General features: G+C 66.0%; 105 protein-coding genes and 1 pseudogene (1 of these 106 running past the window's edge). 53 read left to right on the top strand and 53 right to left on the bottom strand.

Features of this window, described 5'->3' with window-relative positions; genetic code table 11:
- Positions 1-559, top strand: the 3' portion of a protein-coding gene (locus BHE75_RS01635) for a glucose 1-dehydrogenase (RefSeq protein ID WP_070931948.1). The gene continues 296 nt to the left of window position 1, outside the view; 559 of the gene's 855 nt are visible here — the last part of the coding sequence; the start codon falls outside the window, past its left edge; it ends in the stop codon at positions 557-559.
- A 13-nt stretch (positions 560-572) separates the two neighbouring features.
- Positions 573-770 (top strand): KTSC domain-containing protein, encoded by a 198-nt coding sequence (locus BHE75_RS01630; RefSeq protein WP_015458998.1) that lies wholly within the window; start codon positions 573-575, stop codon positions 768-770.
- Between the two features lie 39 nt (positions 771-809).
- Here the strand turns inward: BHE75_RS01630 and BHE75_RS01625 are convergent, their stop codons facing one another.
- Both BHE75_RS01625 and BHE75_RS01620 read right to left on the bottom strand, forming a co-directional pair.
- Positions 810-1,091 (bottom strand): DUF3175 domain-containing protein, encoded by a 282-nt coding sequence (locus BHE75_RS01625; protein WP_015458997.1) that lies wholly within the window; start codon positions 1,089-1,091, stop codon positions 810-812.
- A 131-nt stretch (positions 1,092-1,222) separates the two neighbouring features.
- On the bottom strand, positions 1,223-1,582 hold the full coding sequence (locus BHE75_RS01620; protein WP_070931946.1) for an EF-hand domain-containing protein: 360 nt from the start codon (positions 1,580-1,582) through the stop codon (positions 1,223-1,225).
- A 194-nt stretch (positions 1,583-1,776) separates the two neighbouring features.
- Between BHE75_RS01620 and BHE75_RS01615 the strand changes: the two genes are divergently transcribed.
- Together BHE75_RS01615 and BHE75_RS01610 are read left to right on the top strand one after the other, a co-directional pair.
- Positions 1,777-2,379, top strand: a complete 603-nt coding sequence (locus BHE75_RS01615; RefSeq protein ID WP_191225242.1) for a DUF4142 domain-containing protein — start codon at positions 1,777-1,779, stop codon at positions 2,377-2,379.
- Between the two features lie 81 nt (positions 2,380-2,460).
- Positions 2,461-4,341: an ABC-F family ATP-binding cassette domain-containing protein gene (locus tag BHE75_RS01610; protein ID WP_070931944.1), complete on the top strand. Its 1,881-nt coding sequence runs from the start codon at positions 2,461-2,463 to the stop codon at positions 4,339-4,341.
- 20 nt (positions 4,342-4,361) lie between these two features.
- Here the strand turns inward: BHE75_RS01610 and BHE75_RS01605 are convergent, their stop codons facing one another.
- A complete protein-coding gene (locus BHE75_RS01605) occupies positions 4,362-5,198 on the bottom strand; it encodes a class I mannose-6-phosphate isomerase (protein ID WP_070931942.1) in 837 nt (278 codons plus the stop codon).
- Between the two features lie 138 nt (positions 5,199-5,336).
- On the opposite strand from BHE75_RS01605, the gene BHE75_RS01600 reads away from it, so the two are divergent.
- The 4 genes from BHE75_RS01600 to BHE75_RS01585 all read left to right on the top strand — a co-directional run bounded on the left by BHE75_RS01600 (position 5,337) and on the right by BHE75_RS01585 (position 9,042).
- Positions 5,337-6,521, top strand: a complete 1,185-nt coding sequence (locus BHE75_RS01600; RefSeq protein ID WP_070931940.1) for an acetyl-CoA C-acyltransferase — start codon at positions 5,337-5,339, stop codon at positions 6,519-6,521.
- A 15-nt stretch (positions 6,522-6,536) separates the two neighbouring features.
- Complete coding sequence (locus tag BHE75_RS01595; protein WP_070931938.1) at positions 6,537-7,298, top strand: SDR family NAD(P)-dependent oxidoreductase; 762 nt, start codon at positions 6,537-6,539, stop codon at positions 7,296-7,298.
- Positions 7,299-7,408: 110 nt separating this feature from the next.
- Positions 7,409-8,167 (top strand): glucose 1-dehydrogenase, encoded by a 759-nt coding sequence (locus BHE75_RS01590; RefSeq protein ID WP_070935357.1) that lies wholly within the window; start codon positions 7,409-7,411, stop codon positions 8,165-8,167.
- A gap of 17 nt (positions 8,168-8,184) precedes the next feature.
- Complete coding sequence (locus BHE75_RS01585; protein ID WP_070931936.1) at positions 8,185-9,042, top strand: SDR family NAD(P)-dependent oxidoreductase; 858 nt, start codon at positions 8,185-8,187, stop codon at positions 9,040-9,042.
- A 97-nt stretch (positions 9,043-9,139) separates the two neighbouring features.
- On the opposite strand, the gene BHE75_RS01580 is transcribed toward BHE75_RS01585, so the two are convergent.
- Complete coding sequence (locus BHE75_RS01580) at positions 9,140-9,586, bottom strand: globin domain-containing protein (protein ID WP_015458988.1); 447 nt, start codon at positions 9,584-9,586, stop codon at positions 9,140-9,142.
- A gap of 83 nt (positions 9,587-9,669) precedes the next feature.
- On the opposite strand from BHE75_RS01580, the gene BHE75_RS01575 reads away from it, so the two are divergent.
- On the top strand, positions 9,670-10,089 hold the full coding sequence (locus BHE75_RS01575) for an Rrf2 family transcriptional regulator (protein WP_015458987.1): 420 nt from the start codon (positions 9,670-9,672) through the stop codon (positions 10,087-10,089).
- Here the strand turns inward: BHE75_RS01575 and BHE75_RS01570 are convergent.
- On the bottom strand, positions 10,086-12,494 hold the full coding sequence (locus BHE75_RS01570) for a ligase-associated DNA damage response DEXH box helicase (protein ID WP_070931934.1): 2,409 nt from the start codon (positions 12,492-12,494) through the stop codon (positions 10,086-10,088). The two genes, BHE75_RS01575 and BHE75_RS01570, sit on opposite strands and share 4 nt — an antisense overlap.
- Before the next feature lie 62 nt (positions 12,495-12,556).
- On the opposite strand from BHE75_RS01570, the gene BHE75_RS24325 reads away from it, so the two are divergent.
- Complete coding sequence (locus BHE75_RS24325) at positions 12,557-12,733, top strand: hypothetical protein (RefSeq protein WP_015458985.1); 177 nt, start codon at positions 12,557-12,559, stop codon at positions 12,731-12,733.
- 63 nt (positions 12,734-12,796) lie between these two features.
- Positions 12,797-13,795: a ligase-associated DNA damage response exonuclease gene (locus tag BHE75_RS01565; RefSeq protein WP_070931932.1), complete on the top strand. Its 999-nt coding sequence runs from the start codon at positions 12,797-12,799 to the stop codon at positions 13,793-13,795.
- 25 nt (positions 13,796-13,820) lie between these two features.
- On the opposite strand, the gene BHE75_RS01560 is transcribed toward BHE75_RS01565, so the two are convergent.
- Complete coding sequence (locus BHE75_RS01560) at positions 13,821-13,994, bottom strand: DUF1328 family protein (protein ID WP_015458983.1); 174 nt, start codon at positions 13,992-13,994, stop codon at positions 13,821-13,823.
- A gap of 377 nt (positions 13,995-14,371) precedes the next feature.
- Here BHE75_RS01560 and BHE75_RS24810 point away from each other — a divergent pair, with 377 nt between their 5' ends.
- Complete coding sequence (locus BHE75_RS24810) at positions 14,372-15,037, top strand: Npun_F0296 family exosortase-dependent surface protein (protein WP_170112601.1); 666 nt, start codon at positions 14,372-14,374, stop codon at positions 15,035-15,037.
- Between the two features lie 234 nt (positions 15,038-15,271).
- On the opposite strand, the gene BHE75_RS01550 is transcribed toward BHE75_RS24810, so the two are convergent.
- The 4 genes from BHE75_RS01550 to BHE75_RS01535 form a co-directional block, all read right to left on the bottom strand.
- Positions 15,272-15,778 carry a Dps family protein gene (locus BHE75_RS01550; RefSeq protein ID WP_015458981.1) on the bottom strand — a complete coding sequence of 169 codons (507 nt, stop codon included), beginning with the start codon at positions 15,776-15,778 and terminating at the stop codon, positions 15,272-15,274.
- Positions 15,779-15,920: 142 nt separating this feature from the next.
- Entirely contained in the window at positions 15,921-18,710 is a 2,790-nt protein-coding gene (polA, locus tag BHE75_RS01545; RefSeq protein ID WP_070931928.1) for a DNA polymerase I, read from the bottom strand.
- Positions 18,711-19,369: 659 nt separating this feature from the next.
- Positions 19,370-20,962 (bottom strand): L-aspartate oxidase, encoded by a 1,593-nt coding sequence (gene nadB, locus BHE75_RS01540; protein ID WP_015458979.1) that lies wholly within the window; start codon positions 20,960-20,962, stop codon positions 19,370-19,372.
- A gap of 48 nt (positions 20,963-21,010) precedes the next feature.
- Entirely contained in the window at positions 21,011-21,934 is a 924-nt protein-coding gene (locus BHE75_RS01535) for an ABC transporter ATP-binding protein (protein WP_015458978.1), read from the bottom strand.
- Positions 21,935-22,090: 156 nt separating this feature from the next.
- On the opposite strand from BHE75_RS01535, the gene BHE75_RS25150 reads away from it, so the two are divergent.
- From BHE75_RS25150 to BHE75_RS01520, 4 genes are read left to right on the top strand one after another with little or no spacing between them, the layout of a single operon-like run.
- On the top strand, positions 22,091-22,225 hold the full coding sequence (locus BHE75_RS25150) for a hypothetical protein (protein ID WP_302622695.1): 135 nt from the start codon (positions 22,091-22,093) through the stop codon (positions 22,223-22,225).
- A gap of 33 nt (positions 22,226-22,258) precedes the next feature.
- Positions 22,259-22,471, top strand: coding sequence for a zinc-finger domain-containing protein (locus BHE75_RS01530; RefSeq protein ID WP_070931926.1), 213 nt, complete (start codon positions 22,259-22,261; stop codon positions 22,469-22,471).
- A 43-nt stretch (positions 22,472-22,514) separates the two neighbouring features.
- Positions 22,515-23,945 carry a metalloprotease TldD gene (tldD, locus tag BHE75_RS01525; RefSeq protein ID WP_070931924.1) on the top strand — a complete coding sequence of 477 codons (1,431 nt, stop codon included), beginning with the start codon at positions 22,515-22,517 and terminating at the stop codon, positions 23,943-23,945.
- A gap of 11 nt (positions 23,946-23,956) precedes the next feature.
- Entirely contained in the window at positions 23,957-24,649 is a 693-nt protein-coding gene (locus BHE75_RS01520) for an endonuclease/exonuclease/phosphatase family protein (RefSeq protein ID WP_070931922.1), read from the top strand.
- A 270-nt stretch (positions 24,650-24,919) separates the two neighbouring features.
- Here BHE75_RS01520 and BHE75_RS01515 read toward each other — a convergent pair whose 3' ends face one another.
- Entirely contained in the window at positions 24,920-25,180 is a 261-nt protein-coding gene (locus tag BHE75_RS01515) for a hypothetical protein (RefSeq protein WP_015458974.1), read from the bottom strand.
- A gap of 235 nt (positions 25,181-25,415) precedes the next feature.
- Here BHE75_RS01515 and BHE75_RS01510 point away from each other — a divergent pair, with 235 nt between their 5' ends.
- Together BHE75_RS01510 and BHE75_RS01505 are read left to right on the top strand one after the other, a co-directional pair.
- Positions 25,416-26,687 (top strand): sensor histidine kinase, encoded by a 1,272-nt coding sequence (locus BHE75_RS01510; RefSeq protein WP_015458973.1) that lies wholly within the window; start codon positions 25,416-25,418, stop codon positions 26,685-26,687.
- Positions 26,677-27,429, top strand: coding sequence for a LytR/AlgR family response regulator transcription factor (locus BHE75_RS01505; RefSeq protein WP_015458972.1), 753 nt, complete (start codon positions 26,677-26,679; stop codon positions 27,427-27,429). The genes BHE75_RS01510 and BHE75_RS01505 overlap by 11 nt, the downstream gene beginning before the upstream one ends.
- A 134-nt stretch (positions 27,430-27,563) precedes the next feature.
- Here BHE75_RS01505 and BHE75_RS01500 read toward each other — a convergent pair whose 3' ends face one another.
- Positions 27,564-27,929: a UrcA family protein gene (locus tag BHE75_RS01500; RefSeq protein WP_015458971.1), complete on the bottom strand. Its 366-nt coding sequence runs from the start codon at positions 27,927-27,929 to the stop codon at positions 27,564-27,566.
- 322 nt (positions 27,930-28,251) lie between these two features.
- Between BHE75_RS01500 and BHE75_RS01495 the strand changes: the two genes are divergently transcribed.
- From BHE75_RS01495 to ppc, 5 genes are all read left to right on the top strand, one after another.
- A complete protein-coding gene (locus tag BHE75_RS01495; protein WP_070931920.1) occupies positions 28,252-28,668 on the top strand; it encodes a VOC family protein in 417 nt (138 codons plus the stop codon).
- Positions 28,662-29,729, top strand: coding sequence for an NAD(P)H-dependent flavin oxidoreductase (locus BHE75_RS01490; RefSeq protein WP_070931918.1), 1,068 nt, complete (start codon positions 28,662-28,664; stop codon positions 29,727-29,729). Before BHE75_RS01495 ends, BHE75_RS01490 begins: the two co-directional genes overlap by 7 nt.
- Positions 29,726-30,454 (top strand): hydroxyacylglutathione hydrolase, encoded by a 729-nt coding sequence (gene gloB / locus BHE75_RS01485; protein WP_070931916.1) that lies wholly within the window; start codon positions 29,726-29,728, stop codon positions 30,452-30,454. The genes BHE75_RS01490 and gloB overlap by 4 nt, the downstream gene beginning before the upstream one ends.
- Positions 30,455-30,640: 186 nt before the next feature.
- Positions 30,641-31,051, top strand: a complete 411-nt coding sequence (locus tag BHE75_RS01480; protein ID WP_015458967.1) for a hypothetical protein — start codon at positions 30,641-30,643, stop codon at positions 31,049-31,051.
- Between the two features lie 54 nt (positions 31,052-31,105).
- Positions 31,106-33,787: a phosphoenolpyruvate carboxylase gene (gene ppc, locus BHE75_RS01475; RefSeq protein WP_070931914.1), complete on the top strand. Its 2,682-nt coding sequence runs from the start codon at positions 31,106-31,108 to the stop codon at positions 33,785-33,787.
- Positions 33,788-34,008: 221 nt separating this feature from the next.
- Here ppc and BHE75_RS01470 read toward each other — a convergent pair whose 3' ends face one another.
- From BHE75_RS01470 to BHE75_RS01455, 4 genes are read right to left on the bottom strand one after another with little or no spacing between them, the layout of a single operon-like run.
- Positions 34,009-34,590 (bottom strand): ABC-type transport auxiliary lipoprotein family protein, encoded by a 582-nt coding sequence (locus BHE75_RS01470; protein ID WP_070931912.1) that lies wholly within the window; start codon positions 34,588-34,590, stop codon positions 34,009-34,011.
- Positions 34,591-34,595: 5 nt separating this feature from the next.
- Complete coding sequence (locus BHE75_RS01465; RefSeq protein WP_070931910.1) at positions 34,596-35,549, bottom strand: MlaD family protein; 954 nt, start codon at positions 35,547-35,549, stop codon at positions 34,596-34,598.
- A gap of 6 nt (positions 35,550-35,555) precedes the next feature.
- Positions 35,556-36,362: an ABC transporter ATP-binding protein gene (locus tag BHE75_RS01460; protein WP_084653414.1), complete on the bottom strand. Its 807-nt coding sequence runs from the start codon at positions 36,360-36,362 to the stop codon at positions 35,556-35,558.
- Positions 36,362-37,462 (bottom strand): ABC transporter permease, encoded by a 1,101-nt coding sequence (locus BHE75_RS01455; RefSeq protein ID WP_070931906.1) that lies wholly within the window; start codon positions 37,460-37,462, stop codon positions 36,362-36,364. Before BHE75_RS01455 ends, BHE75_RS01460 begins: the two co-directional genes overlap by 1 nt.
- A gap of 183 nt (positions 37,463-37,645) precedes the next feature.
- Here BHE75_RS01455 and BHE75_RS01445 point away from each other — a divergent pair, with 183 nt between their 5' ends.
- Positions 37,646-38,317, top strand: coding sequence for an HAD family hydrolase (locus tag BHE75_RS01445; protein WP_070931901.1), 672 nt, complete (start codon positions 37,646-37,648; stop codon positions 38,315-38,317).
- A 16-nt stretch (positions 38,318-38,333) separates the two neighbouring features.
- Here the strand turns inward: BHE75_RS01445 and BHE75_RS01440 are convergent, their stop codons facing one another.
- From BHE75_RS01440 to BHE75_RS01420, 5 genes are all read right to left on the bottom strand, one after another.
- Positions 38,334-39,029: a hypothetical protein gene (locus tag BHE75_RS01440; RefSeq protein ID WP_070931899.1), complete on the bottom strand. Its 696-nt coding sequence runs from the start codon at positions 39,027-39,029 to the stop codon at positions 38,334-38,336.
- A gap of 3 nt (positions 39,030-39,032) precedes the next feature.
- Positions 39,033-39,785 carry a 23S rRNA (guanosine(2251)-2'-O)-methyltransferase RlmB gene (gene rlmB / locus BHE75_RS01435; protein WP_070931898.1) on the bottom strand — a complete coding sequence of 251 codons (753 nt, stop codon included), beginning with the start codon at positions 39,783-39,785 and terminating at the stop codon, positions 39,033-39,035.
- 228 nt (positions 39,786-40,013) lie between these two features.
- Positions 40,014-40,553 carry a translation initiation factor IF-3 gene (gene infC, locus BHE75_RS01430; RefSeq protein WP_041864887.1) on the bottom strand — a complete coding sequence of 180 codons (540 nt, stop codon included), beginning with the start codon at positions 40,551-40,553 and terminating at the stop codon, positions 40,014-40,016.
- A 158-nt stretch (positions 40,554-40,711) separates the two neighbouring features.
- Entirely contained in the window at positions 40,712-41,248 is a 537-nt protein-coding gene (locus BHE75_RS01425) for a YceD family protein (protein ID WP_070931896.1), read from the bottom strand.
- Entirely contained in the window at positions 41,245-41,763 is a 519-nt protein-coding gene (locus BHE75_RS01420) for a ubiquinol-cytochrome C chaperone family protein (protein WP_070935355.1), read from the bottom strand. The genes BHE75_RS01425 and BHE75_RS01420 overlap by 4 nt, the downstream gene beginning before the upstream one ends.
- Before the next feature lie 150 nt (positions 41,764-41,913).
- On the opposite strand from BHE75_RS01420, the gene BHE75_RS01415 reads away from it, so the two are divergent.
- Complete coding sequence (locus BHE75_RS01415) at positions 41,914-42,405, top strand: outer membrane protein assembly factor BamE (protein WP_015458954.1); 492 nt, start codon at positions 41,914-41,916, stop codon at positions 42,403-42,405.
- A gap of 122 nt (positions 42,406-42,527) precedes the next feature.
- Here BHE75_RS01415 and BHE75_RS01410 read toward each other — a convergent pair whose 3' ends face one another.
- The gene (locus BHE75_RS01410; RefSeq protein WP_015458953.1) at positions 42,528-44,792 is read right to left on the bottom strand and encodes an NADP-dependent malic enzyme; all 2,265 of its coding nucleotides are present in this window, start codon (positions 44,790-44,792) and stop codon (positions 42,528-42,530) included.
- Positions 44,793-44,994: 202 nt separating this feature from the next.
- Here BHE75_RS01410 and mutS point away from each other — a divergent pair, with 202 nt between their 5' ends.
- The 3 genes from mutS to BHE75_RS01395 all read left to right on the top strand — a co-directional run bounded on the left by mutS (position 44,995) and on the right by BHE75_RS01395 (position 49,237).
- Positions 44,995-47,610, top strand: coding sequence for a DNA mismatch repair protein MutS (mutS, locus tag BHE75_RS01405; RefSeq protein ID WP_084652832.1), 2,616 nt, complete (start codon positions 44,995-44,997; stop codon positions 47,608-47,610).
- A gap of 143 nt (positions 47,611-47,753) precedes the next feature.
- Entirely contained in the window at positions 47,754-48,506 is a 753-nt protein-coding gene (locus BHE75_RS01400) for an energy transducer TonB (RefSeq protein WP_070931894.1), read from the top strand.
- 47 nt (positions 48,507-48,553) lie between these two features.
- Entirely contained in the window at positions 48,554-49,237 is a 684-nt protein-coding gene (locus tag BHE75_RS01395) for a Fe2+-dependent dioxygenase (RefSeq protein WP_015458950.1), read from the top strand.
- 27 nt (positions 49,238-49,264) lie between these two features.
- On the opposite strand, the gene BHE75_RS01390 is transcribed toward BHE75_RS01395, so the two are convergent.
- Positions 49,265-49,561, bottom strand: a complete 297-nt coding sequence (locus BHE75_RS01390) for a sel1 repeat family protein (RefSeq protein WP_070935352.1) — start codon at positions 49,559-49,561, stop codon at positions 49,265-49,267.
- A 117-nt stretch (positions 49,562-49,678) separates the two neighbouring features.
- On the bottom strand, positions 49,679-50,524 hold the full coding sequence (gene panC, locus BHE75_RS01385) for a pantoate--beta-alanine ligase (RefSeq protein WP_070931892.1): 846 nt from the start codon (positions 50,522-50,524) through the stop codon (positions 49,679-49,681).
- Between the two features lie 93 nt (positions 50,525-50,617).
- On the opposite strand from panC, the gene BHE75_RS01380 reads away from it, so the two are divergent.
- The 11 genes from BHE75_RS01380 (at position 50,618) to glk (ending at position 59,875) form a co-directional block, all read left to right on the top strand.
- On the top strand, positions 50,618-51,409 hold the full coding sequence (locus BHE75_RS01380; protein WP_070931890.1) for a division plane positioning ATPase MipZ: 792 nt from the start codon (positions 50,618-50,620) through the stop codon (positions 51,407-51,409).
- Positions 51,409-51,828 (top strand): molecular chaperone DnaJ, encoded by a 420-nt coding sequence (locus BHE75_RS01375; RefSeq protein WP_070931888.1) that lies wholly within the window; start codon positions 51,409-51,411, stop codon positions 51,826-51,828. Before BHE75_RS01380 ends, BHE75_RS01375 begins: the two co-directional genes overlap by 1 nt.
- A gap of 63 nt (positions 51,829-51,891) precedes the next feature.
- Positions 51,892-53,274 carry a phosphoglucomutase/phosphomannomutase PgmG gene (gene pgmG / locus BHE75_RS01370; RefSeq protein ID WP_015458945.1) on the top strand — a complete coding sequence of 461 codons (1,383 nt, stop codon included), beginning with the start codon at positions 51,892-51,894 and terminating at the stop codon, positions 53,272-53,274.
- A gap of 16 nt (positions 53,275-53,290) precedes the next feature.
- On the top strand, positions 53,291-54,175 hold the full coding sequence (locus BHE75_RS01365) for an alpha/beta hydrolase (protein ID WP_070931886.1): 885 nt from the start codon (positions 53,291-53,293) through the stop codon (positions 54,173-54,175).
- 460 nt (positions 54,176-54,635) lie between these two features.
- A complete protein-coding gene (locus BHE75_RS01360; RefSeq protein ID WP_070931883.1) occupies positions 54,636-55,280 on the top strand; it encodes an energy transducer TonB in 645 nt (214 codons plus the stop codon).
- Between the two features lie 136 nt (positions 55,281-55,416).
- Positions 55,417-55,740, top strand: a complete 324-nt coding sequence (locus BHE75_RS01355) for a hypothetical protein (RefSeq protein ID WP_015458942.1) — start codon at positions 55,417-55,419, stop codon at positions 55,738-55,740.
- Positions 55,741-55,762: 22 nt separating this feature from the next.
- On the top strand, positions 55,763-56,710 hold the full coding sequence (gene ribD / locus BHE75_RS01350; protein WP_070931881.1) for a bifunctional diaminohydroxyphosphoribosylaminopyrimidine deaminase/5-amino-6-(5-phosphoribosylamino)uracil reductase RibD: 948 nt from the start codon (positions 55,763-55,765) through the stop codon (positions 56,708-56,710).
- Between the two features lie 12 nt (positions 56,711-56,722).
- Complete coding sequence (locus tag BHE75_RS01345; RefSeq protein ID WP_070931879.1) at positions 56,723-57,334, top strand: riboflavin synthase; 612 nt, start codon at positions 56,723-56,725, stop codon at positions 57,332-57,334.
- A complete protein-coding gene (ribB, locus tag BHE75_RS01340; RefSeq protein ID WP_015458939.1) occupies positions 57,324-58,472 on the top strand; it encodes a 3,4-dihydroxy-2-butanone-4-phosphate synthase in 1,149 nt (382 codons plus the stop codon). Before BHE75_RS01345 ends, ribB begins: the two co-directional genes overlap by 11 nt.
- A gap of 7 nt (positions 58,473-58,479) precedes the next feature.
- Positions 58,480-58,902 carry a 6,7-dimethyl-8-ribityllumazine synthase gene (ribH, locus tag BHE75_RS01335; RefSeq protein ID WP_015458938.1) on the top strand — a complete coding sequence of 141 codons (423 nt, stop codon included), beginning with the start codon at positions 58,480-58,482 and terminating at the stop codon, positions 58,900-58,902.
- A gap of 4 nt (positions 58,903-58,906) precedes the next feature.
- Positions 58,907-59,875, top strand: a complete 969-nt coding sequence (glk, locus tag BHE75_RS01330) for a glucokinase (RefSeq protein WP_070931877.1) — start codon at positions 58,907-58,909, stop codon at positions 59,873-59,875.
- An 89-nt stretch (positions 59,876-59,964) separates the two neighbouring features.
- Here the strand turns inward: glk and BHE75_RS01325 are convergent, their stop codons facing one another.
- The 18 genes from BHE75_RS01325 to BHE75_RS01240 all read right to left on the bottom strand — a co-directional run bounded on the left by BHE75_RS01325 (position 59,965) and on the right by BHE75_RS01240 (position 84,713).
- Positions 59,965-60,756: a DUF5672 family protein gene (locus BHE75_RS01325; protein ID WP_070931875.1), complete on the bottom strand. Its 792-nt coding sequence runs from the start codon at positions 60,754-60,756 to the stop codon at positions 59,965-59,967.
- Positions 60,757-60,765: 9 nt separating this feature from the next.
- Positions 60,766-62,355: a glycosyltransferase family 2 protein gene (locus tag BHE75_RS01320; protein ID WP_070931871.1), complete on the bottom strand. Its 1,590-nt coding sequence runs from the start codon at positions 62,353-62,355 to the stop codon at positions 60,766-60,768.
- A 99-nt stretch (positions 62,356-62,454) separates the two neighbouring features.
- Positions 62,455-63,585, bottom strand: a complete 1,131-nt coding sequence (locus tag BHE75_RS01315; RefSeq protein WP_070931869.1) for a polysaccharide biosynthesis/export family protein — start codon at positions 63,583-63,585, stop codon at positions 62,455-62,457.
- A gap of 298 nt (positions 63,586-63,883) precedes the next feature.
- Entirely contained in the window at positions 63,884-64,828 is a 945-nt protein-coding gene (locus BHE75_RS01310; RefSeq protein WP_070931867.1) for a phytanoyl-CoA dioxygenase family protein, read from the bottom strand.
- A gap of 37 nt (positions 64,829-64,865) precedes the next feature.
- A complete protein-coding gene (locus BHE75_RS01305; RefSeq protein WP_015458932.1) occupies positions 64,866-65,513 on the bottom strand; it encodes an ABC transporter ATP-binding protein in 648 nt (215 codons plus the stop codon).
- A complete protein-coding gene (locus BHE75_RS01300; protein ID WP_070931866.1) occupies positions 65,510-66,292 on the bottom strand; it encodes an ABC transporter permease in 783 nt (260 codons plus the stop codon). Before BHE75_RS01300 ends, BHE75_RS01305 begins: the two co-directional genes overlap by 4 nt.
- Before the next feature lie 3 nt (positions 66,293-66,295).
- Positions 66,296-67,459, bottom strand: coding sequence for a capsule biosynthesis protein (locus BHE75_RS01295; protein ID WP_070931864.1), 1,164 nt, complete (start codon positions 67,457-67,459; stop codon positions 66,296-66,298).
- 211 nt (positions 67,460-67,670) lie between these two features.
- Positions 67,671-68,813, bottom strand: coding sequence for a polysaccharide pyruvyl transferase family protein (locus BHE75_RS01290; RefSeq protein ID WP_070931862.1), 1,143 nt, complete (start codon positions 68,811-68,813; stop codon positions 67,671-67,673).
- 35 nt (positions 68,814-68,848) lie between these two features.
- Complete coding sequence (locus tag BHE75_RS01285; protein ID WP_015458928.1) at positions 68,849-69,826, bottom strand: hypothetical protein; 978 nt, start codon at positions 69,824-69,826, stop codon at positions 68,849-68,851.
- A gap of 53 nt (positions 69,827-69,879) precedes the next feature.
- The gene (locus BHE75_RS01280; RefSeq protein WP_139181601.1) at positions 69,880-74,094 is read right to left on the bottom strand and encodes a rhamnosyltransferase WsaF family glycosyltransferase; all 4,215 of its coding nucleotides are present in this window, start codon (positions 74,092-74,094) and stop codon (positions 69,880-69,882) included.
- Positions 74,091-75,521 carry a glycosyltransferase family 2 protein gene (locus BHE75_RS01275; RefSeq protein WP_084652831.1) on the bottom strand — a complete coding sequence of 477 codons (1,431 nt, stop codon included), beginning with the start codon at positions 75,519-75,521 and terminating at the stop codon, positions 74,091-74,093. Before BHE75_RS01275 ends, BHE75_RS01280 begins: the two co-directional genes overlap by 4 nt.
- 293 nt (positions 75,522-75,814) lie before the next feature.
- Positions 75,815-77,101 (bottom strand): glycosyltransferase family 4 protein, encoded by a 1,287-nt coding sequence (locus BHE75_RS01270; protein ID WP_070935350.1) that lies wholly within the window; start codon positions 77,099-77,101, stop codon positions 75,815-75,817.
- A gap of 85 nt (positions 77,102-77,186) precedes the next feature.
- Entirely contained in the window at positions 77,187-78,458 is a 1,272-nt protein-coding gene (locus BHE75_RS01265; RefSeq protein WP_070931857.1) for a capsule biosynthesis protein, read from the bottom strand.
- On the bottom strand, positions 78,455-80,020 hold the full coding sequence (locus BHE75_RS01260; RefSeq protein WP_254684332.1) for a capsular polysaccharide export protein, LipB/KpsS family: 1,566 nt from the start codon (positions 80,018-80,020) through the stop codon (positions 78,455-78,457). The genes BHE75_RS01265 and BHE75_RS01260 overlap by 4 nt, the downstream gene beginning before the upstream one ends.
- Positions 80,021-80,232: 212 nt before the next feature.
- Positions 80,233-81,054 carry a 3-deoxy-manno-octulosonate cytidylyltransferase gene (locus BHE75_RS01255; protein WP_070931855.1) on the bottom strand — a complete coding sequence of 274 codons (822 nt, stop codon included), beginning with the start codon at positions 81,052-81,054 and terminating at the stop codon, positions 80,233-80,235.
- A 6-nt stretch (positions 81,055-81,060) separates the two neighbouring features.
- Positions 81,061-81,939 (bottom strand): KpsF/GutQ family sugar-phosphate isomerase, encoded by an 879-nt coding sequence (locus BHE75_RS01250; protein ID WP_236626764.1) that lies wholly within the window; start codon positions 81,937-81,939, stop codon positions 81,061-81,063.
- Between the two features lie 210 nt (positions 81,940-82,149).
- Entirely contained in the window at positions 82,150-83,193 is a 1,044-nt protein-coding gene (locus tag BHE75_RS01245; protein ID WP_015458920.1) for a phytanoyl-CoA dioxygenase family protein, read from the bottom strand.
- 92 nt (positions 83,194-83,285) lie between these two features.
- On the bottom strand, positions 83,286-84,713 hold the full coding sequence (locus BHE75_RS01240; RefSeq protein ID WP_070931853.1) for a helix-turn-helix domain-containing protein: 1,428 nt from the start codon (positions 84,711-84,713) through the stop codon (positions 83,286-83,288).
- A 130-nt stretch (positions 84,714-84,843) separates the two neighbouring features.
- Between BHE75_RS01240 and BHE75_RS01235 the strand changes: the two genes are divergently transcribed.
- The 9 genes from BHE75_RS01235 to BHE75_RS01195 all read left to right on the top strand — a co-directional run bounded on the left by BHE75_RS01235 (position 84,844) and on the right by BHE75_RS01195 (position 95,904).
- Entirely contained in the window at positions 84,844-86,376 is a 1,533-nt protein-coding gene (locus BHE75_RS01235) for an acyl-CoA carboxylase subunit beta (RefSeq protein WP_015458918.1), read from the top strand.
- 120 nt (positions 86,377-86,496) lie between these two features.
- On the top strand, positions 86,497-86,940 hold the full coding sequence (gene mce / locus BHE75_RS01230; protein WP_070935347.1) for a methylmalonyl-CoA epimerase: 444 nt from the start codon (positions 86,497-86,499) through the stop codon (positions 86,938-86,940).
- A gap of 54 nt (positions 86,941-86,994) precedes the next feature.
- Positions 86,995-87,771, top strand: coding sequence for an enoyl-CoA hydratase-related protein (locus BHE75_RS01225; RefSeq protein ID WP_070931851.1), 777 nt, complete (start codon positions 86,995-86,997; stop codon positions 87,769-87,771).
- Position 87,772: 1 nt separating this feature from the next.
- On the top strand, positions 87,773-89,923 hold the full coding sequence (gene scpA, locus BHE75_RS01220) for a methylmalonyl-CoA mutase (protein WP_070931849.1): 2,151 nt from the start codon (positions 87,773-87,775) through the stop codon (positions 89,921-89,923).
- On the top strand, positions 89,920-91,197 hold the full coding sequence (locus BHE75_RS01215; RefSeq protein WP_070931846.1) for an O-acetylhomoserine aminocarboxypropyltransferase: 1,278 nt from the start codon (positions 89,920-89,922) through the stop codon (positions 91,195-91,197). The genes scpA and BHE75_RS01215 overlap by 4 nt, the downstream gene beginning before the upstream one ends.
- Complete coding sequence (gene bioB, locus BHE75_RS01210) at positions 91,194-92,189, top strand: biotin synthase BioB (protein WP_070931844.1); 996 nt, start codon at positions 91,194-91,196, stop codon at positions 92,187-92,189. The genes BHE75_RS01215 and bioB overlap by 4 nt, the downstream gene beginning before the upstream one ends.
- Entirely contained in the window at positions 92,186-92,740 is a 555-nt protein-coding gene (locus tag BHE75_RS01205; RefSeq protein ID WP_070931842.1) for a hypothetical protein, read from the top strand. The genes bioB and BHE75_RS01205 overlap by 4 nt, the downstream gene beginning before the upstream one ends.
- A 19-nt stretch (positions 92,741-92,759) precedes the next feature.
- Positions 92,760-94,745, top strand: coding sequence for an acetyl-CoA carboxylase biotin carboxylase subunit (locus tag BHE75_RS01200; protein WP_070931840.1), 1,986 nt, complete (start codon positions 92,760-92,762; stop codon positions 94,743-94,745).
- Positions 94,746-94,803: 58 nt separating this feature from the next.
- Entirely contained in the window at positions 94,804-95,904 is a 1,101-nt protein-coding gene (locus tag BHE75_RS01195) for an HPP family protein (protein ID WP_070931837.1), read from the top strand.
- Positions 95,905-95,924: 20 nt separating this feature from the next.
- Here the strand turns inward: BHE75_RS01195 and BHE75_RS01190 are convergent, their stop codons facing one another.
- The 3 genes from BHE75_RS01190 to BHE75_RS01180 form a co-directional block, all read right to left on the bottom strand.
- Positions 95,925-96,845 carry a bifunctional helix-turn-helix transcriptional regulator/GNAT family N-acetyltransferase gene (locus BHE75_RS01190; RefSeq protein ID WP_070931835.1) on the bottom strand — a complete coding sequence of 307 codons (921 nt, stop codon included), beginning with the start codon at positions 96,843-96,845 and terminating at the stop codon, positions 95,925-95,927.
- A 58-nt stretch (positions 96,846-96,903) separates the two neighbouring features.
- Positions 96,904-98,190 carry an MFS transporter gene (locus BHE75_RS01185; protein WP_070931833.1) on the bottom strand — a complete coding sequence of 429 codons (1,287 nt, stop codon included), beginning with the start codon at positions 98,188-98,190 and terminating at the stop codon, positions 96,904-96,906.
- 151 nt (positions 98,191-98,341) lie between these two features.
- Positions 98,342-99,361, bottom strand: coding sequence for a LacI family DNA-binding transcriptional regulator (locus BHE75_RS01180; protein ID WP_015458907.1), 1,020 nt, complete (start codon positions 99,359-99,361; stop codon positions 98,342-98,344).
- Between the two features lie 520 nt (positions 99,362-99,881).
- On the opposite strand from BHE75_RS01180, the gene BHE75_RS01170 reads away from it, so the two are divergent.
- From BHE75_RS01170 to BHE75_RS01150, 5 genes are all read left to right on the top strand, one after another.
- Positions 99,882-101,081, top strand: coding sequence for a cation:proton antiporter (locus BHE75_RS01170; protein ID WP_254684331.1), 1,200 nt, complete (start codon positions 99,882-99,884; stop codon positions 101,079-101,081).
- 566 nt (positions 101,082-101,647) lie between these two features.
- The gene (locus BHE75_RS01165; RefSeq protein WP_070931830.1) at positions 101,648-103,117 is read left to right on the top strand and encodes a DNA modification methylase; all 1,470 of its coding nucleotides are present in this window, start codon (positions 101,648-101,650) and stop codon (positions 103,115-103,117) included.
- Positions 103,101-103,529 carry a DUF5681 domain-containing protein gene (locus BHE75_RS01160; protein WP_070931827.1) on the top strand — a complete coding sequence of 143 codons (429 nt, stop codon included), beginning with the start codon at positions 103,101-103,103 and terminating at the stop codon, positions 103,527-103,529. The genes BHE75_RS01165 and BHE75_RS01160 overlap by 17 nt, the downstream gene beginning before the upstream one ends.
- Entirely contained in the window at positions 103,522-104,940 is a 1,419-nt protein-coding gene (gene terL / locus BHE75_RS01155; protein WP_070931825.1) for a phage terminase large subunit, read from the top strand. The genes BHE75_RS01160 and terL overlap by 8 nt, the downstream gene beginning before the upstream one ends.
- 102 nt (positions 104,941-105,042) lie before the next feature.
- The gene (locus BHE75_RS01150) at positions 105,043-106,074 is read left to right on the top strand and encodes an IS110 family transposase (RefSeq protein ID WP_070935345.1); all 1,032 of its coding nucleotides are present in this window, start codon (positions 105,043-105,045) and stop codon (positions 106,072-106,074) included.
- Between the two features lie 323 nt (positions 106,075-106,397).
- Here BHE75_RS01150 and BHE75_RS01145 read toward each other — a convergent pair.
- The 8 genes and pseudogenes from BHE75_RS01145 to BHE75_RS01115 form a co-directional block, all read right to left on the bottom strand.
- Positions 106,398-107,750 (bottom strand): annotated as a pseudogene (locus tag BHE75_RS01145) (IS3 family transposase).
- A gap of 105 nt (positions 107,751-107,855) precedes the next feature.
- Positions 107,856-108,125 carry a hypothetical protein gene (locus tag BHE75_RS23845; RefSeq protein ID WP_139181599.1) on the bottom strand — a complete coding sequence of 90 codons (270 nt, stop codon included), beginning with the start codon at positions 108,123-108,125 and terminating at the stop codon, positions 107,856-107,858.
- Positions 108,080-108,217 carry a transposase gene (locus BHE75_RS22995; RefSeq protein ID WP_191225123.1) on the bottom strand — a complete coding sequence of 46 codons (138 nt, stop codon included), beginning with the start codon at positions 108,215-108,217 and terminating at the stop codon, positions 108,080-108,082. Before BHE75_RS22995 ends, BHE75_RS23845 begins: the two co-directional genes overlap by 46 nt.
- A gap of 114 nt (positions 108,218-108,331) precedes the next feature.
- A complete protein-coding gene (locus BHE75_RS01135) occupies positions 108,332-109,132 on the bottom strand; it encodes an SDR family NAD(P)-dependent oxidoreductase (protein ID WP_070931821.1) in 801 nt (266 codons plus the stop codon).
- A 45-nt stretch (positions 109,133-109,177) separates the two neighbouring features.
- The gene (locus BHE75_RS01130) at positions 109,178-110,266 is read right to left on the bottom strand and encodes a zinc-binding dehydrogenase (RefSeq protein ID WP_070931819.1); all 1,089 of its coding nucleotides are present in this window, start codon (positions 110,264-110,266) and stop codon (positions 109,178-109,180) included.
- Between the two features lie 12 nt (positions 110,267-110,278).
- A complete protein-coding gene (locus BHE75_RS01125; protein ID WP_070931816.1) occupies positions 110,279-111,391 on the bottom strand; it encodes an LLM class flavin-dependent oxidoreductase in 1,113 nt (370 codons plus the stop codon).
- Positions 111,392-111,431: 40 nt separating this feature from the next.
- Positions 111,432-112,703: an LLM class flavin-dependent oxidoreductase gene (locus BHE75_RS01120; protein ID WP_254684330.1), complete on the bottom strand. Its 1,272-nt coding sequence runs from the start codon at positions 112,701-112,703 to the stop codon at positions 111,432-111,434.
- Positions 112,704-113,045: 342 nt separating this feature from the next.
- Entirely contained in the window at positions 113,046-113,744 is a 699-nt protein-coding gene (locus BHE75_RS01115) for a TetR/AcrR family transcriptional regulator (protein ID WP_070931810.1), read from the bottom strand.
- Positions 113,745-114,014 lie beyond the last annotated feature (270 nt).

Genomic DNA, 114,014 nt, shown 5'->3' with positions numbered 1-114,014 from the left:
CGACAAGGCCTTCTGCGAGCGGGCCGTGGCGGAAGTCGTGGCGAAGCTCGGCCGGATCGACGTGCTCGTCAACAATGCCGGGGAACAGCATCCCGATCAGGACATCACCGATATCAGCGAGCAGCAGCTCCGCCGCACCTTCCAGACCAACATCTTCGGCATGTTCTTCATCACGCAGGCGGTGCGCCCGCATCTGGAACCGGGTTCGGCGATCGTGAACTGCACGTCGGTGACGAGCTATCAGGGATCGAAGGAGCTGCTGGACTACAGCGCCACCAAGGGCGCGATCACCGCCTTCACCCGTGCTTTGTCCGAAAATCTGGTGGACGAGGGCATCCGCGTCAACGCCGTCGCCCCCGGTCCGATCTGGACCCCGCTCAACCCCAGCGGCGGCGCCTCGCCGGAAAAGCTCGCGACCTTCGGGGAAAGCACGCCGATGGGCCGCCCCGGCCAGCCCAACGAGGTCGCGCCTGCCTTCCTGTTCCTGGCGTGCGAGGATGCGTCCTACATGTCCGGCCAGGTGCTGCACCCCAATGGCGGCACGGTGGTGAACGGCTGAGGATGGCGGCGCCATGCCGTCCAGCGTGATCCGCGCCTTCGATTACGATCCGGACGGGCACCGGCTGCTCGTCCGTTTCGTCGGCGGCCGGCTCTATCGCTACAGCGACGTTCCGGCCGAGATTGTCCGCCAGTTCCGTGCCGCGCCGTCGCGGGGCCGCTTCTTCAACCGCCGCATCCGCGATCGCTTCCCGGCGGAGCGGATCGACTGATCCCAGCCAAGCGACCGGCTCCGATCGCCGGAAAATCGATTATCCGTGCGCGGGCCGGCCGAACGCCTTGCGCAGCTCGTCTTTCGCTTCGTTGAGGGTGCGGCGCCGGCTGGCCGGCAGCTGCTTGCCGGCGCGGTTGATGTAGAAGGTCAGCATGCTCATGGCGGACTGGAAGGGCGTGCCCTTGCGGCGCCGGCTATGCTCGGCCGAATGCTTGAGCGACGCCGCGATCCTGGCGGGATCGTCCCCGGCGAAAACGCCCTCGTCCAGATCGAGCGCGTCGGAATGCTCCGTAACTTCCTGCGACCATTTCCTCGTCATGGCGATGCCCTGCGATTGTCCGTGAAAGCCCGAATCAACCGGACGCGGCGCTGCCGGTTCCAATCATTTCGCTGGTGCCCGAATGGGAGACCAGCCGGCCCGCCCCCAGGGGCCGGCCGACCTTCAGGTCCTCAATGCTTCATCGCTTTCGCAGCGGTCAGCTCGGCCTTGCTCAGGCTGCCGTCCTTGTCGGTGTCGGCCATGGCGAACCAGGCGCCCTTCTTGGCACTGAACTCGGCAGAGGATAGCTGGCCGTCCCCGTCCGCGTCCGCCGTCTTCCAGCCCGCGGCGCCCTTGGCGCCCGCTTCGGCCGCGGAAAGCTTGCCGTCGCCATTGGCATCCATCCTGGTCCAGGCGGCCTGGGTGGCGGCGTCATATTCCGCCCTGGTGACGGTCCCGTCGCCGTTGGCGTCCATCGATTTCCCATCGTTCGCCGAAGCCGCCGATGCCGTTCCCATCAACAGGACGATCGCGATCAGGCTGCGTTTCATGGCATTTCTCCTTGACTGTTCATGATGCGGGGCCGGCCCTGGGCGTCCGTGCGCCGGGGCTCGCCGTCGTTCGTACCGGCATCAACCGATGAGGGGCCGGAAATGTCCATCCGACGCGCCCCGGCGGGCCGGCCGGAACGGCGACCATGCCGATGCGTTCCCTTCCCTTCGGAAAGGAGGACAGGATGAAAGCAATGCTGCGAACGGCATCGGTCGCGGGGCTCGCCCTGGCGCTCGCCGCCTGCGGCCCCAAGGCCGAACAGTCCGCGGAGGGTGTGGCCAACGCCGTCGACCGGTCTATGGAGGCCGCCGGCAACGTCGCGGGCAACGCCGTGGATGCTACCGTCGATGCGCTGACGCCCACCCCCGGCAACCAGGAATTCGTCGACAAGGCAGCACGCGGCGATGCGTTCGAGATCGCCGCCGCCCGCCTCGCGGCGGATCACGCCGCCAGCCAGAAGGTGAAGGATTTCGCCGTGATGATGGTGGAGGCGCATACCCAGTCCACCGCCAAGCTGAAGGACGCGGCCAAGGAGGCGCGGCCCGCGCTCACCCCCGATGCCTCGCTCACCAGGGATCAGGGCGCGAAGCTGGCCGATCTCGACAAGCTCAAGGGCGCCGATTTCGACAAGGCCTATATCGCCGGCCAGGTCGACGCGCATGAGGACGCGCTGTCGCTGCTGCGGGCCTATGCCGAAAAAGGCGATATCCTGCCGCTCAAGACCGCCGCGCAGGAGATCGTGCCTATCGTCGAGAAGCATCTCGATATGGCGAGGACGCTCAAGAACAGCCTGTAAGGCCCTCTTTCCGCCCGCCCGCCGGCAATCCGGCGGCGGGCGGCTTTGTCCGGCGCGCCGTCCCTGCTATCGGCCCGCTCCATGTTGACGATCAACGGAATCACGGTGCGGCTCGGCGGCCGCCTCATCCTCGACAATGCGACGGCGGCGCTGCCGCCACGTAGCCGCGTCGGGCTGATCGGCCGGAACGGCGCCGGCAAGTCCACGCTGATGCGCGTCATCGCCGGCCAGGGCGAGGCGGATAGTGGATCGGTCGACATGCCGAAGGGCGCGCGCATGGGCTATATCGCGCAGGAGGCGCCGGCCGGGTCCGCCAGCCCCTTCGAAACCGTGCTCGCCGCCGATATCGAGCGCGCCGCCCTGCTCGCCGAGGCGGAGCACAGCCACGATCCCGACCGGCTGGGCGAGATTCACGAGCGGCTGAACGCGATCGACGCCCATTCGGCCCCCGCGCGCGCCGCCAAGATCCTGATCGGCCTCGGTTTCGACGAGGAGATGCAGCATCGCCCGCTCGACAGCTTCTCGGGCGGCTGGCGGATGCGCGTGGCGCTGGCCGCCCTCCTCTTCTCCGAGCCCGACCTGTTGTTGCTCGACGAGCCTTCGAACCATCTCGATCTCGAAGCGACCTTGTGGCTGGAGAATTTCCTCAAAAGCTATCGCGCCACGATCCTCGTCGTCAGCCATGAGCGCGACCTGCTCAACAATGTCGTCGATCACATCCTCCACCTCGATAAGGGGCGGGTGACGCTCTATCCGGGCGGCTATGACGCGTTCGAGAAGCAGCGGGCCGAGCGGCTCGCGCTGCAGGCCAGCTCGCGCGAGAAGCAGCTTGCCCAGCGCGCCAAGCTGCAGGCCTTCGTCGATCGCTGGCGCGCCAAGGCCACCAAGGCCAAGCAGGCGCAGAGCCGGGTGAAGGCGCTGGCGAAGATGGAGCCGATCGCCGCCGTCGTCGAGGACCCGACGATGAGCTTCGATTTCCCCAGCCCCGAAAACGGGCTGAAGCCGCCGCTCATCACGCTCGACCTCGCCGCCGTCGGCTATGGCGATCGCACCATTCTGTCGCGGCTCAACCTGCGGCTCGATCCCGACGATCGCATCGCGCTGCTCGGCCGCAACGGCAACGGCAAGACGACGCTGGCGCGCCTGCTGGCGGCCCAGCTCGTGCCGATGGAAGGCACCGTCACCACCGCCGGCCGGATGCGCGTCGGCTATTTCACCCAATATCAGGTGGAGGAGCTGGACGCCGCCGATACGCCGCTCCAGCATATGAGCCGGCTGATGCCCGATGCGAAGCCCGCCGCCGTGCGCGCGCAGCTCGGCCGCTTCGGCTTTTCGGGCGACAAGGCGACGATCGAGGTCGGCAAGCTATCCGGCGGCGAGCGCGCGCGGCTGGCGCTCGCGCTCATCACCCGCGATGCGCCGCACATGCTGATCCTCGACGAGCCGACCAACCACCTCGACGTCGATGCGCGCGAGGCGCTGGTCCAGGCCCTCAACGATTATGAAGGCGCGGTGGTCGTGGTCAGCCATGATCGCCACATGCTGGAACTGACCGCCGACCGCCTGGTGCTGGTCGACGGCGGCACCGCGCGCGAATTTGCCGGCACGCTCGACGATTATACCGATCTCGTCCTCGGCCGGGGCGAGCAGGCGCGCGCTGCATCCGGCAGCGGCGAGGCGAAGACCAGCCGCAAGGACGATCGCCGCGCCGCGGCCGAGGCGCGAGAGCGCAACGCCGCGCTTCGCAAGCGGGTGAAGGCGGCGGAGGAGCAGATCAGGAAGCTTGGCGAGCGGCGCTCCGCGCTCGACCGGGCGATGTTCGATCCCGCCAGCGCCGATCCGCAGGACCGCGACCAGACGATGACGACGCTGATGAAGCGCCGCGCCGATGTCGAGGCGAAGCTCGAGACCGCCGAGGCGGAATGGCTGGAAGCGAGCGAGGCGCTCGAATCAACGCCGTGACGATCCAGCCGGGTCGGGCGTTATAACCCGATCACGCCTTGCCCCGGATAGGCGACCAGCAGGTTGGCATCGTCCCCCACGTCCAGCGTCGCCTCGTCCTCGATCATCCACACCCCGCCGGCGGTGAAGGGTTCGTCGTCGATCCGGCCCTCGCCGCCGCCGATCGGGATCAGCCAGATCGGCCGCCCCTCGCCCGCCTTGATCGCGGTGCGCCGCGCGCCCGTCCACCGTTCCAGCACGAAGGCCGGCCCGTCGGCGAACACCATCCGCCCGGGCGCCACCTCGCGCGGGATATAGGTGGCGACGTAAGGGACCGGATCGGATGCCGCGATCCCGTCGTCCAGATGCAGCTCACGCGGGCGGCCATAATCGTAGAGCCGATAGGTGAGGTCCACATTCTGCTGCACCTCCACCAGCGTCAGCCCTTCGCCGATGGCATGCACGGTGCCGGCGGGCGAATAATAGACGTCGCCGGATTTCACCGTCTTCCAGCACATCTTGTCCTCGATCGATCCGTCGAGCGCCGCCTCGCGCAGCTCCTCGCGGGTCATCGGGAAACGGGTGCCGATGGCGATCGTGGCATGCGCCTCCGCCGCCAGCACCACCCACGCCTCGTCCTTGCCGCGCGAATAGCCGTGCGCCCGCGCCTGCTCGTCATCGGGATGCACCTGGATCGACAGCTTCTCGCTGGTGAAGAGATATTTGACGAGCAGCACCGGATCGCGTCCTTCCGGTGCCTGGAACCAGATCTCGCCCACCGGATCGCCGCCGGCCGGAACATCGGCGAAGCCCGGCCACAATTTCATGCGGCCCCAGGGTTTCTCGACACGCTTGGTCGTGAGGCGGATGGCGGGCATGACTATCTCCGAATCAGCACAACATGAGGGGACGTCGCCTGTTCCCTTGAGTAATGGCGAAGGGGGGATATCTAGACAACAGGTTCCCGGAGGCGGGGCCTTATGCGCCCCCGCCTGATATTTGAAAGGCTTGGAGTTATGAGCAGCGATCCCGTGGTGATCCTGTCCTATGCGCGGACGCCGATGGGCGGCTTCCAGGGCGCGCTGGCGGGGGCATCCGCGACCGATCTGGGCGCGACGGCGGTGCGCGCGGCAGTGGAGCGGGCCGGCGTCGATCCCGCCGCGATCGAGCGGATCTACATGGGCTGCGTGCTGCCGGCCGGGCTGGGCCAGGCGCCGGCGCGGCAGGCGGCGCTGGGCGCGGGCCTGCCCCAGTCGGTCGAGGCCACGACCGTCAACAAGATGTGCGGATCGGGCATGCAGGCGGCGATCATGGCGGCGGAGGCGATCGCCGCCGGATCGGCCGACATCATCGTCGCGGGCGGGATGGAGAGCATGACCAACGCGCCCTATGCGCTGCCCAAGCACCGTTCGGGCGCGCGCATCGGCCATGACCGCGTGATCGATACGATGATGATGGACGGGCTGGAGGATGCCTATGACAAGGGCAAGCCGATGGGCGCCTTCGCCGAGGATACGGCGCGCGACTATCAGTTCACCCGCGAGGAGCAGGACGCATATGCCCTCCGCTCGCTGTCCCGCGCCAAGGCCGCGATCGAGAGCGGCGCCTTCGCCGGCGAGATCGTGGCGGTCGAGGTCGTCACCCGCAAGGGGCCGGTGACGGTCGACACCGACGAACAGCCCGGCAACGCCATGCCGGACAAGATACCCAATCTGAAGCCCGCTTTCGCCAGGGACGGCACGATCACGGCCGCCAGCTCCGCCTCCATCTCCGACGGCGCCGCCGCCCTGGTGATAACGCGGCAAAGCACGGCGGACGCGCAGGGGCTGAAGCCGGTGGCGCGGATCGTGGCCCAGGCGGCACACGCCCATGCCCCGGCGCTGTTCACCACCGCCCCGGTGGATGCGATGCGCAAGGTGCTGGAAAAGGCCGGGTGGAGCGTGGACGATGTCGACCTGTTCGAGGTGAACGAGGCCTTCGCCGTGGTGCCGATGATCGCCGCCAAGGACCTCGGCATCCCGGTAGACAAGCTGAACGTCAATGGCGGGGCGACGGCGCTCGGCCATCCCATCGGCGCATCGGGCGCGCGGATCATCGCCACGCTGGTCGCGGCGCTCCAGCAGCGCGGGCTGAAGCGCGGCGTCGCCAGCCTCTGCATCGGCGGCGGCGAGGCCACGGCCGTCGCTCTCGAACTCTGCTGAAACGGAAGGCTGAAAATGGATATCAGGGGTGAAGCCGCCATCGTCACCGGCGGCGCATCGGGGCTGGGCGGCGCCACGGCGGAGATGCTCGCCGCGCGGGGCGCCAAGGTCGCCATCTTCGACCTGAACGAGGAGGCCGGCAAAGCCGCCGCCGTGAAGATCGGCGGGCTTTTCTTCAAGGTGGACGTGACCGACGACGCCAGCGTCGCGGATGCCATCGCGGCGGCCGAGGCCGCGCACGGGGTGGCCCGCATCCTCGTCAACTGCGCCGGCATCGCGCCCGCGATCAAGACGTTCAACCGGGAGTTCGTGCCCCATCCGCTCAATTCCTTCCGCAAGGCGGTGGAGATCAACCTGGTCGGCACGTTCAACCTGCTGTCCAAGTTCGCGGCCCGGCTGGCGCAGGCCGATCCCGTGGGCGAGGAGCGCGGCGTGATCGTCAACACCGCCTCGGTCGCCGCTTATGACGGGCAGATCGGCCAGGCCGCCTATGCCGCCTCCAAGGGCGGCGTCGTCGGCCTCACCTTGCCGGTGGCGCGCGATCTCGCCCAATATGCGATCCGCGTCGTCACCATCGCGCCGGGCATCTTCTGGACGCCGATGCTGGCCGGCCTGCCGCCGGCCGCGACGGAATCGCTGGGCCGGCAGGTGCCCTTCCCCAGCCGGCTGGGCAAGCCCGAGGAATATGCCCAGCTCGTCGAAAGCATCGTCGCCAATCCGATGCTGAACGGCGAGGTGATCCGCCTCGACGGGGCGATCCGCATGGCGCCGAAATAAGGCACACGCCCATCCCTATTTAATGTCCCTATCGCGAATGCCGCCGTCGCCTGCCGCTGGCAGCGGCGGTGGCGGGCGGCTACCCGATAGGGATCAATGGAGAGATGCGCATGACGTATGATTTTTCGGGCAAGGTCGCGCTCGTCACCGGCGCCGGCGGCGGGATCGGCCGGGCGACGGCCGAGGCGCTGGCGGCCAGCGGCGCCAGGGTCGTCGTGGGCGACGTATCGGAAAAAGGCGGCGAGGAAACCGTGGCGCTGATCGCGGCCAGGGGCGGCACCGCCAGCTTCGTGCGCTGCGACGTGAGCAAGCCGGAAGACGTGCAGGCGATCGTCGACCATGCCGTGAACAGCTATGGCGGGCTGGACATCGCCGTGAACAATGCCGGCGTCGACCTGGAGGTGGTGCCGGTCGCGCAGTGGAAGCTCGAGGATTTCGATCGCATCCACAGCATCAACACGCGCGGCGTGTTCCTGTGCATGAAGGCGGAAATCGCCGCGATGGAAGGCAAGGGCGGCGCGATTGTCAATGTCGGGTCGCTCGCCTCGGTGAACGGCGTCGCCAACAAGCCGGCCTATACCGCCAGCAAGCATGCCGTGCTGGGCATGACCCGCGCGGCCGCCCTGCAATATGCGTCGAGCGGCATCCGCATCAACGCGGTCTGCCCGGCGGCGGTGCGCACCGCGATCCTGATCGACAATGTCGGCACCTCGGCCGAGGCCGCCGCCGCCGTCGGCGCCGCCCACCCGATCGGCCGCGCCGCCGAACCGGATGATATCGCCCAGGCGATCCTGTGGCTGGCATCGCCGGCATCGGGCTTCGTGGTCGGCCACGGGCTGCTCGTCGATGGGGGCCTTTCGGTCCAGTAAGCGGAAGGATCAGGGCGATGGCGGATCGCGTGCTGGAAGGACAGACGGCGTTCATCACCGGCGGCAGCGGCGGCATCGGCAGCGCCACCGCCCGCCTGCTGCTGCAGGACGGGGCCGAGGTGCTGCTGATGGGCCGGCGGGGCGAGGCGCTGGAGCGGACGCGCGAGGCGCTGATCGCCGACGTGCCCGGCGCCCGGATCGATCTTCATGTCGGCGATGCCGGCCAGCAGGCCGATGTCGAGGCGGGGCTCGACAAGGCCGTGGCGATGAGCGGGCGGCTGGACATCATCGTGCCCACCGTCGGCGGCGGCGGCTTTCGCCCGATCCTGATGCACGACGCGGATTCGTTCCGGGCCGAGCTGGACTATAACATCATCACCGCCTTCCTGGCCGTGCGCTACGGCGTGCCGCGCATGAAGGCGGGCGGATCGATCGTGCTGATATCCTCGACGGCGGCGATGATGCCCTTCCCCTGGCTGGGCGCCTATTGCACGGCGAAGGGCGGGCTGGAGCAGTTCGTCCGCACCGCCGCCGACGAGCTGGCCGGCGCCAATGTCCGCATTAACGCCATCCGCCCCGGCATGACGCGCAGCGAGGCGACCGGCGCGATGTTCGACGATCCGGCGATCATCCAGCCCTTCATCGATCAGATGCCGATGGGCCGGGCGGGCGCGCCCGAGGATATCGCCCGCGGCGTGCGCTTCCTCGCCGGCCCGGAATCGGGCTGGGTGACGGGACAGAGCCTGGCGGTCGACGGCGGGCACGAGCTGCGGCGCAACCCGGATCTCACCCATCTCGCGCGCGGCATCTTCGGTTCCGAAACGATCGACGCCGTGCTGCGCGGCGAGGAAGCGCCCAATGGCAGGGCTTCATGAGTTTCACTCATCGAGCCCTGGCTAAGCCCTTGCGGCACTTGAGCCTTTCCGGGGCGTGATGCGTCAGCATCCCGGCGCCCCGGTATAAGGCCGCCGGTCACGCCGCTTCGGCGTAGAGGCTCGCCTCGCGGCCGATGAGGATATCCGCCAGCACGCCATAGGCTTCGGCCCAGGCGGCAAGCACCGCGTCAGTCGCGACGTCCTCGCCCAGCACGTCGCGGATCGCCGGCAGCAGGGCTGCGGCGACGGCGGGATAATGTTCCGGGCGGACGCCGGTGGCGACATGGCGCGCGGCCATCCGCTCGACGGCGCCGGTCAGCGCCTCCAGCTTGTCCACATTCTGCGCGAAGGCGAGGATGGCGGCCGCCAGCCGCTTCGGCTGCTCGCCCGATTGCTGGGCCGCCTGATCGAACATCGCCTTGATGTCGGCATCGACGAAGAGCCGCTCATACATCCGCGTGGTGATGGCGAGGCCGTGCTTCTGCAGCGCGGGCGCGGTGGCCTTCACGATCGCGGTGGCTTCGGGGCTCAGACGGGCGGCCATATGCATCTCCGTATAATCATGCTTCTGAAATGCATCTATTCGCCCCGCTGGAAAGATGCAACAGAAATGCATATTATCGGCGGGTGAAGCTGACCCGCCATACCGACTATGCCCTGCGCGTGCTGCTCTACCTGGCGGCGCGGCCCGACAGGCTCTGCTCGATCGCCGAGATCGCCCGTGCCTATGACATTTCGCAGAACCATCTGATGAAGGTGGCCAACGAGCTTGCGCGCGCCGGCCATGTCGATGCGGTGCGCGGGCGCAATGGCGGGCTGCGCCTCGCCCGCCCGGCGGCGGAGATCAATATCGGCGCCGTGGTGCGCGATACCGAGGATCTGGACGTCGTGGACTGCGGCGACTGCATCATCGCGCCCGCCTGCGGGCTGACCGGCGCGCTCGCCAGCGCCACCCGCGCCTTCATCACCGTGCTGGACAGCTACACCCTGGCGGACATCAGCCGCCAGCGCGCCCGGATCGCGACCTTGCTGGAAACGTCGCCCTAGTCGGCCCGCATCGCCTCGGCCGCCAGCGCCTCCGCCTCGATCAGCAGGGCATCGTCGGCCAGGCCCTGCGCCACCGTCTCCCGCCCGATCATCACCAGCACGGGCACTGCCATCGGCGTGACGCGGGGCAGATCGATATGCAGCATCGTATCGGCCGCGCGATCCAGCAGGTCGCCCAGCCGGCCGACGTCGGTCATCCGCGCGCGTGCATCCGCCCAGGCGGCGCGCAGCAGCAGATGCTCGGGCTCGTAGCGGCGCAGCACATCATAGATCAGGTCGGTCGAGAAGGTGACCTGCCGGCCCGACTTGCGCTTGCCCGGATGCTGGCGCTCGACCAGCCCGCCGATCACCGCCACCNCGCGGAAAGCGCGTTTCAGCAACGCCGACTGCTGCACCCACTGGACGAATTCGTCCTCCAATATGTCCGGCGAGAAGAGCTTGGCCGGATCGGCGACCGGATGGAGCGAATAGGTGGCGATCGCATAATCGTTGGCGACGAAGCCCAGCGGCATCAGCCCCATCGTCTCCATGCGCCGGGTGAGCAGCATGCCCAGCGACTGGTGCGCGTTCCAGCCTTCGAAGCTGTAGGCGACCATGAAATGCCGCCCCTCGTGCGGGAAGGTTTCGACCAGCAATTGCCCCGGCTCGGGCAGCGCCGATCGCTGCGCCTGCGCCTCCAGCCATTCGCGCACCTCGTCCGGGAACCGCCGCCATGCGGCGCTGTCCGCCAGATAGGCGCGCACCCGATCGGCGAGGTTGGTGCTGATCGGCATGCGCGCGCCCATATAGGTGGGGATACGGGCCGACCGGCTGGTGGCGCGCACGATCAGGTCGGTCAGGTCGACCTTCTGCACCTCCAGGCTGAGGCCGGCGAAGAAGAAGGTATCGCCGGGCGTGAGCGAGGCGGCGAAGCCTTCCTCCACCCGGCCCAGGCTGCGCCCGTTGCGAAAGCGGACGTCCAGCATCGGCGCATCGACGATGATGCCCGCGTTCATCCGGTGCTGGACGACGAACTTCGGGTGGCTCACGCGCCACAGGCCGTCCGTGCCCTCGGTCAGGCGGCGGAAGCGATCATAGGCGCGCAGCGCATAGCCGCCATTCTCGATGAAGCGGAGCACCTGATCGAAGGTCTCGCGCGGCAGGGCGGCATAGGGCGCGGCTTGGCCGACTTCCGCGAACAGGTCGTCGGCCTGGAAGGGGCTGGCGCAGGCCATGGCCATGATGTGCTGGGCCAGCACGTCCAGCGCGCCGGGGCGGAAGGTCTCCGCATCCAGCGCGCCTTCCTCCACGGCATCCAGCGCCGCGCGCGCCTCCAGATATTCGAAGCGGTTGCCCGGCACGATCAGCGCGCGGGAGGGCTCGTCCAGCCGATGGTTGGCGCGGCCGATCCGCTGGAGCAGGCGCGACGAACCCTTGGGCGCACCCATCTGGATGACGAGGTCGACATCGCCCCAGTCGACGCCGAGGTCGAGGCTGGCGGTGGCGACGAGCGCGCGCAGCCGCCCTTCCGCCATCGCCCCTTCCACCTTGGCGCGCGCCTCCGGGCTCAGCGAACCGTGATGGATGCCGATCGGCAGCGACGCCTCGTTCACCTTCCAGAGATCCTGGAAGATCAGCTCGGCCAGGCTGCGGGTGTTGCAGAAGATGATGGTAGTGCGGTGCGCCGCGATCTGGGCCATCACGTCGGCGGCGGCATAGCGCCCCGAATGGCCCGACCAGGGCACATGCCCCTGCGGCAGCAATATCGCTATCTCCGCCGGCGCGCCTGGCTCGCCTTCGACCAGCGCGACCGCATCGATATCGCCATCGGGCGAAAGCCAGCCGCGATAGGCATCGGGATCGGCCACCGTGGCGGACAGGGCGACGCGCCGCATCCCCCGCGTCAGCGCCTGCAACCGGGAAAGCGACAGGGCCAGCAGGTCGCCCCGCTTGCCGTTGGCGAAGGCGTGGACCTCGTCGATCACCACCGTCTTCAGCGTCGCGAACAGAGCCGGGCTTTCCGGATAGGAGAGCAGCAGGCTGAGCGATTCGGGCGTGGTCAGCAGCATCTGCGGCGGCCGCGCCCGCTGGCGGGCCTTGGTGCTGGATGCGGTGTCGCCCGTCCGCGTCTCCACCCGGATCGGCAGGCCCATCTCGGCGATCGGCGTCAGCAGGTTGCGCTGCACGTCCGCCGCCAGCGCCTTCAGCGGCGAGACATAGAGGGTGTGCAGCCCTTCCGCCGGCCGTTCGATCAGGTCGGCGATGCTGGGCAGGAAGCCCGCCAGCGTCTTGCCCGCACCCGTCGCCGCGACCAGCAGCGCATCGCGCCCCTCGCGCGCGGCTTCCAGCATCTCAAGCTGGTGCCGGCGCGGCCGCCAGCCACGGGCGGCGAACCATCGGGCGATCGCGGGCGGCAGCTCCATCATCGCGACAACGACTATCCGGCCCGCATGCTCCGCGATAGGAGGAAGCACGAAAGGAAACGCCCATGGCCGAATTCGTCCGGCACAAACAACCCTGGACCGCCGACGAGCTCACCAAGCTCCGCCGCCTGGCCGAAAAGGGCATGGCGCTGCGCGCCATCGCCAAGGCGCTGACCCGCAGCGAGGAATCGGTGAAGGACCGCGCCAAGCAGGACGGCATCAGGATCGCCAAGCTGCACTGAGCGCTGCCGGGCCGGCGCACCACCGCGCATGGAACCTGACGGCGCATCGACCATATAACCTCCATGCGGCAATCGATCGCCTGGATACGGCCTCAAGCGGAAGGCATTTACCTGCCGGAAGCGGATGCGTGGATCGATCCGTCCGTGCCGGTCGCCCGCGCGATCGTCACCCACGGCCATGCCGATCATGCCAGGGGCGGCCATGGAAGCGTGCTCGCGACGGCCGAGACGCTGGCGATCATGGAAACCCGCTACGGGCCGCAGAACGGCCAGGCCATCGCTTATGGCGAGACCGTGCGGCCGGGCGGCATGTCGGTGCGCTTCGTGCCCGCCGGGCATGTGCTGGGATCGGCCCAGATCGTGCTGGAACAGGCGGGCACCCGCATCGTCGTCTCCGGCGACTATAAGCGCCGCCCCGATCCGACCTGCGCGCCCTTCGAGCCTGTGCCCTGCGACATCTTCGTCACCGAGGCCACGTTCGCCCTCCCGATATTCCGCCATCCCGATACGGGATCGGAGATCGATCGGCTGCTCGCCACCCTCCAGGCCAATCCCGATCGCTGCGTGCTGGTGGGCGCCTATGCGCTCGGCAAGGCGCAGCGGGTGATCGCCGAGCTGCGGGCGCGCGGGCATAACGCGCCGATCTTCATCCACGGCGCATTGCAGCGGCTATGCGATCTCTACCGGCAGTTCGGGGTGGATCTCGGGCCGCTGGAACCGGCGACGGGCAGGGTCGCCGCCGATATCCGGGGCCATGTGGTGCTGGCGCCGCCATCCGCCCTCAACGATCGCTGGTCCCGGCGCCTGCCCGATCCGGTCACCGCCATGGCATCGGGCTGGATGCGCATCCGCCAGCGCGCGCGCCAGCGGAACGTGGAATTGCCGCTGGTGATATCCGACCATGCCGATTGGGACGAACTGACCGGCACCCTGCACGAAATCGCGCCGGGGGAGGTCTGGATCACCCACGGGCGCGAGGACGCGCTTGCCCATTGGTGCGCGGCCCGCCAGATCAGCGCCCGCGCATTGGACCTCGCGGGCCGCGAGGACGAGGACGATTAGGCCTTCGTCCAGGCATTCTCGGCCGTTACGCCACCTTCTTGCCGGCGACGATGCCCAGCACGACGAACAGCAGGAACAGGGCGATGGCCACGACGAACAGGATCTTGGCGATGCCGACGAACGCGCCGCCGATCCCGCCAAAGCCCAGCAACCCCAGAATCGCGCCCAACACCAGGAAGATCAGCGCCCATTTCAGCATCTATTTTCTCCCAACGGCTTCATGCGTGAACAACGCCGGCTGAATCAGCCCGTTCCATCATCGTGGAAGGATTATCCTGATCCTTTTGCCGATATCTCCGCGGAATCCCTCTCTCGCGGAAGGCGCAAGAACCCATGAAGGTTACAATAAATACACATATATTATCAGGCGAATCCGATCACCTCTCCGGATTCACCGATGAATCACCGAAAGACTACGTATAGTCATTTCACACACTCAACGAACGATGCGTGAAATGAGTCGGCGGATTTTACATAGTCGATTCCACCGGAATCGGATTATCCTTGAAATACAGATATTCACCATGTTGGCACGCGCCATGCATCTATGTCGTCGGTTTCGACAGGAGAAGCGCCGTGTTGAAGAAAGCTTTGCTTACACTTGCCGCCTGCACCGCCGTTGCGCTGCCCGCGCACGCAGCCATCGTCGTATCCAGCGTGCCCGGATCGGATCCCTATGCGGGGCCGGCGCCGACCTATAATTTCGACAGCCCGACGGCGGCCTGGGACGGATCGGTCTTCTTCGATTCGCTCAGCGGCCATCGCGCCCAGCCCTTCGGCAGCACCGGCGGCTATGCCTCGGTCGGCGCCGATCCGGATGGCGGCGTGTCGCCCGGCACGCTCGACGTGACGGGTCCCAACGCGATCCTTTCGCTGAGCTTCATCTGGGGTTCGATCGACGACTACAACCAGGTCGAGTTCCAGGACGCGCTGGGTAATGTGCTGGCGACCTTCACGGGCGGCTCCGACGGCATCGCGCCTGCCGACGGCAACCAGACGAGCGCCGATTCGAACCGGCTGGTGACGTTCACCATCACCGGCGACGATCGCACGAACCTGGCCAAGCTGGTCTTCACCTCGGGCGGCCAGAATGCGTTCGAGTTCGACAATGTCTTCATCGAACGCCTTCTTCCCCAGAACAATCCGGTTCCCGAACCGGCGACCTGGGCGATGATGATCGCGGGCTTCGGGCTGATCGGCGCGTCCATGCGTATCCGGCGGACGCGGGTGTTCTTCGCCTGATCCTTTCGAATATCGCGCGAGAAAAGCGCCGTCGGTCAGGGGGCCGGCGGCGCTTTTTCTATTTCATCTTCGATATGTGCAGGATCGGCGGGGGCTCATGACCGCAGCGCCGATATCCTCCAGGATGGAAAGCTAATCCGGGCGGCGCCGGCCTCTCGCCGCCGCCAAGAAAAAGGGCGGGCCGCCATGGCAGCCCACCCCTTCCGCCGGTGAACCGGTTGACCGGAAGGCCGGTCAGGCGCCCTGGCTGGCCTCGAACAGGAACCAGGCGCGGCGTTCGGCGCGGTCGGTCCAGTCGTCGAGCACGCCGCTGGTCGCATTGTCCTTGGCGGCATCGACGATATCCTTCGCCTCGTGGAGCTTCTCCACCAGCTTCAGATTGTCGTCGCGCAGCTCGCGCAGCATATCGCCTGCGGGCACGAAATCGGCGTCATTATCCTTGATCGACTGGAGGCGCGCGATGTGGCCGATCGAACGCAACGTGGTGCCGCCCGTCTTGCGGATGCGCTCGGCAATCTCGTCGGTCGTGCCGAGAATATCGGTCGCCTGATCGTCCAGCATCAGGTGATAATCCCGGAAATGCGGGCCGGAGACGTGCCAATGGAAATTCTTGGTCTTGAGGTACAGCGCGAAGCTGTCCGCCAGAATCGCATTCAGCGCATCCGCGACATTGCTCACCTGATTGCTCGCCAGGTCGGTCGGGGTCGCGAGCTTGGGCTTGGCCTTGGGCGTCTTCGCCATGAATGTCCTCCTATTGGGCGGATGAGTTTATCGATTCGCGTCTCTAACGATCAAGATAGGAAAAGGTGGCAGGCGATGCCCGCTTTTTCGCGCGGCATTTCTTCGATCAATCTGATCGGAAGGGCAGGAAAAGCAAGGGCGATCAATGCGCCGCCCCCCAGCTTTGGCCGGTGCCGATCTCCACGCCCAGGGGCACGCTGAGCCTGACCGCCGGCTCCGCCGCGCCCGCCATCACCGCGCGGATGACCGCGCTCGCGGCATCGACATCCTCGGGCGGCAGCTCGAACACCAGTTCGTCGTGCACCTGCAGCAGCATGCGCACCTGTTCCAGCCCCGCCGCGTTGAGCGCCGGCCCCATGCGCGCCATCGCCCGCTTGATGATGTCGGCGCTGGTGCCCTGGATCGGCGCGTTGATCGCCTGCCGCTCGGCCGCCTGCCGCTCGCCCTGCTTGGCCGAACGGATGCCCGGCAGATGCGTCTTGCGGCCGAAGAGCGTGGTCACATAGCCCTTGTCGCGCACGGCGGTGAGCGTTTCGGCGATATAGTCGCGGATGCCGGGGAAGCGATCGAAATAGCGGTTGATCATCGCCTGCGCCTCCGCCCGGTCGACGCCCAGCCGGCCGGCGAGGCCGAAGGCGGAGATGCCGTAGAGGATCGAGAAGTTGATCGTCTTGGCCCGGCCGCGCGTATCGCGGTTGACCTCGCCGAACAGTTCCTGCGCGGTGAGCGCGTGGATGTCCTGCCCGTCGGCGAAGGCGGCCTTGAGCTGGGGCACGTCCGCCATGTGCGCGGCGAGCCGCAGCTCGATCTGCGAATAATCGGCCGACAGCAGCACATAGCCCTTGTCCGCCACGAAGGCGTCGCGGATGCGGCGGCCGATATCGGTGCGGATCGGGATGTTCTGGAGGTTGGGATCGGTGGAGGACAGCCGCCCCGTCTGCGCCACCGCCAGGCTGAAGCTGGTATGGACCCGGCCGGACGCGGGATTGATCTGGGCCTGCAGCGCATCGGTATAGGTGGACTTCAGCTTCGAAAGCTGCCGCCAGTCGAGCACCTTGGTGGCGATTTCCACGCCGTCCTCGGCCAGCCGCTCCATCTCGTTCACGTCGGTCGAATAGACGCCGGACTTGCCCTTGCGCCCGCCCTTCAGGCCCAGCCGGTCGAACAGCACCTCGCCCAGCTGCTTGGGGCTGCCGATGGTGAAGGGGCCGCCGGCGAGCGCGTGGATCTCGCCCTCCAGCACGGCGATGCGGGTGGCGAATTCGCCGGAAAGCCGGGCCAGCTCCTCGCGGTCGACGCGGATGCCGGCCATCTCCATTTCGGCCACGACCGGCACCAGCGGCCGATCGACCAGCTCATAGACGCGCGTCGCCTCCTCCCGCGCCAGCCGGGGCTTCAGCTTCCGCCAGAGCCGCAGCGTGACGTCCGCATCCTCGGCGGCATAGGCCGTGGCGCGATCGAGCTGCACCTTGTCGAAGCTGATCTGGCTCTTGCCCGTGCCGCAGACATCCTTGAACGCGATCGGGGCGTGGCCGAAATGGGCGACCGAAAGCTCGTCCATGCCATGCCCGCGCAGGCCGGCGTCGAGATCGTAGCTGAGCAGCATCGTATCGTCATAGGGCGCGACATCGATGCCGTTGCGGCGGAACATGATCAGATCATATTTCAGATTCTGGCCGATCTTGAGCACGCCCGGATGCTCGAGCACGGTGCGGAGCCTCTCCAGCACCAGCGCGCGCGGCAACTGGGGCGGCACCTCGCTCAGCAGCCCATCGCCGCGATGGCCGATCGGGATGTAGCAGGCCCTGCCCGGATCGACCGAGAGGCTGATGCCGACCAGCTCGGCACGGATGCAATCGATGTCGTCCGTCTCGGTATCGACCGCGACCGCGCCGGCGGCGATCGCGGCGGCGATCCAGCGATCCAGCGCCTCTTCCGTCACCACCGTTTCATAGGCGGCATGATCGAAGGCGGGCTGCTCCGCCGCCTCGGGCGCGGCCGGCCGGGCGGTGGCCGGCGCCGTCACCGGCGGCAGCGCGGCGGCGGGCGGACGATAATCATTGCCGCCGCCATCGACCTTCAGCAGCAGCGACTTGAAGCCCTGATCCTCGAGGAAGGCGCGCAGCGGCTCCGGCGGCAAGCCCTTGAGCGCGAGATCGTCGAGCGGCTCGGGCAGCGGAGCATCGCATTTCAGGCGGACCAGCTCGCGGCTCATCCGGGCGTTGGCGGCGTGATCGATCAGCGACTGCTTGAGCTTGGGCTTGCGGATCTCCTCCACCGAGGCGAGCACGGTTTCCACGTCGCCATATTGCTGGATGAGCTGGGCGGCCGTCTTCGGCCCGATGCCGGGGACGCCGGGGACGTTATCGACGCTGTCGCCCATCAGCGCCAGCACGTCGCCGAGCTGTTCGGGCGGCACGCCCCATTTCTCGATCACCTCCTCGCGGCCGATGCGCTTGTTGGCCATGGTATCGAGCATGTCGACGCCGGGGCGGACGAGCTGCATCAGATCCTTGTCCGACGAGACGATCGTCGTCGCCCAGCCGGCGGCCTGCGCGGCCTCGACATAGCAGGCGATGATGTCGTCCGCCTCCAGCCCCTCGGTCTCGATGCAGGGGACGGAGAAGGCGCGGGTGGCGACGCGGATCAGCGGGAATTGCGGGATCAGATCCTCGGGCGGGGGCGGGCGGTTCGCCTTGTAGCCGTCATACATCTCGTTGCGGAACGTGCGGGACGAGGCATCGAGGATGACGGCGAGATGGGTCGGCCCATCGGCCTTGTGGAGATCGTTGACCAGCTTCCACAGCATCGTCGTGAAGCCGTAGACGGCGCCGGCCGGAACGCCGTGGCGATTGGTGAGCGGCGGCAGCCGGTGATAGGCGCGGAAGATATAGCCCGAGCCGTCGACGAGATAGAGGTGGTTGGAAGCCATGGCCAATCGTCTAGCCCAAGCCGGCCGCGCCATCCACCGTCATCGCGCAGCGGAGAGGCCGTCGGGGAGGCCGAAAATCCTGCCTAAAATTTAAGCGAAGTTGAGGAAGTTGAGGATTGTGAGCGGTTTTGCCACCTCCCCCGCAAGGGGCCGTGATCGATCGTGAGAAAGAGCCGGAAATGGCGGATTCCGGCCATTTCCGCTTCCGTTCATAGCATCGCGGTGGGGCTGTAGGACAGCGGCGAGCGCAACCGGCGCGGGCGGGCAGCGTGACGCTGGGCTGGCTCGGATCACGCCGCGGACGGACATCTCGCCTCCGGCCTCGTCACCCCCGAGCCGGGAAGCCGGGGAAGAAGCCTTCGTTCTTTCTCCTCTCCCTGGAAGGGAGAGGCTGGGGTGGGTTCCGCCGGGGCAGTCGGCGGCCCTAGCAGGGATCGCCTCAGCCACGCCTTCGGGATCCTGGCTCGGCATCCCCCCTTCGCTTGCGCCGCCATCGCTTGTCGCACGATGGACCCTGAAACGAGTTCAGGGTGACGATTCCTTCGTGTCGCCCAACTCCCATCCTCTCGATGGCCGTTGGCTCCGGACCGATGGCCCCAACCCGGAAAGACCCGCTTCGGCAGCGCGGCAGACCGCACCGCCGTCGCTACCCGACGGGATCACGGCACCAAAATCGTGTCCTGCGCGTCGATCAGCGTGTCGGGATAGTCGAGCGTGTAGTGGAGGCCGCGGCTTTCCTTGCGGCGGAGGGCGGAGCGGATGATGAGTTCGGCGACGTCGACGAGGTTGCGCAGCTCGATCAAGTCGGGGGTGACGCGGAAATTGCCGTAATATTCCTCCACCTCGCGGCGGAGCAGGCGGATGCGGTGGTGGGCGCGTTCCAGCCGCTTGGTGGTGCGGACGATGCCGACATAATCCCACATGAAGCGGCGGATCTCGCGCCAATTATGCTGGACGATCACTTCCTCGTCCGAATCGGAGACGCGGCTTTCGTCCCACGGGCGGATCGGCGGCGGCGCCGGCAGATCATCCCAGTGGCGCATGATATGGCCGGCCGCCGCCTCGCCGAAGACGAGGCATTCGAGGAGCGAGTTGGAGGCGAGGCGATTGGCGCCGTGCAGGCCCGACTGCGTCACCTCCCCCGCCGCATAGAGGCCGGGCAGATCGGTGCGGCCCTTGAGGTCCACCACCACGCCGCCGCAGGTATAATGCTGCGCGGGCACCACCGGGATGGGCTGGGTGGTGATATCGATGCCGAGGCCGATCAGCTTGGTATAGATGTTGGGGAAATGTTCGCGCACGAAATCGGCCGGCATGTGGCTGATGTCGAGGTGGACATAATCGAGGCCGAGGCGCTTGATCTCATGATCGATGGCGCGCGCCACGATATCGCGCGGCGCCAGTTCGGCGCGCGGATCGAAATCGGGCATGAAGCGGTGGCCGGTCGTCGGGATCTTCAGATGGCCGCCCTCGCCGCGCACCGCCTCGGTAATCAGGAAGTTCTTGACCTCCAGATTGTAGAGGCAGGTCGGGTGGAACTGCATGAATTCCATGTTCGAAACCCGCGCGCCCGCGCGCCAAGCCATGGCGATGCCGTCCCCCGTGGCCCCCCTGGGCGCGGTGGAATAGAGATAGGCGCGGCCAGCGCCGCCGGTGGCGAGGATGGTCGCGCGGCCGGTGAACAGCTCCACCCGGCCGTTGCGCCGGTTGAGCGCATAGACGCCCCAGACATGGCCTTCGCCCGAATAACGCTGGCCGTGCCGCCCGGTGGCGAGATCGATCGCCACCATATCGGGCACGAGGGTGATGTTGGGATGATCGCGCGCCGCATCCTCCAGCGCCTGCTGCACCGCCCAGCCGGTCGCATCGTCGACATGGACGATGCGGCGGTGGCTGTGCCCGCCCTCGCGCGTCAGGTGCCAGCGTTCGGATTCGCCGGGGTTGAAGGGCACGCCCAGCGCCGCCAGCCGCTCGATCGCGGCGGGCGCGTTCTCCACGACATATTCCACGGTCGCGCGGTTGTTGAGGCCCGCGCCGGCGATCATCGTATCCTCGACATGGGCGTCGAACGTGTCGCCCGGTTCCAGCACGGCGGCGATGCCGCCCTGGGCGTGCGCGGTCGACCCTTCCGAAAGCGCGCCCTTGGCGAGGACCGCCACGCGGTGGCTGGGCGCGAGGTTGAGCGCGGCCGTCAATCCCGCGGCGCCGGAGCCGATGATGACGACATCGAAAGCGTGGTTCTGATCGGTCAAGGCAATGCTCTCTTCCCGCCCGCCGCGGCGCGGGCGGCCTTGCGGGGGTCAGCCGTTCACAGCCCGGGTGAGGTTGAGGAAGACGTCCTCCAGATCGGCCTCGCGGGTCGAGACGTCGACGATGCCGAGGCCTTCGCCCTGCAGCGCCGCCAGCACGCCGCCGGCGTTCAGGCGATCCTTGTTATAGGTGATGACGACGGTGCGTTCGCCCTTCAGCTCGATCTTGTCGAAGAAGGGCGAGGACGGGACCGTCGCGAGATCGCGATCGACCGTGACCTCGACCACCTTTTCCCGCGCCATGCCGACGAGCTTGCGCGTCGGTTCGTTGGCGATGAGCTGGCCGTGGTTGATGATCGCGATGCGATCGCACAGTTCCTCGGCCTCCTCGAGATAATGGGTGGTGAGGACGACGGTGACGCCGCCGCGGTTGAGTTCGCGCACATAGGCCCAGAGCTGCTGGCGCAATTCCACGTCCACGCCGGCGGTCGGCTCGTCCAGCACCAGCACGGGCGGCGAATGGACCATCGCCTTGGCAACCAGCAGCCGCCGCTTCATGCCGCCCGAAAGCGAGCGGGCATAGGCATTGGCCTTGTCGTCGAGATGGACGGCGCGCAGCAGCTCCATCGAGCGGCGCTGGCTTTTCGGCACGCCATAGAGGCCGGCCTGGTTCTCCAGCGTTTCCAGCGGGGTGAAGAAGGGATCGAACACGATCTCCTGCGGCACGATGCCGATCGATCCCTTGGCGTTGCGCGCGTCGCGATCGATGTCGAAGCCCCAGATCTCGGCGGTGCCCGAGGTCTTGTTCACCATGCCCGACAGGATGTTGATCAGGGTGGACTTGCCCGCGCCATTGGGGCCGAGCAGGCCGAAAATCTGGCCGCGCGGCACATCGAAGCTGACGCCCTTCAGCGCCTGCTTGCCGCCGGCATAGGTTTTGGCGAGATCGATGATGCGGATGGCGGCTTCGGTCATGCCGGGGCTTTAGCCGGCCGGAGCCGGGCGCGCAAAGGGAGTCGGCGATTCGGGTGCCAGGCGGATGGACCCGGGGCCTTCGCGGCCTTTTCCCAAGCATCCCGCTAACCATGTTCCTTCACACGATGTTTACCCGCGCGCGCGCAGATGGGCCGCATGTTTCACCAGCTCCACCTCCGCCGATCGCGCCGCGCGCTTGCCGCCGCCGCCATGCTGGCCGCGATGCTGGCGACGCTGACCACCGTGCACCCCGCCCGCGCGGCCACCGTTCCGGCGCATCAGACCGCTTGAACCGCGGCCCACGGCTGCGCTAGGGGGAAATTCATGTTGCCGCCGCCCGAATCCGTCCGCGTCTCCACCGCCCGCGTCGCCTGCGACGGGGCTTCCGACATTCCCGGCGGGGCCGCGCTCGGCCATCCGCGCGTGTGGATCGAGATCGACGAGAAGGGCTATGCCGATTGCGGCTATTGCGACCGCCGCTTCATCCTGATCGGCGGCCCGGCCGATAAAGGCACCGGCACCGGCACCGGCCACTGATCCTCCCTTCGACTTTGCCGGGGACATGCCTATATCGGGGGGCATGAGCATCTTCCCCGATCCCCGCCGCTTCCTCTATCGCGACAATGCGCTGGACCCCGATGGCGCGCTGCGCCTGACGGCGGACGCGCTGAAGGGTTGCGACGACGGGGAGCTCTACCTGCAATATGCCGCGTCCGAGAGCTTCGGCTTCGACGACGGCCGGCTGAAGACCGCCGATTTCAACACGCAGGCGGGATTCGGCCTGCGCGGCGTTTCGGGCGAGACCACCGCCTTCGCCCACGCCAACGAGATCAGCGAGGCGGCGATCCGCCGCGCGGCCGAGACGATGACCCTGCTCGATCCGGCCAAGGGCGCCAGGGCCGCGCCGCCGCGCCGCACCAACGCCGCGCTCTACACCGCCGAAAATCCGCTGAACCTGGTGCCCTTCGCGAAGAAGGTGGCGTTGTGCCAGCAGATCGACGCGGCGGCCCGCGCCCGCGACCCGCGCGTGGCGCAGGTGACGGTGGCGCTTTCGGGATCGTGGAGCGTGGTGGAGATCGTCCGGCCCGACGGCTTCGTCGCGCATGACGTGCGGCCGCTCGTGCGCCTCAACGTCTCGATCGTGGCCGAACAGAACGGGCGGCGCGAGAGCGGCTTCTTCGGGCTGGGCGGCCGTTATCTCTATGACGACCTGTTCGCCGAGGCGAACTGGAACCGGGCGATCGACGCGGCGCTGGCCCAGGCGCTCGTCAACCTCGAATCGGTGCCGGCGCCGGCCGGCGAGATGACGGTGGTGTGCGGCCCCGGCTGGCCCGGCGTGCTGCTGCACGAGGCGATCGGCCATGGGCTGGAGGGCGATTTCAACCGCAAGGGCAGCTCCGCCTTCTCCGGCCGGATCGGCGAGCGGGTGGCGGCGCCCGGCGTCACCGTGGTGGACGACGGATCGATCGCCGGGCGGCGCGGATCGCTCACCATCGACGACGAAGGCACGCCCACCCAGCGCAACGTGCTGATCGAGGACGGCATCCTCGTCGGCTATATGCAGGACCGGCTGAACGCCCGGCTGATGAGCGTGCCCGCCACCGGCAACGGCCGGCGCGAAAGCTTCGCCCATGCGCCGATGCCGCGCATGACCAACACCTTCATGCTGGGCGGCAGGGACGACCCGGCCGGCATCATCGCCGGCGTGAAGAACGGCATCTACGCCACCAGCTTCGGCGGCGGGCAGGTGGACATCACCTCGGGCAAGTTCGTCTTCTCCTGCACCGAGGCCTATCGCATCGAGAACGGCCGCATCGGCGCGCCGATCAAGGGCGCCACCCTGATCGGCGACGGGCCTTCCGTGCTGACCAAGGTGCGCGCCATCGGCAACGACATGGCGCTGGACGAGGGCATCGGCATCTGCGGCAAGGGCGGCCAATCGGTGCCGGCGGGCGTGGGCCAGCCGACGCTGCTGATCGAGGGGCTCACCGTAGGCGGAACGGCGGCCTGACCATGCCGGCGATGATCACCGTCGCCAGCTACAACATCCACAAGGCGGTCGGCACCGACAGACGGCGCGATCCGGCCCGCATCCTGAACGTGCTGCACGAGATCGACGCCGATATCGTGGCGCTGCAGGAAGCGGACCTGCGTTTCGGATCGCGCACCTCGGCGATCCCGGTGGACATGATCGCCGAGCATAGCGGCTACAAGCCCGTCGATTACGATATCCGCCCCGGCGGCATCGGCTGGCACGGCAATGCGATATTGGTGAAGCGCCATGTGGAGATCGTCGCCCACGCGCCGATCCACCTGCCGGTGATCGAGCCGCGCGGCGCGGTGTGGGCAGACCTCAGCGTCCATGGCCGGCCGATCCGGGTGGTGGGCATGCACCTCGATCTTTCGGGGCTGTGGCGGCGGCGGCAGGTGCGCTCCATCCTGGCCCAGCTTGCCGAGCGCGCGCCGCAGCCGACGGTGATGATGGGCGACCTCAACGAATGGGCGAAGACCGGCGGCTGCCTTGCCGAATTCGCCGCCGGCGGCTTCCGCACGCTGGACACGGGCCGCAGCTTCCACAGCCGCCGCCCGCTCGCCAGCCTGGACCGCATCCTGATCGACCGGCAGTTCACGCCGCGCGACTGCGGCGTGCACCGTTCGGCCCGGTCCTCGGCCGCGTCCGATCACCTGCCGATCTGGGCGCGGCTTTCCATCTGATCCGTCAGCCTCGGCCTGACGCGGAGCGTCTTTCGGGGAGCGGCGATTCCAAATCCGTCATTCCCGCGCAGGGCATCCATGGAAGGCGGCTGGCCCGATTGAGTCGATAGCACCCGACACAATGGATTAGCTGCGCTGGGGATTAGCTGCGCTGGCCTATGGCTCCCGCCTGTGCGGGAATGACGGATTTGGGGCTATGTCGGTGGGGCGTTTCTACTCCACGCGAAAGCGAGGCGCCGGCTTCGTCCCGACACCGGTCCTCCGCGCTGCCTAACCTTTCGCTTTCTCCGCCCGCTTGCGTTCGGCCGCCTCGTCATAGCCGGAGGAGGGCGCCGGGTCCTTGCCCTTGGCGGGCTGGGTGAGCGAGGGCGCATCGGAGGTGGGGAAGCTTTCGTCGAGCGCCACGTCCAGCTTGGCGTCCTCGTCCGATGGATCGCGGCGCAGGCGCCGGTCGTCGCTCGCATCGTGCGCGGTCCTGATCTTGGTGGTGGGATAGTCATCCGTGCTCGGCTTGCCGCCATGTGCGTCCATCATCCGATCCTCTCGGCCATTCGTGTTGGAGAGCACGGCCCCGGCTCGTATCGGGGCCGATCCGGAGGCCCGCATTCCGGCCTCTCGTTTAGACAAAAACGCGCGGCGACAGGGGCATGTTCCGCCGGTGCAACCGGGGCGTTCAACCTGAACTTTCGATGAACGTAGGGCCGGGTTCGACGGACGGCGGCGACACGCCACTCCCGATTAAGGCAGGGAGCGTTATAGATGGACGATGCATAACGATCACGACGAGTCTTCCAAGGTCCAGATCAGCCACCGCGTCGCCCTGCTCTCCATCGTCGGCTTCTGGCTTTTCTATTTCACGATCATAACGCTGCGCGGTGCCGGGCTGGGTTACGACCATCAGGTGGTGATGCTCGGCTATCGCGCCGTCGTCACCCTGATCAGCATGGGGATCACCTTCCTCGTCTACCTGATCCTGCGGCGGGTGGTGGGCCGTTCGCTGAAGCATGCGATCGCGGCGGCGGCGCTGCTCGCGGTGCCGGCGGCGCTGACCTATGCGACGGTCAACTGGATCGCGTTCGAGCATCTCGACCGCCATTTCCCCAGCAAGCATGATCGCAAGACCACCAAGGTCATCATCGAGAAGGGCGAGGCCCCGCCCGCGCCGGCCGCGCCGCCCGCCTTGCCCGGCGGCGTGATGGCACCGCCCGCCCCGCCGTCGCCGCCCGCGCCATCGGCCAGCCGCCAGGTGACCATCCAGGTGGGCGGCGACGAAGAGGACATGACCGACGAGGAAAAGAAGCCGATCATGGTGATCGCCGATCAGGGGGCGAACGGTTTCTTCTTCTTCTCCTGCTGGGCCGCCCTCTATCTCGCGCTCTGCTATGCCGCCGCCGTGCGCGGGGCGGAGCGCGAGACGGCGAGCTTCCGCGCCGCCGCCCAATCGGCCGAACTGCGCGCGCTGCGCTATCAGGTGAACCCGCATTTCCTGTTCAACACGCTCAACTCCCTCTCCTCGCTGGTGATGACCGACAAGAAGGCCGAGGCCGAGCGGATGATCATGAACCTTTCCACCTTCTTCCGCACCAGCCTGACCGGCGACCCGACCGAGGATGTGCCGCTTTACGAGGAGATCCGGCTGCAGCGCCTCTATCTGGACATAGAGGCGGTGCGCTTCCCGGACAGGCTGAAGGTGGAGGTGGAGGTGCCCGATCCGCTGCGCACCGCCTGCGTGCCGGGCCTCATCCTCCAGCCGCTGGTCGAGAATGCCGTCAAATATGGGGTTTCGCGTGCGCGCCGTCCGGTTACGATCCGCATCAAGGCCCGCGAGGATTCGGACGGGCTGGTGCTGACGGTGGAGGATGATGGGGACCCGATGCCGGAAAATGAGATGAACGGCGGCACGGGCGTGGGCCTGCGCAACGTGCGCGAACGGCTGGCCGCCCGCTTCGGCAGCGACAGCAGCTGCCGCTGGGGGCCGCTGCCGGGCGGCGGCTTCGCCGTAACCCTGTTCCTGCCGCTATCGCGCCATGGCTGCTGATACCGCGCCCGAACGCGCGCTTCGCACGCTGATCGTCGATGACGAGCCGCTGGCGATCGAGCGGCTGCAGATCCTCTGCGCCCAGACCGACGGTATCGACCTTGTCGGCACGGCCAGCGACGGCGAGGCCGCGCTGCGGCTGGTGGAGGCGCTGAAGCCGGACCTGCTGCTGTGCGACATCGCCATGCCGGGGCTGGACGGCATGGGCGTGGCGCAGGCGCTGGAAAAACAGGCGGACCGGCCGGCGATCATCTTCTGCACCGCCTTCGACCAGTTCGCCGTCGCCGCCTTCGACGTGGCGGCGGTCGATTATCTGCTGAAGCCGGTCTCTGGCGAGCGCCTGAGCAAGGCCGTCGCCCGCGTGCACGAGAAACTGCGCCAGCCGCCGACGGAAAAGCCGCAGCCGACCGGCTGGACCGAGGAATTCTGGGTGCCGCACCGATCGGAGATGATCCGCGTCGCCGCCGCCGATATCGACCGGATCGAGGCGGAGCGCGATTATATGCGGCTGCATATCGGCCAGCGCAGCTTCCTGCTGCACCAGACGATCAGCGAGCTGGAACGGCGCCTGGACCCCAACCGCTTCATCCGCCTGCACCGATCGACCATCGTCCGCCGCGATCATATCGCCAAGCTGCGCCACGACGGGCTGGGCGTGTGGCATGCCGACCTGGCCGACGGCACCGAGGTGCGGATCGGCCGCACCTATCTGCAGGCCGCCAAGGCGATCACGGGGCGCTGAGGGCCGGTTTCCAGCCGGCACGGGCCCATGAATAAGCGCCCCCGGGGCAAGGGAACCCCGGGGGCGCATCGCAGACGCCGTGGAAGGGACTGATTTCCAGTTCTGCGCCGGCGATATTCCGTGTGACGGGCCGATCAGCGGGCCGGCGTCTTCACCGTGACATCGTTGCTGGCATAGCCCTGCTTGGACCGGGCGGCGGCAACCGCGAACTGGACCCGGCCATTGGCTTCGTTCATCGCCGTGCGGGCGCATTTGCGCGACTGGGCAATTTCGGTGAGCGTCTGCGAGTCACCGACGCCGCAGACATTGGCGACGGCCCGGCGGACGCGGCTGTCGAGGGCGGCGACGCCGTCGCTCGAGTTCAGATCCAGATCGCCGTAGCGGACGACGGCGGTGCGGGGTTCGCTCTGGGCGGAGGCGGGAGCCGCCAGCAGCGTCGCGGAAGCAACCACGGCACCAAGACTGCCTAAAAGAGCGGAGCGGGTGAAACGCGTGAACATGGTAACTCTCCTTCGAACCGATACAGGGCCTTTCGGCCGGATTTGCGATCCTGTTGGAGACGGTGAACGGACTGCCCCGTCGCCATGCATTTTCCCTACGGAAAGCTGGCTTCGCACGCATTACAGGTTCGACCGGAGCGCCCCTTCGCTCTACCAATTCCCCGCGATTGCGACGAACATGCAAAAGCCACCGACGAACGACCTGAACGCGGGCGGCGAGGGGTGACGGCGGCCTTCCCCGCGATTCGATTCGGGCGGAAGCCTGCGGGCATCCGCCGCTTTCCCCTTCAACCGGCGGGCATCCGCGCCTAGGATAGGCAGGATGAAATATCTGCACACCATGATCCGCGTGTCCGACCCGGACGCGACCATCCGCTTCTTCGAGCTGCTGGGCCTCAGGGAAGTGAACCGCATGGAAAATGACGCGGGACGCTACACCCTGATCTTCCTCGCCGCGCCGGGCGACGAGGAGGCCCAGGTCGAGCTGACCCACAATTGGGACGAGAAAGGCGGCTATGATGGCGGCCGCAATTTCGGCCACCTCGCCTATCGCGTCGACAATATCTACGAGACCTGCCAGCGGCTGATGGAGGCCGGCGTGACGATCAACCGCCCGCCGCGCGACGGCCACATGGCCTTCGTCCGCACGCCGGACAATATCTCGATCGAGCTGCTCCAGGACGGCCATCTGCCGCCGCAGGAGCCCTGGGCCTCGATGCCCAATACGGGGACATGGTAACCCGCGCCTCCTTCCTGAAACGATTGGGGTCCGCCCACCCCATATTGCTGGCGCCCATGGCGGGCGCCGGCGGGGTGGGCCTGGCGGCGGGCGCCATGGCGGGCGGCGCGGTGGGCACCCTGCCCTGCGCCATGCTGTCCCCCGGCGCGCTGCGCAGCCAGTATAGCGAATTGCGCGCGCGGGCCGCCGGCCCGATCAACCTCAACTTCTTCTGCCACCGGCTGGGCACCGAGCCAGACGACAGCGCGTGGCGGGCGCTGCTGGAGCCCTTCTACGCCGAATTCCATGTCGGCCCGCCCACCACGCCGCCGCCGCTGCGCGCGCCGTTCGACGCCGCGATGGCCGATCTGGTGGAGGAATTGCGCCCCGAGATCGTCAGCTTCCACTTCGGCCTGCCCGATCCCCCGCTGATGGACCGCGCGCGCGGCGCCGGCGCGCTGATCCTGGCGAGCGCCACCAGCGTGGCCGAGGCGCGCTGGCTGGCGGCGCACGGCGTGGACGCGGTGATCGCGCAAGGCTGGGAAGCCGGCGGCCATGCGGGCCGCTTCCTGGGCGAGGACCCGGCGGCGCAGATGGGGCTGATGGCGCTGGTGCCGCAGGTCGTCGACGCGGTCGACGTGCCGGTGATCGCGGCGGGCGGCATCGCCGACGGCCGGGGCATCGCCGCCGCCCTGCTGCTGGGCGCGAGCGCGGTGCAGATCGGCAGCGCCTATCTCCACTGCCCGGAAAGCCTGATCCATGAGCCGCACCGCGACCTGCTGGCGAGCGAGGCGGCCGAGCATAGCCTTTTCACCAACCTGTTCAGCGGCGGCCTCGCCCGCGGCATTCCCAACCGGCTGATGAAGGCGCTGGGCCCGATCCGCGAGGAGGCGCCGCGCTTCCCTTATGCCTCCACGGCGCTGGCGCGGCTGCGCACCGCCGATCCCGAGGGCTTCGGCCCCTGCTGGGCGGGGCAGTCGGCGCGGATCGGCCGGCCGCTGCCGGCAAGGACGCTGACCGAGCATCTCGCGGCGGATGCGCTTGCGCTGCTCGGCCGGACCGATACAGGCTGGCAGCTATGATCGAAATCGCCCGCATCCCCGTGCTGACCGACAATTATGTCTGGCTGGTCCATGACGGCGAAAGCAAGGAGACGGCGGCGATCGACCCCGCCGTCGCCGGGCCCGTGCTCGCCGCCGCCGAGGCGCGGGGCTGGCGGATCACGCAGATCTGGAACACCCACTGGCATCCCGACCACACCGGCGGCAATGCGGAGATCAGGCAGGCCACGGGCTGCACCGTCACCGGCCCGGCGGCCGAGGCGGAACGCATCCCGACGCTCGACCGGCTGGTGGCGGAAGGGGATGTCGTCCATCTCGGCGGCCATGCCGCGCGGGTGATCGACGTGCCGGCCCATACGGCGGGCCATATCGCCTATCTGATGCCGGCGGCGAAGGCCGCGTTCGTGGGCGACACGCTGTTCGCCATGGGCTGCGGCCGGCTGTTCGAGGGCACGGCGGCCGAGATGTTCGCCAACATGCGCAAGCTGGAGGCGCTGCCGGACGACACCGCCGTCTATTGCGCGCACGAATATACCCAGTCCAACGGACGCTACGCGCTGGCGGCGGAACCGGGCAATGAAGCGATCGCCCGGCGCATGGCCGAAGTCGATGCCCTGCGCGCCCGGGGCGAGGCGACCGTGCCAACCACCATCGCGCTGGAACGCGCCACCAACCCCTTCATGCGGGCCGCATCGATCGAGGAGCTGGCCGAACGCCGCGCCGCCAAGGATTCGTTCCGGGGCTGAGGGCTTGTCAGCGCCGCACCGGCCCGCTCCCCCACCGGCTGCCCAACGGCAGTATCTTAATGGGCGGCCGGGTGGGGGNGCGGGCCGGTGCCGCCGAAATCCGGCGAAAGCCGGATTTTCAAAACAGCCAGCCCAGCCCATGCTATGATGCGCGCCATCAGGGGATGGGATCCGGGAGACAGACCAATGCGCAACCTCCATCTTGTCGCCGCCCTGGCCGCATCCATGACGATCGGCGGCTGCGCCTATGCCGCCGACAGCAAGGCCGACGCCCCATTGAGCGAAGCCGCCCAGAAGGCGCTTGCCGGCTATGAGCCCGTCGGCACGGCGAACTGCATCCCGCTGAGCCAGGTGCGCAGCAGCCGGATCATCGATCCGACCGCGATCATCTACGAGATCACGTCCAACCGGCTTTATGTGAACCAGCCCGCCGGCGGACGCTGCACCGGGCTGCGCAAGGACCGCGCGCTCGTCACCCGCATCACCACGGGCAATCTGTGCAACCTCGATCTCGTCACCGTGATCGATCCGCCCTCGCCGATCCAATATGGCGCCTGCCCGCTCGGCACCTTCACCGAATATCGCAAGAAACAATGATATTCGGCCAAGCGAGGCATTGACGCCACGATTGTTGCGTTGCAGCGTCGCCGCATGCGCATCGCGATCCCCCATACCCGCCAGAACCCCGACATCCGCTTCCTCGGCCGCCTGCTCGGCGACGTCATCCGGGCCTATGGCGGCGACGCGCTGTTCCGGCGGGTGGAATATATCCGGTCCGCCTCGGTCGACCGGCATCGCGGCATCGCCGCGCCGGATTCGATCGAGCTGGGGCTGGACGCGCTCACCCTCGACGACACCATCTCCTTCGTGCGCGGCTTCATGCTGTTCTCGATGCTCGCCAACCTGGCCGAGGACCGGCAGGGCGTGGCGGCCGAGCCGGGGGCCGACGTCGCCCAGGCGATCGCGCGGCTGGAGGCGGAGGGGATCGACCGCGATCGGGTGACGGCGCTGCTGCAGCAGGCGCTGGTGGCGCCGGTGCTGACCGCGCACCCGACCGAAGTGCGGCGCAAGTCCACCATCGACCACCGCAACCACATCGCCGAGCTGATGAAGCTGCGCGACATGGGCCGCACGGAAACCGACGGCGGCGAGCTGGTGGAGGAGGCAATCTACCGCCAGATCGCGTTGCTCTGGCAGACGCGGCCGCTGCGGCGCGAGCGGCTCTATGTCGCCGACGAGGTGGAGACCGCGCTCGCCTATCTGCGCGACGTGTTCCTGCCCGTCATCCCCGCGCTCCACGCCCGCTGGGAACGCGCGCTGGGCCAGCGCCCGCCCAGCTTCCTGAAGCCGGGAAGCTGGATTGGCGGCGATCGCGACGGCAATCCCAACGTGACGGCCGATTCGCTGCGGCTGGCGCTGGGCCGGGCGGCGGAGACCGTGATCGGCCATTATCTGGACCTGCTGCACCGGCTGGGCGCCGAGCTTTCGATCTCGACCGAGCTGACGCCCGTGACCGAGGAGGTGATCGCGCTGGCCGAGCGCAGCGGCGACAATTCCCCCAGCCGCAGCGACGAGCCCTTCCGCCGCGCCATCACCGGCGTCTATTCGCGGCTGGCGGCGACCTATCGCGTGCTGGTCGGCCGCGAGCCGCCCCGGCCGCCGGCCTCGGCCGATGCCGAACCTTATGCCTATCCGGCCGACTTCCGCGCCGATCTGGTCGCGATCGCCCATGCGCTGGCCCGCGACGGCGATGGCGCGCTGGCGGGCGGCGGTGGCTTGGGCCGGCTGATCCGCGCGGTCGAGACCTTCGGCTTCCACCTCGCCACGCTCGACCTGCGCCAGAATGCCGACGTGCACGAGCGCGTGGTGGCGGAGCTGCTGAACAGCGCCGGCGTCGAGGCGGATTATCGCGCGCTGGACGAGGAAGGCCGCGTCGCCCTGCTGCGGCGGGAGCTGGCCAGTTCCCGACCGCTTTCCAGCCCCTATGTCACCTATTCGGACGAGACCGCGTCCGAGCTGGCGATCGTCCACGCCGCGGCCGAGGCGCACGCCCGCTACGGGGCCGAGGCCATCACCACCTACATCATCTCCAAGGCAGAAAGCGTGTCGGACCTGCTGGAGGTCCATATCCTCCTCAAGGAAGCCGGCCTCTACGTCCCCGGCGACACGCCGACCTCCGCGATCATGGTGGTGCCGCTGTTCGAGACCATCGCCGACCTCGAAAACGCGCCGAAGGTGATGACCGCCTGGTTCGCCCTGCCCGAGGCCGCGACGATCACCGCCGCGCGCGGCGTGCAGGAGGTGATGGTCGGCTATTCGGATTCGAACAAGGATGGCGGCTACCTCACCTCGGTGTGGAGCCTGCACCAGGCGAGCCGGGCGCTGGCGCCGGTGTTCGAACGCGCGGGCGCGGCGATGCAGCTGTTCCACGGCCGGGGCGGCGCGGTGGGCCGGGGCGGCGGATCATCCTTCATGGCGATCCGCGCGCAGCCGCCCGGCACGGTCGCGGGCCGCATCCGCATCACCGAGCAGGGCGAGGTGATCGCCGCCAAATATGGCACCCGCGAAAGTGCCGTCACCAATCTGGAGGCCATGGCATCCGCCACCTTGCTGGCCAGCCTGGAGCCGCCGCAGCTCGCCGAGGCCGAATATGAGCGGTTCGCGGGCGCGATGGCCAAGCTTTCGGATACCGCCTTCCACGCCTATCGCGACCTCGTCTACGGCACCGAGGGCTTCCGCACCTTCTTCCGCCAGTTCACGCCGATCGCCGAGATCGCCGACCTCAAGATCGGATCACGCCCCGCCAGCCGCACCAAGAGCGACCGGATCGAGGACCTGCGCGCCATCCCCTGGGTATTCTCCTGGGCGCAGGCCCGCGTGATGCTGCCCGGCTGGTATGGCGTGGGCCAGGCGCTGGCGGCGTTCGAGGATCGCGGGCTGCTGGCCGAGATGGTGGAGGGCTGGCCCTTCCTGCAATCGACGCTGGCCAATCTCGAAATGGTGCTCGCCAAGTCCGACATGGAGATTGCCGGCCATTATGTCGCGCTGGTCGAGGATCAGGCGCATGGCCAGGCGATCTTCGATCGCATCCGCGACGGCTGGCATGTCACGCGGGACAATCTGCTCGACATCACCGGGCAGAGCCGGCTGCTGGAAAAGAGCCCGGCGCTCGACGAATCGATCCGGCTTCGGCTGCCTTATATAGAGCCGCTCAATCACCTGCAGATCGAGCTGCTGAAGCGCCACCGCGCCGGCGAGGACGATCCCCGCATCCACGAAGGCATCCAGCTTTCGATCAACGCCATCGCCACGGCGCTGCGCAACAGCGGGTGACAAGGATCGGGGGTGGGCGGACGCCCTCCCTCGTTATTCCCCACGCAGGCGGGGGCCGGAGGCCAGCGCAGCTAATCCATGGACGCGGTTGGCTCGATTGAGCCGATAGCTTCCGACACAATGGATTCCCGCCTGCGCGGGAATGACGGAGGGGCTTTTTAAGCGTCGGCCTCCTCGCCGACACACCCCCGCGCCGCCCTAAAGGTCCGGCGCGGGCCGGATCAGGCGCCGATCCAGTCGGCCACCTGCACGGCGATCTCGTTCGCGCCCTGGTTGAGCGCGGCGGAGACCGGGCCGGGCTCCTCGCGCGCCACCTTCGTCCGCGCCTCGAACCGGCGGGTTTCGACATCGTTGCCGCGCGCCAGCGTGGCATCGTAGATCACCACGACCTCGCCGCTGCCCGCATCCAGCCCGAATTGCTGGAGCCGGCCGGCCAGCCGCATGCCGGGCGCCAGCGAATATTGCCGCAGATCGAGCACGGGCCGCCCGGTGCGCGCGGCAATGGTTTCGGCCAGCAGGTTGCGGAACAGGCGGGCGGGCGGTTCCACCCACTGCGCATCCTTGAGATAGGCGAGCCCGGTCGGCCCCGTCTGCACCGGCACGCGCAGCACGTTGAGCGCCTGGGGCACGCTGGGCACCAGCACGGCGACCGCCTGGCCATCGCGCGCCGTGCGCGGCGGGCCGGCCGGCAGCGCGGCGGCGGAGGTGAGCGTCATCAGGCTGGCGGGCGGCTTTTCGCCGATGCGCACGCAGGCGGCGAGCGGCAGCAGCACTGCCGCGATCAGGATCGGATGCGGTTTCATGCGCCTCATTTCGGTTTGTAGTCCGGAAGCTTGCTGCCCCCCAGCACCGCGCTCGCGCCGCCGCGATCGAGCTTGTTGGCGACGCCGGTCAGCGCCTCCGACATCTCCGTCAGATCGCGGACGAGCTGGCCGACCTCGGGGATCGTCTGGGTGGAAAAGGCCTTGAGGCCCGGCCGGGCATCGCCGATCGCCCCTTCCAGCTCCGCCATGCTGCGCTCTGCCGACTGGACGGTGCGGCGCAGATCGGCGGCGATCGGCTGGAGCTGGCCGTTGGTGCTGCTGGCCAGCGCGCCGATCTGCTCGGCCGCATCGCCCGCCTGGCGGATGGCGACGCGGCTGTCCGCCAGCACGCCCTGCAATTCCGGCCCGCGATCGGCGAGCGACCCGCTCAGCCGTTCGAGATTGGCGAGGATGTGGGCCACCGAATTCTGGTTCTTGTCGTTCACCAGCTCGCCCAGCCGCTCGGTGAGCGTCGACAGCCGCTCCATGAGCTGGGGGGCGCTGTTGAGCAGCTCGCCCAGCGTGCCGGGCTTGGTGGGGATCACGGGGCGGCCATAGGGGCATTGGGCGCTGCGATCGTCGTCCGGGCAGGCGATCGGCGGCTGGCCCCGGATCGCGCCGTCGAGGTTGATCTGGCTGACGCCGGTGAAGCCGACGCCGCTGATCGTGGCGGTGGTGCCCTGCAGGATCGGCACGTCGCCCTTCACCGATATCCGCACGCGCACGAATTCCGGCTGATCGGGCATCAGCACGATTTCCTTGATCTGCCCCACCGGCACGCCCGAGAAGGTGACCGCCGTGCCCTTGGCCAGGCCATCGACCGACTGCTTGAAGAAGATGTCGAACTCATGCTCGTTCGCGCCGGAAAGCCGCGCGAGCCATACCGTGAAGAGCAGCACGGCGGCGAGCAGCGCCAGCACGACGCTGCCGACCAGGACGTGGTTAGAACGGGTCTCCATGATTCGTCAGTCTCTCCCCGTTCCGGCCCGCTCCGCGGATTGCGCGGCGTTCCTTCCACGCGGCCCGTTGAAATATTCCTGAATCCACGGATGGTCCAACGCCAATAGTTCCGGGATGGTGCCGACCGCGATCACCCGGCGATCGGCCAGCACCGCCACCCGATCGCAGATCGCATAGAGCGTATCGAGATCGTGGGTGATGAGGAACACGGTGAGGCCCAGCGTCCTGCTGAGATCGTGCAGCAATTCGTCGAAGGCGGCCGCGCCGATCGGGTCGAGGCCGGCCGTCGGCTCGTCCAGGAACAGAAGCTCGGGATCGAGCGCGAGGGCCCGCGCCAGCCCGGCGCGCTTGCGCATGCCGCCCGAAAGCTCCGACGGGAATTTGGGGCCGGCATCGACCGGCAGGCCCGACATCACGATCTTGTACCCGGCGATCTCGTCCAGCAATTCCTGATCGAGCGCGGGATAATATTCGCGCAGCGGCACTTCCACATTCTCGGCCACGGTGAGCGTGGAGAAGAGCGCGCCGTTCTGGAACAGCACGCCCCAGCGCCGCCGGATCGCCTCGGCCTCCGGCGTGTGGAGCGATTCGCCCGTCATCGGCACGCCGAACACCGTCACCTCGCCGGCTTCCGGGCGCTGGAGGCCGATGATCGATCGCATCAGCACGGACTTGCCCGTGCCCGATCCGCCAACGACGCCGATGATCTCGCCGCGCCGGACCTCGAGATCGAGATTCTCGTGCACCACCTGATCGCCAAAGGCGTTCTTCAGCCCTTCGACCCGGATGGCGATATCGTCCTCCCCCGCCATCAGATCCATCCGATCGACGAGAAGAACACCGCGAAGAAGGCGTCGAGCACGATCACCAGGAAGATTGCCTGCACCACCGCCGCCGTGGTGCGCAGCCCCACTTCCTCGGCATTGCCCTGCACCTGCATGCCCTGGAAGCATCCCGCCATGGCGATGATCGCGCCGAACACCGGCGCCTTGACCAGGCCGACCCAGAGATCGGTCATCGGCACCACCTCGCGCATGCGCTGGATATAAGTGGCGGGCGGGATATCGAGCGAGATCCAGCACAGGATGCCGCCGCCCACGATCGCGACCAGCGAGGCATAGAAGCCCAGCAGCGGCATCAGCACCACGGTGGCGATCACCCGCGGCAGCACCAGCGCCTCCATCGGCGCGATGCCGATGGTGCGCATCGCATCCACCTCCTCGGCGAGCTTCATCGATCCGATCTGCGCGGCGAAGGCCGATCCCGACCGGCCGGCGACCATGATCGCCGTCATCAGCACGCCCAGCTCGCGCAGGGTGATGCGGCCGATCAGGTTGATCGTGAACACCTCCGCCCCGAACTGGCGGAGCTGCACCGCCCCCTGCTGGGCGATGACGATGCCGATCAGGAAGCTCATCAGCCCGATGATGCCGAGCGCGTCGACGCCGACCACCTCGAACTGGCGGGTGACGGCATTGCCCCGGAACCGGCGGGGATGGCGGACGACCGACCAGAAGGAAATGAGGATCGCGCCGAAGAAGCCGACCAGCCCGATCAGGGTCTGCCCGGCGGTGACGGTGGCCAGGCCGACCTGGGAAAGGATGCGCGTGGTGGGCGATACATGCTCGGCACGGACGGTGGTGGCCTGATCGGCCTTGGCTACCTGGTCGATGAGCTGCGCGGCATCGGCATTGGTGCCGTCGATCGCGGCGCCGCTGTCGCGCGACAGCCGGTGCACCAGCCAGGCGCCGACCGTGTCGATGCGCGGCACATCGCTGAGGTCGATCCGCGCCGGCGGCGTATCGAGCGCCTCGATCCGGCGGGGCACCTCCCCCAGGCGCGCCAGCGTCCATTCCCCGGAAAGCCGGAGGACCCGCTGGTCGTCTATCGTGAAATCCGCAGCGTCGCTCATGCCCGACAACCATGGGGGAGGATCGTCCGCGCGGCAAGCCGGGAAGCTGACCCGCGAAATCGTGGAGATCGCGTTCTTTTCCGTCGCGCGGGGCGAAGCGAAGCGGACGGCGGTGGCGATTCATCCGCCGATCGCGGCCGCGCGACCCTTCAATCCCGGCCGAACAGGCTCTAAGGCGCGGACATGACCGAGCTTGCCATCTACGACATGGACCGCACCATCACGCGGATCGCCACCTACACGCCCTTCCTGCTCCACGCGGCGCGGCGGCGGGCGCCGTGGCGGCTGCTGTTCGTGCCGATCGTGCTGCTGTCCATGCTGGCTTATGTGCTGAAGCTGATCGATCGGGGCAGGCTGAAGGAGATCAACCACATGCTGCTGCTGGGCCGCGCGATATCGCCGGCCGATCTGGCGCCGGTGGCCGAAAGCTTCGCCGACCGGACGGTGGCGGCCAACATCCATCCCGGCGCGCTCACCCAGATCGCCGCCGATCGCGCCGCCGGGCGGCGGCTGGTGATGGCGACGGCATCCTACCGGCTCTATTCGGAGGCGATCGGCGATCGGCTGGGCTTCGACGACGTGATCGCCACCAACAGCGTGATCGGGCTGGACGGCCGGATCCGGGCGCGGATCGACGGGGAGAATAATTACGGGCCGGCCAAGCTGCGGATGATCCAGGCCTGGATGGCCGCCGAAGGGCTGACGCGCGAGGCCTGCCACATCCGTTTCTATTCGGATCACGCCTCGGACGCGCCGGTGATGGAATGGGCGGACGAGCCCTTCGCCGTCAACGCGCACGACCGGCTGCGCCGGCTCGCGGCCGAGCGCGGCTGGCCGACCGCCGAATGGGGCTGACGCCCCGGTCCGGGGCCTAGCGCGCCAGCCGCAGGGCGGCCGTCGGCGCGTCCTTGCTGATCGGCGTCACCCGCCAGCTGAGCGTCTTCATGCCGCCGGGGCCGGGCTGCGCGCCGGCTTCGTTATTGTGCATGGTGATCTCGGCATCGGTGGTCAGCGTGAAGCTGCCGTCCACCGCATCGTTGCTGCTCGGCATGCCCGGCGCGCCGCCCCCCTTCTTGGTCGAGCCGACGAACGCCGGGGCGGAGACGCGGACCAGGCCGTCCTTGCGCAGTTCGATCGCGATGAAGGGGAAGAGCACCTCCGCATCCGAATTGAACGGATAGACGAAGCCGTGATCGAGCTTGCCCGAAATCTCATAGTCGATGAGATATTTGCCACCGCCGAGATAGGTGACGGCGCGATAGCCCTCCTCCTTCATCAGCGCCTCGGCGATCGCCTTGCGCTTGGCCTCGTTCTCGCGGGCCTCCTTCGCCTTTTCCGCCTTCCGATCGGCCGCCGCCTCGCCATCCCCGTCGTCGGAAGATGATGTCGCCAGGCTGGAAGACATCATCTCCGCCGGATCGATGGCGATCACCTCGCCCTTATAGGCGAAGGTGAAGCTGCGATCCGCCTTGACGGTGAGCGCGGAGGCGAACTTGCCCGGCTGCAGCACGCAGGCCGCGAGCAGGAGCGGCGCGAGAAAGGCCACCGCGAGACGCGCCAGCTTCATCGATCAATCCCCCTGATCGCGCGTCGCCACCGCATAGAGCGCGATCGCCGCGGCATTGGAAATATTGAGGCTTTCGACACGCGGGCTGATCGGCAGCTTGGCAAGCTCGTCGCAATGCGCCTCGGTATTGGCGCGCATACCCTCGCCCTCCGCGCCCAGCACCAGCGCCACGCGCGCCGTGCCGATCGCCTGGCCCAGCGACTGCTTCGCATGGCCGCTCAGGCCGATCCGCCAGAAGCCGGCCTCGGCGATCTCGTCGAGCGCGCGGGCGAGGTTGACGACGCGGACCCAGGGCACGATCTCCAGCGCGCCCGAGGCGGCCCGCGCCAGCGCGCCCGATTCGGGCGGCGCGTGGCGATCCTGGGTGACGATGCCGAGCGCGTCGAAGGCGGCCGCCGAGCGCAGCACCGCGCCGACATTGTGCGGGTCCGTCACCTGATCGAGCACGATCAGCGGGCGGCGATCGTCGCGCCCGCGTTCCAGCAGGTCGCCCAGCCAGATATCGGGCAGCGGATCGACCTCGATCACCAGCCCCTGATGCGGCGCATCGGACGGCACCAGCCGGCCGAGATCGGCGACATCGGCGAAGGTGACGGGGATGACGGGCGGCACATCGAGCGCGGCCAGCGCCTCCCGCGTGCCCCACATGCGGCGGACGGTGCGATCGGGATTGGCGAGCGCGGCGATAACCGCATGGCGCCCCCAGAAACGGGGCCGGCCCGAAGCCGGCGCGGATGGACGATGGCCTCTACGCATGCCCGCGTGTTTGGCGGGGAGCGGGGCCGGACGCAAGCGGGCCGTGGGGGCCCGCCGCATTATTCGCCGCCCATCCACCGCCATGCTGAACTTGATTCAGCATCCATTGCCCGCAGCGCCCGATAACGGCCGGAGCGGCAATGGTTCCCGACCCCAAGACTTCGCCCGGGACATGCCTTCGTCAGGATGACGGCCGGAAAATGAATGAAAGTGAGGAAAAACCCACCCTTATTTAGGCGCCAGCACCATCAGCATCTGGCGGCCTTCCATGCGGGGGAACTGTTCCACCTTGGCCACTTCGTTAGTGTCGGCCTGAACGCGCTGCAGCACCTGCATGCCGAGCTGGCCGTGCGCCAGCTCGCGCCCGCGGAAGCGCAGCGTCACCTTCACCTTGTCGCCTTCCTCGATGAACTCGAACACCTTCTTCATCTTGGTGTCGTAATCATGGTCATCGATGTTCGGACGCATCTTGATCTCCTTGATCTCCTGCGTCTTCTGGCTCTTGCGGGCGAGGTTGGCCTTTTTCTGCGCCTCGTACTTGAACTTGCCCACGTCCAGGAACTTGGCCACGGGCGGATCGGCGTTGGGAGAGACCTCGACCAGATCGAGCCCGACCTCCTGGGCCTGCTCCATCGCTTCGCGCGTGTACATCACGCCCAGATTCTCGCCGTTTTCATCAATCACCCGCACCTTGGGCGACTGGATGAACTCATTATATCGCGGGCCATTGAGCGGCATCGGCGGCTGCCCCAGCGGGCGGCGCATCATGGGCGGACGTATAGCAGTTTCTCCTGTCGAGGCTTTCAGCAAGGGCGCGATGTAATGCGCGGAGGGGCATTTTGGAAGATGCGGCGGCGCCCACACATGCAGATTCGTGGCGATTGTTGCAGGGCGGACGCGCTTTTCGCCCCCGTGCCGCCCGCCGTTCAGCCGCCCAGCTTGTCGCGCAGCGCCTTGAGCACCGCGAACGGCCCGGTTTCCTCCTCCCCTTCCAGCAGCACGCCCGCCGCCTTGAGCGTGGCGGCGGCATCGGGGCTGCGCGGAAAGGGATCGAGCGCGAGGGCCAGCGTCTCGGCCACCGCCTCGCCGATGTCGATCAGGGCGCCGTCGAAGGGGATGGTGTCGCAATCCTCCTCGGAAAGCTCGATCTCGTCGCCTTCGGCGGACATCTCCGCCTCCGGCACGAAACGCAGGCGGAACGATTCGTCGATCGCGGCCGGCACCGGCTCGCCGGTCGCGACGCAGGCCTGCTGCACCTCGGCGGCGAGCCGGCCTTCGGCCAGGACGGCCTGGCCCTGGCGGTGAAGGCGGGCCCCGGCCACCAGCCGATCGAGCGCGATCAGGCCGAAGCGGCGGGCGAGCGCGGCGCGTTCTTCCGGCGTCGCCTCCAGATCGACGGCGCGTTCCGCCTCGCCGATCGAATCGAAGCGGATGGGGCGGGCGAATTCGGGCGCGGTCGTCACAGCGCGGGCATCCCGCCGGCATAAAGGGCATCGGCCGGCATGGCGGCGAGCGCGGCGTGGAGCGCGCGGACGCGGGCCTCGGCGGGGCCGGTATCGGCCGGGGGCGCCCCGCGCCACAGATTGCGGCCGAGCGCGTCCGCCAAAGGCCCGCCATCGGCCAGCGCCGCGCGATAGGCGCTGATGCGGCCGCCGAGCGCGCTCATCATCCGGCCGACATGCTTGCCGACCACGACATCGCCGACGCCGATCTGGCGGAGCTGGCCGTCCATGTCGTCCACGAACAATTCGGTGAGCAGGGTGGAGGGCAGCCGGCCGGGCACGCCTTCCGCCTCCAGCCGGATCAGCACCAGCGCCAGCACCAAGGCCACCATGTCGAACCGGCCGTCCACCGTATCGGGCGCGCCGCCTTCCAGATACCAGGCGGGCTGGCGGGCTTCGGTGACGATGGCATCGTAGAGGGGGCGATAGGGCGCGCGCTGATCGCGTTCGGGGAAGAGGCGGCGGAGGATGGACACGAGGGCAGGCACTTTCCGGTCTGTCTCGCCGCGCTTGCGTCGGCACGGCTTCCCCGCATATTGAGGCGGGCGGGCGCCGATGCAATGGCATTCGGCAGCGCGCCCGCGCATGGGCCGCCCGCAGATGCGCCGATCAGGAGATGCCTTATTATGTCGCTTACGCTTTCGCGCCTCGGAACGGCGGCCCTGGCACTGACCGTGCTGGCGACCGCGGGCTGCGCGCGCATCCGCGACCATAAGGGCTATGTGGTCGATGCGACCCTGATCGATTCGGTGCAGCCGGGCATCGACAACAAGGATTCGGTGTCGAAGACGCTGGGCCGGCCGAGCTTCGCCGGGCAGTTCGACAAGGGCGGCGCGGAAAGCTGGTATTATATCAGCCGCGACACCCGCCAGCTCGCCTTCGCCAGCCCCCGCCCCGTTTCGCAGATGACGCTGGCGGTGCGGTTCGACAAGGCGGGCAACGTGACCGCCGTCGACAAGAGCGGGCTGGAGAAGGTGGTGACGCTGAGCCCCAATGGCGACAAGACGCCGACCCTGGGCCGCGATCGCGGCTTCTTCGCCGAGCTGTTCGGCAATATCGGCCGGGTCGGCGGCGTCGGCGCGCCGGTGGGCGGCGGCACGACCGACAATCCCCAATAAGCGGCGCGCTTTTTAGGAAGGGCCGTCACCCCGCGCCTGATTCGGGGGATGCAAGGAACAAGCGGCATGAAAAAGGGGGCTCGACGGCCCCCTTTTTGCTGTGCGCGGGCCGGGCCGGCCGATCAGCGGGCGATGCCGCCGGCGGCCAGCACCGCCAGCGTGACCAGTTCGGACGCGGACGCGCCCATGGTCGCGATCTGCACCGGCTTTTCCATGCCGACCAGCATCGGCCCGATCACCGAATCGCCGCCCAGCTCGCGCAGCAGCTTGGCCGAGACGTTGGCCGACTGGAGGCCCGGCATGATCAGCACATTGGCCGGGCCCGACAGGCGGATGAAGGGATAATTCTTCTGCACCTTGGGGTTGAGCGCGACGTCCGGCGCCATTTCGCCTTCATATTCGAAGCTGACGCCGCGTTCGTCGAGCAGCGACACCGCGCCCCGGATCGGTTCCAGCCAGTTGCCGGACGGATTGCCGAAGGTGGAATAGGACAGGAAGGCGACGCGCGGTTCATGCCCCATGCTGCGGGCGACGGCGGCGGTGCGCTCGGCGATGTCGGCCAGCTCCTCCGCGGTCGGCCGTTCGGTGATCGTGGTATCGGCCATGAACACCGTGTGGCTCTGCCCGACGAGGACGTGGATGCCGAACGGCTTGCGGCCGGCGGCGGGATCGATCACGCGGCGGACCTGCCGCATCGTCTGCGAATAGGTGCGGGTGACGCCGGTGATCATCGCATCCGCCTCGCCCAGGGCGACCAGCAGCGAGCCGAAGATGTTGCGATCCTGATTGACCATCAGCTCGACATCGCGGCGCAGATAGCCGCGCCGCTGCAGCCGCTGGTAGAGATAGTCGACCATCTTGGGCACCAGCGGCGAGACGCGGCTGTTGTGCAGCTCGAACTCCTCGGGCTTGTCGACGCCGAGCGCGCGCAGCCGTTCGGGCACGTCATCGCGGCCGACCAGCACGGGGATGCCGTAGCCGCCGTCGCGGAACTGGATGGCGGCGCGCAACACCACTTCCTCCTCCGCCTCGGCGAAGACGACGCGCTTGGGGTGCGCCTTGGCGCCTTCATAAGCCAGCGTCAGCACCGAGGTGGTGGGGTTGAGCCGGGCCTTCAGCTCCTCCCTGTAGGCCGCGAGATCGAGGATCGGCTTGCGCGCGACGCCCGAATCCATCGCCGCCCTGGCGACGGCGACCGGCACGATTTCCATGAGCCGCGGATCGAACGGCGCGGGGATGATATAGTCGTTGCCGAAATGCGGCGCCGCGCCGCCATAAGCGAGCGCCACTTCCTCCGGCACCTGCTCGCGCGCCAGCTCCGCCAGCGCCTGGGCGGCGGCGATCTTCATCTCCTCGTTGATCGTGGTCGCCCGCACGTCGAGCGCGCCGCGGAAGATGAAGGGGAAGCCCAGCACATTGTTGACCTGGTTCGGATAATCCGACCGGCCGGTGGCGACGATCGCGTCGGGCCGCGCCTTCTTGGCTTCGGGCGGGGTGATTTCCGGATCGGGATTGGCCATGGCGAAGATGATCGGCTTGTCCGCCATCGTCTTCACCATTTCCGGCTTGAGCGCGCCGGCCGCCGACAGGCCGAGGAACACGTCCGCGCCGACCATCGCCTCGGCCAGCGTGCGCTTGTCCGTCTTCACCGCATGGGCGGACTTCCACTGGTCCATGCCGGTTTCGCGGCCCTGGTAGATCACGCCCGAACGATCGCACATGATGACGCGATCGGACGGCACGCCCATCGACTTGATGAGCGCGGCGCAGGCGATCGCGGCGGCGCCGGCGCCGTTCACGACGACGTTGATGTCGCGGATGTCGCGGCCGGTGAGGTGGCAGGCGTTGATGAGGCCGGCCGCCGCGATGATCGCGGTGCCGTGCTGGTCGTCATGCATGACCGGGATGTTCATCCGTTCCCGCAGCGCCTGCTCGATGATGAAGCAGCCGGGGGCGGCGATGTCTTCCAGATTGATGCCGCCGAAGCTGGGTTCGAGCAGGGCGACCGCGTCCACGAACTTCTCGACATCCTCGGTCGCGACCTCGATATCGATCGAATCGACGTCGGCGAAGCGCTTGAACAGCACCGCCTTGCCCTCCATCACCGGCTTCGATGCCAGCGCGCCGAGATTGCCGAGGCCGAGGATGGCGGTGCCGTTGGAGATGACGGCGACGAGATTGCCCTTGGCGGTATAATCATAAGCGGTCGCCGGGTCCTCGGCGATGGCGCGCACCGGCACGGCGACGCCCGGCGAATAAGCGAGGCTCAGATCCCGCTGGGTCGCCATCGGCTTGGAGGCGACGATCTCGATCTTTCCGGGGCGGCCGTGCGAGTGGAACAGCAGCGCTTCGCGCTCCGAAAACTGGACGTTGCTGCCTTCACTCATCGTCGTGCTGCTCCTTGGGACACCGGTTGTCGCATGCTCTTTCGGGAGCCTGTGTCGAAACCGGTCCGGGTCGGGCAGGCGGGCGGATGCCCGCGCCGGGCACGAAGAATCTCTCACTATCCTGCCGGACAATACCGACGCAGGCTCTGAAGGGCCTTTTGGGGCATGGCCGGCTTGGGGACAAGCCGCTATCAGCGCCGATATGGCTCGCGGAACCAATGAAACCGTTACGGAACCCACGGCGCAGACGCCGATGATGGCCCAGTATCACGCCCTGAAGGCGGAAGCGCGGGATTGCCTGCTCTTCTACCGCATGGGGGATTTTTTCGAACTTTTCTTCGACGATGCGAAGATCGCGGCGGCGTGCCTCGATATAGCGCTCACATCGCGCGGGGACGGCGTGCCCATGTGCGGCGTGCCGGCCCATTCCGCCGAAGGCTATCTGGCGCGGCTGATCAAGGCCGGCCACCGCGTCGCCATCGCCGACCAGACCGAGACGCCCGCCGAGGCCAAGAAGCGCGGCGGATCGAAGGCGCTGGTCGGCCGCGCGATCATCCGCGTGGTGACGGCGGGCACGCTCACCGAGGAATCGCTGCTCGACGCGCGCGCCGCCAACTGGCTGGTGGCGCTGGCCGAGGCCGGCGGGCGCACCGGGCTGGCGGCGGCGGACATTTCCACCGGCCGGTTCGAGCTGGCGGCGATCACCGAAGGCAGCCTGGACGCGGAGCTTGCCCGGCTGGCGGCGGCCGAGACGATCGTGCCCGAGGGCATGGCCGGCGCCCCGGCGGACGCCATCCCGCAGGAGCCCCGCCTGTTCGACAGCGCAGCCGGCGAGGCGCGGCTGAAGGCGCTGTTCGGCGTGGCGACGCTGGACGGATATGGCGGGTTCGGCCGGGCGGAGCTGGCGGCGGCGGCGGGGCTGATCGCCTATCTGGACCGGGCGGGCCAGGGCAAGCTGCCCTTCCTGCAGCCGCCCGCGCGCCGCCAGCCGGCCGATCATATGCTGATCGACGCCGCCACCCGCGAAAGCCTGGAATTGACGCAGGCGCAGGGCGGCGGCCGCAAGGGCAGCCTGCTGGACGCGGTGGACCGCACCGTCACCGGCGCGGGCGCGCGGATGCTGGCGGCCGACATCGGCGCGCCGCTGGCCGAGCGCGCGACGATCGAGGCGCGGCTGGACCTGGTGGAACGCTTCGTCGAGGACGGGGGCCTCAGGGAATCGATCCGCGCCAACCTGAAGGCCGCGCCCGATATCGGCCGCGCGCTGGGCCGGCTGGTGGCGGGGCGGGGCTCCCCGCGCGACCTGGGCCTGCTGCGCGACGGGCTGGACGAGGCGCACGGCCTGCATGAACGGCTGCTGGGGCTGGCCGCGCGGCCGGCGCTGATGGACGCGCTGCTGCCCCGGCTGCGCGGGCACGGCGCGCTGATCGACCTTCTGGCCCGCGCGCTGGTGCCGCAGCCGCCGATCGATACCGCGCAGGGCGGCTATATCGCGGAAGGATATGATCCGGCGCTGGACGAGCTGCGCGCGGCCGGCGGCGAGGGCCGGCGCGCCATCGCCGCGCTGGAGGCGCGCTATCGCGAGCAGACCGGCATCGCCGGCCTGAAGATCCGCCACAATGGCGTGCTGGGCTATCATGTCGAGGTGCAGGCCAGGCATGCCGATCCGCTGATGCGGCCCGAATCCGGCTTCACCCACCGCCAGACGCTGGCGGGCGTGGTGCGGTTCAACGCGCCGGACCTGCACGAGCAGGCGATGCGGGTGGGCCAGGCGGGCGCGCACGCGCTGGCGGCCGAGGCCGCGCATCTGGAGGAGCTGATCGCCGCCGCGCTCGCCGCCAAGGCGGAGATCGCCGCGACGGCCGACGCGCTGGCCCGGCTGGACGTGGCGGCGGGGCTGGCGACGCGGGCGATCGAGGGCGGCTGGTGCCGGCCGGCCTTTGCCGACGAACCCTGCTTCGCGGTGGNGGGCGGGCGGCATCCGGNGGNGGAAGCGGCGGTGGCGGCGACGGGCGAACGCTTCGTCGCCAACGACTGCCGGCTGGAGCCGGACCGGCGGCTGTGGCTGGTCACCGGCCCGAACATGGGCGGCAAATCCACCTTCCTGCGCCAGAACGCGCTGATCGCGGTGCTGGCGCAGGCCGGCGGCTATGTGCCGGCGACGTCCGCGCGGCTGGGGCTGGTGGACCGGCTGTTCAGCCGGGTGGGCGCATCGGACAATCTGGCGCGCGGGCGATCGACCTTCATGGTCGAGATGGTCGAGACCGCCGCCATCCTGGCGCAGGCGACCGAACGATCGCTGGTGATCCTGGACGAGGTGGGGCGCGGCACATCCACCTATGACGGCCTGGCCATCGCCTGGGCGGTGGTGGAGGCGGTGCACGACATGAACCGCTGCCGCTGCCTGTTCGCGACGCATTATCATGAGCTGACCCGGCTGGCGGAGCGGCTGGACGCGCTATCGCTCCACCATGTCCGCGCGCGCGAGTGGAAGGGCGATCTGGTGCTGCTGCACGAGCTGGCCGACGGGCCGGCGGACCGCAGCTACGGCATCGCCGTCGCCAAGCTGGCCGGGCTGCCGCCCGCCGTTCTGGCGCGGGCGAAATCGGTGCTGGCCAAGCTGGAAAGCGGCCGGGCGGCGACCGGCGGCATCGCGGCGGGGCTGGACGACCTGCCCCTGTTCGCCGCCGCAGCCCAGGCGCCCGAACCCGCCGCCGATCCCCTGCGCGAGGCGCTGGACGCGATCCAGCCCGATGCGCTTTCGCCGCGCGAGGCGCTGGACCTGCTCTATCGCCTGAAGGGGATCGCGACCGGCTGAACGATTCGGCGAGGGCCGGCTTTATACCGAATAGCAGCCTTCCCTTCGATTCTTGCGATTGATCCGCAATAGTATTCGCGCTACCGGCACATGTCAGAATGTGTCTGGATCGCCCGCAAGGGGGCGGTGGCGAGGTGAGGCGAATGCACACGGTTTCCCTGCGCGATGCCGGCGAGGCCCGCCGCGAGGCCGTGTTCCATGCGAGCTTCCCGATCGATCCGCCGCCGGCCGAGGCCGAGGCGGCGATCGATTCGGCCCCCGCCCGCTACGGCGCGCGCAGCGGGGCCAACTGGCCGGCGATCGGCGCGGTGGCGCTGGTGCATGCGGCGCTGTTCACCGCGCTGATCCAGATGAACGTCATCCCGGTGAAGCGGATCAAGACCGCGCCGCTGGTGGTGGAGCTGCTGGCCGAGCCGCCCGCGCCGCCGCCCGCCCCGCCCGAGCAGAAGGTGGAGCCGGTAAAGCCGATCGAGCCCGTGATCGTGGCGCCCGCGCCGATCGTGAAGACCCCCGCCCCGCCGCCGCTTGTGGTGACGACGGCGACGCCGCCCCCGCCGCAATCGGTGATCGTGGCGCCCAAGGCGGCCCCGGCGGCGCCTTCCGCAGCGCCGATCAGCGCGGGCGACCTTTCGTCCAACATGATTTCCTTCAAGGCGCCCCGCTATCCGGTGGAATGCCGGCGGCGCAAGGAACAGGGCACGGTGGTGCTGACGCTGCTGCTGGGCACGGACGGCGCCGTGGCCGATATCTCGGTGCAGACGTCGAGCGGGTTCGAACGGCTCGACAAGGCGGCGCTGGAAGCGGTGCGGCAATGGCGCTGGTCCCCCACCATGCGCGGCGGCCAGCCGATGATGGTGCGGGGCGTGGTGGAAATCCCCTTCGTCCTCAAGAGCTAGAGCCTATCCCTCGATGATGCCCCATTCCTGATGATGCCCAATTCCCTATGATGATCGCCATTCCCGACCTGCTGGATGCGGGCGCGCTGGCGCGGGTGCGCGCGCTGATCGATGCGGCCCAATGGGTGGACGGCAACGTCACCTCCGGCCGGCAATCGGCGCTCGCCAAGCAGAACGAGCAGCTGCCCGAAGATTCGGACGCCGCGCGCGAGGCCGGCGCCATCATCCTCGACGCGCTCGGCCGGTCGCCGCTATTCGTGGCGGCCGCGCTGCCGCTCAAGGTGTTCCCGCCCCTGTTCAACCGTTATGGGCCGGGGCAGACCTTCGGCACCCATATCGACAATGCCGTGCGCATCCAGCGCGGCACCGACTTCCGCATCCGCAGCGATCTTTCGGCCACGCTCTTCCTCGCCGATCCGGACAGCTATGACGGCGGCGAGCTGGTGGTGGAGGACCAGTTCGGCGTGCAGGCGGTGAAGCTGCCGGCCGGGCACATGATCCTCTATCCGGCCTCCAGCCTGCATCGGGTGGAGCCGATCACGCGCGGCACGCGGGTGGCGAGCTTCTTCTGGATCCAGAGCATGGTGCGCGACGACGGCGCCCGGCGCACCCTGTTCGACCTCGACACCTCGATCCAGGCGGTGGCCGCCGATCGCGGGCAGGACGACCCGGCGATCATCCGGCTGACCGGCGTCTATCACAACCTGCTCCGCCGCTGGGCGGATGCCTGACGGGTCAGCTGGCGGCGCCTGAAAGCATCACGCCGCCTGGCGGGTGGTGAGCTGCAGCCAGGCGCGGGCCTGGCGCTGGGCCTCGGCGATCTCGCGCGCGGTCATGTCCTCGGAAATCTCGGCGCGGCAGGCCTGGGCCTCGGCATGGCCGCCCAGCGCCGCGAGGTTGAACCATTTATGCGCCGCGACGAGATCGACCTCCACCCCGGCCGCGCCGGTGGAATAAGCGATGCCGAGATCGAAGCAGGCGCGGGGATTGCCGTTGGCCGCCTGCGCCAGCCGGCTTTCGAGCAGCGCGTCCACGCTTTTCAGAACTTGTCCCATTTCGGCCCCCTGCCGGTTCTTCACCGGACAAGGAGTGTCATGAGAGGAAGAAATAAATGGTTAACGCGCGATCGGTGGAAATAGCGGGAAAGATGGTGCCAAGATAAGCCGCGATCTTTACGCCGCCGGGACTTCGAGATTGTCGATCAGGCGGGTGCGGCCCATCCTGGCGGCGGCGAGCAGCCGGGCCGGGCGATCGGCGCGGGACAGGGGTTCCAGCGTCGCGGCATCGCAGAGCAGGACATAATCGATCGGCGCGAAGCCCGCGTCCGTCAGCCGGCCGCGCGCGACCTCCAGCGCCTGGGCGACATCGCCGCCGGCGGCGATCGCGGCCGCCGCCTCGCCCAGCGCGCGGGGCAGCGCGCGGGCGGCCTGCCGCTCCTCGGGCTGGAGATAGGCGTTGCGCGAGGAGAGAGCGAGGCCGTCATCGTCGCGCTGGGTGGGGACGCCGACGATCTCCACCCCGGTATCGAGATCGGCGGCCATCCGCCGGATCACCGCCAATTGCTGATAATCCTTTTCCCCGAACAGCGCGACATCGGGGCGGACCTGCGCGAACAGCTTGTTCACCACCGTGGCGACGCCATCGAAATGGCCGGGCCGGGCGGCGCCATCCAGCCCCTCGGTGATGCCGGCGACGGTGATGGAGGTGGCGAAGCCCTGGGGATACATCTCCTCCACCGCCGGCGCCCAGAGGATGGCGACGCCGGCATCCTCCAGCAGGCGGGCATCGGCCGCCTCGCGCCGGGGATAGGCATCGAAATCCTCGTTCGGGCCGAACTGGGTGGGATTGACGAAGATCGAGACGACGACATGCGGGCCGCGCGCGCCGCCTTCCGCCACCAGCGCCAGATGCCCGGCATGGAGCGCGCCCATCGTCGGCACCAGCGCCACCCGGCCGCCATCGGCCCGAAGCGCGGCCACGGCCTCGCGAAGCGCGGCGACGGTACGAACGATTTGCACGGGCAGGGAACCTCCGATAAGCGCTGGACGGATCGTCCGGGGCGTCTTTGGGGGCCGCCGCGGGCGGAATCAAGAGCAGGGAACCCGACACGCATGGCCGCCGCTGCCCACCTGATTGTATTCGCCAACGAGAAGGGCGGTTCCGGCAAGTCGACCACGGCGGTGCATGTCGCCGTGGCGCTGGCCGCCGCCGGGCGCCGCGTGGCCGCGCTGGACCTCGACACGCGCCAGCGCACGCTGGGCCGCTACATGGAAAATCGCGAGGCGACGTCGCGCCGCCAGCTGATCGAGCTGCCGACGCCCAGGGCCGAGACTTTCGACCCCGCCAGGGGCGAGCCGATCAACGAGCAGATCGACCGGCTGGCCGCCGACGCCGACGTGGTGGTGATCGACACGCCCGGCCGCGACGACCAGCACGCGCTGGCCGCGATCGCGCGCGCCGACACGCTGGTGACGCCGATCAACGACAGCTTCATCGACCTCGACCTGATCGGTCAGGTCGATCCCGAAACCTACAAGATCCGCCGGCCCAGCTTCTATGCCGAGGTGGTGTGGGATGCCCGCAAGGCGCGCGCCAAGACCGACGGCAAGACGGTGGACTGGGTGCTGCTGCGCAACCGCCTGCAGCATGTGGAGGCGCGCAACATGCGCCGCGTGGCCAATGCGCTGGACGAACTGGCGCGGCGCGTGGGCTTCCGCGTGATCCCCGGCCTTTCCGAACGCGTGATCTATCGCGAGCTGTTCCCCAAGGGGGTGACGCTGCTGGACCTTTCGACCATCGGCGAGCCGGGCATCGCCCATATCGCCGCCCGGCAGGAGCTGCGCGAGATGGTATCGGGGCTGGCGCTGCCCGACTGGCCGGTGCAGCGCGCGGCCAACGGCTGATGGCGTGGATCGCCATCGCCGCCCTGGCGCTGATCGCCTGGGCCTGGAAGAAAGGCCGGCTGCGCGCGCCGACCCCGGCCGAGGCGATCGCGATATTGCTGGGCATCGCCGGCGCGGCTTCCGCCGCCAAGGGCAAGCCGATCATCGGCATTCCCCTGCTGATCGGCGCGGCGATGATGCTGAACCGCGCCCGCCGCATCCAGGACCGCGCTTTGCCCGCCATGTCGATCGAGGAAGCGCGCGCGGTGCTGGACGTGCCGGCCGATGCCGATGCCGATACGATCCGCGCCGAGCATCGCCGGCTGATCCGCCGCGTCCACCCTGATGCGGGCGGATCGGCCGCGCTGACCCGGCGGGTGAACCTGGCGCGCGATACGCTGCTGGGCGCGATCGAGCAGCGCGAGCGATATCGTCGGTGACCAGATTGAACCACAACGGCCCGGGCGCGTCTTGACCATGGAATTACCCGAGGAGACCCTTTCATGAGCCACCGTTTCGATCCCACGAGCCTGCGCGAATATGACATACGCGGCATCGTGGGTAAGACGCTCGGCCCGCCCGACGCCTATGCGATCGGCCGCGGCTTCGCCACGCGCGTGCGCCGCGCCGGCGGCACCCGCGTCGCGGTGGGATATGACGGGCGGATATCCTCCCCGGTGCTGGAAACCGCGCTGATCGAGGGGCTGACCCAGGGCGGCGTGGACGTGGTGCGGATCGGCCTCGGCCCCACGCCGATGCTCTATTATGCCGAAGCCACGCTGGAGGTGGACGGCGGCATCCAGATTACCGGCAGCCACAATCCGGCCGACTATAACGGCTTCAAGATGGTGCTGCAGCACAAGCCCTTCTTCGGCGAGGACATCCAGGATATCGGCCGGATGGCGGCCGAGGACGATTGGGAGAGCGGCGAGGGCGCCGTGACCAATGCCGACGTGATGGACAATTATGTCGGCCGGCTGCTGGCGGGCTATGCCGGCGGCGCCTTCCGCATCGGCTGGGATTGCGGCAACGGCGCGGCCGGCCCGGTGATCGAGAAGCTGGTGAAGCTGCTGCCCGGCGAGCACCATCTGCTGTTCACCGAGGTGGATGGCACCTTCCCCAACCACCATCCCGATCCGACCGAGGAAAAGAACCTCGCCGACCTGAAGGCGCTGGTGGCGGAGAAGGGGCTGGACTTCGGCCTGGCCTTCGACGGCGACGGCGACCGCATCGGCGCGATCGACGGCAAGGGCCGCGTGGTATGGGGCGACCAGCTTCTCGCCATCCTGGCCGAGCCGGTGCTGCGCGAGGAGCCCGGCGCCACCATCATCGCCGACGTGAAGGCCAGCCAGGCGCTCTACGACCGGATCGCCGAGCTGGGCGGCAAGCCGCTGATGTGGAAGACCGGCCACAGCCTGATCAAGACCAAGATGCGCGAGACCAACGCGCCGCTGGCCGGCGAGATGAGCGGGCACATCTTCTTCGCGCACGATTATTACGGCTTCGACGACGCGCAATATGCCGCCGTCCGCCTAATCCGCGCCGTCCGCCTGCTGGGCGGATCGCTGACGGCGCTGAAGGATGCCATGCCGAAGATGGTGAACACGCCGGAGCTGCGCTTCCAATCGTCCGAGGACCGCAAGTTCAAGGTGGTGGAGGAAGTGCTGGACCGGCTGGCCGCCGCCGGCGCCGACGTGAACCGCACCGACGGCGCGCGGGTGACGACGCCCGACGGCTGGTGGCTGCTGCGCGCATCCAACACCCAGGACGTGCTGGTCGCCCGAGCCGAGGCGAAGGACCAGGCGGGGCTGGACCGGCTGGTGGCGCAGATCAACGCCCAGCTCGAGGCTTCGGGCGTGAAGCCGGTGCTTGCCGCCGGGCACTGATCCGGGCGGGCGGGGCATGGCGGGCGGCGGGAAGGCGGCGGAACCGCGTGACGGGTGGTTCACCACTCAGCGGCTGAAGCTGCATTATGCCGAATGGGGCGATCCCGCCGCCCCGCCCCTGCTGCTGGTGCATGGCGGGCGCGACCATGCCCGCAGCTGGGATGCGATCGCCGCCGCCTTTGCCGATCGATTCCGCGTGATCGCGCCCGACCTGCGCGGCCATGGCGACAGCGACTGGGTATCGGACGGCAGCTATGAGATGGCCGATCTGGTCGCCGACATGGCCGCTCTGTTCCCGGCCCTGGGCGTGGAGCAGGCCGCCGTCGTCGGCCATTCGCTGGGCGGCAACATATCGCTGCGCCATGCCGGCCTCTATCCCGAGCGGGTGAGCCGGCTGATCGTGATCGAGGGCCTCGGCCCGTCGCCCGCCCGCGCCGCCGAGATCGCCGCCGAGCCGATCGTCGCGCGGATGCGCGACTGGATCGCGCGGCAGCAGCGGATGAGCGCCGCCGGGCAGCGCAGCTATGATTCGATCGAGGCCGCGACCGCGCGGATGATGGCGGCCAATCCCCGGCTGGCGCCCGACCTGGCCCGCCACCTGACCACCCACGGATCGCGGACCGGCGCGGACGGGCGGGTGCGGTTCAAGTTCGATCCGGCGGTGGGCGCCATGTCCCCGGTCGACCTGCTGCAGACGGAGAAGCATGCGTTGTGGGCGGCCGTCGCGTGCCCGGTGATCCTGGCCTATGGCCGCGAAAGCTGGGCCTCCAGCCCCGCCGAGGACGGCCGCGCGACCCATTTCCGCGATGCGCGGGTGGAGATGTTCGACGATGCCGGCCACTGGCTGCACCACGATCGCCGCGACGCCTTCATCGCGATGATGCGCGCCTTCATCGGCTGATACGGGGCTTGCCGATGCGGGCGGCGCGGAGGAATTGGCGGGGTGAACCAGCGCCCGGTTCAGCTATCAGTCGGGCCAATTTGTCGGGAGAGGGGAGCAGATATTTCAGCAACCCTCCCATCGTCATTCCCGCGCAGGCGGGAGCCGTAGGCCAGCGTAGCTGATCCATGGACGCGGTTGGCTCGAGGGCACTCGACACAATGGATTCCCGCCTGCGCGGGAATGACGGATCTGTCGGCGCGCCCAGCCTCTCCGCTTCCAGCAAACAGTGCCTGCCAATGGTCGTTCAGCGCGCCCAAATGCGGGCACCTCAGCGATTTCAGGGGGCGATGCGACAGCGTCCCCGCGCACCCGCCCGGCGGATCGCAAGATCCGGGCCCACCAAAAACCCTCTTTCCACGGCAATGAAATAGTATAACGTTTCTGTTACGGTGTATCATCACCGAGACAGGAGGGCGTCATGCAAGAGCAGGCAGGTTTCCTCAATCAACGCAATCGCAGCCCCGCCGGCGTGGCGATCGTGGCGGGATTGCACGGCGCGGCGATCGCGGCGCTGATCCTGTTTCCGCCGAGCTTCATCGTCCATGAAATGCCGGTATTCCCCCTGATCCCGATCACGGAAACGCCGCCACCGCCGCCGGTGGAGGTGAAGGAGGCCCCGCCGGTCGCAAGGGCCGAGCGGCCCGTGACCAGGCCCGAAACCGAAGTCGCCACGCAGACGACGAACGAGACCATCTTCACGCGGACCGGCACGGACGATCCGAAGCCGATCGATCCCCCGCCCCTGCCGAAGGGCGAGGAGATCGTGCCCCCCACCGCCCCCGTGCTGACCGATGCGGTGATCGACCCGCGCGTGCCCTTCCAGCCCGATTATCCGGCGCGGATGGCGCGGCAGGAGATCGAGGGCGTGGTGGTGGTGCGCGTGCTGATCGGCGCCGATGGGCGGGTGAAGGCGGTGGAGCAGGTTTCCACCACCGATCCCGCCTTCTTCGAGGCGACGAAACGGCAGGCGCTGCGCGCATGGCGCTTCCGCCCCGCCACCCGCGACGGTGTGGCGGTGGAAAGCTGGCGGACGATGCGGGTGAAGTTCGAGATGCAGGCCTGACGGCGGACCCCGGCCGATACCGGCGCCGGCTCTTCTCCCTCTCCCCGGCGCCACCCGCCCCGCCGCCTTCGGGCCTGGCGGGGCGGCCTTCGGCCAAGGGTGGCATAAGCGGCCCACTGGGCTTATCTAGGCGGCCATGGCCATACCCCGCCCTTCCAAGCCATCCGCCGTGTGGCGCGACCTGCGCGCCTTCATGGCCGGCAACCAGCGGCACAAGCTGCTGATCGGCCTGATATCCGTCCTGATCCCGGCGCTGCTGGTGGCGGGATTCTATGTCGATTCGCGGGTCGATCCGCCCAAGCCCCAAATGTATTTCATCCCGAGCTGGCCCGCCACGCGCAGCGATGCCGAGATCATCGCCCAGCAGAAGATCGACCAGAAGAAGCTGGACGCGAAGCGCGAGGCGAAGCGGCAGGAATATCGCCGGCTGGCCGATCAGCTCGGCATCAAGGTTGACTGACGCCGCCCGGGACGCGCGCTGGATGGGCGCTGCGCTGGCGCTGGCCGCGCGCGGCCGGGGGCAGACCGCGCCCAACCCCGCCGTCGGCTGCGTGATCGTGCACGACGGCCGCGTCGTCGGCCGGGGCTGGACCCAGCCGGGCGGGCGCCCCCATGCCGAGGCGATGGCGCTGGAGGCCGCCGGCCCCGCCGCGCGCGGCGCCACCGCTTATGTGACGCTGGAACCCTGCGCGCATGAATCGCCGCGCGGCCCCGCCTGCGCCGACCTGCTGGCCGCAAGCGGCATCGCCCGCGCTGTGATCGCCTGCCGCGATCCCGATCCCCGCACCGACGGCCGCGGCATCGCCCGGCTGGAAGCGGCCGGCATCGCCACCGCCACCGGCATCGCCGCGCGCGAGGCGGAACGCGCCATGGCCGGCTTCCTGATGCGGGCCAGGCACGGCCGGCCGCATGTGACGCTGAAGCTTGGCCTTTCGATCGACGGGTGCATTGCGCTGGCATCGGGCGAGAGCCGCTGGATCACCGGCCCCGCCGCCCGCGCCCACGCGCATCTGGAACGCGCCCGCGCCGAGCTGATCCTGGTGGGGCGCGGCACGCTGGAGGCGGACGCCCCGAAGCTGGACGTGCGGCTGCCGGGGCTGGCGCACCGATCGCCCGCGCGCGCCGTGCTGGGCCATGGCGCGGCGCCGTTCGGCTGGATCGCCGTGGACCGGCCGGAAGCGATCGCCGACACGCCGGCCCTGGACGTGCTGGTGGAAGGCGGCGCGGGCGCGGCGGCCGCCTTCCTCGCCGCCGACCTCGTCGATCGCCTGCTGGTCTACCGCGCGCCGATCGTCATCGGCGGGGGCCGGCCCGGCATCGCCGATATCGGCCTCGTCCATCTGGAGGGCGCGCACGGGCGCTGGCGGCTGCACGATCAGCGGATGCTTGGCATCGATCGGCTTGAGGTTTACGAGCGCGTCCGAGAATAGGACCCCATCTGCATGTTCACCGGAATCATCACGGACATCGGCACCATCACCGCGACCGAGCAGCGCGGCGACCTGCGCGCCCGGATCGCCACCGCCTACGACACCGCGACCATCGACATGGGGGCGTCGATCGCCTGTTCGGGCGCCTGCCTGACGGTGGTCGACAAGGGCCCCGGCTGGTTCGCCGTGGACATTTCCGCCGAAACGCTGGCCCGCACCGCGCAGGGCCGCTGGAACGAGGGCGCGCGCCTGAACCTGGAGCGCGCGCTGAAGGTGGGCGACGAACTGGGCGGCCATATCGTGACCGGCCATGTCGACGGCATCGCCGAGGTGCTTTCCGTGACGCCGGAGGGCGATTCGCAGCGCATCGTGATCGCCGGCGGCCCGGAAATCGCCCCCTATATCGCGGCCAAGGGATCGGTGGCGCTGGACGGCATATCGCTGACGGTGAACGACGTGGCCGACGCGCCCGGCGGGGCCGTGCATTTCGGCGTCAACATCATCCCCCACACCGCCCTGAACACCACCTTCGACACCATCGCGCCCGGCCGCGCGATCCATGTCGAAATCGACATTCTCGCCCGCTATCTCGGGCGGATGGAGCAGCTACGCCATGTCCAGTAACCCAGAGCTTTCCCGCCTGCGCCACGCCTTCCTTTCGAGCCCCGAAGAGATCATCGACGAGGCCAAGAACGGGCGCATGTTCATCCTCGTCGACGACGAGGACCGTGAGAATGAGGGCGACCTCGTCATCCCCGCGCAGATGGCGACGCCGGACGCGATCAACTTCATGGCCAAATATGGCCGCGGGCTGATCTGCCTCGCCATGGCCAAGGAGCGGGTCGACCAGCTCGGCCTCAACCTGATGAGCCGGCACAACGGCACCCGCCACGAAACCGCCTTCACCGTTTCGATCGAGGCGCGCGACGGGGTTTCCACCGGCATCTCCGCGGCCGACCGCGCCCGCACCATCGCGGTCGCCATCGACGCCTCCAAGGGCCCCGAGCATATCGTGACGCCGGGCCATGTGTTCCCGCTGGTCGCCCGGCCGGGCGGCGTGCTGGTGCGCGCCGGCCATACCGAGGCGGCGGTGGACGTGGCGCGGCTGGCCGGCCTCAACCCCTCCGGCGTGATCTGCGAGATCATGAAGGATGACGGGACGATGGCGCGGCTGGACGATCTCGTCGCCTTCGCCCAGCTCCACAATCTGAAGATCGGCACGATCCGCGATCTGATCGCCTATCGCCGCCGCCACGACCATAATGTCGAGAAGGTGGCCGAAACGAAGTTCGACAGCCGCTATGGCGGCGAATGGCGGGCGATCACCTATCGCAACAAGGCGGTGGGCACCGAGACGCTGGCGCTGGTGAAGGGCCATATCGATCCGGCCAAGCCCACCCTGGTGCGGATGCACACGCTCAACATCTTCAACGATTCGCTGGGCGAACTGAACGACCGTTCGGGCATGCTGCAGGGCGCGATGCGCGCGATCGACGAAGCGGGATCGGGCGTGGTGGTCATCATCAACCGCGCGCTGGTGAACGCGATGTCCACCGTGGTGCGCGCCCGCGCCGAGGGCAAGGGCCCGGATTCGGACGATATGAACGAGCTGCGCGATTACGGCATCGGCGCGCAGATCCTGGCGGAGCTGGGGATCCACGACATGATCCTGCTCACCAATTCGCACCACACGCTCATCGCGCTTTCGGGCTACGGCCTCAACATCATCGGCGAGCAGCCGATCTCCACCGAAGGGCTCTGATACGACCATGGCGAAGGTGCTGATCGTCGAGGCGCGGTTCTACGACCATCTGAACGACCTGCTGATCGAGGGCGCGCGCGCCGCGATCGAGGAAGGCGGCCACAAGCATGAAACGGTGACCGTGCCGGGCGCGCTGGAGATACCCGGCGCGATCGCGCTGGCGGCCGAAACCGGCCGCTACGACGCCTTCGTGGCGATCGGCGTCGTCATCCGCGGCGAAACCTATCATTTCGAGGTGGTTTCCAACGAAAGCGCGCGCGGCCTGATGGCGCTCAGCATGGACGGCATCGCCATCGGCAACGGCATATTGACCGTGGAGAACGAGGCGCAGGCGCTGACCCGCGCCCGCCCCGACGAGAAGGACAAGGGCGGCGAGGCTGCCAAGGCGGCGCTGGCCATGCTGGCGCTGCGCGAGCGCTTCGGCCACTGACGGCATGGAGATCGTCGCCGGCGATATCGGGGGAACCAACGCCCGCTTCGCCCTGGCGACGATCGAGAATGGCCGCGTCACCCATCTGGGCGATCCGGTGACGCTGCCGACATCCGCCCATGCCAGCCTGCCGCTCGCCTGGGCGGCCTTCGCCCAGCGGATCGGCCGGCCGCTGCCGCGCGCCGCCGGCATCGCGGTGGCCGCCCCCATCCGCGGCGATACGCTGAAGCTCACCAACAATAGCTGGCTGATCCGCCCGGCAACGCTGGCGGACGAGATCGGCGTCGACGAGCTGGTGCTGATCAACGATTTCGGCGCGGTCGGCCATGCCGTGGCCCATGCCGGACCGGAGGATTTCCTCCACATCGCCGGGCCTGACCGGCCGCTGCCCACGGAAGGCGTGATCTCGATCGTCGGCCCCGGCACGGGCCTCGGCGTCGCCTCGCTGCTCCGGCGCGGCGGCCGGCAGTTCGTGATCGAGACCGAGGGCGGCCATGGCGACTATGCCCCGCTCGATCCGCTGGAGGAGGCCGTGCTCGCCCGGCTGCGCGCGCAGCATCGCCGCGTCTCCACCGAACGGGTGGTGGCCGGCCCCGGCCTCGCCGCGATCCACGCCGCCATCGCCGCCATCGAAGGCCAGCCGGTGCCGCCGCGCGAGGACAAGGACCTGTGGACCGCCGCGATCGAGGGCAGCGATCCGCTGGCGGCCGCCGCGCTCGACCGCTTCTGCCTCGCGCTCGGCAGCGTCGCGGGCGACATCGCGTTGGTGCAGGGCGCCAATGCCGTGGTGATCGCCGGCGGCGTCGGCGCGCGCCTGGCCCGCCACCTCCCCCGCTCCGGCTTCGCCGACCGCTTCGTCGCCAAGGGCCGCTACCAGGAAATGATGGCCGCCATGCCCATCCGCCTCATCACCCACCCCCAGCCCGGCCTGCTGGGCGCGGCGGTGGCGTTCGGGGAGCGGGGGAGCAAGTGATGGAAATCCACAACCCGAAGCCCTGAGCTCGGCAAGTCCGAACAGAAGCCCGAAGCGTGAGCTCAACCGGCAGTGGGAGGCGTTTCCACTTATCCGCGCGCGATATCGTATGCCCGATCAGCGATCATGCGCAACGATCGGGCCAAGCCCCTGCGGCCGCCGCGGAGCGACTTCAGGAGACCCAAAAAGTCCGGGCGCAGGCTCGAACGGTTATCGAGGCTGCGATAGGCTTCCCAGAAAGCCTCGTTGTCCATGATGCGAGGCATATTGAACACGCCATGGAAACCGAAAGTGGTTCCGACATCGGCGGCCCGCTCCGCGGCAAACAGATCGGCAAGCGCACGTGGCGCGAAGCGAATGCCCCGCGCTTCCAGAAATGCGCGGTTGGTGCGGCAGATGGCCACGTCCTCGGGATGCCCGGATATGAAGTCCAAGGCCTGGCAGGCTTCCATCAAGCGGCGGCTGCGTAGCGAGAAACCGCCATTGCCGACATCATGGCCATCATCAAACTGGGGCCAGGTTGCGCCGATATAGTCATATTCGAGAAATTCCGGTCGCCAGCGCCGGGCATCGAGCACATGCCCGTCCCATTGAACGACGAGGCAGTGCGAAGTCTCCACATGCCTCACCAACTCGCTGAGGAGGAATTTCGAATATGCCGCCGCTGAATCGAGATGATCGATGGGGACAACCCGTATTCCCGGATGTTCGGGTTGGACGGGCACATCGGTGAACAGCATGCAATCGGCGAAGGCCACCTGTTCGAGGCTGGCGCTCAGCGCTCGCACCGTGGCTTTCACGTTCACCGAAGTCACCGCGCAGAGGGTCACATCCGGCAGAGCGAGCCGGATCGGCGACGAAGGATAGGATCGAGCCTTCATGTCCACCCTTTATAACCTCACCACAAAGCGCTCGCTAAACCGGCTAAGTTCCGGATGATGGAACGGATCGATCCGCTCGCCTGTGCCCCAAAGCTCCTGGAGCGCCGCCAGTTCCCTGGCCAGTCGCGCGGCGCCGATGGGGTCACGATCGAATCCCCGTGAGACGGATTCATGATGAATCAGCATCGCCCTCGGCTCGTAAAGTGACTGCCAACCCCGGCGATTCAAGCGCATGCACAAATCCACATCGTTGAAGGCGACCGCAAACCTGCCTTCATCGAGTCCGCCTACCGCAAGAAAGCGGGGACGCATCACGACCAGGCAGGCAGCCGTCACCGCCGAGGTGAATTGCGGGAGGGCATGGCGATGAAAATAGCCTTCCTCATTCGGGCGCAGCAGCCGATGGGCATGGGCGGCGGCTCCCCCGACGCCCAGAACCACGCCTGCGTGCTGAATACGTCCGTCAGGATAGAGCAGTTGCGCCCCCACCGCGCCGACATCCTCCCGCAATGCCTGTGTGGCCATCGCCTTCAGCCAGCCTGGCGTTACGACTTCTATGTCGTTGTTGAGCAGGCACAGCAACTGCCCCCGGGCCTCGGATGCCGCGCGATTGTTCATCGCGGAAAAGTTGAAGGGGCCAGGATGGCGCAGCACCCGGTAACGCACTGGATCGAGACCAGAGAGATAGGCCAACGTCGCCGGATCATCGCTATCGTTATCGACGATGATTATCTCGAGATCCGGATAGTCGGTATTCTCCAATCCAGCGAGGCACGTATGCAACAGATCGTGCCGATTGCGGGTGGGTATGATCACGCTGACCGGCGGCAAGCCGCCGCCCGGCGTATGGAACGTCGCGGGAATGCGCGGGCGGGGACGCCGGCGGCGATGATGCAGCACTTGCGGCAAGTGCAGGGGAACCGTGCGTGCCGCAAGCGACGCGACAAGCCGCCCCGCCCAGTCCTCACCGGACAGCCCCTCCAGATCTTCCGGCTGGGCTCGCGCGATACAGGCGCCCGTCATATAGTCGAAGTGACGGAAAAGCTCGCTATTCCAGCTCGGCTTGAAATGGGGCGCAATGCGCCTCCCCCTTCCATCGACCAAGTCGTCGTCGGCGTAGATGATCCGCGTTTCCGATCCGATGATGGCCGCGCGATAGGCCTGGACGGCTGCGGGTGCCACTATATCGCCGGCCATGATCGGCATCAGCCAGGGCTTTTCTTGCCAATCGATTTGCCGGACCGTTTCAGCAAGCGCCGAGACGTTGCCGCTGTCCACCAAATGCGCCGGCACGCCGGCGGCCGTCAGGCTGAGCAGAGTTTCGTTCAGGCCAATCCGCCCAACCCCGATGTCCACGAGCGCCACAATAGGCGGTGATGCGTGCCTGGCGCTCCTATCTTCACCGCCGATCTGCTTCAGAATCCAAAGTTGATAGGCTTTGGACGATACGCCGAGAAGTGGCGCAAACTGGCTGCGCGCGCGCAACCGCTTGCCACGCAGCCACCACCATGAGGCGGTCAGATAAGCGCGCGGCGCTACCCGCGCCGCATCGAGATGCGCCGACAGCGCCAGCCAGGCCCTGCCGCATCTTCCCGGCATCGGCCTTATCCGCATTGCCGAGAGCCACCACAGGTCGGAAGCCGTTTCATCTGAGGCCGATCGCCGGATCGTTCCAGTTCAAATTCTTTCGCGCACCCGTCAGTTATTCTGCAAGATATCGATGGAATTGGTAACAGCCACAACGGGCGAGAATAGCTGGCTGATAAGCTGAATCAGCTTGCTAGGCTGGTTTGCCCTAGCGCTGCCAAAGTAAAGTATATCATTGTTAGCCATCATGAATTTTTGGGCCAGGAAGTAGGTTCCGGTATTCATCATGTTGAAATGATAGACAACAGGATGAGCCTTTCCATCCTGATCCTTGACATAGCGAAACACAAAAATCGCCTGTGGGTCCCCGAGATTTGGATTCGCGCCACCAGCCGTCGCCACGGATTCGGCAAGCGACATCGTCGAACGGCCGAAAGGTATCTGCTGCACTCGGCCCGAGGCGCCGAGAACGGAAAATGAGAGAGGGTCCTGAACGACCGTCAATCGATCACCAGGATAGGCCGGCACATCGGCTTCGGGATTATCCAGCAGGTCACTGAAGCGCAGTTCGGCCACGCGCGATCCACGCACCACCCGTAGAGCCAGATCCTTGGTGTTCCCACGCTGGCCGCCCGCAAGCGCCACGACATCGGAAAGCCGTTCCCGATTCGTCTGAAGGACAATCCGACCCGGATTGGCGACCTCCCCGCCCACTATGACCGAATTACTGATCACCTGGGTGATGTTGACCAGAACCTGCGGGTCCTGCGAGCGGCCTCGCAAGGCATTGCGGATCTGATTCTGCACCTCGAAGGCCGTCTTGCCGGCCACACGCAGCTTGCCCGCATAAGGAACGACAATGTCTCCATTATCGTCTACTCTCGTCGGGGGAAGCGTCTGAACCTTAACGCCGGCATCATAGGGCACCGACGGGTTTGCGACCGCAGTGCCGCCGCTGAAAAGCGGAATGCCCGCTTCGTAAATGGAAATCAGCATGACGTCACCCGGCCCGACCATATCGGTGGGCGGTGGCGCGAGATTCGCCAAGGGCAACTTGTCCTTGCCGCCTTGCGCAGGCAGCGCCGAGGCATCCGTAACCTCGACGATCTTGATGTTTTCACCGCCTGGCGCGGCCTCCGCGCTTTTACGGACCTGCAGGCCTGTCGGGCCACTGGACGGTAGTGTCGAGCAGGCTCCCAGAGCACTGCACATGACAAGCGTGATGAAGCGTTTTCTGAACATTACCTATCGCAATAAGAGCGGGATCTCGCCAACATCGGTTAGCTGTCGGCCGTCCGTGCCGCAATCGATAACCTCACGCAAACGAAACAGGCAAGACCGAGGCATGAGGAGCCGGACACTTCTGCTCCATCAACCCTGCATGGACAGCTGGAAAAACCCTCAACGCCAACCGAAGGACACCGCCCCACTTTCGCACGATCACGGCAGATCGTGCATGAAACGGGCCGATATTCAAACTCGCGAAGGAAACACCGCCGCCCCCGGCCATGTCGAACGGGAAAATGCCAGTGCGCCGCGCTTACCGGCGGAGGCGTGAACGAAGCCGACCCAGGAAGCCAGCGACAGGCCGCCGGGGCGACGTTTCGTCGACCTGCTCACCGAGATAGCGGCCCTGACGCGGGCGGCCGTCGCGAATGTCGACGGGGCTGCGTCTATCGAGCCTGCCCAACGCTTCATCCGAAAAAGCGGGGGTATAATAAATGCAATCATCGAAATAATAATGCGTCACCTGCGACCNGCGGGTGCGCCGGGGATCGCGCACGCTGCTGCCACCATGCAGCAGATTGGCGCACCAGATCAGCGCCTGCCCTTTGCGGGCATGAAACTGCTCCGCCTGGGCGCCGTGCGCCTCGCACAATGCCTGCCATGCCGGCCCATAGGGATCCTGGGCTGACGAGAGCTGGCCACCATAGCCCCTCCGCCCGATCATGGCATTTGTCACGATAGGCCAGCGGTGCGAGCCAGGAACGTAGAATAAGGGCCCATTATCCGGCCCGGTATCCTCCATCGCCAGCCATATGCCGCACATGAAGCGTTCCGGCAGGCTGGAGAAATGCACCGAATCCGAATGGATGCCCTGCTGCGTCCCCACCGGAAAATTCAGCGTCTGGAAGGGAAAGGGGTCACGCCCGTATAATTTCGACAAAAGCGCGATCACTGCTTCGTTTGTCGCAATCGCCCGCACGTCCTCGTCGAACTGCCAAGCGTCCTGGATGCGTCCCAGGCCTGCCGTCTTGTCGCTCTCCGCATCTGAAAAATCGACTTGAAAATGCGGGCCCAGCCGCGTCTTTATCCTATCGATCCGGGCATCGAGCTGGGTATCCGGAAAATCGAACAGGGCAAACCCCCGCTCGTGGAGGCTCCGCGCGATCGCCTGTTCCTGGCCGGTAAGCCCATATTCCGGAGCAGCCGGTTCAAAAAGCGGGGCTTCCACCGCCGGCAGGCCGGGGAATATCTGAGGCATGAATCTCTTCCCAAAAGGCTATCCAGCCGGGCATTACCTAGAGCTTGGAGTAAACTTCCAGGGCCTTGTTGACATCTTCGTAGATAGCCCCAACCCCCTTGTGAATGATCAGCGCCCGATCGCAGAACTTCCGAACGATTTCGGGGCTGTGCGACGCCAGTATCAGGGCACGATCGGCACGCTTTTCAAATAGCTCGTGATGGGATTTGCGTTGAAAATTCTGGTCCCCGACCATGATGATCTCATCGATCAGATAACAATCAAACTCGATCGCCAGAGAAAGAGCAAAGGCCAGCCGCGCCCGCATGCCCGATGAATAGGTCTTCACCGGCATCTTCAGCTGCCGGCCCAATTCCGTGAAGTCCTCGACAAAGTCGCGGATGTCTTCGTATCGGGAGCCATATATGCGCGCGATGAACCGCGCATTATCATATCCCGTCAGACTACCTTGGAAACCGCCCGCGAAACCCAGCGGCCAGGAAACGGTCATCTTGCGGCGGACCTTGCCCGACGTGGGCATTTCCACGCCGCCAATCATCTTGATAAGGGTGGTCTTGCCCGCGCCATTGCGGCCGAGCAAGCCGATATGCTCGCCTCGCTCCACGGTGAAGTTGAAGTTGCTGAGAACGGTCTTTGAACCCGCTCCGACCTTATATGCCTTGTGCAGATTTTCGCAGACGATCATTCGACTACCAGCATTTTACGCACGTGCCGGCACAATGCGAGCCCGATGACGGTGCAAATCATCGAAGCGGCAATCGGCACCGAATAGACATAGTAGGTCTGCACCTTGTCTCCAAAAAGGCCGTGCCGCATCATCTCCATGGCGCTGACCCATGGCGACCATAAAATAAGCTCACGAGCCTGCGCCGGCAGCCACGCCACCATGGTGAACGTTCCCGAAAAAGGGATCATCACATAGGTCGTCACCGGCATGAATTTTTCGAGGACGGGAGACATTTCCGAAAGCGGCGCAATGATGAAGCAAAGCGATAGCGTAAATAGAGAATATAGCACCCATCCCACGATCAGCATTCCGACATCGGCAGGCGAGGGAAAGAACCCCAGCATATACAGAGCCGTGGCAATGAATACATAGGCCATCATGCTCCCTATCATCTCGAGCAAAAAGCGTGAGATGATGAAGTCAATGATACGCACCTGCCGATGATAAAGCAGGCTGCCATTCGCCACGAAGATCGAAACGGACCGATTCACGGCGTGGCGGAAGAGAACCAGCGGAATGTATCCCGACACCACAAATGTGACGATATCGACGCCATGCTCTTCCGGCCCCTTCATGACGCGCCAGATGAGTGCGACGAGGCCCGCGAACAACAGCGGTTCCACCATCATCCACAGGAAACCGATATTTTCACGGCCGAAGCGCGTATGCATCTCGCGGATCAGCAGCGCCGCTACGACGCGGCTCTGCACCCGCCAGCCCTGACGCAACGATGCCATGCCTCAGTCGTCCGGAGAATGTTCGAGGATGCCGACGATCAGCATCCAGCCGATGAGATAGAGACAGATCACTATCCCGGCTATGGTGAGAATGTTACGGAAACGGTTCGGCAGCAACGCCATATCCGGCTTGTTCGGCTCCACCACTCGCTCGAGGTAGAATTGCTGCTTCTGCGCTTCGGCGCGGGATTGCTCCAGCGCGGTGTTCGCCGCGTTGAGCATCTGGGTCGCGAATTCCTGCTCCACGGCCAACCGCTCATACTCGGTCAGCTTCGATGCGATGCCCGTCTGCGTGCCCACCGCCTTGCTGTCCTGCGCCGCAATCTGGGCCGAGATAGCCGCGATCTTTGCGCGCAATGCCGGCAGCGAGGGATGGGACGGCGTTGCACTTTCGGTCGCCTGCAACTGGGCGCGCAGGGCAGCTTGCTCGGCGACCATGTTGTTCGAGACCTGCAGGACACCAGAGGCCTGCTCCGCCGGATCCAGCAGCTTTTCCGCGTTGCGATAGCGTTGCAGGGCAACCCGCGCCTTGCTCAGGCGAAGGGTGGCCTCCTCCACTTGCCGCTGATTTTCCTGGATCGCCTGTTTCTGCGCCCGATCGTTCAACCTGTTAACGAGCGCCTCGGATTGCCGCAAAAGGCGTTCGTTGATCGCCTGCGCGTCCCCCGGCTTGAAGGCCTGGACCTGCAGCACCACCACGTTCGTCTCAGGATCAAACTTTACCGGTACTTGCTTGCTGAAATACTTATAGAAATTCTCGAAAGAATCTTCCCAGAAGGGCTTGGGGAAGCGGGACAGGAAATCCGCATCCGTATCGCGATACATTGCCTGCACGTCGACCGAGCGTGCCAAGGCCGTCAAGGCATCGCGTGAACGCAGATAGGCGATCACCTCGTTCGCCTGTTCTTGCCCCGCGGATAGCCCCGTGGATTGGAACAGGCTCGCCAAAGCGGAGGTCTGGCTTGGCTGCCGCCCCGGGCTCTTGATCGCGAAGCGGGACTCCGACACGTAGACATCCGAAGCTATCGCGCCATAATATATAGCGGCCAGCAGGGTCGGCAGAACCACAAACAGCAGGAACCAACGGTGGCGCCTGGCTTTGGCCGCAATCCGGCTGGCGCGCCTTTCAAGCTGGATCTCGAGCTCCGCACGGCTTTCCATCAGCATGGGGAAACGTCTCGCATTGCTTCGAACCCTAGAAAAGCCGCGGCTGTAGAATCACGCCGATAAATACGCAAGGGAAGGCCCACGCCTCTCCCAGCGGAGCATCTCTAGCGCAGATTCCCCTGAATTAGTCCCGAAAACGCTGGATCGCGCGTCGATCACGACCTGTCGAGCTCGCCGATACGCCCATGCCTATCCAACAAGGCTCGCGCCATCACGACGGCGGCAAGCCCGGTGCGGCGATCCGCGCCACATAATCCTTCAGCGAAACCCCCATGGCGGAGAATAATTTCATATACCTCGCAGCAAGATCAGCACGATTCCGATCGAAAGAGTCATGGTCGAACCTAAATCGCCGATAGAAATCGAGCTTGCCCATGTCGTGGCGCAATAGGCCGGGATCGATCGTCGGACATTGAATGGTATTTGCCAGCTCCGACATACGGCCGTCCTGGCAAACGACCATCGCGGGAACGCCTGCCTGCAGCGCCAAAAAATTACCATGCAGACGCGCGCCAACCGAGAAATCATGCTGTTGCGCGAATGAAATCCATTCCTCAAAATCGAAAAAAGCACGCATGTTATACTCAGCGAAATCAAGCATTTCGTCGAACGAAATATTGGGGCAATAATAGTTTCGTATTCTTTTCATGCCACCGAATGTAAGCTCGTCACTTATACCAGACGCGAGAGCTAGAACTATGTCCGGGGCTTGGCAAATATAGGGCGCCCGAAACTTTCTGGCCAGGCTGAACAAGGCGCGTTCTTGCGGCATGGAATGCGCGCTCATCTCACCCTGGCAGAATAGGAATTTCTCTCCACCTTCCACATATTTGTGGTGAATCCTGCGGCCGAGGAACGGATCTTCGTTTATGAAGAGCGAGGGGCAGCCGATCACGGTCACATTGTGTATGCCATAGCGCGCCAGAACGTCCCGGCTGCGTTCACCGCGCACTCCTATTTCCACCGTCCGTTCCGAGACCACCGAGAGCCATCGCTGGGTGCCCGGTGTCAGCTCGACATCATCCGATGCGGAGTGGGATTGCGTGCCCAGGCCCGCCACGATTAACGGCAGATTCGCTCGTTCGAACCTGTCCGCCATGAATCCGAGGTCCACGCCAGCGGCCAACTGGTTCGCAGCCGGGAAAAGAAGAAGATCGAAGCGCTCGTGAACATCCTCGGGAATAAAATCCCAGGGGAGAAATTCCATCTCATCGCTGATGGTCTTTGCGATCCCGCCCCAGAAAGCCAGATTGCCGGTATTATAGCCGACCCGATCGTAGAGTTCACGAAGCGAAAATTTCTGCCAATCCGCGATCTTTCCGGCGCCGCCCGTCGAAATAATACCTATTTTCAATTTCTTACCTCGCAAAGTGCGGCTGCCAGCTGCTTTCAGAATACCTTGCCGTTTATCACCACCTCACCGGAAATCACGATTCGACCTTCGCCGTCTATGTGGATCAACGTCTTCTCTCCCGCGCTGTCGAGAATGCGTAGTCCCGCCTTTCCGCATCGGATCGTGAGGCAGCTATCTTCCTGGGCCACAGCGCTTTGTGCCTCCGCATAGACTTCGCCGCCTTTCCCGCCGTTGAAGACAATACCGGTGCCCGACCCGACCGTGCGAAATTGCGCAGCCCCCTCCCGGAAAACCGCACCTCGAAAATCCAGCCCGATGCGGGCCCGATCGAAATCGGCAACGACCAGACGGCCATAATCCGGATGAATACTGTTCTGGAAATAGACGCCTGTCTCGAACTGACCGCGACGCCGCGACTCCTCGCAATCGAAGTTTTCGCAGATCACGGAAACGGCGTGTGAATTGGGATTGCCAAACCCTACGATCGTAATGCCGTGCTTTGCCTTGTTCCCCATGACGCCCGGCTTGCCGCCATTGATGACATCAACCTCCAGGCCGGTCAGCTGGCAGTCGAAATCTTCGCGGGAAACGGAATGGTTGAGACCGGGAGGCAGGGCTTCCTCGAATTTGCTGCCCGGCGTTCCGGTATAACGGACATAGGAAGACCTAGCCGATACAAAACCACCCCAAGCCGCCGAATCATTCGCGATCGCCGATGCATCCCCCCAGAATGCGATGCCATTGGTATGGGGCGCGAAATTCCATACTTCGGACATCACATTCTGATAATGGTTGTGGGTGTCGTGATAATTTTCCGGCGTCTGCTGCGACAGATCCACGACATTCGCCGGCCTGCCTTCCCAATCCGTCCACTGATCGTCCGGATTTATAATATCCGAAAAGAATACATTCCCCCTAAGTCTGGTTTTCAGACCAAAATACTGCGGCCATATCCCATATTTCCGAATATGATTATCATGGACGAAGCCGATTTTCGTTTCATTTTCGGACATATGTCTAACTTCTCATAAGATTGCAGCATTAAGGGAAGCCGAGCTTCCAGGCCTTAATCCATTCCAGCCATCCTGGCCTGCGCCGCGCACCACGCACGAACGGCAGGGCGATCATCCGGCCCGGCTATGAAGGGCGGATCGGTATAGGAAGGTTCGGGGATGGCCAAGTCTCCCAGACTACCCCCGTTCAGCACATATTCGAGCGCGTTGACGGCGCCGTCCATTTCCCAGGCAAGGGTCCTGCCCTTGGCCGTCGCGATACACGACCTGCGTCGAGCATCGCATTCATTTCGGTCGTCGAGCAGATGGAGCATCGCCGCCGCCAGCGACGCAGCGCTCTGATAGGCAAGCAGGCTTGTCCCGCTGTCGTAATCGAACAAATTATTGTATCGATATACGTCAACCGGCACGCAGCCGGCGGCCATCATTTCGTAAGGGATGCGCGATGGGTTGGTCAGGCTGATGCAAAGGCCGATCCTGGCCGAATTATAGAGTCGATTGAGCTGCGCCAGATCATCGACCAACCCAAGATGGACATTCTGGAACGGAGCCGCCGGGCGTTCGGCCGAGCCATAGAAGACAATCTCCGTCTGCGGACGCCGAGCCTTGACGATGGTCAGCGCTTCCAGGCAGTGCTCCGGCAAGCGGCGCCATTTTTCGGGCTGGAACAACACGGCAATCCGATCGGTCCGCTCGACATCATCGAGCGGACGATAAATTCGAGGGTCTATGCCCAGCCCGCTGCCCATGGCACCCGAGCCGAACTGCGTGCGCAGCACATGCGGCAACCAGCGCCCGACGCAAAGGTGGGAATGCCCCTCCGCGAATGAATTCTCGCCGCGGATGTAACCGTCACTCACCGGATTGAAGGCTGCTTCAAAATCCTGGACAAAGTAGAACTTCTTCACCCTGTCGGAAAAGGATTTCGATATGTAGCTGGACGAATAATTGACTGTCGCGACAGCAGCCTCCGGGATAATTCCCGAAAACCACTGTTCGTGCATCCGTATCGGATGGCCGGCCAGCTCCTGCTCAATATAGGCGTATTGAGAACCCCGTCGCTCGGAAAACAGGTCCACATTGAAACCGGCGACGTCAAGCGCCTTGGCAAAGTTGTAGATCGTGCGATGACCGCCGGATCCGCGGATCGGTTCCGGAGCAAAGATCGACACCCGATAACCAAGACTGCGGATCAACGCCGGCGCCTTGACAATTCCCTGCAGACGAGGAGCGCTGAGCTTCTGATCTACCGATAGATTTGATAAAAGCTTTCGTCCCGGCCCGCCATATAACCAGGTTTGATACCAGCGCCGCTGATCGAGTTCATTGCGAACTGCGGAATTGAAAGCTGCGCCCGCAAGACTTTCAAGCTCCCCGTCATCATCGGACCGCATATCCTGGATTTCGCCGACTCCGAAAGTCTCGTTATGCTCGAGTTCCAGGAAGATCGACGAGATCTCCTCATCCGGCCGCTCCGTATATCTGCGGACTGCCCGGCGCGCGACCTCGCGCCACGATCCGGCGCTGAGCGACGTGCCGCGCAGCACTGGCAACAGATCCTTGATAGCGCTCAAGATCCTGGCCTGCATCGGCAGGATCCGCTGTTCCATCAGCGCTTCCTCGCTGGCGATCGTCTGCCGCTGCGCCCGCCCGCCGGCATAGCCCGTAACCGATCCGCCCGGCCCATTCGAAATGAATTCGAGCGCGGCAAAATCACCGACGTGAAACTGATCATCCGGCGTCTTGTTGAGATCGAGCAGAAATCCATGCTTGGCGGCATTGGCCGGCTGCTCGGCCAGATACCGGTAAAGCGCCATATAGGCACCATCCAGCCGACCATTCACGATAAATGCGAGATTGTCCTGAATGGAACCTCGCCACCCGATGTCCACCATGAAGCGATTCTTGGCCGCACCGGGATCGAAACCAATGCCCTGGAGATATTCCCACAATGCGGCGCGCTGCTGCGCGATGGCGGCCTTGAGCCAATCGACAAAGACCCCGTCCGCGAACAGCGCAATGACCCGCTCATTCTTCCACGGATAAACTATCTTCTCTTCAAAACTGATGCCGGCGGCCGTGCAGAAATCGCTCATCCGATCTTCATCAAGATTGAGAGTCCGAGCGAAAGCCTGCATCGATTGTATCGAATAAAGCGACCACAGACGCATCATCTCCTGAATGGAGGCACTCCGCAGAGATGCGGCGAATGTAGCCCGCCGACTGACCTCCAGCATTCGGAAAGCCGGATACGAATCAGACCGCAAGATATCGCCATGCGCCAGAAGTTCGCATACCTCTTTGAAGAACAATCCCTCTCGCGTTGCGAAATAGATCGTATCTGCGCCTGCCTCTTGCGCCCTTTCCAGAATGAAATGCCCGAATCCGGCAAAAATGGACGCCAGCAATCCCACGCTCGAAATATCGCTCAATGGATCGAAGGCGGATAATTCCTGGCGAAGTTGTGCCGCAAGCGCCCGTTCCTCTTCTTCGACATCACGAAGCTTTAGAATTTGGGGCTCAAACGACGAACCATCTCCCGACAGCACCGCCTCAAACTCGCGCTGGAAGCAGATTTTGCGCTGCATCTCCAAATCGTCGACGAAATGATATGCGTCCACACCGCGGCCGATGGGCACTTCGTAATCTGCATGCCTGTTGTCGCCGATGTGCAACCAATCGCCGACATCACAGCCTTCGGCTTCGCAGACGTGATCCAATAAATCTCCGGCTCGCTTGGTCTTTAACAAGTCGCTGGAGACATAGACGCCCTGAAAATATCGATCCAGACCGTGATGAGCCAGAATCTTACTTAGCTGCCGACCCGACAGATAAAAATCCGATATAGCCACGATTCTTTTGTCACCGAGTGACTCCAGCAGGGCGATCGCCGTGGGATCCACCCAAGTGACTTCCATCTCCCGAGCCAATTCGGCTTCGGCAACTTCCCGGATGATGGCATCTACTTTTTCCGTGGCAGGCACGCCAGCCAAGGCTATCCAATCCCACATCATGGTTTCGTGGCGATATTCGTAATGCTCGTCCGCAACACGATATTCAGCCAGCTGACGTAGACGATAAAGATCCGCAACGCTCAATTCGTGGGACGGCGCATATTGCCGCATAACGTTCTGCAGGACTGCTGCGGCATGGAACTTGACCATGTCGGGATCGCAGACACGCCGCAAAAGAGTGTCCCAGATATCGAAACTTATGAGCTTCTTCTGGCGGCTCCGGTTAAGAATCGCATCAAGATGAAAGCGATCCGCCTCCATTCGCCTGGGCGGGAGTGAAACGCCGCCACTTGGTGTCAAACCTCCGACCGCCCTCGCTTGGAAAGGAAAGGCATAATGGCCGCCGGCCTCGTCCCAATGGTAATCTGGGGACGCCTTACGCAAGATCGTCAGCTGTTCGCCATTCAAGCCCAGGTCACAACGCCCGCCCTCTCCGCCGGCGACAAAGTGGGCGAACGCCGCACGAAGCGAACCCACCGCCGGATTCGCCCTGAGATAGGATTTTGCGCAGAAAAACGGTGCCGGCTGACGCCCCGTCAATATATGATCCCACAGAGGATCGGCGAAGCGCAACCCGTGGCGGCGGGCATACCACGCCGCATCGAAAAAAGGATTGGCCCGATTTCCGCGGCGCGCGCCGTGGACGGCATAATGCTCCTCAGGGGATAGACCGTTCAACTGATGCTGATAGAACGCCGTATAATAAACCGGATCGATCAGACTGCGGTAGGCTTCCGCCTCCTGCGATCCAATCGCCAACACATCGAAGTTCAGAAATGCCCCGGCGCTTTCCCAGTCAAAATCGGGAAACGCCTCTTTCCTTTCGGCGAGTTCGTAGAGCGCAAAGCCCGGCGCGTATCCCTGACGGACGCCAACCGTCAGGAAGTGATGCAAGGGCTCATCCCCGCTCAGGGCGACGTGCGGATAAAGACGGAGATAACCCGCCGCATCGAAGGCGGGCGACGTGAAGCCCGGCGTGTCACCTTGCTCGACAAAATGGGCAAGCGGCTCCTCGTCCGGCCCTAGACCGTGGGCTTCGGCATAATGGACGGGGCAGAACAAAGGATTGGGCATGAAACCCGCTTTCCAGCCCTCTTCGCGATAGTGCCGGAAAGCATCAGCGTCGACCCCATGGCGCCGCAGGTAGAATGCAGCATCGAAATAGATTTCGCGCGGATCATCATCCTTCGGACCGTCGCTTGTTTTTCGCCCGCGAAATGCAGCAGCCAGAACTTCCACACGCGGCATGCTCATCCCCTCCCCCGCGTCGTCCGCTGGCGCCCTTCGGTCCGCCCGTGGGAGAGATAATGCATATATCCCGACATTTGCTTGCCTCCCGCCACGGCTCCCCCAACATCGGGATACAGCGCGAGATAGGCCGCCTCATCGAAGTCATAAGGCGTGGAAACGGATCTTCCCCGCGAACGCAGATAATGCAAGGCTTTCAGAAGCGGCGCCCAATCCTGCTCGGAGGGATCAACCGGCGCGCAACGCTTTCCGAAAATGACATATTTAGGGCGCAACCCCACGAGAAGGCGATTCACCTCGCCAGCAGCCCATAGATAGTCGAATTCATCTACGTTCCGCGCCGATATTCCAACCCTGTCAGTGGAGCTGGCATCGTATCGCTGCATCTTCGCCAGCAAATCCTGAAGAGCATTATTGCCGCCGCCTTTTCCAAGAGAAGCCCCGGCGTTTATGCAAAACTCTTCTACGATGGATTTTTGCCGCGATACGTTGCTCGCCATCGTTGAAAGGCGACCCTCGAGCGTGCGGATTTCAGCTTGGCAGTCATCGATGATCGAACCCAGAATAGCGATGAGCGCGGTTTGGGTCTGATCCTTCCCGACCCGGCGCAGGAATCGATTCCGAACAATCGCCGCATATTCACGATGCAACGGTTTTTCCGAAATAACCGAATTCGCATAGGCGCCTGCGGGAAGCCCCCCGGTATCCCGATGGTGATATCCCGCGAGAGCCTCCGGCAATACGCCAATGTCGGCGTTCAGCAGAAAATTGAGATTGAAAGCCCAATCCCCCAGCACAGGAAGATCTTCATCGTATCCGCCAATGCTTTCCCATATCGCACGACGGAATAGAAATGCGATGGGGGGAAACTGATTGTGGCGCAGCATGACTGCAAGCTCGATTTGCCGAGGCAGCGGCATGGCGGAATGCCGCGCATGTTCGACGATACGCCCCGCCCGTAATTCTTCCGAGACATGGAGCGCCTCCACGGCGACGCCGCCATAACGAAACGATTCGGGCCGCTCGAGAAACGCTACCGTCTTCTGGAGGAAATCCGGCTCCCAACTGTCATCGTCGTCGTGAATGACGATATATTCGGACCCACATGCACGGATGCCAGCATTGGAGGCCGCCTCCATACCCCGGCTGACGGGCTGCGAGATCAGAAGAACTTGCCCGGAAGGAAATCCCGCTTCCTCCACAACCTTTTCGACGGCCGATTCGTCACCGCCGTCATTGACGACGACCCAGATAAAATCCCTGAAAGTCTGTGCCGCGACACTTCGGGCCGCCCGTTCGAGCAAGAGAGGGCGGTTTCTGGTTCTGGTAATGACAGCAACCTTGGCCGCGCCCTTTGACCCTTCGGCCTCTTCGCCGTTAGCCACTTTTATCGTCATGTCATTCACAGGATTATTTTCACCGCCCAATTTCATCAGAAACTCGCCCCGCTTTCCGAATTCCGCTGCCGGCTGTCGCCGGCGGGCAATCCGGAATCATAGTCCATCCTCGTTCATATGCCGACCCTGCACCGTCTCGCCAATCCGTCTTCGCGCGCCCACAATGTTCCAGGCGGACCAGAAGAGCATACTTCATTTCGAAGACGGAATAATTTTATTGAAATCATCCCGCCCATAAATCCGATCTGATAGCTCGGATGTATAACTACCCATATGGCAGTGCCCCTTATCGGACAAGATCAACAGATCTTCAACATCGGCAAATCACTTCAGTAATTTATATTCGCCAATATGTTGACGACAACCATGATATGCTGCCTCCACTCCGGGGGAGACCAGGATGCAATCCGGCTCAACTGAGCCTCGCGCCCGGCCGAATTTTCCTTCGAGAAATCGAGGATAGTCTCGATCCACGCCCTTCCATCGAGGGGATCAAGATAGTCCGGCACCGCACCTCCAACTTCCCGCAAGGCCGGCAGGTCGCTGCAGACTACGGGCACGCCCAGAGCCAGGGCTTCGGCCACCGGCATGCCGAAGCCTTCGGCGAAACTGGGCATCAGCAGGGCGCGCGCACCCTTCATGAGGACGCGGAGTTCCGAATCCGGCAGATCGCCATATTCTTCCACGCAATCGACGAGCGCGGGGCAGCGATCCAGCAGATCGACGATCTGTTCATTTTCCCAGCCGCGCCGTCCCACAATCATCAGCTTGGGGATATTATGCGCGCCGAACTGCTCGGACAGGCGCCGCCAGATATGCAGGAGCAGCAGGTGGTTCTTGCGGGGTTCGATCGTCCCCAGACAAAGAAAATATGGCTGCACGGCCGGTGCGGCGACCTCGCCCTGCCCATAAGGATCCAATCCGAGAAGCGCGACCTCCACCGGAATCGTGCGCCCTTCCTTCTCCAGATAGGGGAGGAAAGCCTGCCGGGTAGCGTCGGAATTGGCGATGACGGCAGCGGCATGGCGTGCCACCGTATCGATCCGCCGGCGATGCAGCGCCGCCCCGCCCGGTCGGGCATATTCCGGATATTCCATGGGAATGAGATCGTGCAGCAGGCAGACGAAGCGCGCCTGCTCCCTGTCGAGGATGTTCCGGAGCGCGCGTTCGTCATGCAGATGGTGCGGCGAGCTTTGCAACAGCACCCGCTTCCGTCCCAATGCGCCCCGGGGCAGGGGGCGGGGACGCATCCTCCACAAGGCCTTCAGCATCCACCGGGCCTTGAGCACGGGATGGCGCGACACCGCCTCCCCATGCCCGCTCCATCGCGCCTCCAGGTTGTCGAGAAAGTCGATCACCGCCGCGCGCGGGAGCCTGCCATAAGGCCCCAGCGGATGCAGCGCCGCGAAAGAAAGTTGTTCGGGAATGAGCCGGAGCAGCTCCCGCGCATAGGCCATCTCGACCCTGTCGATGCCTGTGGGAGTCGAATGATGGATGCGCGAGATCAGGCGGGATATGTCGAGCACGACCTCGACGTCCGCCAGCGGGGTGGCGTTATTTACAGGATCGCGGCGAACCACTCCGGTGGGCTGGCGCTGGGATGCGGACCGCTCCATCACCGTGGGGAAGAGCATCTTCATCTTCTTTGATTACCAAATACGCCCCCCCGGCGCATCTCTGGCGTTGCCAGGTCAACCTGCTTCAAGTGCCTCTCCGAGCCCAGCGGGCTTCAACCTCGATAACCGTAGACGCCACCCGCAACTCGGTTGGCATCATGAGCCGCTCGATGGTCGACTGAACGAGTATCCTTGTCGCCGATTGGCTCGCCAGGCCACCGCGAATGAGGCAGCGGGCCAGCAGCACGCGATGAAATGCATCGAACAGGCGGACATCGGGCTGCTTCGGCGCCGTCCAGAATTCGTCCAGCCGCCCCTGATGGGTCATGCCGGGAATGTCGTAGATGGCATCCCCCAGCACCATCACCGGCGTGCCGCACGCCAATGCCAGCGTGCCGGACGTGCTGTTGACGCAGATCATCCCGCGCGACGCGGAGGACAAGGCCTCCAGATCGCCGCCGTCGATATGGAAGATGCGGTCCTCGCAGCCGAACCGGCGGGCCGTCTTCCGCACGAAGGAGCACCAGTCGAAGAAGGTGGAATCCAGCGGATGCTCCTTCACCACCAGCCTCGCGCTGGAGGGAGCGTGGCGGCCGAAGCTTTCGATCACATATTCCGCCGCCGTCTTCATGTCGCCGAACGGCGAATGGGCGCGGATCTGGTAATCCGCCGTCAGTTGCAGCGGGAACAGGAAATAGTCGCTGCCCTTGATCGCGCGCAGCACCGCTTCCGCCTCGCGCGCGCGGCGCTTGGCCAGACGGAAGCGGTTGAGCCAGCCGAAGCCGTCCATGATGATCGAACCCGGCCGGTGTGGGCGGTAATAAGGAAAATGCAGCCGCCCGGTGACGATCCGATGATAATGCCAGTAGCTGTCGTGCGCGCGCCGGCCGAAGCTGGCCGTGATCGGCGGCAGCACCGGCACGGGAGGCAGGTTGCGCGCTTGGTCGAGAAACCATTGCGGATCGCGGGACAGCGTGGAGCGGCCGTTTACGCCGTCGGGTTCCAGCGTCATCCAGTCGGGCCGGATATAGCCTTCCTCCAGGACATGGATGGCGATGCCGCGCAGCTTCGCCATGCCGTGCGCCGCGATATGCATGGGGCGGCAATCACCGTAAAGCATCAGATCGGTGATGCCGTTTTCCCGCATGTAGCGATCGACGAAGATCGGCCATCGCGAGACCGGGCCGCGATAATCGACGCCCCCTTCCGACCAGTCGCGCTTGTCGCCGCCATTGAGGTTGATGCGGTGGACGGCACAGCCCCGCGCGCGCAGCTCCGCGCCCAGCATGGCGAAGAAGGGCCCCGGGGGACCCTGGAGGAAAAGAAAGGACCGTTGCGGGCGATCGATAAGCTTCACGCGATCCCGCCCCTCATGATCAAACGCATGAAATTCCCCTGTAGACGCCGGAAAGCAACCACCGCACCGTTCTGACGCCGAACCCCGGCGACAAGGCGCTCCACCAGGATCTCCGGCGGACATGGCAGCCGCGTCGCGGGATCGAGATAGCGCGGATACAGCAATAACACGGCCGCGATCAGCTCCAAGACGTTGCGACGGCGCGTCCGCCTCGACGGAACCGGCCCGAGATCGGTGGTGAGCCCCCACCCCGCATAGAAAGGGACGCCATGGGCGACGACGGGCTTTCCGCGGACCAGCGCTTCGAACCCCGCAAGCGACGTCATCACATGGACGGCGTCCACCATGTCCAGCAATGCGGAGATCGGGGCGTCGCGCACCACCATATCGGCAAGCCGTTCCGCCTCGCCCTCGGGAATCCTGCCCTTCCGGTGCCCGGCCTCGACATCGGGGTGGGGCTTGTAAAGAATGAAGGCATCCGGTTCCATTTCGCGCGCGCGGCGGAGCAGGCCGAGATTGCCACCCACGCCGCCGCCGCCGGAAAGCACGGAGCGATCATCCTCCACCTGACCCGGCACCAGCACGTGGCGGCGGTCACCCCCGGGGCGATCCATGGCATCGCCGCCCACGTCATATTTGCTGAGGCCGGTTGCGCGGATCATCTGCCGCAGCCGGTCCGCGCGATCGAGCAGTTCCGCCGGAAAAGTCGCCGTTTCGAGCAACGTCTCAAGCTCGCTGGCCTGGGCGGGATCGAAGTGGACGCCCAGGCGATCGACCGTGATGGAGAGGGGGGGGACGCAATTGGCCCCGAGCCCGCTGGAGCGGATAAAGCCGTCCTCAACCTCCCTCACCGCAATTTCCTTTTCTGCAACCGCAGACAGGAACGCATCAGGGACCTTTGATTTCCATAACGCCAGAACGCTTCCCGTGGGCAGGCCGGAAAGCGCCGGCTCGCCGGGCGAAATGAACCGGACGGGATCGGTGCCGTTCCACAAGAGCGGCGCCACCGTCGCGCGTTTCCACCGCGCGAAACCGGCGGCGGCGGCGATGGGGCGATTGGCATCGATCAGCCGCCGCCAATATTCCAGCAGATCGATCGCCGCGGACAACCCGATATCCTGGCCGGAGAAGGGATCGCGATAGCGGACTCCATCGACCAGGAAGCTGGCGGCCCAGGCCGTCAGCTTATCCTCCCCGGCCTCCGCGAGACCGGCGAAAACGCCGTCTCCCCAGGTCCGGACCTGCCGGCCGCCGATCCGGGCGAGAAGGGCGAGAGGGTCGCCCGCGTCGAGCCAGATCCTCTCGACCTGGTCGATCAATGTCCACGGATCGCAATTCCCATGGATGACCGGAAAGCCCCGCAATTCCGATCCAAGACGGAAAATCCGCCTCGGCAGCCAGAAAAGAAGCCGGTCCCGGCATCCCTCCGCGCGGGCGGCGGCGATCATTGCGCGCGCCTGGGCCGCGCTGGCGGGGCGGGCGACGATCGTCCGGGAGGCATCGATCGCCGGCCGGGCGGCCCAGAAGGTCCCGCCCACCCGCGCCTCGCGCAGAGCGGCCATGCAAGCCCCGATATCCTCCCCCCGTTCCGGGGCGGTCCGGGCGGGCACCATGAGCGCCGGCACGCGCGCGCCGGGGAATGGCGGGATGCGGAGCAGGGGCTCCCGCATCGCGCGCGGAGGATAAGCCCGCTCCATCATGTCATTGAAAGCCGCCGGTCGGATCGGCGCTCTAGGCGGGGCTGCGGCATGGCCGCGATATGTGGCGCCGGCCATCAGACCAGGCCCCGCATGGCGAGCACGGCCTCGATCGGGGCCATGTCGGTGGGATTGTTGAGCTCGATCGCATCCCATTCGGGCGGATCGCACCGGACCACCGCCACCGCGATTCCGCGATCGAGGAAGCGGAGCTGCTCCAGCCCCTCATGCTCCTCCGCCGGTGACGGCGGTGCGGCGCGATATCCCTCGAGCGCCTGCCTGCGATAGGCGTAGAGGCCGAGGTGCATCAGCACGGGCGGGTCGGCCTCGGCCGGGCTGCCCGGCTGGATGAAGGGGATCACCCGCTTCGAAAAATAGAGCGCGCGGCCCGCCTGGTCGACGACGACCGTCGTGCCCCCGCTCCGGCCCGCCGCCTGATCGGCCAGCAGATGCCGGTAGGCGGTGGGCGAGCAGCGCACCGCGACCGTGGCGACACCGCAAGCCGGGTCAGCCCGCATATGGGCGATCAGCGCCTCGACCAGCGCGGGCGGCGTCAACAGCGCATCGCCCTGGAAATTGACGATGATCTCCGCTGCATCGGGCAGATCGGGCAAGGCGGCCGCGACTCGTTCGGTGCCGTTGGCGCAGCTTTCGGGGGTCAGGATGACCGATGCCCCGAAAGCCCGGGCCGCCTCCGCGATGCGATCGTCATCGGTCGCGATATGGACAGACGCGGCGCCGGCCACCATGCCGGCCGCCTCGAAGCTGCGCTGAACCAGGGGCTTGGCGATTCCCGTCGCGCCGCGGATTCCGGCAAGAGGTTTGCCGGGATAACGGCTCGACTTGTAGCGCGCCGGAATAACGATCGCGACGTCCCGGGGCGGGCCCGACGGTGCCATGGCGCCTCAGGCGGCCGGAGCAAGATCGTGGATGTGGATGAGCCCGGCGGGCTTGCTGGGATTGTCGCCATCCATGACGAAAACCACCGTGATCCGGTTCTCCGCCATGAGCTCGCGCGCCTCGGCCACCGTGGTCGTGCCCGACACCGTCTTGGGGGCGTGCGTCATGATCTCCTCCGCCGTTGCCAGCAACATGCGATCGAAAGAGCGCCGGAGGTCGCCATCGGTGATGATGCCGATCAGCCCGCCGGCATCGTCGACCACGCCGGCGACGCCCTTGCCGATCGACGTCATCTCGATCACCACGTCGCGCATGCTGGCCGAACGCTTGACGAGCGGCAGCGCGTCGGTTCGGCGAATGAGGCGGGAGACCGGCAGCGCCTGCCAGCCGATATTGCCGCCCGGATGCCAACGGATCAACTCGTCCCGCGAGATGCCGCGCATCTGCATCGCGGTGATGGCCAGGGCGTCGCCCAGCGCCAGCATCATCGCCGTGGAGGTCGTGGGCGCGATCTTTTCCGGGCAGGCTTCGGCTACCTTCGGCAGCAGGATGCCGATATCGGCCTGCAGCATCAGTTCCGACATCGGTTCCGATGCGACCGCGATCACCGGAACATCCAGCGCCAGGGCATAGGCCACCAGCGGCCGCAATTCCGGCGTGGAGCCCGAATTGGACAGGACGAGCAGCGTATCGCCGGGCTTCAGCGAGCCGAGATCGCCATGCGAGGCTTCGGCGGGATGGATGAAATAGGCGGCCGAACCGGTTGCCGACAAGGTCGCGGCGATCTTCCGGCAGATCAGGCCGGATTTGCCCATGCCCGCGACGATGATCCGCCCTTCGGTGGCGACGATGCGCGCAACCGCGGCATCAAAGGACTGATCCAATTGCGCCGCAAGACTGGCAAGCCCCGCCGCTTCCTGCTGAATGACCGACGCCCCCGTCGATCGTGCATCCAATCTGGGGTTGATCAGCATATCGACTGGATCGCCATCTATTCTTTTGTCACCATTTCACACTATATTGCGGCGCGGCATTAGCAAGTCGCCAAACCGAAGTCGAGCGACGAACGGTCCTTTATTGGGGTTATATACCCTTTAACTCGATCCTGGTTTCATTCGCCCCCTGGATTTCCACGGCTGGCCGATCCATTTTTCAAACCTGTCGCGCGCAAACCACATCCACCCCACCCGTCTTTCGGCGATGCCGGGAAGGGACAGGGGATCGAGCCCTTTCCAGGGCAGGAAGGGATTGCGGCGGCCATAGGCCCAGATTTCGATGCGGCACGAAGGGCGCGCCGCAAGGCCCCGCGCGTGGAAGCCGAAGGTGTCCGCCACGATCAGCGTGTTGGCCGGCACCGCGAAGCTCTGCGCCGGCGGCAGGCCGAGCGCCGCCACCTCATCCGGCGTGATCCGCAGCGATCCGCGCGCGGAAAGATGATCGATCCCGTGGGGGGCGGCCTCGCTCTTCGCCTTTTCCCAGGCCAGCCGCTCCGGGGTGATCCGGTGCGATCCCGGAACATAGCAGAACGGCCCTTCGTCCTCCGCCACGTCGGTAAGGAAATACCAGGCCTTCATCGTCGGGTGGAAAGTATCGGCATGAAGATGCGTCTGCGGATCGAGCGGCGCATCGGCGCGATGGGTGAGGATCGTCTGGATATAATGCACCGGCTCGCTGTCGAAACTGGCGACGTAGCGCGTCAGCCCCGACCAGAGGGGCGAGGCGAGCAGGGCACGGAGGGCGGGCACGGCACCGAGCAGTTCGGGGTCGATCGCGATCCGGCGGGTGATGGTATCGCCCTGCAGCATCTCGCGCGCCGGCATCTCCACCGCGAACAGGCGATCGCGCAGCGCCTCGAACTCGGCCTCGGGCAGCACATTATCGACGCGGACGAAACCGTCGCGGGCAAAGGCCGCGCGGTGCTCCGGCGCGATGCGCGCCTCCATCCGCCGCCGCCGCCGCGCGGCCAGAGAATGGGCGACCCGCACCCGCAGCGCATGCAGCCCCCACCGGTTCAGCCGATGCGAACCGATGAGGGGATTGTCCTTGAAGGATTTGGCGCCGGTGAAAAGCTGCGCCAGCCACCAGGGAAAGCCCGTTATCGCCTTGATGCGCGAGACCGGATGCGGCGCCCGCGGCATCGTGACGGTCGAAGGGCTGGATGGGCCGGGATGGGACTTCATGCGCGCAGTGGTAGGCCGGCATCGCCGGATTATCGAGTGGCAATCGAACGCTATCCCACCCGATACGGCACCACGTCCCGCACGTCGGGGTCGACCTGGATGGCGCGGTCGGAGGGGGGGAAGGCGCGCTGGTCGCAATCGGGGCGGGGGCAGAGGCGGCAGGATATGCCGATCGGCGTGGCGGCGGCGGCGCGCGCGGTGTCGAGGCCGTCGGCATAGATGAACTCGGCGGCGTGATCGGCCTCGCAGCCCAGCGCCACGGCGTAGCGGCGGGGCGAGCGGGCATAGCTGCCCGACGGCTTCACCAGCCCCTTGGCCATCTGGACATAGCGCACGCCATCGGGCGTCTCGGCGAGCTGGACGAGGATGCGGTCCGGGATCGCCACCGCCTCGTGCACGATCCACAAGGGGCAGGCGCCGCCGAAACGGGCGAATTGCAGGCGGGTGGCGGAATGGCGCTTGGTGATGTTGCCGGCCATGTCCACCCGGCAGAAGAAGAAGGGGATGCCGCGCGCGCCGGGGCGCTGCAGGGTGGACAGCCGGTGGCAGGCCTGTTCGAAGCTGACGCCGAAGCGCTGGCACAGCCGGTCGATATCGTGGCGGAGCGCGCGCGCCGTCTCGCGGAAGCGGGCATAGGGCATCAGCAGCGCGCCGGCGGCATAATTGGCGAGGCCGACCGAAAGCAATGTCTTCGCCTCGCCGGTGCGGAGATCGGCCGCCCCGGCGACGGCGGCGATGGCATCGCGGAATTCGAGCAGGGCGAGCTGGTGGGCCAGCGCGAACCGCCGGGTTTCGGGCGGCAGGGCGCGGCCGAGGGTGAGGAGGCCGCGCGCGCGATCGAAGCGCCGCATCGCCGCCGCCTCATCGCCGGAGGACAGGACGTCGACGCCGTGGCGCTGCTTCAGGATATGGGCGATCAGCCCCTCGCCCAGCGGCTGGGCGTCCAGCTCCTGCGCCAGCGCCTCGGCCGCGCGATCGATGCTGTCGACATAATTGCCGGCGAGGTGGAACCAGTCGCGTACCTCCTCCCACGGCAGCCGCCCGCCCCGCGCGGTGCCCGCGCCGATCGCCTCGTCCGCCATCTGGAGCCGTTCCTCCGCGCGGCGCCAGGCGGCGTGGAGGCGCAGGAAGCGATCGGCGAGGTCGGGCTGCTGTTCCACCGCGCGGTGGAGCGCATCGGGCGGGCCGAGATCGGCGAACAGCGGATCGGCCATCGCCTCACGCATCGCCGCCTGGCGGGTGCCCGCGGCATCGGCCTGCTCCGTCCAGTCCAGCGGGAAGATGCCGGCCAGCGCATCGGCCACCGGCCGCGTCACCGGGCGGTCGTCATTTTCCAGCTGGGAGAGATAGCTCACCGAAATGCCGAGCCGCTCGGCCATCGCCGCCTGCCCCAGCCCGTGCCGCCGGCGGAGGCCGCGCAGCTCGCCCCCGGCGAACAGGCGCGCGCGGAGAGGCCGCCTTTCCGCTGCGTCCGCCATGCGCGCCCTCCTACTCTTTCGCCGGCATTTGCAAAATCCGGCTTCGCAATTTCGCAAATTCACATTTGCCATGGCGCGCCAAGCTTGGAAAGGGAAGCCTCGAAAGCCCATTCGAACGAAGCGAGGAACGATGCTGGCGATTTTGCAGAAGCTCGAGGAGAAGCGCGCCGCCGCGCGGATGGGCGGCGGCCAGGCGCGGATCGACGCGCAGCACAAGAAGGGCCGGCTGACCGCGCGCGAACGGATCGAGGTGCTGCTGGACGAGGGGTCGTTCGAGGAAGTCGACACCTATGTCGAGCATAATTGTGTCGATTTCGGCATGGCCGACCAGAAGATCCCCGGCGACGGCGTCGTCACCGGATCGGGCACGATCAACGGCCGCCTCGTCTTCGTGTTCAGCCAGGATTTCACCGTGTTCGGCGGATCGCTTTCCGAACGGCACGCGCAGAAGATCTGCAAGATCATGGATATGGCGCTGAAGGTCGGCGCGCCGGTGATCGGCCTCAACGATTCGGGCGGCGCCCGCATCCAGGAAGGCGTCGCCTCGCTGGGCGGCTATGCCGAGGTGTTCCAGAGGAACGTGCTGGCTTCCGGCGTGGTGCCGCAGATCAGCGTCATCATGGGGCCGTGCGCGGGTGGCGCCGTCTATTCCCCGGCGATGACCGACTTCATCTTCATGGTGAAGGATTCGTCCTACATGTTCGTCACCGGGCCGGACGTGGTGAAGACCGTGACCAACGAGGTGGTGACGCAGGAGGAACTGGGCGGCGCCGTCACCCACACCGCCAAGTCGGGCGTCGCCGACGTCGCGTTCGAGAATGATATCGAGGCGCTGCTCGCCACCCGCGACTTCTTCGATTTCCTGCCGCTGTCCAATCGCGAGCATGTGCCGGTGCGGCCGAGCGACGACCCCTGGGACCGGATCGAGGAGAGCCTGGACACGCTGATCCCGGACAGCGCCAACAAGCCCTATGACATGAAGGAGCTGATCGCGAAGGTCGTCGACGAGGGCGACTTCTTCGAGGTCCAGCCCACCCATGCCGCCAACATCATCACCGGTTTCGGCCGGATCGAGGGCCGCACCGTGGGCATCGTCGCCAACCAGCCGATGGTGCTGGCGGGCTGCCTGGACATCAATTCCTCGAAGAAGGCCGGCCGCTTCGTCCGCTTCTGCGACGCCTTCGACATCCCGATCGTCACCTTCGTCGACGTGCCCGGCTTCCTGCCCGGCACCGCGCAGGAGCATAACGGCATCATCAAGCACGGCGCCAAGCTGCTGTTCGCTTATGCCGAGGCGACCGTGCCGAAGATCACCGTCATCACCCGCAAGGCCTATGGCGGCGCCTATGACGTCATGTCGTCCAAGCATCTGCGCGGCGATTATAATTATGCCTGGCCCACCGCCGAAATCGCGGTGATGGGCGCCAAGGGCGCGGTGGAGATCATCTTCCGCAAGGATATCGGCGAGCCCGAGAAGATCGCCCAGCGCACCAAGGAATATGAGGACCAGTTCGCCAACCCCTTCGTGGCGGCGAGCAAGGGCTTCATCGACGAGGTGATCATGCCGCATTCGACGCGGCGGCGGATCGCGCTGGGCCTCCGCAAGCTCCGCAACAAGAGCCTCGAAAATCCCTGGAAGAAGCACGACAATATTCCGCTGTGACGGCCGTCGAGCCGTCATCCTGACGAAAGTCGGGATGACGGGCGGCTCGACGACCGGCCATTCTCCCTGTCGCGGGAGATGCCGGCCTTCGCTGGCATGACGATTGAAGGATCGGAAGTGATGAAACTCGGCCGTTTGAACCATGTCGGCGTCGCCACGCCGTCGATCGAGGCGGCGATCGCCTATTGGCGCGACGTGATGGGTGCCGTGAAGATTCACGAGCCGTTCGACATGCCGAGCCAGGGCGTGAAGGTGTGCTTCGTCGACACGCCGGGTGAGAACGGCACCGCCGGCACCCAGATCGAGCTGATCGAGCCGCTGGGCGCCGACAGCCCGATCCACGGCTTCCTCGCCAAGAACCCGGCCGGCGGCCAGCACCATATGTGCTACGAGGTGCCGGACATCCACGCCGCCCGCGCGGAATTCCTGGCGATGGGCAAGAAGGTGCTGGGCGAACCCCGCATCGGCGCGCACGGCACGCTCATCTTCTTCGTCCACCCCAGGGACATGGGCGGGGTGCTGACCGAGATCATGGAAACGCCGAAGGGCGACGGCACGCATTGAGATGAATATATCCGCTTATCCTGAGGAAAGGCTGAGCGGTTCGGGGAGCAGCACATGACCTACGCCACCATCCGCTACGACCTGGCCGACAAGGTCGCGACGATCACCCTCGACCGGCCCGACCGGCTGAACGCGATCTCGCTCAAGCTGTTCGAGGAGGTATCGGACGCGCTGGACAAGGCGCTGGCCGAAGGCGCGCGCACCATCCTGCTGACCGGCGAGGGCCGGGCCTTCTGCTCGGGCGCGGACCTGCAGGATGCGGGCGGCCTGCCGGAGGACCCGGGCGAGCTGCTCGACAGCCATTATAATCCGCTGGCGGAAAAGTTCGCGAGCCTGCCGATCCCGGTGGTGACGGCGGTCAACGGCCTCGCCGCCGGCGCCGGCTGCTCGGTGGCCTTGTGGGGCGATTATGTGCTGGCGGCGCGATCGGCCTATTTCCTGCTGGCCTTCGTCAATATCGGCCTCGTCCCCGATGCCGGCGCGACCTGGCTGGTGGCCCGCGCCGTCGGCCGCGCCCGCGCGCTGGAGATGATGCTGCTGGGCGAGCGCGTGCCCGCCGAGAAGGCCGAGGCCTGGGGCCTGATCAACCGCGCGGTGGACGACGAGGCGCTGCTGGGCGAGGCCCGCGCCGTCGCGACCCGCCTCGCCAACGGGCCGACCAAGGCGATCAGCCTGATCCGCAACAGCGTGCGCCGCGCGCTGGGCGAGGACCTGACCGACGTGCTGGCCCGCGAACGGGCGGACCAGAAGACGGCCGGCCAGTCCGCCGATTTCAAGGAGGGCGTCGCCGCCTTCCTCGAAAAGCGCCCGGCCCGATATGAAGGCAAGTGAGATGACCGACAGCAAGCCGACCCTGGCCGACTGGCAGGCCGCCGCCGCCAAGGAAGTGAAGGGCAAGGACCTCATCTGGGCGACGCCCGAGGGGATCGACGTCAAGCCGCTCTACACGGCCGAGGACGTGGCCGGGATCGACCCCGGCCTGCCCGGCTTCGCGCCCTTCACCCGCGGCGTGCGCGCATCCATGTATGCCGGCCGGCCGTGGACGATCCGCCAATATGCGGGCTTTTCCACCGCCGAGGAATCCAACGCCTTCTACCACCGCAACCTGAAGGCCGGGCAGAAGGGCCTGTCCGTCGCCTTCGACCTTGCCACCCACCGCGGCTATGACAGCGATCATCCGCGCGTGACGGGCGATGTCGGCAAGGCGGGCGTCGCGATCGATTCGGTCGAGGACATGAAGATCCTGTTCGACGGCATTCCGCTCGATCAGATGTCCGTTTCGATGACGATGAACGGCGCGGTGATCCCGATCCTCGCCTTCTTCATCGTCGCGGGCGAGGAGCAGGGCGTGCCGCAGGCCCAGCTCGACGGGACCATCCAGAACGACATCCTCAAGGAGTTCATGGTCCGCAACACCTATATCTACCCGCCCGAACCATCGATGCGGATCATCTCGGACATCTTCGCCTATACGTCGGCGAACATGCCCAAGTTCAACAGCATATCCATCTCCGGCTACCATATGCAGGAAGCCGGGGCGACGCAGGTGCAGGAGCTGGCCTTCACCATCGCCGACGGCATGGAATATGTGAAATATGGCGTGGCCTCCGGCCTCGACATCGACAAGTTCGCCGGCCGCCTCAGCTTCTTCTTCGCGATCGGCATGAACTTCTTCATGGAGATCGCCAAGCTGCGCGCCGCGCGCGTGCTGTGGCACCGGGTGATGACGAAGCTGGGCGCGAAGGACGAGCGCTCCAAGATGCTGCGCACCCATTGCCAGACGTCGGGCGTCTCGCTGACCGAGCAGGACCCCTATAACAACGTGATGCGCACGACGATCGAGGCGATGGCGGCGATGCTGGGCGGCACCCAGTCGCTCCACACCAACGCGCTCGACGAGGCGATCGCGCTGCCCACCGATTTCTCCGCCCGGATCGCGCGCAACACCCAGATCGTGATCCAGGAAGAGACGGGGATGACCAAGGTGGTCGATCCGCTCGGCGGCTCTTATTATGTCGAGGCGCTGACCCAGGAGCTGGTCGATCGCGCGTGGGAGATCATCGAGCGCGTCGATGCCGAGGGCGGCATGGCCAAGGCGGTCGCCGCCGGCTGGCCCAAGGCGATGATCGAGGAAGCCGCCGCCGCCAAGGCCGCGCGGATCGACCGCAAGGAAGAGATCATCGTCGGCGTCAACAAATACCGGCTGGCCGACGAGGAGCCGATCGACATCCTCGAGGTGGACAATCACGCGGTGCGCGAGGCGCAGATCGCCCGCATCAACCGCGTGAAGGCCGCCCGCGACGAAGCCGCCGCCCAGGCCGCGCTGGATGCGCTGCGCAAGGGCGCCGCGGCCAAGGAGAATCTGCTGGCGCTGGCGGTGGAGGCCGCGCGCAAGCGGGCGACGCTGGGCGAGATTTCCGCCGCGATGGAGGATGTGTTCGGCCGCTACGGCACCAGCCCGACACCGGTGAAGGGCGTCTATGGCGGGGCCTATGGCGACGATGCCCGCTGGGCGCAGCTGATGGACGGCGTGGCCGCCGTCGGCCGCCGCAAGGGGCGCCGCCCGCGCATGCTGGTCGCCAAGATGGGCCAGGACGGGCATGATCGCGGCGCCAACCTCGTCTCCTCGGCCTTCGGCGACCTCGGTTTCGAGGTGGTCGCGGGGCCGCTGTTCCAGACGCCCCAGGAAGCCGCCGACCTCGCCATCAAGTCCGACGTGGACGTGGTGGGCGCCTCCAGCCTCGCGGCCGGGCACAAGACGCTGATCCCCGAGCTGATCGGCCTCCTCAGGCAGGCAGGCCGGTCGGACATCAAGGTCGTCGCCGGCGGCGTCATCCCGGCGCAGGACTATCAGTTCCTCCGCGACGCGGGCGTGCAGGGCATTTTCGGCCCCGGCACCAACCTGGTCGACGCGGCGGGCGAGGTGCTGCGCCTGCTGGGCCACAACATCCCGCCCGAGGGCATAGAGGAAGCCGCCGAATGACCGCGCACCGGCCCGAGACGCTGGCGATCCACGCCGGAACCGCGCCCGATCCCACCACCAAGGCGCGGATCACGCCGATCTACCAGACCAGTTCCTACGTGTTCGACGATGTCGATCACGCAGCGGGGCTGTTCAACCTGGAGGTCGCCGGCAACATCTATACCCGGCTGATGAACCCCACCAACGGCGCGCTGGAAGGCAAGATCGCCGCGCTGGAGGGGGGCGCCGCCGCGCTCGCCACCGCATCGGGCCATGCCGCGCAGTTCCTGGCCTTCCACACGCTGATGGAACCGGGCTGCCATATCGTCGCGGCCAAGCGGCTCTATGGCGGCTCGCTCAACCAGATCGGCCACAGCTTCCGCAAGATGGACTGGCATGCGAGCTTCGTCGATGCCGACGATCCCGCCAATGTCGCCGCCGCCATCACGCCGCAGACGCGCGCGGTGTTCATCGAGAGCCTCGCCAATCCCGGCGGCGTGGTGCAGGACATCGCCGCCATCGCCGATGTGGCCCATGCCGCGGGCGTGCCGCTGATCGTCGACAACACCATGGCGACGCCGCTGCTCTGCCGCCCGATCGATCATGGCGCCGACATCGTCGTCCATTCGGTAACGAAATTCCTGAACGGCCACGGCAATTCGCTGGGCGGCGTGATCGTCGACGCCGGCCGGTTCGACTGGGCGGCATCGGGCAACTATCCCTATCTCAGCCAGCCCAACCCGTCCTATCACGGCAAGGTCTTCACCGAGGCGTTCGGCAACCTCGCCTTCATCCTGGCGTGCCGGGCGCTGGGCCTGCGCGATCTCGGCCCCGCCATGGCGCCGATGAACGCCTTCCTGACGCTGACCGGCATGGAGACGCTGGCGCTGCGCATGGAGCGCCACTGCGCCAACGCGCTGGCGCTCGCCACTTGGCTGAAGGCGCACCCCAAGGTGGACTGGGTGTCCTATGCGGGCCTCGCCGACGATCCCTATCACCCGCTGGCCCGGCGCTATCTGGGCGGCAAGGGCGGCGCGGTGTTCACCTTTGGCCTCAAGGGCGGCTATGAGGCGGGCGTCAAGCTCGTCTCGGCGGTGAAGCTGTTCAGCCATCTGGCGAACATCGGCGATACGCGTTCGCTCATCATCCACCCCAGCTCCACCACCCACCGGCAACTGGCGGTGGCGGACCAGGAGCAGGCGGGTGCGGGGCCGAACGTGGTGCGCGTCTCCGTCGGGATCGAGCATATCGACGACATCATCGCCGACATGGCGCAGGCGTTGGAGGCCGCATGACCGATTACCGTACCGACTGGACGCGCGAGGAAATCGCCGACCTGTTCGACCTTCCCTTCATGGACCTCGTGTTCCGCGCCGCCGAGGTGCATCGCGCCCACCACGACGCCAATGCCGTCCAGCTTTCGACGCTCCTGTCGATCAAGACCGGCGGCTGCGTGGAGGATTGCGGCTATTGCAGCCAGTCCGCCCATCATGAGACGGGCCTGAAGGCAAGCAAGCTGATGGACCCGCGCGCCGTGCTGCAGGCGGCCGCGCAGGCCAAGGACCACGGCTCCTCCCGCTTCTGCATGGGCGCCGCCTGGCGCGAGCCCAAGGACCGCGACATGCCCGCCATCATCGAGATGGTGAAGGGCGTCCGCGCGATGGGCATGGAAACCTGCATGACGCTGGGCATGCTGACCGAGAAGCAGGCCCGGCAGCTCGCCGAGGCCGGCCTCGATTATTACAACCACAATATCGATACCTCGCCGGAAAATTACGCGAACGTCATCTCGACGCGCAGCTTCCAGGATCGCATCGACACGCTCGATCATGTCCGGTCGGCCGGCATCAACGTCTGCTGCGGCGGCATCGTTGGCATGGGCGAGAAGCGTGAGGACCGCGTGGGCTTCCTCCACGCGCTGGCGACGATGGAGCATCCCGAAAGCGTGCCGATCAACGCGCTCGTGCCGGTGAAGGGCACGGTGCTGGGCGACATGCTGGCCGATACCCCGCTGGCGAAGATCGACGAGATCGAGTTCGTCCGCACCGTCGCCGTCGCCCGCATCGCCATGCCGCGATCGATGGTGCGGCTATCCGCCGGCCGCGAGAGCATGTCGGAAAGCACGCAGGCGCTCTGCTTCCTCGCCGGCGCCAATTCGATCTTCACCGGCGACAAGCTGCTGACCGCGCCCAATGCCGGCGACGACAGCGACGCGGCCCTGTTCGCCAGGCTGGGCATCCGCGCCATGGATGCCGAGGCCCCGCGCGTGGCGGTCGCCGCCGAATGATCGCGGCGGCCTTTCTGCTGCTGGCGGCACAGGCCACGGCTTCGCCATCCCCGGCGAAGCCCGCGCCCGCGCCGTCGCCGGTGGAAAAGCTGAAGACGATCGACAGCGCCATGGCGATCGAGACCTTCAAGGCGACCTGCTGGGCGGGTTTCCGCGACCCGGAGATATTCCACGCCGCCATCGCCATGGCGCCGGTGCCGCTGGCCCTCCAGCCGCGCGGCCCCGGCCAGCCGAGCGAAAGCTACAAGGCGGATGAGGCGCTGCTGACCTATCTGGCCGACGACCGGCTGCCCGCCAACATCCCGGCGCGCCAGTGCACCTTGCGCGTGCGGCTTTCGGGCGCCGCCGACCAGCTGGCGCTCGCCGCCCGCATCCAGCAGGCGCTGGCGCTCGGCCCCGGCCGGACGCGGACCAGCCCGGCCTCCTCGCAGACCGAATGGAACGTGGCGGGCGCCGGCGCCCGCACCACGCGCCTGTTCGCATCCACCCGCGCCGCGCCCGGCGGCACCACAGAGCTGCGGCTGGCCGCCCTGCTCCTCGCGCAGAAATAGACGGAGAGACGACGACCCCATGTTCAAGAAGATCCTGATCGCCAATCGCGGTGAAATCGCCTGCCGCGTGATCCGCACCGCCCGCGCGATGGGCATCAAGACGGTGGCCGTCTATTCCGACGCGGATGCCCGCGCCAAGCATGTCGAGCTGGCCGACGAGGCCGTCCGCCTCGGCCCGCCGCCGGCATCGGAAAGCTATCTGCTGGCCGACGCGATCATCGCCGCCTGCAGGCAGACCGGCGCCGAGGCGGTGCATCCGGGCTATGGCTTCCTGTCCGAACGCACCAGCTTCGCCGAGGCGCTGGAAGCGGCCGGCATCGCCTTCATCGGCCCGCCGTCGAACGCGATCGCCGCGATGGGCGACAAGATCGAATCGAAGAAGCTGGCCAAGCAGGCCGGCGTCAACGTCGTGCCCGGCTTCGTGGGCGAGATCACCTCCACCGACCATGCCGTCGAGATCGCGAACGGCATCGGCTATCCGGTGATGATGAAGGCGTCCGCCGGCGGCGGCGGCAAGGGCATGCGCCTCGCTTTCTCCGAAAAGGACGTGCGCGAGAATTTCGAGAGCGTGAAGCGCGAGGGCCTCGCCAGCTTCGGCGACGACCGCGTGTTCATCGAGAAGTTCATCGAAAGCCCGCGCCACATCGAGATCCAGGTGCTCGGCGACAAGCATGGCAACATCGTCTATCTGGGCGAGCGCGAATGTTCCGTCCAGCGCCGCCACCAGAAGGTGGTGGAGGAAGCGCCCTCCCCCTTCGTGACGCCGGAGATGCGCAAGGCGATGGGCGAGCAGGCCGTGGCCCTTGCCCGCGCCGTCGGCTATCATTCGGCCGGCACGGTGGAGCTGATCGTTTCCGGCGCCGACACCACCGGCCAGGGATTCTACTTCCTGGAGATGAACACCCGCCTGCAGGTGGAACATCCCGTCACCGAATATGTGACCGGGCTGGACCTGGTCGAGCAGATGATCCGCGTCGCTTATGGCGAGAAGCTGGCCTTCACCCAGGACGACGTGAAGCTCACCGGCTGGGCGATCGAGAACCGCGTCTATGCCGAGGATCCCTATCGCGGCTTCCTGCCGTCCACCGGCCGCCTCGTCCGCTATCGCCCGCCGGCGGCGTCGGAGAATGTGCGCATCGACGACGGCGTGACCGAAGGCGCCGAGATATCGATGTTCTACGATCCGATGATCGCCAAGCTGATCACCTATGGCGACACGCGCGAGGCGGCGATCGACCGGCAGATCGACGCGCTCGACCGGTTCGAGATCGACGGCATCGGCCATAATGTCGATTTCCTGTCGGCGCTGATGCAGCATCCGCGCTTCCGCGAAGGGCGGCTGACCACGGGCTTCATCGCCGAGGAACATCCCGAAGGCTTCACCGGCGCGCCGACCGGCGAGGGGCTGACCGCGCGGCTCGCCGCCGTGGCGGCGCTGATCGCCACCGAGGATGCCACCCGCGCGCACGCGATCGACGGCCAGCTCAACGGACGGACGCCCGCCCCCACCCGCTGGGTGGTGAAGCTGGACGGCGCCGAGCATCAGGTGGAGGTGGCCGGCGACGCGGTGACGGTGGACGGCACGGCCGTGGTGGTCGACGCCCCCTATATTCCCGGCCAGCGGCTGGTGGAGGCGATCGTCGACGGCGAGGAGCTGGCCATCCGGGTGGAACGCCGCCGCACCGGCGCCTGGCGCTTCACCACGCGCGGCGCCAGCCACGCGCTGTCGGTGCTGCCGCCGCGCATCGCCGATCTTTCGCACCATATGATCGAGAAGGTGCCGCCGGATCTTTCCCGCTTCCTGCTCTGCCCGATGCCGGGCCTGATCACCGCCATCCATGTGAAGGCGGGCGATCGTGTCGAGGCCGGCCAGCCGCTCGCGGTGGTGGAGGCGATGAAGATGGAGAATATCCTGCGCGCCGAAAAGGCGGCCACGGTGGCACGCGTCGCCGCCGCGCCGGGCGAGAGCCTGGCGGTTGACGCGGTGATCCTCGAGTTCGAATAAGCCGCCCGGCCGCCCGCCCCGATGGTCCGGGGCGGGCGGGAAGGATGAAAGGATTTCCATGCTGTCGCGCCTGTTCGCGCCGCTGGCCCCGGTCTGGTCGCCGCTGGGGCGGCTCGGCTGGCTGCGCGCCTGCCTGGGCGCGCTGATCGGCATCCTCGTCACCGGCACGGTCTGCCGGCTGTGGCTGGGGGCGGATTCGGCGCTGCCGATCCTGATCGCGCCGATGGGCGCATCGGCCGTATTGCTGTTCGCGGTGCCGGCCAGCCCGCTCGCCCAGCCATGGTCAGTGATCGGCGGCAACGTTATCTCCGCGCTCATGGGCGTGGCGGCGGCCAGGCTGCTGCACGATCCGGTGCCGGCGGCGGGCCTGGGCGTGGCCGCCGCGATCGGGGCGATGAGCCTCGCCCGCTGCCTCCACCCGCCCGGCGGCGCGGTGGCGTTGACGGCGGTGATCGGCGGCCCGGCCATCTGGGCGGCCGGATGGTCGTTCGCGCTGGTGCCGGTGGGCCTCAATTCCGCGATCCTGCTGGCGATCGCCTGGGCCTTCAACAACGCCACCCGCCACCGCTACCCCCATCGCGTGGCGCCGCCTTCGCGCAACACCCACGGCACCGCCGATCCGCCGCCGCAGGAGCGCGTGGGCTATACCGCCGCCGATATCGATGTCGTGCTCGCCCGCTATGACGAGCTGCTGGACGTGAACCGCGACGATCTCGACGCGCTGTTCCGCCAGGTCGAGGCGCAGGCGCACCGCCGGCTCCATGGCGAGATCGTCTGCAGGCGCATCATGTCCCGAGACGTGGTGCAGGCGCGGCCCGGCGAAGGCGTGGGCCAGGCGCGCGACCGGCTGCTGGAACGGCGGCTGGCGGCGATGCCGGTGGTGGACGAGGACGGCCGCGTGACCGGCATCGTCGGCCATGCCGAGCTGCTCGCGGGCGCGGGCCGCACGGTAAGCGAGGTGATGGCGCGCGACCTGTGCCTCGTCGCCCCCGAAACCCCGATCGACGAGCTGCTGCCCGCGCTTTCCGGCGGGCTCCACCACATGGCGATCGTCGCCGACGGCGACGGCCGCCTGATCGGCCTCATCAGCCAGACCGACCTGCTCGCCGCCCTGTGGCGCGGCCATGTCGCGGAGCGGGTGGCCGGCGCGCTGGGCTGAAAGGGCGCGCGCGCCCGTCGCTACGGATTCGCCGTCAGGTCCAGGCGCCACGTCTCGCCCTGGACCGGCTCGCCGAACGCATGGTGGACCTCCGTTGCGATCCGCTCGAAGCCGTGGCGCGCATAGATGCGGCGCGCGGCATCGAGCACGGTGTGCGTCCAGAGCATGATTTCCGCATAGCCATTTTCCCGCGCGAAGCCGATGCAATGGCGCACCAGCGCGTCGCCGATGCCGCGCCGGCGGGCGAACGGCTCGACATGGAGCAGGCGGAGGCGCGCCGTGCCGCGGCCTTCGTCGGTCAGGAACACCGCGCCCGCCGTCACGCCTTCGATCTCGGCGATCCAGCACTGCTCGCGCCCCGGCTTGAAATTGCGGAGGAAGGCGGCGACCGTTTCCGCCTCCACCAGCTCGAGCCCGTGGCCCCAGCTATGGCTGGCCGCATAGAGGATCGACTGGCGCGCGGCGATATGGCTGACATCGCCGGTCCGGAACGTCCGGATGCGGAAATCGGCGCCGGCATCGGGATCGAGCAGCAGCCGCGCCTTGGCGAGCGCCTGGACCAGATCGTCCCGCTCGACGGGATCGAGCCGGGCGAGATCCGCCGCGACCGCCGATCGCTGCCTTTCGTCCAGCATCTCGAACGCCGCGCGCCCCGATGATGTGAGGCGGATCGGCCGGGCGCGGGCATCGCCTTCCACCCGATCGCGCCTGATCCAGCCCCGATCCTCGAACCGGGCGACCATGCGGCTGAGATAGCCGCGATCGAGGTCCAGCGCGTCCTGCAGCCCGCTCGCCATCACCGGCTCGCGCATCGCGATCTCGAACAGCAATCGCGCTTCCGGCAAATTGACGTCCATATCGAGGAAACGCGCGTCGATCGCGCCGACATGGCGGGTGAAGAAGCGGTTGAAGCCGCGGATCGTCTGGATGGCCTGTTCCATAGTTGACAGGGCAACATATAATGTTGCCTTAGTCAACTATATCCGGCGGGCACTCCGGTCAGTGCATCGCCACCGGCGCCACCATGCCATCACGCGAGGGCGCCCGGCCCCGCGCGCCGCTGGCGGCGAAGAGCAGGATGCCGGCATAGGCGATGGCGGGCAGCAGGAAGGTGGCGCCGATATTGCCGGTGGCGTCGGCGACATGGCCCGACATCCACGGCAGCAGCGCGCCGCCGACGATCGCCATGCACAGCAGGCCCGACACCGAGGCGTGCGACGCCTTCGACCGTTCGAAGGTGATGGTGAAGATCGTCGGGAACATGATCGAGTTGAACAGGCCGACGCCGAGCGCGGCATAAGCGGCGGCCGGGCCGCTGAGCAGGAAGGCGGCGGCGGTGAGGCCGGTCGCGGCCAGCGCGGCGATGGTGAGCAGGTAGCTCGCGCGAATGCGGGTGAGCAAGGCGCTACCGATGAAGCGGCCGGCCAGCGCCCCGCCCCAATAGAACCAGGTGAGATAGAATTCGCCCGCCTCGCGCAGCGAGACGCCGAGCACGTCGGGCCGGTTGAGGAAGTTGATCATGACGCTGCCGATCGTCACTTCCGCGCCGACATAGAGGAAGATGGCGAGCGCGCCGAACAGCGCCCAGCCCGAACGCAGCGCCTGCAAGGGCGATCCGCTTTCGACGGCGCTGTCGGTGGCGGCATCCTCGATCCGGCGGCGAAAGGCGAAGATCAGCACCGCCAGCGCCGCGATCGCCACCGCGATCAGCACGAAGGCATGGTCCACCACGCCCAGCGCGGTCGCGCGCGAAACACCTTCGGCGACATGGCCGCCGGGCGCGAACACATCCTCGCTCAGCATGATGCGCGATCCGATGGCGGTGCCCAGCACCACGCCCAGCGAATTGAACGCCTGCGCGAAGGTGAGGCGGAAATGGCTGGTTTCGGCGGCCCCCATCGACGCCACCAGCGGGTTGGCCGCCACCTGCAGCGCGGTGATGCCGCTGGCCATCACGAACAGGGCGACCAGCACCATGGCATAGGTTTCGAAGCGGGAGGCGACCAGCACCAGCAGGCAGGCGCCCACCATCACCAGCAGCGCGGCGATGATGGTGCGGGCGTGGCCCAGCCGGGCGAGCAGGCCGGCGGCCGGCAGGGACATCACGAAATAGGCAAGGAAGAAGGCGAACTGGGTGAGCATGCCTTCGGCGACGTTGAGCGTGTAGATGCCGCGCAGCGCCGCGATCAGCGGATCGTTGTTCGAGGTGATGAAGCCCCACATGAAATAGAGGCACGTCACCACCACGAAGGCGGCCCGCGTGCCGCCATTTGCCTTGCCGGTCATCCTTCTTCCTCTCCGTCGGCCCGCTTGTTCGATCGGGGCCCGCCGCGTTAGATCACGCTTTGACCAACGTTATCAATCCCGATTTTTCGCGAAAATCGATCGAATCCGGGGAAGACGGAAAGAGGGGGCGACGGGCGCCCCCGCAGCGCGTTCAGCGCGGCGCGGGGCCGGTCGACTGGCGCGGGATCAGCGTGAAGGGGTGATCCACCACGTCGGGATAGGGGTTCTTCTCCAGCATCGCCAGCAGCGTATCCGTGGCCGATCGGGCCATGTCGAACACCGGCTGGTGGATGGTGGTGATGCGCGGCCAGACGATGTTGGCGATGGCGCTGTCGTCGAAGCCGGCGATCGAAAGCTCGCCCGGCACGTCGATGCCCAGATCGTGCGCGGCCATGATCGCGCCGGCGGCCATGTCGTCATTCTGCGCGAAGATCGCGGTCGGCCGGTCCTTGCGCGCCAGCAGGCGGCGGGCCGCCTCGAACCCGCTTTCGAAGGTGAACATGCCCTGATCGATATCGTCGAGCCTGGGCGGCAGGTGCGCCGATGCCAGCGCGAGCGAGAAGCCCAGCAGCCGCGCCTCGCTGGACGGGTGGCTGGGATCGCCCTTGATCACGCCGATCCGCCGGTGGCCCAGCGATATCAGATATTCGGTCATCGCCCGCGCGGCGGCGACGTCGTCGGTGATGTTGCGCGGCTGGATCTCGGGCGATCGGGTAGGCGCGATCCGCACGAAGGGAAAGCGCGCCGCGCTCAGATGCTCGAGGATCGCGGGATGGTCCGATGCCGGCGGGGTCAGGATGATGCCGTCGAGCGCGGCGGAGCGGACGAAGGACAGGATATTGTCCGCCACCTGCGCCACCTGCTCCACCGGCAGCACGATGAGGCGATAACGCTCGCCCCGCAGCCGGTCGACAGCGCCGCGCTGCAGTTCCACCACATAATTGGGGCTGGGATTTTCGTAGAACAGGCCGAGCAGGTAGGACCGCCGCCCCACCAGCCCCTGCGCCACCACGTTCGGCTGGTAATTCAGCGCGGTGGCGGCCTTGACCACGCGGTCGCGCGTGTGCGGGCGAACGTTCGGCGCGTCATTGAAGACACGCGAAACGGTCTTGATCGAAACTTCCGCCTCACGGGCGACATCGACGATTGTTGCGCGACGACCGGCATCCATGCGGCCCCCGCTAGCATGACCGGAGGAACATGGGTAGTAGATGATAACGTTGGTCATCCGCGGAAGGTTGCGGGCCGCCGATCACGCGCCCTCGGGCCGCCGACCGGCTTGTCCCGCCCGCCCCCGGATATGGCCGCAGGGGACAAGAAGCATCCGGGGGCGGCGGCATCCCGGAACCGTGGGGGACGGTATGGCGATGGAGGGGCTCCGCAAGGGCCGGATCGGGATGGCGGCCGCACCGGCAATCGTCGGCGCGAAGCCGCTGGATTCGCGGCAATGCCTCCCCGCCTTGGCCGGCTGCTTGTCCCGCGCGGGGCGGGCGGCGGCAGGCCCTATGTCCCGTCCCCGCGCAAAGCCATCGCCCGCCGGCGCCGGGGCCTTGCGGCGCCCGGCCCGGCAGCGGCCTCCGCGCCGCGCCGCCATTTCATGACAACGCTGGAATATCCGATCGAACCATGCCCGGCGGCGATGGATCGCCCGGCAACCGACAGGGGGGAATAGCAGCCACATGCACACGGCCATGAGCACGACCGAAATCTTCCTGATCGCGATGCTGATCATCTTCACTGTGCCCTATCTGGTCTGGCGGATCGGCCGGACCGATCATTATGCGCCGCTCGTCGTGGTGCAGATCATCGGCGGCATCCTGCTGGGGCCGGGCATATTGGGCGCGGCCTTCCCCGAATATTACCGCTTCGTCTTCAATCCCCAGGTGGTGACGGCGCTGAACGGCATCGCCTGGTGGGCGGTGATGATGTTCGTCTGGGTGGCGGGCATCGAGCTGGACCTGCGCGAAACCTGGCGGCGGCGGCGCGAAACCGGGGTCACGGCCGGTCTCGCCCTTGCCGTGCCGTTGCTGTTCGGCAGCCTGGCGGCGATGCTGATGCTGCGCTTCGATGGCTGGGCCGGGCCAAACGGCCAGTCCTGGCAGGTGATCCTGGGCATCGGCATGGCCTGCGCGGTCACGGCGCTGCCCATCCTCGTCCTGCTGATGGAGAAGCTGGACATCCTGCGCCAGCCGATCGGCCAGCGGATCCTGCGCTATGCCAGCATGGACGATGTGGCGATCTGGGGCGTGCTCGCCTGCATCCTGCTCGACTGGGACCGGATGGGCCGCCAGCTCGGCTTCCTCGCGGGCTTCGCGATCGCCGCCTTCGCCATCCGCAGGATCATGACGCGCATCCCCGCGTCGGACCGCTGGTATGTCGGGCTGGTCTGGCTCGCCGCCTGCGGCTTCGCCGCGGACTGGGCGGGCCTGCACTTCATGGTGGGCGCCTTCCTTTCGGGCGCGGTGATCGATGCCGACTGGTTCGACCAGAAGCAGATGGACGAGTTCCGCGGCAACATCCTGCTCGCGGTGATGCCTGTCTTCTTCCTCAGCACGGGCCTGCGCACCAACTGGGACGTGGGCGGGCTGGCCGTGTTCGGCGCCGCCGCGCTGCTGCTGGTGGCGGCGGTTGCCGGCAAGCTCGCCGGCATCCACCTCGCCGGCCGCCTGCTCGGCTGGGAGAAGGGGGAGGCATCGATCGTCGGCTGGCTGCTGCAGACCAAGGCGCTGATCATGATCATCTTCGCCAACATCCTGCTCGACAAGCAGATCATCACCAACGAGACCTTCACCGCCCTGCTGCTGATGGCGGTGGGCAGCACGATGCTGACCATCCCGGTGGTGAAGCCCCGGCTGGCGCGGCTGGCGCACCTCCGCGACAAGAAGGGCTGACGGACAGGCGCCGCTCCGCCCGGGAGCGGCGTCGCCATCTCAAGCTGGCAGAGGAAGGCGGGAAGGGCCGGCTGCTCCTTCAGCGGAGCCGCCTGCCCTGTTCCTCATTTCGAATGGTGCGCGACGCAGTCCGGAGCGAACCGGTCTCTGGTGGGGTTTCCGTGTTATAGGTCGGGAAACAGGGAAACCTGAAGAAAATACACGGAAACTTTGCATCGGGAAAGCCGCTAAGGCGAGGTTTTTCAGGGATTGTGTCGTTTTACCCGAGTTCAGGAACACGGATAGGAACAGGGACAGGCTGTCGGGCAATCAGGGAAACAGAGCACCGGATCACGGAACGGTCCAGTTGGTTACGAGGCGCTTGACACCTACTGGTTTTTGCTCAGACTGAGACGCCATTGACCTGATGTTATCTTGGCACAGGAATTCCGCCGAGCGGGCTTCCTGCGGGACCAAAGGCATAACGGACCCGTAGTCTCATCGGGTCAGGTCTTGCTTCCGAGCGGATGCAGGACCTTGTGCGTGGTGCATGGCGAGCCTCCAATCGGACAGGATTGGAGGAAAGTATGTCAGGAAAAATTCCCCTTGGCCCGCAGAGCCTAAAAAGGCAGCTGCAGGCGGCGAATGCAAAACGCCGTGCGCATAACCAGGGCAAGACCCGAGTGGTTGCGGCAGCGCATGGCCATCATCGCAATGATCCCCAACCTGATCTGGTGACCGTCTGGAAACCGGTTTCCTCGCTGCGTGCGTCACCCAACCGCACGCGCGAGACGACAGCGCACATGCTCGAGGGCACGGTCCGGTCGATCCAGAAGTTCGGCATGGTGTTGCCGATCCTGATCGATGCGGACGACGTGATTGTTGCGGGACATGCGCTTTGGGAAGCGGCCCGGCAACTCGACTTCGATAGGATCGAATGCCGAGTTATCGATCATCTCGATCCAATAGAATGTGAGGCTTTGGCCCTGGCGCTCAATCGGATTGGCGAAATCGGCAAATATGATCTCGACAAGCTTCGTGATCGAATGATCGCGATCGAATCCCACGGGATCGAACTCGTCTCGACCGGTTTCACCCTGCCGGAGATCAGTCAGATCAAGCTTACCCCGCTTTGCGACGATATCGACGATCTGGAACATGATGGGCTTGAGGATGGCGTTCATTCCCTCTCTATCAGCCGCGAGGGCGACCTCTTTCATCTCGGCCATCACCAGCTGCTCTGCGGAGATGCGGTAGCCGAAGCCTCCTATCAGCGTCTCCTCAATGGGACCCTGGTCCAGATGGTGTTCAGCGATCCGCCGTATCACTGCAAAATAGCCGGGTTCGTTAGCGGCCTCGGCAAACATAAGCATGAGGATTTTCTCATGTTCGCGGGTCAGGAAAGCGACGCCGAGTTCCGCAAGTTCATGGAGGATTATCTACGCCTCTGCAAAGACGTAATGCCGTCAGGCGCAGTGATCTTCGCCTGCATGGATTGGCGGCAGATCGATACACTCCTTGACGCAGGGCGCGCAGCTGAGCTGAACCGGATCAATATTGCCGTGTGGAATAAGGGCTCGGGCGGCATGGGAGGCTATCTGAGGTCTGCCCATGAGTTTGTTGCGATCTTCTGCAACGGTAAATCGCTCGCGATCAATAATGTCGCGCTGGGCGTCCATGGTCGCGATCGGACGAATGTCTGGACCTATCCGGGGGCCAACCGTGCTGGCTCGTCAGCCGCGAAGGCTCTGGCTGACCATCCAACACCAAAACCGGTCGAACTGGTTATCGACGCCATTCTCGACGTCACTCATCCCGGCGATGTGGTGCTCGATCCCTTTGCAGGATCCGGCACCACCATCATTGCCTGCGAGCAGTGCGATCGCATCGCCCGCGGTATCGAGCTCGATCCCAAATATGTCGACCGGGCGATCCGGCGCTGGGAACAGCTGACGGGCGCGTCAGCCGTTCATACCGATAGCGGGCTGACCTTTGCACAGCTCGCTGATCGCCGAATCACTGAGGGAGCGGAGAGTGACGATGACGGGGAAAAATAGGAAGCAGGAATCAGGCGAGCCTCAGAAGTGGGGCAAGGGCAAGACCGATCCCGACACCTGGTGGAAAAAGGGCGGGCCTTCGCCCAACCCGAAAGGGCGGCCCAAAGGTTCGAAGAACCAGAAGACGCTCTACAGGGAGGCGTTCGAGGCGAAGGTCACTGTCAACATGGACGGTGAGCAAAGGACCATGACCAAAAGAGCCCTGGGCTATCACCAGCTGGCACAGAAGGCCGCAGCCGGCGACCTGAAGGCCTTTCAGATCCAGAAGGAGCTGGACGAACGGTTCGATCCGCCAGAGACGGTGCCGCCCACTCCCGAGGAATCCGCCGCGGATTTCGCGACCCTCGAGGCGTGGGTCGGACTGCGTGAAAAGTTTCGCGTCTTCCAGAAGCCGGAAGATGAGAATGGCTGATCCCCTGGAACTGCGACAGATCACCGATGATCTGTGCCGGCGGGATTTCTGCGCCTTTGCCATTCGAGCCTTTCCGGTCCTGGAAGGCTGCAGGCTCGAACTGGCACCGCACATCTTCATTATCTGCCGCTTGCTGGAGAAGGTGCATCTGGGCGACATCCGCCGTGGTCTGGTGTGTATCCCGCCACGTTACCTGAAGACCTACCTCATCTCGATCGCCTATACCGCCTGGCTACTTGGTAGAAATCCACGGACACGGATCATCTGCGCATCCTATGGTGCCCAGCTGGCTGAGAAGTTCAGTGCCGACACGCTGCGGCTGATGCGCTCACCCTGGTATCGGCGCCTCTTCCCCGACACCTATCTCGATCCCAAGCAGCAGAACAAGACGGAAATCGGCACGACCGTTGGCGGATACCGGCTTGCCACCTCGGTCGGCGGCACCGTGACGGGCCGTGGCGCCGATCTCATAATCGTCGACGATCCCCTTAAGGCAGATGAGGCGCATTCCCCCACCGCTCGGGAAACCAGCATACACTGGTTCAACTCGTCGATTCGCAGCCGCTTTGATCACCCGAAGAAGGGAAGGGTCATCGTTGTTGCACAGCGGCTCCATGCTGAGGATCTGCCGGGACATCTGATCGCCACAGGGGGATGGGAGCAGCTGATCCTGCCTGCCATCAATCCCAAACGGCAGGATTATGATATCGTTGCCGGCGGCCTCAAAGCGCGCTTTGCCGTAGGTCGAATTCTGCAGCCATCACGCCATGACAAGAATGATCTTGCTCAACTCAGGAAGGAGATGGGCGAGCATGATTTTGAGGCGCAGTTCAACCAGTGCCCGCTGCCACCTGGAGGATTCCTGTTCCAGAACAGCTGGGTGAAGCGCTATGAAGAGCCGCCAGAGCCCGCCCGGGTGGAAGCAGTCGTCCAAAGCTGGGACACAGCCTATCAGGGCGATGAGACCAATGCCTGGACGGTTTGTACCACCTGGGCGAAATGTCCCGACGGCTATTATCTGCTCGACGTTTGGCGCGATCGTCCAAGCTTCTCAGCGCTGGTGAAGCAGGTCCATGCCCTGAAGGCAAAGTGGAGGGCGATGCTGGTCATTGTCGAGAACAAGGCTAGCGGCATCAGCCTCATTGAAGTGATCAACGAAAAGGCCAGGCAGCCCTGGCTGATCTGGATCGGTCCCGAGAAGGGCAAGGTCGAGCGTGCCCAGCAGCAGACGGTCAAATTCGAAAAGGGCCTCGTCTGGTTACCCGATCAAGCTCCCTGGCTTGCTACCTACGAAGCCGAACTTTTCCAGTTTCCCCATGCAAAGTTCGACGACCAGGTCGACTCCACCGTCCAGCTGCTTGCTTCCATGGATTATCCGTTGTTCCATAGCAGGCTCCGGTTCCTCGCTTGAGGCGGCGCTGAGGTTGTCCGTCGTCTGATGGGGTGGATGCCCCCCGACGGCATCAATGTGCCAAGGTAGGTGTTGGAGAACACCTATGAGAAGGAGGCGTCCATGGCAGAAGTTATCACGATCGGGTTGGATATCGCAAAGAATGTCTTTCAGGCGCACGGCGCTGATGCTGCGGGCCGCCAAGTTTTCAGCCAGCGGATCGCACGCGGCAAGGTGCTGGATTTTTTCTCCGGGCAACCGAAGTGCCTCGTGGCGCTGGAGGCTTGTGGCGGGGCGCATCACTGGGCCCGTGAGTTGATAGGCATGGGCCACGAGGTGAGGCTGATCCCACCGGCCTATGTGAAGCCCTTCGTAAAGCGTCACAAAAACGATGCAGCCGATGCCGAGGCGATCTGCGAGGCGGTACAGCGGCCGAACATGCGATTTGTAACGGTCAAGAGCGAGGAGCAGCAGGCCTCAGCGTTGGTATTCCGCACCCGCGACCTGCTGGTCGGCCAGCGCACACAGACGATCAACGCGATCCGCGGGCATATGACTGAGTACGGTTGGGTGGCACCGAAAGGGCCTTCCTGGGTGACAATGCTGGGTGAGCTGATTGACGACGAGGTCGGTGCGTCACTGCCGAATGCAGCACGGGAGATGTTCCGGGTTATGCTCGACATGCTCGAGAAACTCGATTGTCAGATTGCAGACCTCGACAAGGAGATCGCTCGGCGCGCCCGTGAAGATGAGGTTGCTCGCCGGCTGATGACCATTCCAGGCATCGGGCCGATTGCGGCGACAGCGATCGCGGCATTGGCACCGGCAGCGCAAACATTCAAACGCGGCCGTGACTTCGCTGCCTGGCTCGGGCTCACACCCCTGCAGAAATCAACGGGTGGAAAGACCAAGCTGGGCCGAACATCCAAGATGGGTGAACGCACACTGCGGCGATTGCTGATCATCGGAAGCAGTTCGGTAGTCCTGCATGCAAGCAAGCGCGGGGCGCCCGAAGGATCATGGCTCGCCGGGATGCTGGCGCGCAAGCCGCGCATGTTGGTGACAGTCGCACAGGCCAACAAGACGGCGCGTATAGTTTGGGCACTGCTCATGAAGAACGAGGATTACAGAGCTCCGATGGCAGCGGCGGCGTAAGCCGGACGGCCATCAGAGGTCGTCGGAGGACGACAAGCGGTCGAAGGAGGGTATGGCACAACAGTCGGCAAGACGGCGTCGGAAAACCAGGAAATGTTCTCGTGCCTTGAGCACGCTCGTTTGATCTGGATCCGATCCGCGAACTCCCATACTGGCCCGCAGCATTCCATACTGCATCACGAGGCCGGACAGATGGCAGCATCCGACCAACGCGCAATCATCCCCGAATTACCGCTTGCGTTCGCAGGGGCGTCCACAGAAGAACATTTGGCACAACTCGCGGCGTAAATTAGCGGAGTGCGGGCCTCGTCCTGGGGTTGATATTAAGCGGCGATCTTGCGGTGCAGCAAGCGCCGATGTTCGATGGTCTTCCGTTTGATCCTTTCGCGCTGTTTGATGATGGCATCGGCCTTGCCGAAGTAGGCGTCGGCGGGCGTCACGTTGTTCGTGGTAACGTCGGTGGTTATAATGCTCGACGAACGCTTCGATCTGGGCCTCAAGGTCACCGGGCAGGAAGTAATTTTCGAGCGGGATGCGATTCTTGAGGGTCTGATGCCAGCGCTCTATCTTGCCCTGAGTCTGGGGATGCATCGGAGCGCCGCGCACATGGCTCATTTTCCGGGCCTCGATATATTCCGCCAGTTCACCCGCGATGTAGCTGGGGCCATTATCGCTGAGCAGCCTAGGCTTGTGCAGCACCGTGGCGCTGTCGCAGCCCGAGGTCTGGAGGGCGAGATCCAGCGTGTCGGTGACATCCTCGGCCCGCATGTTGGTGCACAGCTTCCAGGCGATGATGTAGCGCGAGAAGTCGTCGAGCGCGGTCGACAGATACACCCAGCCCCAGCCGATGATCTTGAAGTAGGTGAAGTCGGTCTGCCACATCCCGTTCACCCGCGTGGTCTTGGTGTGGAACTGATCGGCGGCCTTGATCACGATATAGGCCGGGCTGATGATCAGATCATGGGCCTTCAGAAGGCGGTAGACCGTGGATTCCGACACGAAGTAGCGCTTCTCGTCGGTGAAGCGCACCGCCAGTTCGCGGGGCGACAGATCGGTTGTATCCAGCGCCATGTCGATGATCTGCTGCTGGATATCGTCGCCGATGCGGTTCCACACCCGGCGCGGGGCCGATGGCCGATCCTCCAACGCCTCAGGGCCGCCTTCGAGATAGCGGTCGTACCAGCGATAGAAGGTCCGGCGCGGGATTCCCAACTGCTCCAACGTGCGCCGGGCCGGGAGGTGCGACTGTTCGACGATCCGGATGATCTCCAGCTTCTCGGATGCAGGGTACCTCATTCGTCGTTGCCCCCATCCGCAATCATGCTTTTTTTAAGCAGGCGGTTCTCGAGGGTCAGGTCGGCCACGCATTCCTTGAGGGCGCAGGCTTCCCGGCGCAGATCCTGGACCTCGCCGGTGGTTGCGGCACGGGCGGTATCGCCGGCGAGCCGGCGCTTGCCCGCTTCCATGAACTCCTTCGACCAGGTGTAATACAGGCTCTGGGCGATCCCTTCCTTGCGGCACAGCTCGGCAATGCTGTCCTCGCCGCGCAGGCCTTCCAGCACGATCCGGATCTTGTCTTCGGCCGAGAAATGCCGACGCGTCGCACCCCGGATGTCCTTCACCACCCGCTCCGCGGGAGCCTTCACCGATTTTTTCAAGGAGGATTTGGGCTTCATCTTCGTTCCTTCGTCACTACGACGAAGCCCAAATCCTCCTTACATCACAACCTCAAATCTGTGCCATTGGCGCTGACGCCGGACAATGAGTCGGGACGATGCCGATCATCGTCGGAGCGCCATGATGACGCCTTCGAGCATCGCCTCGTCGACCGAGCCGTCGATGACCAGGTGCGCACCATCCGGCAAGGTGATCTCGATCGTGCCGGTCCTGCTGCAGCCCGACGGTGGCGGCAAGGCCGGGGCCGTGACCAGGTCTTGCTGCGTCACCTCGATGCGGGCAAAAGCCGGCGCCGATAACGGCCGGCGTTCGAGCGTTCCTTCGCCATCTACCGGCGCCAGGAATAAAGCTGCGCCGGCGACACCTCGAAGCACTCGGCCACCTCGGCCACCGTCGTGCTTGGATCGTAGGTCGCCTCGACCATCGCCCGCTTCTCCTCGATGGTCCGCCGCCGCCGCAGTGACATGCGGGCGATCATGGGACCAGCAGAAGGCGAGGCTGTGCGCGAGCGAGGGACATTCCGGCAAACACTCCGCATTTCGCCTGAGCGTTCGGAACGAAGGATCCGCGCTGAGAGGTCTCAGCTGTGCGTGCCCCGCCAGGCGAGCGTGCCTCCATCGATCACGTAGGCGGCGCCCGTGATGAACGAGCTGTCGTTAGACGCGAGGAAGCAAGCCAGCTTGGCGATTTCCTCGGGCTTGCCCAGCCGCCGGATGAGATGGGAACCGGTCAGCACTGACATGATGGCATCCTTGTCCGGCGCGGCCTCATAATATTTCTTCACCATCGGTGTATCGATCGCGCCCGGGCAATAGCAATTGCAGCGGATATTGTGAGGCGCAAGATCGACGGCAGCCGCCTTGGTCAGCATGAGAACGCCCCCTTTTGTTGCGCAATAAGCGCCGGCCTGGGGATAGGAAACGAAGGCACCCGTCGAGGCGACGTTGACGATCGCGGGACCGCGCTGGGAATGCTTGAGGAAGGGAAAGGCGAATTTGATCGCGAGCCAGATCGCCTTGAGGTTGATCTCATAGACGGCGTCCCAGATATCCTCGGGGAGCTCTTCGATCGAAGTCCTCGCGGTGAGATCGGTTTCGTGGACGGCCGCATTGTTATGAAGGACATCGATCCCACCGAAGCGGTCGGCAGCGAGGTGCATGAGCCCCCGGATATCATCGGGGTTGCGGAGGTTGCAGACGGATACGATGCCTTCGCCGCCAGCGGCAAGGATTGCTTCCAGCGTCTCGTTCGCGGCTGCCTCATTGATGTCGGCGACAACCACTCGTCCGCCCTGCGTCGCCATCTCGATCGCGCAGGCCCGTCCCATGCCGCTCCCGCCGCCCGTGACGATGCAGACCTTGCCGTCCAGCCGGTTGCCCATATTTGTCCTCTCCATTTCGCCGCTTGTCGCGGATCTGATCGACGATCAGGCCGGCGCCAGTTCCGGATCGATGACCGCCTTTACAACCTGACCCTTGCGCACTGCCTCGAGCGCCTTGGGGGCGTCCTCGATGGCGAAGCGATGGCTGACCAGACCGGCGAGCGGCACCTTCTCCTGCAATTGCGCCGCCAGATGCATGGCCAGGTAATAATGCTTCGGCTTGGGGAAGGTCGCCCCCGCGATCGTGAGATTCTTGGTCGTCATGTCCCTGGGTGAGATCGGTTGCGTGCCGATCGCGCCCCAGAGACCGAGAATGATGTAGCGGCCATGAATGCCGGTAAGGTCAACACCTTCCGGGAACGCCGGCAGCACGCCGGCCGCTTCCACGACGAGAGTGGGGCCGGCCGGTCCGGTCAGGTCGTAGATCTTGCGTCGCCGCTCCTCCGGGTTGTCCTTGAGGGAGATCGTCGCGGTGGCGCCGAGGCTTCTCGCGACGTCCAGGCGCTGGTCCACCCCGTCGACAACGATCACGTCGCGCGCGCCGGCCTGAGCCGCGACAAGAACCGCCGACAGACCGACCGGGCCGGCGCCCTGAACGACTACCGTCTCGCCAACCCGAACCGGCCCGCAACGGTCAAAGCCGCGAAGAACCGTCGGAAGCGCGCAGCCGAGCGCTGCTACAGCAAGCGGATCGGAACCGTCCGGCAGCTTGAAGAAGGCGAGGCCATTCGGCAGCCATGCGAAATCCGCATAGCTGCCCCAATTCGGCTTCTTCGCGTCTTCGAAGAAGCGCGAATTGTCGCATGGCGTCTCATCGAGCACATTGCAGGAATAGCAGCGGTGGCATGCCGCAATGGGTGACCAATATACTAGGTCGCCCGGCTTTACCGGAACGCCGGCATAGTCCTTGTCGATCCCGCCGAGCTTCTCGATCCGGCCAATCCCTTCATGGCCGAGAATGATCGGGAAAGGCATGACGCCGGCCTCGCCCGACAGCAGATGGACGTCGCTGCCGCACACCCCGCCGACGACGAGGCGCACGAGCGCGCCACCCGGTTCAGGATCGACGATCGGAACATTCCAGGTCTCGATGCGATTAGGCTCGACGAGGACTGTGGCGCGACCGGTCTGCATGTCGGTGCTCCCCTATGCTGCATCCATATTGGGCATGCGAACCTTGGGGCAGACTTCCTGGGCGAGACGCCGGAGGGATTCCTCCCAGGGCTTGGGATCGTCGAGGCTGTCGTGTTGATTGTAGACGAGTTGGCCCCAGCCTCCCACCTTGTCCGCGAGCGTCTCGATTTTCTCGATGACGGTTTCGGGAGAACCGCACAGCACGACATGTTCGGCGAGGAAATCCTCGTCGAGACTCTCGGGTGTCACATCCTTGCCGGAGTCCTGGATGATGCCGTTGAAGAGGCCGAACTTGACGTAGATTTCCTTGAGATAGGAGCGCCAGGTCTGCGCAAGGCCGCTCTTCAGGAAGAGTCGCTTGGCTTCGGCGTCGGTGTCGGCGATAAACACGTCGCGCGCGACGCGGAATCGCTTGCGCTCGGGAGTGTGGCCAGCGGCCTCCATTGCCTTGGACCAAGTTTCCCAATGGGCCTTCATCTGCGGAGTGCCGCCGAAGAAGGAGATGGGCGAGTAATCGCGCGAGCCCGCGAATTCCATGGATTTGGAGTTCATCGAGAGCGCGGTGACCGCGATCTCGAGCTTCTTCCGACCACCGAAAGGGCCGTTCTGGGCGATGTCGACCCAATATTCGGGCATGGTGTCGGGGCCGGGGAAGCCTGCCTGATAATATTTACCCTTCTCGAGAAAGGGCTTGCCCTCCCAGATGCGCTCCATGAGATGCAACGCTTCGAGCTGGCGCGGCGGCAGCTCGCCGAGATTCTCGAACCCGTGCAGAATCGCATCGGTGTGATGACCACCGGGCGCGACGCCCAGGAAATAGCGCCCTTCCATCACCTGGCTCAGCCAGCCGACGCGAACTGCCAGGGTGGCCGGGTCATGATAGGGCAGAAGATGGGCCATCGGTGCGAACCGGATCTGCTTGGTGGTCTGCGCGCAGGCAGCGATCACCGCTTCCGGCAGCGGGATGTTTTCCCAGCCGAGCGTATAATGCTCGCCGATCATAAAATCGACGTAGCCGGCCTCGTCGGCGATCCGGGCGATGTCGATCGCCCAATCGAACACTTGCCGCGGCGTCCGGCTGGGCGGGTTGTAGGGGGTCATGAAGATCCCGCACTGAAGGGCCATGGATACTCTCCTAAAGTATGTTTGAACGGATTGCGGGACTTCAGACGAAGGTGCCCTCGGCATCCTTGGTCGAGAAGCGCGGCGCGACCTTGGCGATGAACTGCTCCAGTTCCTCCTGATTGGCCTCGGGTTCGAGATGGCCCTGGCCGAACATCAGGAACAGTTCGTTGAAGCCGAGCCGGTCATGAGCCTTCCCGATCTTGTCGGCGATCTCGTCGGCCGAGCCGATCAGGACGTTCGGCGGACGCTGCCCGTGCGGAATGAACCACTCGTCCCAGAACCACATATGCTCTTCCATGAGCTGGCGGGCGCGATCCTTGTCATCGGTCAGCATGAGAAAGCCGCCCCAGGCCGAGGCATCGGCATTGGTCGCTTCCCGACCGTTCTTCGCGGCGGTCGCGATATAGCGTTCGTTGAGCTTCTCGCAGAAGTCGAGATTGTCGGAGAGGACGATGAGCTTGCCGCCCTCTTCCGCCCAGAAATCGATCGTCCGCCCGGACGCGGCGAAACCGCCATAGATCGGTGGGTGCGGGCGCTGGTAGGGGAGAGGCGCGATGCCGATTTCCCGAACAATACCGTTCTCGTCCTGCCCCTTGCCGAATTTGGCATAGGCGGGGTGGCCAGCCGATCCGCCCTCGGGTGGGAACTGCCAGTTGTCGCCCTTGTGGCTGAAGACGTCGTTAGTCCAGGCCTTCTTGACGACGCGGACGCCTTCCTCGAAGAGGGATCGGTTTTTGGCGTCCTGCTCGTCGCGTGCCTTCACATTGTCAGGCGTGGTCGCGCTGATGCCTTCCTTGGCGGCGTAAGAGTCAACCCATCTCGCATGATAGCCGCGGGTGAAGCCGCAATAGAGCCGTCCCTGGAGCATATGGTCGAGGGTGGCGATCTCTTCCGCCACACGCACTGGATTATGTGTGGTCATGGTGTAGCCCATGATGCCGGCGTGCATCCGCTTGCAGTGCTGGCCGACGAACAGGCTGAACATGCCCGGATGATTGTTCGCCTCGAAACCTTCGATCTGAAGGTGGTGTTCGGGCTGGCAATAGCCGAAGAAGCCAAGCTCGTCTCCAAGCTTCACATAACCCTTAACCTCTTCGAGGAAGCGCTGATAAAGCTCGGGCCGCTGGCCGGCCATGCCGGCCTCGATTTCCTGACGGCGCCCGACGACGCCTGTTTGCATAAGATGGAATTTCATACCTCTCCGCCCCGTAGGAAGGGGCGTGGGTGCCCCTGGGTGTCCGGTTGCTGCTTTGTCGACAGCAGCATCCAACAATGTTCCACGGCGCTTGTCAACTCTCGTGTTGACTGACATGCTGATTTTTCGTTGGCTAGCGGTCAGAGATATTCATTGTCGAGAAACCAAGCTCGAAAGCTGAATAGTAATCAATTGAATCAGCTGGGTTTAGTCCGTCGTTCAAGCCACCTGGGCAGCGAGCCGCCGGTCCGCAATCCGGGCTTTAGTTGTGCTCGTTAGCGGCTTGCCGCCTTCCGATCTGCGGATCGGACTCGCGCGGATCGTGCGAGAGGAGCTGCCAGGTGACGGACGTTCCTGGGATAGAGTGGTTGCTACTGGATGATCGCGCAATGTGGGCCGAGTCCGTCTTGCGGAGTTCGACAGTCGTGTTCGTGCGATTGTCGCCCGTCGGAGCGCGAATCATCTGCCGGACGCACATTCCGCGCATATTGCGCGAGGCGCGGCCCCAGCGCTTGTCAACATGCCGTTGGTAAAGATCGACCAGAATGCCTCTGCAACCTGCTTGCCCGTCATGCCGCGGCCGGGGACAAACCACCGATGGGTCCAGTTGAGCATGCCGAACAAAGCATTCTCGACCAGGCGCGGCGGGATGTCGGAACGCAGATCCCCTTCATCGATCGCGCCTAGGATGAAGTTGAGGAGCATCTGATCGAAGACGCGGGTCTTCTTCATGATCTCCTGCGCCCAGGCGGTTTCCTCCGCTCCGACCTGATGCATCTGCTCCTGGATGTAGACGAAAGTTGCCGGGTAATTTTCTTCGTAGCTCTCCATCAGGACAACAAAGATGGCATGTAGTCGATCGATGGCTTTCAGTGACTCGTCGGCGATCAATGCTTCCGCGATCGCCATGTTCGCATCGAGAACGCCTTCGACAGTTTCCTGGAACAATTCCTCCTTACTACCGACATAATAATAGACCGTCGCGCGATCGAGACCCGCCTCGCGGGCGATATCCACAAGGCGCGTTGATCGGAGCCCTTGTTCCTTGAAGAGCCTGGCTGCGATGCGAATAAGTTCGGCCCGTTTCGCGGCATAGTCCGCGCTACCGTCCGACAAGGCGGAACGGCGACGTCTGGAAATGTTGCTCGTCTTGGTCATCGGCGAACTGTGCATCAGTCGGCCGGCCGCTGCAAGGTAACCGTGTTCTGAAGGCCGCCTTGCGGGAAGCTGCTCCGCAGTGCTGATAGCCGCTTTTTGCGAGGAGCGGTGATGAGCGAGGATATCGAAGCGTCGGGGGCGAGTGCTCTTACGACCGGTCANATGAGTGATCGTATGAGCAGTCGGATCGCGGTGGTCGGCGGGCGTCGCCGTTGGTCGGTGGAACAGAAGCTGTCCATTCTGCGCGAGGCGTTTGGCCCCGACGGCTCG

This window comes from Edaphosphingomonas haloaromaticamans, from assembly GCF_001853345.1.
GTDB lineage: Bacteria > Pseudomonadota > Alphaproteobacteria > Sphingomonadales > Sphingomonadaceae > Sphingomonas_E > Sphingomonas_E fennica.
The sequence above is the reverse complement of the archived record's forward strand: the minus strand, read 5'-3'. Positions and strand labels throughout refer to the sequence as shown.

What these genes read in the sequence shown, in the direction of transcription:
- BHE75_RS01125 (WP_070931816.1), bottom strand. Translation starts at nt 111,391, where the DNA reads ATGGCCCTTCAGTGCGGGATCTTCATGACCCCCTACAACCCGCCCAGC.
- BHE75_RS01195 (WP_070931837.1), top strand. Translation starts at nt 94,804, where the DNA reads ATGCTGTCGCGCCTGTTCGCGCCGCTGGCCCCGGTCTGGTCGCCGCTG.
- BHE75_RS01180 (WP_015458907.1), bottom strand. Translation starts at nt 99,361, where the DNA reads ATGGATGCCGGTCGTCGCGCAACAATCGTCGATGTCGCCCGTGAGGCG.
- BHE75_RS01355 (WP_015458942.1), top strand. Translation starts at nt 55,417, where the DNA reads ATGGCCATACCCCGCCCTTCCAAGCCATCCGCCGTGTGGCGCGACCTG.
- BHE75_RS01440 (WP_070931899.1), bottom strand. Translation starts at nt 39,029, where the DNA reads ATGAAGCTGGCGCGTCTCGCGGTGGCCTTTCTCGCGCCGCTCCTGCTC.
- BHE75_RS01550 (WP_015458981.1), bottom strand. Translation starts at nt 15,778, where the DNA reads ATGGCGAAGACGCCCAAGGCCAAGCCCAAGCTCGCGACCCCGACCGAC.
- BHE75_RS01560 (WP_015458983.1), bottom strand. Translation starts at nt 13,994, where the DNA reads ATGCTGAAATGGGCGCTGATCTTCCTGGTGTTGGGCGCGATTCTGGGG.
- BHE75_RS01530 (WP_070931926.1), top strand. Translation starts at nt 22,259, where the DNA reads ATGTTGCCGCCGCCCGAATCCGTCCGCGTCTCCACCGCCCGCGTCGCC.
- BHE75_RS01185 (WP_070931833.1), bottom strand. Translation starts at nt 98,190, where the DNA reads ATGACCGGCAAGGCAAATGGCGGCACGCGGGCCGCCTTCGTGGTGGTG.
- BHE75_RS01295 (WP_070931864.1), bottom strand. Translation starts at nt 67,459, where the DNA reads ATGCTGATGGAAAGCCGTGCGGAGCTCGAGATCCAGCTTGAAAGGCGC.
- bioB (WP_070931844.1), top strand. Translation starts at nt 91,194, where the DNA reads ATGACCGATTACCGTACCGACTGGACGCGCGAGGAAATCGCCGACCTG.
- BHE75_RS01245 (WP_015458920.1), bottom strand. Translation starts at nt 83,193, where the DNA reads ATGCCGCGGGCGCCGCATCCGGTCTCGCGCATCAAGGCGATAACGGGC.
- mce (WP_070935347.1), top strand. Translation starts at nt 86,497, where the DNA reads ATGAAACTCGGCCGTTTGAACCATGTCGGCGTCGCCACGCCGTCGATC.
- BHE75_RS01600 (WP_070931940.1), top strand. Translation starts at nt 5,337, where the DNA reads ATGAGCAGCGATCCCGTGGTGATCCTGTCCTATGCGCGGACGCCGATG.
- BHE75_RS01280 (WP_139181601.1), bottom strand. Translation starts at nt 74,094, where the DNA reads ATGAGCATGCCGCGTGTGGAAGTTCTGGCTGCTGCATTTCGCGGGCGA.
- scpA (WP_070931849.1), top strand. Translation starts at nt 87,773, where the DNA reads ATGACCGACAGCAAGCCGACCCTGGCCGACTGGCAGGCCGCCGCCGCC.
- BHE75_RS01325 (WP_070931875.1), bottom strand. Translation starts at nt 60,756, where the DNA reads ATGAAGGCTCGATCCTATCCTTCGTCGCCGATCCGGCTCGCTCTGCCG.
- BHE75_RS01255 (WP_070931855.1), bottom strand. Translation starts at nt 81,054, where the DNA reads ATGGCACCGTCGGGCCCGCCCCGGGACGTCGCGATCGTTATTCCGGCG.
- BHE75_RS01410 (WP_015458953.1), bottom strand. Translation starts at nt 44,792, where the DNA reads ATGAGTGAAGGCAGCAACGTCCAGTTTTCGGAGCGCGAAGCGCTGCTG.
- BHE75_RS01305 (WP_015458932.1), bottom strand. Translation starts at nt 65,513, where the DNA reads ATGATCGTCTGCGAAAATCTGCACAAGGCATATAAGGTCGGAGCGGGT.
- BHE75_RS01345 (WP_070931879.1), top strand. Translation starts at nt 56,723, where the DNA reads ATGTTCACCGGAATCATCACGGACATCGGCACCATCACCGCGACCGAG.
- BHE75_RS01455 (WP_070931906.1), bottom strand. Translation starts at nt 37,462, where the DNA reads ATGAGCGACGCTGCGGATTTCACGATAGACGACCAGCGGGTCCTCCGG.
- BHE75_RS01535 (WP_015458978.1), bottom strand. Translation starts at nt 21,934, where the DNA reads ATGACCGAAGCCGCCATCCGCATCATCGATCTCGCCAAAACCTATGCC.
- BHE75_RS01400 (WP_070931894.1), top strand. Translation starts at nt 47,754, where the DNA reads ATGCACACGGTTTCCCTGCGCGATGCCGGCGAGGCCCGCCGCGAGGCC.
- BHE75_RS01130 (WP_070931819.1), bottom strand. Translation starts at nt 110,266, where the DNA reads ATGCAGACCGGTCGCGCCACAGTCCTCGTCGAGCCTAATCGCATCGAG.
- BHE75_RS01395 (WP_015458950.1), top strand. Translation starts at nt 48,554, where the DNA reads ATGATGATCGCCATTCCCGACCTGCTGGATGCGGGCGCGCTGGCGCGG.
- BHE75_RS01480 (WP_015458967.1), top strand. Translation starts at nt 30,641, where the DNA reads ATGCGCAACCTCCATCTTGTCGCCGCCCTGGCCGCATCCATGACGATC.
- terL (WP_070931825.1), top strand. Translation starts at nt 103,522, where the DNA reads ATGGCTGATCCCCTGGAACTGCGACAGATCACCGATGATCTGTGCCGG.
- BHE75_RS01625 (WP_015458997.1), bottom strand. Translation starts at nt 1,091, where the DNA reads ATGACGAGGAAATGGTCGCAGGAAGTTACGGAGCATTCCGACGCGCTC.
- glk (WP_070931877.1), top strand. Translation starts at nt 58,907, where the DNA reads ATGGAGATCGTCGCCGGCGATATCGGGGGAACCAACGCCCGCTTCGCC.
- BHE75_RS01315 (WP_070931869.1), bottom strand. Translation starts at nt 63,585, where the DNA reads ATGTTCAGAAAACGCTTCATCACGCTTGTCATGTGCAGTGCTCTGGGA.
- BHE75_RS01150 (WP_070935345.1), top strand. Translation starts at nt 105,043, where the DNA reads ATGGCAGAAGTTATCACGATCGGGTTGGATATCGCAAAGAATGTCTTT.
- BHE75_RS01445 (WP_070931901.1), top strand. Translation starts at nt 37,646, where the DNA reads ATGACCGAGCTTGCCATCTACGACATGGACCGCACCATCACGCGGATC.
- gloB (WP_070931916.1), top strand. Translation starts at nt 29,726, where the DNA reads ATGATCGAAATCGCCCGCATCCCCGTGCTGACCGACAATTATGTCTGG.
- BHE75_RS01160 (WP_070931827.1), top strand. Translation starts at nt 103,101, where the DNA reads ATGACGGGGAAAAATAGGAAGCAGGAATCAGGCGAGCCTCAGAAGTGG.
- BHE75_RS01620 (WP_070931946.1), bottom strand. Translation starts at nt 1,582, where the DNA reads ATGAAACGCAGCCTGATCGCGATCGTCCTGTTGATGGGAACGGCATCG.
- pgmG (WP_015458945.1), top strand. Translation starts at nt 51,892, where the DNA reads ATGAGCCACCGTTTCGATCCCACGAGCCTGCGCGAATATGACATACGC.
- ribB (WP_015458939.1), top strand. Translation starts at nt 57,324, where the DNA reads ATGTCCAGTAACCCAGAGCTTTCCCGCCTGCGCCACGCCTTCCTTTCG.
- BHE75_RS01615 (WP_191225242.1), top strand. Translation starts at nt 1,777, where the DNA reads ATGCTGCGAACGGCATCGGTCGCGGGGCTCGCCCTGGCGCTCGCCGCC.
- BHE75_RS01580 (WP_015458988.1), bottom strand. Translation starts at nt 9,586, where the DNA reads ATGGCCGCCCGTCTGAGCCCCGAAGCCACCGCGATCGTGAAGGCCACC.
- BHE75_RS01610 (WP_070931944.1), top strand. Translation starts at nt 2,461, where the DNA reads ATGTTGACGATCAACGGAATCACGGTGCGGCTCGGCGGCCGCCTCATC.
- BHE75_RS01565 (WP_070931932.1), top strand. Translation starts at nt 12,797, where the DNA reads ATGCGGCAATCGATCGCCTGGATACGGCCTCAAGCGGAAGGCATTTAC.
- BHE75_RS01320 (WP_070931871.1), bottom strand. Translation starts at nt 62,355, where the DNA reads ATGCCGGGAAGATGCGGCAGGGCCTGGCTGGCGCTGTCGGCGCATCTC.
- BHE75_RS01205 (WP_070931842.1), top strand. Translation starts at nt 92,186, where the DNA reads ATGATCGCGGCGGCCTTTCTGCTGCTGGCGGCACAGGCCACGGCTTCG.
- BHE75_RS01380 (WP_070931890.1), top strand. Translation starts at nt 50,618, where the DNA reads ATGGCCGCCGCTGCCCACCTGATTGTATTCGCCAACGAGAAGGGCGGT.
- infC (WP_041864887.1), bottom strand. Translation starts at nt 40,553, where the DNA reads ATGATGCGCCGCCCGCTGGGGCAGCCGCCGATGCCGCTCAATGGCCCG.
- BHE75_RS01515 (WP_015458974.1), bottom strand. Translation starts at nt 25,180, where the DNA reads ATGGACGCACATGGCGGCAAGCCGAGCACGGATGACTATCCCACCACC.
- BHE75_RS01465 (WP_070931910.1), bottom strand. Translation starts at nt 35,549, where the DNA reads ATGGAGACCCGTTCTAACCACGTCCTGGTCGGCAGCGTCGTGCTGGCG.
- BHE75_RS01375 (WP_070931888.1), top strand. Translation starts at nt 51,409, where the DNA reads ATGGCGTGGATCGCCATCGCCGCCCTGGCGCTGATCGCCTGGGCCTGG.
- ribH (WP_015458938.1), top strand. Translation starts at nt 58,480, where the DNA reads ATGGCGAAGGTGCTGATCGTCGAGGCGCGGTTCTACGACCATCTGAAC.
- BHE75_RS01360 (WP_070931883.1), top strand. Translation starts at nt 54,636, where the DNA reads ATGCAAGAGCAGGCAGGTTTCCTCAATCAACGCAATCGCAGCCCCGCC.
- BHE75_RS01170 (WP_254684331.1), top strand. Translation starts at nt 99,882, where the DNA reads ATGAGCACGACCGAAATCTTCCTGATCGCGATGCTGATCATCTTCACT.
- BHE75_RS01135 (WP_070931821.1), bottom strand. Translation starts at nt 109,132, where the DNA reads ATGGGCAACCGGCTGGACGGCAAGGTCTGCATCGTCACGGGCGGCGGG.
- BHE75_RS01605 (WP_070931942.1), bottom strand. Translation starts at nt 5,198, where the DNA reads ATGCCCGCCATCCGCCTCACGACCAAGCGTGTCGAGAAACCCTGGGGC.
- BHE75_RS01190 (WP_070931835.1), bottom strand. Translation starts at nt 96,845, where the DNA reads ATGGAACAGGCCATCCAGACGATCCGCGGCTTCAACCGCTTCTTCACC.
- BHE75_RS25150 (WP_302622695.1), top strand. Translation starts at nt 22,091, where the DNA reads ATGTTTCACCAGCTCCACCTCCGCCGATCGCGCCGCGCGCTTGCCGCC.
- BHE75_RS01115 (WP_070931810.1), bottom strand. Translation starts at nt 113,744, where the DNA reads ATGACCAAGACGAGCAACATTTCCAGACGTCGCCGTTCCGCCTTGTCG.
- BHE75_RS01225 (WP_070931851.1), top strand. Translation starts at nt 86,995, where the DNA reads ATGACCTACGCCACCATCCGCTACGACCTGGCCGACAAGGTCGCGACG.
- BHE75_RS01630 (WP_015458998.1), top strand. Translation starts at nt 573, where the DNA reads ATGCCGTCCAGCGTGATCCGCGCCTTCGATTACGATCCGGACGGGCAC.
- BHE75_RS01165 (WP_070931830.1), top strand. Translation starts at nt 101,648, where the DNA reads ATGTCAGGAAAAATTCCCCTTGGCCCGCAGAGCCTAAAAAGGCAGCTG.
- polA (WP_070931928.1), bottom strand. Translation starts at nt 18,710, where the DNA reads ATGGCTTCCAACCACCTCTATCTCGTCGACGGCTCGGGCTATATCTTC.
- rlmB (WP_070931898.1), bottom strand. Translation starts at nt 39,785, where the DNA reads ATGCGTAGAGGCCATCGTCCATCCGCGCCGGCTTCGGGCCGGCCCCGT.
- tldD (WP_070931924.1), top strand. Translation starts at nt 22,515, where the DNA reads ATGAGCATCTTCCCCGATCCCCGCCGCTTCCTCTATCGCGACAATGCG.
- BHE75_RS01470 (WP_070931912.1), bottom strand. Translation starts at nt 34,590, where the DNA reads ATGAAACCGCATCCGATCCTGATCGCGGCAGTGCTGCTGCCGCTCGCC.
- BHE75_RS01300 (WP_070931866.1), bottom strand. Translation starts at nt 66,292, where the DNA reads ATGGCATCGTTGCGTCAGGGCTGGCGGGTGCAGAGCCGCGTCGTAGCG.
- BHE75_RS01505 (WP_015458972.1), top strand. Translation starts at nt 26,677, where the DNA reads ATGGCTGCTGATACCGCGCCCGAACGCGCGCTTCGCACGCTGATCGTC.
- ppc (WP_070931914.1), top strand. Translation starts at nt 31,106, where the DNA reads ATGCGCATCGCGATCCCCCATACCCGCCAGAACCCCGACATCCGCTTC.
- BHE75_RS01520 (WP_070931922.1), top strand. Translation starts at nt 23,957, where the DNA reads ATGATCACCGTCGCCAGCTACAACATCCACAAGGCGGTCGGCACCGAC.
- BHE75_RS01595 (WP_070931938.1), top strand. Translation starts at nt 6,537, where the DNA reads ATGGATATCAGGGGTGAAGCCGCCATCGTCACCGGCGGCGCATCGGGG.
- BHE75_RS01285 (WP_015458928.1), bottom strand. Translation starts at nt 69,826, where the DNA reads ATGTCCGAAAATGAAACGAAAATCGGCTTCGTCCATGATAATCATATT.
- BHE75_RS01495 (WP_070931920.1), top strand. Translation starts at nt 28,252, where the DNA reads ATGAAATATCTGCACACCATGATCCGCGTGTCCGACCCGGACGCGACC.
- BHE75_RS01200 (WP_070931840.1), top strand. Translation starts at nt 92,760, where the DNA reads ATGTTCAAGAAGATCCTGATCGCCAATCGCGGTGAAATCGCCTGCCGC.
- BHE75_RS01240 (WP_070931853.1), bottom strand. Translation starts at nt 84,713, where the DNA reads ATGGCGGACGCAGCGGAAAGGCGGCCTCTCCGCGCGCGCCTGTTCGCC.
- BHE75_RS01275 (WP_084652831.1), bottom strand. Translation starts at nt 75,521, where the DNA reads ATGAAATTGGGCGGTGAAAATAATCCTGTGAATGACATGACGATAAAA.
- BHE75_RS01365 (WP_070931886.1), top strand. Translation starts at nt 53,291, where the DNA reads ATGGCGGGCGGCGGGAAGGCGGCGGAACCGCGTGACGGGTGGTTCACC.
- BHE75_RS01390 (WP_070935352.1), bottom strand. Translation starts at nt 49,561, where the DNA reads ATGGGACAAGTTCTGAAAAGCGTGGACGCGCTGCTCGAAAGCCGGCTG.
- BHE75_RS01590 (WP_070935357.1), top strand. Translation starts at nt 7,409, where the DNA reads ATGACGTATGATTTTTCGGGCAAGGTCGCGCTCGTCACCGGCGCCGGC.
- BHE75_RS01460 (WP_084653414.1), bottom strand. Translation starts at nt 36,362, where the DNA reads ATGGCGGGGGAGGACGATATCGCCATCCGGGTCGAAGGGCTGAAGAAC.
- ribD (WP_070931881.1), top strand. Translation starts at nt 55,763, where the DNA reads ATGGGCGCTGCGCTGGCGCTGGCCGCGCGCGGCCGGGGGCAGACCGCG.
- BHE75_RS01490 (WP_070931918.1), top strand. Translation starts at nt 28,662, where the DNA reads ATGGTAACCCGCGCCTCCTTCCTGAAACGATTGGGGTCCGCCCACCCC.
- BHE75_RS24325 (WP_015458985.1), top strand. Translation starts at nt 12,557, where the DNA reads ATGGCCGAATTCGTCCGGCACAAACAACCCTGGACCGCCGACGAGCTC.
- BHE75_RS01215 (WP_070931846.1), top strand. Translation starts at nt 89,920, where the DNA reads ATGACCGCGCACCGGCCCGAGACGCTGGCGATCCACGCCGGAACCGCG.
- BHE75_RS01500 (WP_015458971.1), bottom strand. Translation starts at nt 27,929, where the DNA reads ATGTTCACGCGTTTCACCCGCTCCGCTCTTTTAGGCAGTCTTGGTGCC.
- BHE75_RS01120 (WP_254684330.1), bottom strand. Translation starts at nt 112,703, where the DNA reads ATGTCAGTCAACACGAGAGTTGACAAGCGCCGTGGAACATTGTTGGAT.
- BHE75_RS01235 (WP_015458918.1), top strand. Translation starts at nt 84,844, where the DNA reads ATGCTGGCGATTTTGCAGAAGCTCGAGGAGAAGCGCGCCGCCGCGCGG.
- BHE75_RS01585 (WP_070931936.1), top strand. Translation starts at nt 8,185, where the DNA reads ATGGCGGATCGCGTGCTGGAAGGACAGACGGCGTTCATCACCGGCGGC.
- BHE75_RS22995 (WP_191225123.1), bottom strand. Translation starts at nt 108,217, where the DNA reads ATGTCACTGCGGCGGCGGCGGACCATCGAGGAGAAGCGGGCGATGGTC.
- BHE75_RS01510 (WP_015458973.1), top strand. Translation starts at nt 25,416, where the DNA reads ATGCATAACGATCACGACGAGTCTTCCAAGGTCCAGATCAGCCACCGC.
- BHE75_RS01260 (WP_254684332.1), bottom strand. Translation starts at nt 80,020, where the DNA reads ATGGCCGCTCTGCGCGAGGCGCGGGTGGGCGGGACCTTCTGGGCCGCC.
- BHE75_RS01270 (WP_070935350.1), bottom strand. Translation starts at nt 77,101, where the DNA reads ATGGAGCGGTCCGCATCCCAGCGCCAGCCCACCGGAGTGGTTCGCCGC.
- BHE75_RS01415 (WP_015458954.1), top strand. Translation starts at nt 41,914, where the DNA reads ATGTCGCTTACGCTTTCGCGCCTCGGAACGGCGGCCCTGGCACTGACC.